Origin of the sequence: Paraburkholderia hiiakae (assembly GCF_904848665.1) — a bacterium.
Classification (GTDB): domain Bacteria; phylum Pseudomonadota; class Gammaproteobacteria; order Burkholderiales; family Burkholderiaceae; genus Paraburkholderia; species Paraburkholderia hiiakae.
On sequence record NZ_CAJHCQ010000001.1, the window covers coordinates 400,229 to 514,738 of the forward strand.

Genomic DNA, 114,510 nt, shown 5'->3' on the forward strand with positions numbered 1-114,510 from the left:
TAAGTGCGGACGGGCACGCAGGCCAATTGATTCGCCACGAATAATAGCCAGCAGAAAAACCTACTTCTCGCTGGTAAAACTTTCATGTTCAAAGAAACGACACAGGCAACCCCGCCCATCCTGGCGCCGGGCATGCTCGCAAACGCGGAGGCGTACGGGGAGACACTTGGGCAAGCCCACGCGCGACAGGAAACAGCGAGCGTTCTGTTCGTCGACCAGAGCGGCCAACTGGGCGGCGCGGAGTTCTCGCTCATGCCGCTCGCGGCCACGTGGGGGGCGCGCCGCGAAGTGTTGCTGCTCTCCGACGGCCCCTTTCGCACGCGGCTCGAAGCGCTCGGCGTGCCGGTGAGCCTCGCGTGTGAGGCGAGCGTATCGGACATTCGCAAGGACACGCTGCGTCTGTCCTGGCTCGGCGCGCTGCCCGGCATCCTGCGCCAGGTGCGCGCCATCGCGCGCCACGCCGAAGGCTACGACATTCTCTTTCTCAACACGCAAAAGGCGCTCGTGCTCGGCGCGCTCGGCAAGCCGCTGCATCGCAAGCGGATCATCTGGCATCTACACGACATCATGTCGAGCGAGCATTTCGGCCCGCTGCAGCGGCTCATCGTGCGCTGGCTCACGCGCTACGCGGTCGATCACGTGATCGCGAACTCGCGCGCCTCGGCCGATTCGCTGATCGCGCTCGCGCACTGCGCGCCCGACGACGTGCCGGTCGTGCACAACGGCGTCGATCTCGAAGAGTTCCGCTGCAAGGACGCGCCGGACATGGCTGCCCTGCGCCAACAGTTTGGACTGCCGGAGAATGTGTATCTCGCGGGGCTGTTCGGACGTCTCGCGCCATGGAAGGGCCAGCACATTGCGCTCGAAGCGCTCGCGCGCATACCGGATCTGCATCTCGTGCTGGTCGGCTCGGCCCTCTTCGGCGAACAGGAGTATGTGAAATCGCTGCACAGCCAGGCCGCGCGGCTGGGCGTGCAGGACCGGCTGACCTTCGCAGGGTTTCGCGACGACATGCCCGCGTGGATGAAAGCCGTGGACGTGATCCTGCATACGTCGACCGAACCCGAGCCCTTCGGCCGCGTGATCATCGAGGGCATGGCGGCCGGCCGGCCCGTGATCGCGGCGGCGGCCGGCGGCGTGACCGAGATCGTGCGGCACCGGACAAATGGCTGGCTTGTGCCGCCACGCGACGTCACTGCGCTCGCGGATGCGATCGCCATCCTGCGCGCCGCCCCCGAACTCGCGGATCGCCTCGCAAACCAGGCGCTGGACGATGTTGCGCAGCGCTTTTCCGTGGAAGCCTATCTAGTGCAGATGAAAAAAATGATCGCAAACGTGTGTGAGTGAGCGCGCAAGCCATCGAACAAAGGGTATGAAGCGCACACAAGCGATCGCGCGTTGTGTGCCTCTGCTAACGGTTGGCGGATAACTGCGTGCCTATGATGGGATCATTTTCTCCTCCTTGCATCGTCCGCACACTATGAGCGTCGCTAAGCTCAGTTCCTGGGGCCACTACCCGTACGCGCCGCAGACAGGCCCCGCGCCTGGCTGGCGCGAGGGCGTGCAGGGCGTGCTGCGCGACACGGGCACGCGCTTCGGCACGACGCTGCCGTTCGGCAATGGGCGCAGCTACGGCGACAGCTGCCTCGCAGCGACCGATCACGTCGTCGCGCTGCGTGGCCTCGACCGCTTCATTGCCGCGGACTGGGAAAGCGGCGTCCTGCGCGCCGAGGCCGGGGTGACGCTGGGCGAAGTGCTCGCGCTTTCGGTGCCGCGCGGCTGGATGCTGCCGGTCACGCCCGGTACGCAATTCGTGACGCTGGGCGGTGCGGTGGCCAACGACGTGCATGGCAAGAACCACCACGTGCGCGGCACGTTCGGGCGACACGTCCATCGCTTTTCGCTGCTGCGCTCAGACCGTGAGCCGCTCGAGTGCGCGCCGGACGAAAACGCGGAACTGTACCGCGCGACGATCGGGGGCCTCGGGCTCACGGGCATCGTCGAGTGGGTCGAGCTGCAACTGCTACCTGTTGCTAGCAGCCGTCTCGCGACCGAGACGGTGCCCTTCGGCAACCTCGACGAATTCCTCGCCCTGTCGCACGAGCTCGACACGCAGCACGAGTACGGCGTGGCGTGGATCGACTGCCTGGGGCGCGGTGCGTCGCTTGGCCGGGGCATCTATGTTTGCGCCGATCACGCCACGGACCAGTGCTACGAGATGCCGAAACGGCGTGAGCGGCGCGTGCCGTTCGCGCTGCCGTGGTCGCCCGTGAACCGCTACACGCTGAAACTCTTCAATACGTTCTACTACCGGCGCGAGGCCGCAAAGGCCGGCGCCGGCGTCGTCGATTATGCGAGCTACTTCTACCCGCTCGACAGCATCCAGAACTGGAATCGTCTCTATGGGCGGCGTGGCTTCCAGCAGTATCAGCTCGTCGTGCCGGACGCCGCCGCGCGCGACGCGCTGCATGCGTTCCTGAGCACGATCGCATCGTCGAATGCCGGCTCGTTTCTCGCGGTGCTCAAGCGCTGCGGCCCGCTTGTCTCGCCGGGCCTCCTGTCGTTCCCGATGCAGGGCATTTCCCTCGCACTCGATTTCCCCCAGCACGACAGCCGCAACGCCGCGCTCTTCGCGCGGCTCGACGCGATCGTGCGCGAAGCGGGCGGCCGTCAGTATCCGGCCAAGGACGCCCATATGAGCGGCACGGATTTTCGTGCCGCCTACCCAGCATGGCAAACACTCGAACAACTGCGCGACCCCGCCTTGATGTCGCGCTTCTGGCAACGGACAACCCGGTAATGGACAAGAACATCCTGATCGTCGGCGGATCTTCCGCCATTGCAGTGGCCTGCGCACGCGAATGGGTCAAGCGCGGCGCGAACTTCATGCTGGCCGGCCGGCATCCCACCCGGCTCGACGCCGTCGCGCAGGACTTGCGCGTGCGCGGCGCGGGCCGGGTCGGCACGTTCGTGCTCGACGTCAACGACTTCGATCAGCATCGCGCGATGCTCGACGCGGCCGTGACCGAGCTTGGCCGCATCGACATCGTCCTGCTTGCGCACGGCACGCTCTCCGACCAGTCCGAGTGCGAGCGCGACCCGCAGGCGGCTGTGCGCGAGATCACCGTCAATGCGCTTTCCACGATCGCGCTCCTCACGCTGCTCGCCGGTGTGTTCGAAGCGCAAAAAAACGGCTCGATCGCGGTGATCTCGTCGGTCGCGGGCGACCGCGGACGGCCCTCGAATTACGTCTACGGCACCGCCAAGGCGGCCGTGACGACCTTCTGCGAGGGCCTGCGCGCACGTCTGTTCAAGTCGAACGTAAAAGTGCTGACGATCAAGCCCGGCTTCGTGAATACGCCGATGACGGCCGGCCTCGCGCTGCCGGGCCCCCTCGTCGCCTCCCCCGAGCGCGTGGCTGCCGATATCGTGCGCGCCGTGGAGCGCGGCAAGGACTTGATCTACACGCCGTGGTTCTGGGCCGAGATCATGCTCGTGATCCGCTCGCTGCCGGGCTTCGTGTTCAAGAGGATCTCGCTATGAGCAGCCCGGCAGCCAGCATGACGCTCACCCGCTCCAGGCTGGTGTTCTGGTACTCGGTGTTCGCCGCCATCTCGATCGGCGCGAATCTCGGCAGCCAGAGCCTCGCGTTTCATCTGTATCAGGGGCCCTATGCGGTGCCCATTTCGGTGTGCGTCGGCACCGCGGTCGGCCTCATCGTGAAGTATCTGCTCGACAAGGCCTGGATCTTTCGCTACGAGCACCGCAGCGTCGCGCACGGCATGCGCACGTTCGCGCTCTATGTCGCCATGGGGCTCGGCACGACCGTCGTTTTCTGGGTCGTGGAGTTCGGCGCGGACGCGCTCTTTCACGGCGAAACCGCCCGGCTCGCAGGCGGCGCGCTTGGTTTGGTGATCGGTTATGTCACGAAATACCACCTCGATAAGCGCTTCGTGTTCGCTTGAGCGCAGGCGCGGCGCCCGGTGGTGCGTTGCCGCACAGAGCCCGCGCGCCGCCGTCGCTACGATGGCTTCACGCTCCGGACCGCGCGCGCGACGCGTTTGCGCCTCGCTCCGGCCAATGCAGCAGCAGCCGGCGCCTCGACCGATACCGCGCCGGCACGGAGAGAAATAATGGCCACTCCCGCAGCCGACGCTGTCCCGCTTTGCGTGGACCTGGACGGGACGCTCACGCGCACCGACTTGCTGTTCGAAGCCTTCTTCGTCCTGTTCAAGCAGAACCCGCTGTCGATCTTCCTGTGCGTCGCGTGGGCGCTGCGCGGACGCGCTTATCTAAAAGAGCAGATCGCGCAGCGCGTGAGCATCGACGTGGGCGTGCTGCCCTACAACACCGAGCTCCTCGCGTGGCTGCGCAACGAGCGTTCGAACGGACGCGACCTGTATTTGTGCACGGCCACCAACCAGCGCCTCGCTTCGCAGATCGCCGCGCACATCGGCCTCTTCACCGGCGTGCTCGCGAGCACGGCCAGCAACAACCTGCTCGGCAAGAACAAGGCGCAGGCGCTCGTCGACCAGTTCGGCGATCACGGCTTCGACTATTGCGGCGACGCACGCGCCGACGTGCCCGTCTGGCAAAAGGCTCGCCAGGCGATCGTGGTGGGCGACAAGCACATTGCCGCCGTGGCGCGCAAGGCGAACGCGGCCACCATCTCGTTCGAGCAAAAACGCCAGTTGATCCCGCTCGTGCTCAAGGAAATGCGCGTGCATCAGTGGGTGAAGAACGTGCTGATCTTCGTGCCGCTCCTCACCGCGCACCGCTTCACGGACCTGCATGCGGTCATCGCCGCGTGCGTGGCGTTCGCGTCGTTCAGCCTGCTCGCGTCGTCCGTGTATCTGCTCAACGACATGCTCGATCTCGACGCCGATCGCCGCCACGCGCGCAAGCGCAGCCGGCCGTTTGCGTCGGGGCGGCTCACGCTGAAGTTCGGCATCGTGCTGACCATCGTGCTGCTCCTTGCCGGCGCGGGACTCGCCACACTGCTGCCGTGGAAATTCGGCGTCGTGCTGGCCGCATATTTCGCAGCCACGGTGGCCTACTCTTTCGCGCTCAAGCGCATGACGCTCGTCGACGTGTTCACGCTTGCATGCCTCTACACCGTGCGCGTGATCGCCGGCGGCACCGCCACGGGCATTCCGCTGTCGTACTGGCTGATTCTCTTCTCCGTGCCGATCTTCCTCTCGCTCGCCATGGTCAAGCGCTATGTCGAACTCGACATGATCCTGCGCGAAGGCAAAGCCGAAGCGGCCGGCCGCGGCTACATCACGCAGGACATGTCGATCCTGCGCTCGTTCGGCACGGCTTCGGCCTATCTCGCCGTGCTCGTGCTCGCCCTGTATATGAATACGCCCGAAATGCGGCAGCTGTACAAGCATCCGCAGGCGCTGTGGGCCACGTTCGCGCTCACGCTCTTCTGGGTGAGCCGGATCTGGATGTGTGCGTTCCGCGGCAACATGCACGACGACCCGATCGTATTCGCGTTCAAGGATCGCGCAAGCCTGAGCGTCCTCGCGCTGTGTGGCCTGAGCATGCTGATCGCCATCTAGCCGCGCGTCGTGCGCGGGTCGCGACGGGGCCCGCCGTACGCCGCCCCTCGCTGCCCTTCGTGCGGCGCGAGGCGCGCACCGATAAGCGAACCTTACCTATCGACTTCCGTTTTCGCGCGGCCGAACGCCCGCGCAAGCCGAGACGCGCCCGGATGAATCAAAAGACTGCTGCCTCGCAATGGCAATTCGCAAGCCGGCCGCTCGAGCATGCGCTCGTCGCGTTGCCGGCGATCCTGTGGGTACTGGCTGTGGCCCTCGCCAATCCCACGGGCGCCTTCCCGCTCAACGACGACTGGTCGTACGCGCAAACCGTGCACCGCCTGCTCGAGACCGGCCAGTTCCGCCCGCTCGGCTGGACCTCGATGACGCTGATTGGCCAGGTCCTGTGGGGCGCGCTCTTTTGCCTGCCCTCCGGCTTTTCGTTCGAATCCCTAAGGATTTCCACGCTGGTTGCCGGTGCACTGGGGCTGTTCGCGTTCGCCGCCTTGTTGCGCGCGCTAGGCTGCAGTCGACGCAGCATGACGCTCGCCACCCTCGCGCTCGGCTTCAATCCGCTCTACTTCGCGCTGTCGTTCACCTTCATGACCGACATCGGGTTCACCGCGCTCGCGCTGGGCTCGACCTTGAACTTTTGCCGGTATCTCACCGAGAGGCGAATGCGGCACCTGGCGCTGACGGTCGTGCTCTGCCTCGCCGCATTGTCGATACGGCAGACCGCGCTCTTTCTGCCGGCCGCGATGCTGCTCACGCTCGGCCTCGAACGCCGCCGCGACTTCGCCGCCATTGGCGTATCGCTGGGAATCGCCGTGGCGAGCGGCGCCTTTCTGTATGGCCTGCGCGCCTTTCTCGCCGCGCACGACGCGACGCCCGCGCTATACGACATGGCGTACGACACGCTCGCCACGCAAGTGGCCACGCCCGGCAGGCTGCTGCTGAGCGCCCTGCTGAAGCTGAGCGCGTTGGCCGCCTACCTCGGGTGGTTTCTGTTTCCCGTGCTGGCGTGGCGCCTGCCCCGAACTCTGCGCCGCGCCCGCCAGTGGGGCGTACGCCGTGCGGCATGGATTGCGGCCGGCGTTGCGGGCATCGCCATCTGGATCGCGATGATGTCGCTCGAGCGTAGCATGCCGGTCGCCGGGAACGTCATCGCAGCGACGGGCATTGGTCCTGTGCTGCTGAGCGACGGCCCGTACCCGGCCGCTTTCACCCTGCCGCATGCGTTCTGGGCCTTCGTCACGCTGCTTTCGGTTGCCGGCGCGATCATGCTCGTGCTCGAATTGTCGCTGGCATGCGCCGCGCTCTTCGCACCTCAACGCTCGAAGCTCGATGCTCGCGCTCGCGGTGTGCGCGTCTTCCTGTTGTCGTCGGTGGCGATCTATGTAGCGCCTTTCCTCGCGTCGCATTTCTACGACCGCTATCTGCTGCCTGCCAGCTTCCTGCTGCTTGCACTGCTCGTGATCGACGACCCGCGCAACCCGGCTCGCAAATGCGAACCGGTCGGCTCGCGCGCGGCGTCGTTCGCGGCTGTTGTCACGCTCGCCGCGATGGGGCTGTTCAGCGTGATGGCAACGCACGACTTCATGAGCCTGAATCGCGCGAGGTGGACGCTTCTCGACGACCTCACGGCTCGCGGCGTCGCTGCCGATCGCATCGACGGCGGCTTCGAGTTCAACGGCTTTTACCTATACGACCCGAACTATGTCGCGAAGCCGCAGCGCGGCTTCTGGTGGATCCACGACAATCAATACGTCGTCCGCTTCACGCCTTTGCCGGGATATCGCGAAGTGAACCGCGCCGAGTTCGCCAGGTGGCTTGCGCCGCGCGAGCCCAGCGTGCTGCTGCTCGAGCGCGACGAGGCGAATTAACGCCGCCCGTCGACCGACAGCGGCGCCTGGGAAGGCAAGCTGGCGCGAGCGGCGCTGCGCCGTGCGGACATCTTGCGCAGCACGCCCATCGCCGGGCGCTCCACGAGCAAGTGGAAGGCATACGCAAGCGCGAGCGCGATGAGGAAGAAACCCATCGACCAGAAAATGCTCACCGGCTTGATCGAATGAAAGCGCCAGGAGACCAGCGCGACGCAGACCGGAATATGCACGATATAGAGCGAATAGCTGAATTCGCCGACTTTCTCCAGCGCCCGCATGGCCAGCGAGCGGCTCGCAGGCGCATGGAGCATCCATTCGAGGAACGGCGCGAATGCGAGCGCCCAGAGCTGGAATTGCGCGTACTGCGTCGGCGCCGCGCAGCCCAGCACGAGCATGAGTGGCGCCACGACGGCGACCACGCGGTCATTCAGGCGCACGCCCCGCACTTCGCGCTCGGCGATCCACGCGCCGAGATACCATGACGCCCAATACGACGTGAACACGATGACGCCGCGCCGCTCCAGCAGTGCGTACGAAACGGCGCCCAGCACGACCAGCCCCGCGAGCGTCCAGTTCGAGCCGATTCGCCGGCGCACGGCGAACAGCAACGGATAGAGCGCATAGAACTGGATTTCCAGCGACAACGTCCAGAGCGCGCCGTTCGAGCCATAGGTTGGCGCGGTGACGCCCTGGAGGGCGAGCAGGTTGCCCGCGAAGGCACTCAAACCGACATCGCCAAGACGGTCGTTATGCGGCCAGAAGTTGGCGCTGAAACTGTCGAGCGCGAAAGTCAGCAGTAGCGCGAAGAACAGCACGGGATAGATGCGGATGAAGCGACGCAACAGGAAATCGCCTGCATCGAGCCGATAGAGCGGATTGCGCGCGAGCCGCGCCGCATGGCCGCGATGAATGCAATAGCCGCTGATCACGAAGAAAATCGGCACGCCAATCGAGCCCCAGACGAACGGAATCGTCAGGTACGCCAGCGCGGTATCGAGCGAGAAATGTGAATAGTGGCCCGCCACGAAGTGCCGGATGCCTATCCACGCAATCACACGGCAATGGAAATACGCGACGATTATCGCCGCGATACCGCGCATGGCCTCGACATTGCGAGTGCTGTCGCCGTGCCCGCTCTTCATGTTCTCGCTCTTTGCTTAAATGTCACGACGCATGCTCCCGACCCGGCGCCGGCGCCCATGCCCGTCGTGTAGCGATGCGAGTCGAAGCCGCGCCCTGTGCGGAGGCGTCCCGCGTCGACGCAAGCGGCAGCGTGTTTGCCGGAGGTGTCTGTGATTTAAGCAAAGCGGCACCAAATCCACTGTGCGCGGGCATACACACCCCGGGCGCGGCCCGGCGCCCTCACAGGCAAACGGCAGGAGCAGTAACGGAAAAGCGGCGTAAAAGCTACAGGGAAGCGGCTCACCCGGGCACCACACGCCGCCTTTGTATAATCGCGCATTCCTCCTTCCGGTCGCGGTTTCCTTTCATGCTCAGTTTTGCCCTCGGCTTTCTCGTTTCACTGCTGGTCACGCTGCTGATCGTGCGTTACGCGCATCTGCATGAAAGGTTCTCCGTCGACTCCGATCTCGCCGGCGTGCAGAAATTTCACGTGCGTCCGGTGCCGCGCATCGGCGGGACGGGCATCCTCGCGGGACTCATCGTGGCGGCTGCGCAGTTGCACGGGGCGTATCCGGCCGTCTCGGGCGGCATACTCGGCATCGTCGCGTGCGGGCTGCCCGCGTTCGCCTCGGGGCTGATCGAAGACCTCACCAAGCGCGTCTCGCCGCTTGCGCGCCTCATCTGCACGATGGCCGCCGCCGCGCTCGCGTTCTGGTTCCTCGGCATCGCGGTCACGCGCATCAGCGTGCCGCCGCTCGACTTTCTGCTTTCCTACGCGGCGATTTCCTTCGTCATCACCGTGCTCGCGGTCGCGGCGCTGGCCAACGCGATCAACATCATCGACGGCTTCAACGGCCTCGCCTCGATGGTCGCGTTCATGATGTTCGCCTCGCTCGCCTACGTGGCATTCCAGGTCCACGACCCGGTTGTGCTCTCCGCGTCGTTCATCATGATGGGCGCGGTGCTGGGCTTCTTCATGTGGAATTTCCCGGCCGGCCTGATCTTCCTTGGCGACGGCGGCGCGTATTTCATCGGTTTCATGCTCGCCGAGTTGTCGATCCTGCTCGTCATGCGCAACCGCGACGTGTCGGCCTGGTATCCGGTGCTGCTCTTCATGTATCCGATCTTCGAGACCTGCTTCTCGATCTACCGGAAGAAGTTCGTGCGCGGCATGTCGCCCGGCATTCCCGACGGCGTGCACCTGCACATGCTTGTCTACAAGCGGCTCATGCGCTGGGTCGTGGGCGCGCGCAACGCACGCGAACTCACGCGGCGCAATTCGTTCACTTCGCCCTACCTGTGGCTGCTCTGCCTGATCGCCGTGATTCCCGCCACGCTGTTCTGGCGCCACACGCTGCACCTGTTCTGCTTCGTCGTGCTGTTCGCGCTCACCTATGTGTGGCTCTACGTGAGCATCGTGCGCTTTCGCTCGCCCAAGTGGCTCGTCGTGCGTAAAACGCGCAGACGCTGAAAACGGCTTTGCGGCTCGGCTGCGCAGCCTGGGCGCATGTGGCCCCGCTTCGCGCGTAAAATCGAAAAGAAAGGCGGCGCGCATGTCTCATGCCCGCCGCCTCGTTCATTCGATGTCTACTCGACACTCGGTCGATTCAGGGAGAACCGATATGAGCCGTTATCTCGCCTTTGCGCTTGCATTGTTCGCCGTGACGCTCGCCGCCTGCAATACCATCGCAGGCGCTGGCGAGGACATTTCGAAGGGCGGTCAAGCCATCACCAACACGGCTGACAAGGTCAAATAAGCCGCTTGCGGATGCATCGCGGTGCGAGCACCTGCTCACGCCGCCGCGCCTTCGCGCAGGCGTGCGACCTCCGCCTCCAGTTCGCGCACGCGCGCCTCGCGTTGCGCCGCGGCCTCCTCCAGTTCGCGGATGCGCGCCTCGCGCTCGTCTAGCGCCGATTTCACGTCCGCCGCCTCGAAGCGCCGCGGAATGTGCTGTGGGCAGTTCATGTCCCATGCGTGTACCGTGAACACGATCACCCGCTCGGCGCGCGCCTTGTAGCCTGCGGGCATCAGTTCCGCGAGCAGCGCGGGGTCTTCCACCACCCGCGCACGGCCCCAGATCTTCACGCGCCGCCGCCGCGCATAGTCGATGACAAACAGATGCGCTTTCGGGTTATCGGCGAGGTTGCCGAGCGTGATGTACTGCTGATTGCCGATGAAATCGGCAAAGGCGATGGTGTGCTCGTCCACCACGTGCAGAAAGCCCGCCGGGCCGCCGCGATGCTGGATGTACGGCTGCCCTTCAGTATTCGCGGTGCCGAGGAACACGCTCGTCTGCGCGCCGATGAATGCCTGAATCTCGGGCGTGAGCGCCACGCCCCAGGCGTGCTCGCGCTCCACGCGCGCATAGAGTTCGCGGGAACCCAGGCGCTCCTGCATCGCCTTGACCGTCGGTGTGAAGGCGACGTCGCTCGGATATCGGAGGATGCGATCGGCGTTCGAGGCGTTCGAGGCGTTCGGGCTCATGTCGGACTCCTGTGCAGCGCGCTGCGGAGTTTAAAGACTAGGTTCTTCCGCCAGAAAAGATAATCCACCAGCAGCGAGAATCATCCTCCCGAATTCCGGAAGGGCAAGCGGCCAGCGGGCACGCGGCTCGCTGTCCCGACGCTTCGCGCCCCGCGCGGACGCCAGCGGCGCGCAAACAGCGCGCAAACGAGCGCGGCGGCACTTCCCGCCCGGTGCGGCCCGAAGCGCGCTACCCTTGGTGTTCACGCCGCGTGGCGCGAGTCCACTCAACCGCCCGGCGGCCATCTGCGCCAGGCGCCATGGCAGGGAGTCGAACATGTCGAAAACGATCTGGATTGTCGTCGCCAACCGTGTGACCGCGCGCATTTTCGCCGCAGAAAGCCCGCTGGGCGCCATCGACGAGATCGAGACGCTGCTGCATCTGCAGGGCCGCATGCTGGATGAGAACCTCGTGACCGACAAACCGGGGCGCACCACCGATCGCGTCGGCTCCGGGCGCAGCGCGACCGATCCCGACACCAGTCAGCACGAACATGAAGCCACCGTGTTCGCGGCTCAGATCGCGACGACGCTCACTAAGGCCCGCAACGACGCGCGCTACGGCACGCTCGTGCTCGCCGCGCCTCCCGCGTTCCTTGGCGCGCTGCGCAAGGCGATCGACGCGCAAACGCGCAGCCTCGTCACGCTCGAGCTCGACAAGGATCTCGCGGCACTCGACGCGCGTGCGCTACGCGCGCGTCTGCCTGAACGGCTCGTGAGGGCGGAGGCGTGAGCTAGCCCATATGGAACGCGCGGGTCGATATCCGGCGGGGTGCGTGAGGATTGCCCCGCTCACCCCGCCAGATGCGCGACGCACGCGCGCACGACGCCGATGACGTTCTCGCCCGCCAGCATGCCGAGCAGCCCGACGAGTGCGATGGTCGGCGGCGCAGGCGATTTCACCTGCAGCACGTTGTAGAGCAGCCCCGCGAGCGCGCCGACCGCGAACGACACCAGATACCCCTTCATCTTCATCTCCCGTTCGTCGTTCGGCGCTCACGCCATGTCGATCACGACGCGCCCGGGCGTGCCCGCGGCGACGGCCTCGTAGGCTTCGCGTGCGCGCGCGAGCGGAAAGTGCGCGGCCACCACGGGCGGCTCGAACTGGCCCGCGTCGAACGCTTCGGCGATCGCGCGCATGAGCGGCGCGGATTCGGCCACGCCGAGCTTCGCGCTATCGGCGCCGAGCAGCTGCGTCTCGTTGTGATAGAAGTCGATCAGGTCGAACTCCACGCGCCGCTTGCCCGTTGCGCTGATTTCGACCACACGGCCACGGCGCTTCGCAAGCGAGAGCGCCAGTTCGAACGCCACGCCGCCCACGGCGTCGTAGACCACATCCGCGCCTGCGCCGCCCGTGAGTTCGCGCACGCGTTCGGCCGTGTGCTCGTCCATGGGCACGAAAGCGTCGATGAGCCGCTGGGCCGGCGAACCGGCAAGCGGCGCCTCGCGGCCCACGCCGATCACGCGCGCGCCACGCGCCTTCGCGATCTGCGTGACCGCACCGCCCACACCGCCCGACACGCCGATCACGGCGATCGTTTCGCCCCCGGCCAGGCGCGCGTAATCGACGGTGCCAAGCCACGCCACGACGAAGTTCACGCCAATAGACGCGGCCTGCGCGTGCGAGAGCGCTGCGGGCTTGCGCGCGAGCGCGGCCACAGGCACCTCGATGAACTCGGCGTGCGTGCCGTCGCGCGTGAAGCCGATGTCACCGCCCGTGCCCCAGACCTCGGCGCCGAGCCACGCTTCGGGGCCCGCCACCACCACGCCGCTGAAGTCGCGCCCCGGCACGCGCGGCGGCACGGTGTGCTCGAAATGGCCGGAGACGTTCTTCACGTCGCTCGGGTTGACCGAGGCGGCGCGCACCTGCACGAGCGCGCTGTCGGCATTGGGCGCCGGCGTAGGCAGATCGACGTATTCGAGCACTTCGGGCTTGCCGAAGGTCTTGAACTGGATGGCTTTCATGGCGGGACTCCGTGAGTTCAGGGGCGCCGCGCCTTTCCTTGCGTCTGAGGCGGCAGCGCATTGAACGGAAGTCTAGTTTGCCGGCATCCCGCTGAGTGGACAGATGCTTTCGAATTTCGGACAAGCGCGACAGCGGCTTGCCCATGCAAAAAGGCCCGCCAATGTGGGGCGGGCCTATTCTCCTCGCTCGCTCAGCGTGCCGACGGCGGAAACGGGAGCGACAAGCGCGAGATCAACCGGCTGAATGGCACTGCCGGTTCTCGTAAAGCACCCAGTCGCCGCTCTTTTGTGCCACGGTCAGCGGGCAAAGCGGGTTAGCCAGCAATGCGTGCGGCAGCACACCCGAGGTGCGGACAAAGAAGTACCGGTACTGGTCTCCGTGGTCGGTTTTCCAGTCGAACGTGTCCGGCAGCCAGGCGAGCCGGTCGGCCGACATCGACAGCGAGCGCCGTTCACGATACCGCACGGCTTGCGCCAGGGAATCCGCGAAATTGTAGTCAACCAGACCTTGCTTGTCGGCCTGATACCAGGCTGCGTAGTGCATGTAGGCAAGCGGATTCCCTGCGGCGGGACTGACAGGGTCCATGGTGAGGATGAGCGCGCGTTGCGCGGGTTCCGCTGCGGCGAGCACCGTTTCGAACGACGCGCTTTCCTTCGCGAAGTCCAGCAGACTCTTGGTCTGAACGCCAAAAAATACGAGGCAAACAAGGGCGAGGACGCCCTGGCCGGCGAGATTGCGGCGGCGCCGTGCGTGGGTCTCGTCGCAAGCTGGCTCGCGGCGAACGAATATGAATGCGTAGAACGGCAGCACATACAACGCAAAGCGTTCGTACAGGAGATGCGTGCTCATGCCGCTGCTCGGCACGAAACACCACATTGCGAGCAGCACGCCCAACGGCACGAACGCGGCCGGCTCCCTCCGGTTCAGACGCAGGTCGAGCAGATGCACCGCCGCGAGCACAAGGAGCGTCGCGATGATCATCGGCCATCGATGTGCGAACCCTGCGCCCCACGTCGACATGAGAATCGAGGCGACACGGTGAACGATCTGCCCCTGCAATAAACTCGGCACGTCCGATTCATACGCCGATTGCGCGTTGTGATTCACGGCGACGTAGACCGCGCACAGCAGCAAAAGACCTGTGTACGGCACGAGCGCCAGCACGGTTTTTGACAGCTTGCGCCCACGGCCACGCATGAGGACGAACGTGCCGCCAATGGCATTGGCAACCAGAAAGACCAGTCCGTGCGCAAAGAACAGAGCCGCTCCGGCAAGAAACAGCCAGCAGGACGTCGATCGAGAGGGCCGGTCAGCATGGCGCAGCGCCAACAGCAGATAAAGCAGCCCGAGCGGCGTTGCCACCACGAACGTGTAAAAACCCCATTGCCAGGCCAGCCCGAAGAAGCCCGGCACGAACAGCCAGTCGAGCCGCGCGTCGCCATCGAAACGCCGGCGCAGCAGCACGCAGGCGAATACGAACGTGTAGTAGCTCAGCGTCAACACCAGTTTGACCGCCGCACCGACAGACATGACGAGCGTGAACGGCAACGCGAACAGATAGCCGATCAGGTAGGGCGTAAACAGGTTGATCCGCATCAATTGATGCCAGGGCGACTTACCGAGCACCAGGTCGTGCAGCATCGCGACCTGCGCTGCATGTTGCGGGAGGTCGACCAGCGGAGGCCTGGGCGCGACCCAGAACAGCAAACCGCCATAGACCACCGTAGCGACGAACAGGACCCGCAGCGTCAGTACGCGGCGAGCGAGACCGATCAGCGGGAGTTGGCGCGGCAACGAAGCTGTGTTCATCGAAACCCTCTCGATTCCTTGGAATGCTGGCGTGCCCGGCAGGCGGAGCGGTCAGGACAACGCTTGCTCGATGTGCCGCTGGTGCCGGCGACGCCCTCAGGCAGGACAAACACGCGCCGGCCCGTGACGTGAACACGCCGTTTGGTGCAGTTTGGCGCTGGTTGCACGCGAAATACTAGGGCAACGCCTACGTACACTAAGTACGCGAACGAACATACCCGCGTGTATCGGCTGAAGGCCGCCCGCCGCGCCGCGATGGCGGAACAGGTGGGGCGACGCAGCCTGGGCTGAAGAGAGGAGCCGGTCCGATCACAACCGGCGCAAGTTGGTCACCGCTGCGAAGGCAGTGAGACATGGACTTCGGATTGCGGCAAGTCAGAGGAGCGCTTTGCCGTCCAATACGCTGCCGATTGACAGTCGGTGGACGGCGGCATGTATCGCACGCGAAACCGCTTCTCAAAGCGCGTCGAGCGGAATCTTCAGATAACGCACGCCGTTGGCTTCGGGCTCCGGCATGCGGCCCGCGCGGATGTTCACCTGGATCGACGGCAGGATCAGGTTCGGCATGGCGAGCGTGCGGTCGCGCGCGGTGCGCATCTGCACGAACGCCTCCTCGCTCACGGTCTCGTTCAGGTGAATGTTGCCGCTGCGCTGCGCGCTCACCGTGGTCTCGAAGCACGGTCCGCGCGAAGCGGGCGGATAGTCGTGGCACATGAAAAGGCGCGTGTCGCCCGGCAGGTCGAGCAGCTTGCGCGCCGAGCGATAGAGCGTGTGCGCGTCGCCGCCCGGGAAGTCGCAGCGCGCCGAGCCTACGTCGGGCATGAAGAGCGTGTCGCCCACGAACACGGCGTTGCCGATCTGGTAAGCGAGGTCGGCGGGCGTGTGGCCGGGCACGTGCAGCGCGCGCGCCGCTAAAGCGCCGACCTGGAAAGTCTCGCCGTCCCGGAAAAGCACGTCGAACTGACTGCCATCCGGGCTGAGGGTCTCGCCCAGATTGAACACCGCGCGAAACACGCCCTGCACCGCGCGAATATGCTCGCCAATCGCAATGCGCCCGCCCAACTGCGCCTTCAGATACGGCGCCGCCGAGAGATGATCGGCGTGCGCGTGCGTCTCCAGCAGCCACTCGACGCGAAGCCCGTATTCGCGCACGAACGCGATCACACGCTCGGCCGATTCCGTGGAGGTGCGGCCCGATTTAGGATCGTAGTCGAGCACCGGGTCGACGATCGCGCAGGCCGAGCCGCGCCCGGCGTGCACGACGTAGGTGACCGTAGCCGTGGCGGGGTCGAAAAACGGCTCGACTTTGGGTTCGGGTGTGTGTAGCTGCGCTGGGTTGGACATCAACGGCTCCGCAAAAGTGACCCTCTATTGAAACATATATTATGAATTTATATAATGTTTTTAGACAAAGTATAATGCGACGGATCGCCGTTTAACCTCGTCCATCGAGGCGACAAATGAACTCACCACTCACTCCCGAAGCGCTTGCGGCCCTGCGCGAATCCGCCGAAAAGTGCTGCGCGCTGCTCAAGGCGCTTGCCCACGAAGACCGCCTCCTGCTGCTTTGCCAGCTCACCGAGGGCGAGCGCAACGTTGGCGAGCTCGAGGAGCTGGTGGGCGTGCATCAGCCGAGCCTTTCGCAGCATCTCGGCAAGCTGCGCGACGAAGGCCTCGTCGATACGCGCCGCGAAGGCAAATACATCTACTACCGCCTCGCGAGCCCCGAGGTCATCCAGGTCATGCAGACGCTGTCGAGCCTCTATTGCGGGCGGCTGAAGGTCCATCCGGCATGAGCCTCGATCTCGCCCACTTCACGCCCTACGCCTCGTTCGCGGGCGGCCTGATGATCGGCGCGGCCGCCGCGCTCTTCGTGCTCGTGAACGGCCGCATCGCCGGTATCAGCGGCTTGCTGGGCGGCTTGTTGAGCAGATCGCTGCCGGGCTCGGGCGGCGAGCGCGGCGTGAATGCCGCGTTCGTCATCGGGCTCGTGGCCGCGCCGTTGCTGTGGCGGCTGCGCGCGGCGCTGCCGGCAATGCAAATCGATGCGTCCGTGCTCACGCTCGTCGTGGCGGGCCTGCTGGTCGGCGTCGGCACGCGTTACGGGTCGGGCTGCACGAGCGGCCACGGCGTGTGCGGGATCGCGCGCGGTTCGCGGCGCTCGTTCGTCGCCACGGGCGTGTTCATGGCGGCGGGCTTCGCCACCGTGTTCGCCGTGCGTCATCTGATCGGAGGCTGAGATGCGAAAACTCAGCGCGTTTGCGTGCGGTTTGCTGTTCGGCATCGGCTTGCTCGTCTCGGGCATGGCCAATCCGGCCAAGGTGCTCGGTTTTCTCGACCTCGCCGGGCACTGGGACCCGTCGCTTGCCTTCGTGATGGCGGGCGCCATCGCGCTCGCCGCGCCCGCCTTCTGGCTCGCGCGCACGCGAACATCAAGCCTCGTCGGCGCGCCGATTCAGTTGCCCACGTCGCGGCGCATCGATGGCCGGCTGATCGGCGGCGCCTTGCTGTTCGGCGCGGGCTGGGGGCTCGCGGGCTTCTGCCCTGGCCCAGCGCTCGTCGCGGCGGGCGGCGGCCAGCCGCGCGCCTGGCTCTTCGTCGCCGCCATGCTCGCGGGCATGGCGATTTACGCCGCGCTGGAGCAGCGCCGCCGTTCGCAAGAAACCACAAAAACCACATTAAGCAGCACTAAACCGCACTAAGCTGCGCCAGCCTCGGGACCAAAATTACATGCAAATCACGCAACACAACGCGCGCTTCGCAAGCGCCGACCAGATCACGCCCGACGACCTCGTCGCCATCCACGCGGCGGGTTATCGCTCGATCATCAGCAACCGGCCCGATGGCGAAGGTGGTGACTCGCAACCCACGTCGCAGGCGCTGCGCGCCGCAGCGTCGCAACTCGGCCTGCAGTTCGCCTATCTGCCGGTGAAGCCCGGCCAGATCACCGCCGACGCCGTCGCGCAGTTCGCCCAGTTGCTCGTCGACCTGCCAGGCCCCGTGCTCGCGTACTGCCGCAGCGGCAATCGCGCCACGAGCCTCTATCAGCTCGCGCAGCAAGGCGCGCCTGCGCCGGTGCCAGCGGCCGCGCAAAGCGCGAATGCCGCGCGCGCCGCGACAGCGGCCTGCGCGTGGGAGGGCGAGACCTGGGACGTCGTGGTGATCGGCGGCGGCACGGCGGGCATCGCCGTCACCGCGAGCCTGCTGCGCCGCCAGCCGAACCTGAAGATCGCCATCGTCGAGCCGAGCGATCACCACGACTATCAGCCAGCCTGGACGCTGGTCGGCGGCGGCGCCTACGACGTGACGAAAACGCGCCGACCCATGGCGAGTGTCATGCCCGCCGGCGTGAAGTGGTATCGCGCGGCCGCCACACGCGTAGAGCCGGACGCGAACGTCGTGCAACTCGACAGCGGCGTGCGCGTGGCCTACCGCCAGCTCATCGTGGCGCCGGGACTGCGGCTCGCGTGGGAGCGCATTGCGGGCCTCACGGAAACGCTCGGCAAGAACGGCGTGACCTCGAACTATCGCTATGACCTCGCGCCCTACACCTGGCAGCTCGTGCAGCAGTTGAAGGGCGGCACCGCCCTCTTCAGCCAGCCCGGCATGCCGATCAAGTGCGCCGGTGCGCCGCAAAAAGCCATGTACCTCGCGTGCGACCACTGGCGCCGTCAGGGCGTGCTCGGCAAGATCAACGTGGAATTCAATCTCGCGGGCGCCGTGCTATTCGGCGTGGCGACCTTCGTGCCGCCGCTCATGGAGTACGTGAAGCGCTACAACGCGAATCTCGCGTTCTCGTCGAATCTCGTCGCCGTGGACGGTCCGGCGCGTCTCGCCACGTTCGAAGTGAAGGATGCGAACGGCAACGTCACGCGTGTGGAGAAGCGCTTCGACATGCTGCACGCCGTGCCGCCGCAGGTCGCACCCGACTTCATTCGCGACAGCCTGCTTGCAGATGAAGCCGGCTGGTGCGAAGTGGATCACGCCACGCTCCAGCATCCGCGCTATGCGAACGTGTTCTCACTCGGCGACGTGTGCTCCGCGCCGAACGCCAAGACCGGCGCGGCCGCGCGCAAGCAGGCCGTGATCGTGGCCGAGAATCTGCTCGCCGCACGCGCAGGCGCGCCGCTCGCATACCGCTACGATGGTTACGGCTCGTGTCCGCTCACCGTGGAGAAGGGCAAGGTCGTGCTGGCCGAGTTCGGTTATGGCGGACGCCTCTTGCCCACCTTCCCGCTCGACCCCACACGGCCGCGCCGCCTCATGTGGCTGCTGAAGGCCAGCGTGCTGCCGAGCTTCTACTGGTGGGGCATGCTCAAGGGCCGCGAGTGGCTCACGCGGGCTTCGCGCGGTTGATGAAGCTCAAGGGCTAAGGCGCTCAAGCACTTAGCCCTCGAAATCGAGCCCGCCGAGCAGTACCTCGGGCTCGCCCTGCGTGCGCGAAGCAAACTCGACAGGCCGCGCCGACTCCCATGCCGCCAGCTTGCGCCCCATCGCTTCGAGGTAGTGCTCGAAGCGCGCTTCGCCGCCGGGCTCCATGAGGCGCTCGATCTCCTCGGTGTCCCAGGTCAGCGAGACGTTCAGCGCATACCCATACGGATGCCGGAGCTCGTTCGCGACGCCGCGCAGGCGCACGCGCGTGGGATGGCCGTGCCCTGCGTTGGGCACGACATCGACGTGCACCGAAGGGCCGAATTGTTTCGCCAGCTTCGCCGCAATGCGCGGTGCGAATTCTTCTTCGAACCGGCGAACGGCTTCGATACTCATGCGCGGGGCACTCCACGGAAGATTGACTGCGGGTTAAGTCACTGTCGGTCGCGAGCGGATCGCACAACCGATTCATGCAGATCAGTCACGCAAATCGCCGCGAACGTGCAGCGCTTCGTGCTGGCATCCTACCGCGCTGTCAGCAGATCAGCCAATGCCCGACAGCGCACCGCAACCTAGCCCCCTCACGCCGCACGGCGCTCACGCGCGGCCACAAGACCGCGCACGCCTTCGAGCGAATACACGCCGAGCGCGACCCAGATCGCGCCGTACCCCACGGCGCGTACCGCGCCGAACGGCTCCCCGTAGATGAGCACACCGGTGAGCAGTTGCAGCGTGGGTGTGACGTACTGGATAAGACCGAGCATCGAGAGCGGGATGCGCCGCGCGGCCGCGCCGAAGAGGAGCAGCGGGACCGCCGTGATCGGGCCGGAGGCCGCGAGCAGCAGTTGCAGCCCGCGCGAGGCATGCGTGAAATGGCTCTCGCCCGCGAGGCCCACGATCGTCAGATAGATGATCGCAACGGGAAAGAGCAGGACGGTTTCGAGCGCGAGGCCTTCGAGCGCGCCGAGCTGCGCGGTCTTACGCAGGAGACCATAGCCCCCGAAGGTCACGGCGAGCGCGAGACTGATCCAGGGCGGCGCGCCGTTGTGCCAGGTCAGCCACACGACGCCCGCGGTGGCCAGCGCCACGGCGGCCCATTGCAGCGCGCGCAGGCGCTCGCGCAGGAACGCATAGCCGAACAACACGTTGATGAGCGGATTGATGAAGTAGCCGAGGCTCGCTTCGACGATGTGCCCGGCGTTGACGGCCCAGATATAGATGCCCCAGTTGGCCGAGAGCAGCACGGCGCTCGCCACGAAGCGCCCGAGCAGGCGGCGCTCGCGCAGCGCGGGCCCAAACCAGCGCCAATGGCGGCGCACGACGAGCACCGCGATCACGAACAAGAGCGACCACGCCATGCGGTGCGCGAGCATTTCGAGCGCGGGGATCTGGTGCAGCGTCTTGAAGTAGATGGGGAAGAGCCCCCAGAGAACGAATGCAGCGAACGCGTAGAGGATGCCGGGATTCATGTTCGGTTCTGGTTATGGAGGCGCCAGTCCTGCGCGGCGCTGTTCGGCACGTGCTTGCGCGAGAAGGCGCTAAACGCACGTCAAGATGCGAGACGGCAGCTGGCCCGTATCCTGCACCGGGGTTCGTGCGAAGGCAATTGAAAGCCACGCGGAACGCGCCCGATTTCGCTTAGCCCTGCGCCAAGCCGCCGGTTTTGCGACAATAACGGATTTTCGCCGCCCCCCTTGGCCGTTGTCCAGCCTGACGCGCCGCTTACGGCGCGCACTGTTCTCAACGCGGCAGGCGACGGCGTAGCCCCCCTGAACAGGCCTCCTCGCGCGCGATGTCCTTCCCCCATATCGATCTGCTGTATTCGCTGTCCGGCTTGTTCGTCGGATTTCTGGTCGGCCTGACCGGCGTGGGTGGCGGCTCGCTGATGACACCGCTCCTGGTCCTCGTCTTCAACGTGCACCCCGCTACGGCAGTCGGCACCGACCTGCTCTACGCGGCCGCGACCAAGTCGGCGGGCACGCTCGTGCACGGGCTCAAGGGTTCGGTGGACTGGCGCGTGACGCTGCGGCTCGCGTCCGGCAGCGTGCCTGCCGCGACGATCACGCTGATTCTGCTGCACCGCTATGGGATGGACACGCCGCGCGCCGGGCACCTGATCCAGGCCGTGCTGGGGGTGGCGCTCCTCATCACGGCCGTGGCGCTCATTTTCCGCCCGCAGCTCGCCGCTTTCGCTTCGCGCCACCGCCACGGGCCGAGCGAAGCGCGCACGCTCTTTTTCACGATTCTCACGGGCGCGGTGCTCGGCGTGCTCGTCTCGCTCACCTCGGTGGGCGCGGGCGCCATCGGGGTGACCGTGCTGCTGCTGCTCTACCCGACGCTGCCCACGGTGCGCATCGTCGGCTCCGATGTCGCGCACGCCGTGCCGCTCACGCTCCTCGCGGGCGCGGGCCACTGGCTGCTCGGCTCGATCGACTGGCACATGCTGCTTTCGCTCTTGTGCGGCTCGCTGCCCGGCATCGCGATCGGCAGCCTGCTTTCTTCGAAAGCGCCCGAAAAGCTGCTGCGCGTACTGCTCGCCGCGACGCTCACGCTCGTGGGCGTGCGGCTCGTACTCTCCTGAACGGCGCGCGCGTCGTCCGCCTCCCGCGCACCCCGTGCGCGCTCAGGCCGCTCAGGCGTGAGGCGCCTGGCGGAAAAACTTCCCGTTGAGATCGACCTCGAACTGACGCAGCCACTGGCCGCGAGCATCGATGCGGTAAGCCTGCGCCCAGGCGCCGCGCCGCACGATCAGCATGTCGCCGTGGTCCGGATCGTTGGGATCGGCTTCGCCGCGAATGTCGAATTGCATGGGCGCAAAGCCGTGCCGCGCACAGGCCAGCTCGAAGGCCGCACGGTCGACGAGCGGCAAGTCGGTGTAGGTATGAATGGTCATGGCGATTTCCTGCTTTCCAGCGATGAGGCCGCGCTCGACCTCGGGAAAGACGCGCGATACCCACGGTATACCCCCAACGGCGGGAAGACTGTGTGTCAAACTACACTTTGGCGGCTGCAGTGCAGCATGACGAAATTGCATGCCGCCCGTGTTTGCGGGCTGCGGGTTCTCGCGCTACGCGTACAAGCCGACGGCTTCGAGCGATAACCGCCCCGAAACACACGCCAACCCTACGCCTGCCGGACAATCGCGCATAAAAAAAGCCCGGCCTGCAGAGGCCGGACTTTTTCCTGTTACTTGCCGCATGGGCCCTGTTTCCAGGGCGCATGACAGCGTTTATTGCTGCATGACCGTCAGCTTGTTCGACACCGACTTCACGCCTGCCACGCCTTGCGCGACCTCGCCAGCCTTGTCGATCTGGCCCTGATCCGGCACCGTGCCCTCCAGGGTGACCGCACCACCGTGCGAACGCACGGCGATGTTCGAAACGTCGACGCCCTGAGTCTTCGAGAGCGCCTTGCGCACTGTGTAGCCCAGCTTGCGGTCGACCTTCTTGGCCGACGGCGCCGGAGCGGCCGAGGTCATAGCAGCGGGTGCGCTCGCCGAGTTGTCTTGCGCGTAGGACGCGCTGCAAGCCACCGACAGGCACAGTGCCGCGCCCAGCGTCTTCAGAATAGCGACCGATTTCATGTTTTCTCCTTGTGTCTTCGCGTTGTTGCGGGTTGTTGCCTGAAATAGGACCGCCTCCCTTGCCAGCGGACGGCTCGAAGGCCGCCCGTCAGCCACGGTCTGACGGCTTCGTTACCACTACCGATGACCGCGCACAGCGCGCAATGCGCGCGTACACGGCCAGGGTCTGGACGCGATGCGAGAGGCAAGGATGAAAGGACGTCGAATTACACTGCTTGTTACGCCCGCCCGGACAGGTCTGCGCCCGTTTCCTGTTTGTTATGCATTGATTATGCGTTGATGCTCGCGCGAGCGCGCTTGTCGCAATGGCTTTGCCACTACTCCGGTCAAACTTTCGGGGGCGAGGCGCGGCAGGCGAATCACAATTTAGCCTGGCTGTGCCGCAAGCGCAAAGAGTTTAGCGCGGGCGCATGTGGCATGCGCTTAAGGTGTTCGGCGAGGCACGCGAGCACGCCGCCGCAACGCCGATTCTCATGTACCATCGGCTCCACAGAGCGCGCGCGGCGCGCGCTTGAGCCCACCCGGCACGAGGCCGGACCCAACGCGGACCTGACCCGCTCTTCCCCGAACCACCCGAGGCCCGCCCCACCCCGATGAAGTCCCGCACCGGCCGCAAACCTCCCCCCCGTCTCGTCGCGCGCTTCGTGGCGATCTCGTGGCGCGACCTGGCAGTCACGTTCGGCCCCATCCTGCTCGTGAGCGCGGCGGCTATCTGGCTCGCGGTGCGCCTCATCCAGCCCGCACCGCCCAACACGCTCACCATGAGCGCCGGGCCCAAGGGCAGCACCTTCTGGAACGCCGCGGAAAAGTACAAGGCCATCCTCGCGCGCAACAACATCACGCTGAACGTGCTCGAATCGGAGGGCTCGGCGCAGAACCTGCAACGTCTCGCCGACCCGAAGTCGAACGTCGACGTCGCGTTCGTGCAGGACGGCCTCGCGAGCAAGGTGCCAGGCGGCCTCGTCTCGCTCGGCAGCGTGGCTTACGTGCCGCTCGTGGTGTTCTATCACGGCCCCGTCGCCACGCGGCTCTCGCAGTTCGAAGGCCAGCGCATCGCCATTGGCGCCGAGGGCAGCGGCACGCGCGAGCTCGCGCTCACACTGCTCAAGGCCAACGGCATCGAGCCCGGCGGCGCGACGAAGCTCCTGCCGCTCTCCGGCGACGACGCCGCGCGTGAACTCGTGGCAGGCAAGATCGACGTCGCCATTCTCGCGGGCGACTCCGCGCAGCCGCCCGTCATGGGACGCCTCATGCGCATGCCGGGCGTGCGCTTCTTCGACTTCGTCCAGGCCGACGCCTACGCGCGCCGCTTTCCGTTCCTCACGGCGATCACGATCCCGATGGGCGCGTTCGACTTCGGCCGCAACCTGCCGGCAGTTCCCCTGCAATTCATCGCGCCCACGGCCGAGCTGGTCGCGCGCGACTCGCTGCATCCGGCGCTCTCCGACCTCCTGATCGAAGCGGCGAAGGAAGTGCACGGCCGCTCGACGCTCCTGCAGCGCGCCGGCGAATTCCCCGCGCCGCGCGCCCAGGATTTCCCGATCAGCGCCGACGCCGCGCGCTACTACAAGTCGGGCAAGAGCTTCCTCTACCGCGTGCTGCCCTTCTGGGTGGCAAGCCTCGCCGACCGGCTCGTGGTGCTGCTCGTGCCGATCATCGTCGTGCTGATCCCTGGCCTGAGGATCGTGCCTTCGCTCTACGCCTGGCGGGTAAAATCGCGGATCTACCGCTGGTACGGCTCGCTCATCGCACTCGAGCGCGCCGCGATGGCCGACAACTCGCCCACCGAGCGCCGCGCGCTGATCCGCCAGCTCGACAAGATCGAGGAGTCGGTGAACGGCATGAAAATGCCGCTCGCCTATGCCGAACAGTTCTACGTGCTGCGCGAGCATATCGGCTTCGTGCGCGCACGGCTTTCTGGAACGCGAGAAGCGCCGGACGCCAGCGCCGGTGCTGAAGAGAAACAGACAGCGCAAAGCGCCGAAGAGGCAGAGGCGCCGGAAGGCGGGAGCAACGACGCAGGCACAGCGGGTACAGAGGCGAGCCATGCAAACGAAAGCGGCGGCAATGAAACAGGCGAGCGCACGCATTAGCGCCGCTGCACGCATTTTGAACCGAACAATCGGCCATGCAAGCAATGGCCCGGATATCGCCCAAGAGCGGAGGAACAGCATGATCGACGGCATCGACGCCAGCCAGCCGGCCTGGTTCTACGACTTCGTGTCGCCGTTTTCGTACCTGTTGCTGGAACAACACGAGAAGTGGCCCGGCTTCGACTTCGTGCCGACGCCCGTGATGCTGTCCGAGCTTTATCGCCACTGGGGCCAGCCGTTCAGCTCCGCGGTCCCGGCCAAGCGCGTCTTCACCTACCGGCACGCGCTCTTTCGCGCCGAGCAGCTCGGCATTCCGTTCAAGATGCCGCCCGCTCACCCGTTCGACTCGATCAGGCCGATGCTGCTCGCCATCGCGGCGGGCGGCGACCTCGCCTGCGTGCGCGAGATATTCCGCTTCATCTGGCGCGAGGGACGCGACCCCTCGAGCGACGAGGGCTTCGAGCAGCTTTGTGAGCGCGTGGGCATTGCGCACGGCGAGTCGCTGATCGAGGAAGAAGTCGTGCGCGCGCAGTTGCGCCGCAACACCAACGACGCCATCGCAATGGGTGTATTCGGCGTGCCGACGTTCTGGATGAACAAGCAGCTCTTCTGGGGCGAGGACGCCTTGCCGATGGTGCTCTACTGCGCACGCAGCCCGAACTGGCTCGACTCGCGCGAGGTCAAGCGCATCAGCACGCTGCCTTCGGGACTCGCGAAGTCCGAGACGGAGTGAGCGGCAACGCTCCCGAAGCGCCCTTCTGATCCCCGTCATGCCGCGCACCCTATGGCGGCGGCGCGCGAGGCGGCTTATGGTTATGGCTGAACGCGTGCGCGCGCAGGTCTCTATCGCGCACGCGCCCTTGCCCGCCACGCCCCATGGACGACGATAACGCCCTCACCCTCGACATCTGGCTGGTGCGCGTGTTGCGCACGCTGCTGGTCGAGCGCAGCGTCACGCAGGCCGCGCTGCGCCTGAACCAGACCCAGCCCGCGATCAGCACGGCGCTGCGCCGGCTGCGCGAGATCCTGGGCGACCCGATCCTCGTGCGCGGCAAGGCCGGCATGGTGCCGACCGAGTACGGCGAGTCGCTGTTGCAGCACGCGCAGCGCGTGCTGCGCGATGTGGAGTTCGTGGCCACGCCGCACGGCGACTTCGACCCGGAGCGCTCGAGGCGCACCTTCCGCCTCGCCGCCCCCGACTACCTCAACGACTTCTTCATGCCGACGCTGATCTCACGCTTTCGCGAGACGGCGCCGGCAGCGCGGCTGGAAATCCTCTCGCTCTCGCCCACGCTCGACCATCACGGTGCACTGGACGCGGGCGAACTCGACATTGTGATCGGCAACTGGCCGAAGCCCGAGCCGCGTTTCGCGCGCAGCGACCTCTTCTCCGACAAGGTCGTCTGCATGATGCGCGCGGATCATCCGCTTGCGCGCCGCGAACTCACACGCGAGGCGTATCTCGCAGCGCCCCATCTCGCGCCCACGCCCTACACGGGCGCGCATGCCAGTGCGATCGACCTGGGATTTGCGAAGGCGAAGGCCGAGCGGCGCATCGTCGCGACGCTACCCTACTTCGGGCTCGTGCCGCAGGTCTTGCTGCAATCGGATCTGATCTTCACGACGACACGGCGCTTCGCGCAGCATTACGCGAAGCTCATGCCCATTGCCATCGTAGAAACGCCGTTCCCGTTTCCGCGCATTCACTGCTACCAGATGTGGCATCCGCAGCCGGACAGGCCGAGCGATGTGGGATGGCTGCGCGGGTTGATCGATGAGGTATCGGGGACGTTGACCGCCGAGCGCGGCACGAAGCGCGCGCTCGCGAAGAAGGCCACGAGCGTGACCCGCGAAGAGACGCCCACGCCGCCGCTCGAAGCGCTTTGAAATGCAAACGGGCGCCTCTTCATCGAGGCGCCCGTTTTACTGACTCGATTCGTGGAGTCAGGCGCGCTCGAGCTCGACCGCGCTCACCACAGCCGGGCGCTGCGCCACCCGCATCTGCATGAGCTGCGCGGCGACCGCCACCGCAATCGACGAAGGCGCCTTGTCGACGATACCCGTCACGCCGATCGGGCACGTCATCTCGTCCATGCGCTGCGCTTGCACGCCGCGCTCCATGAGCCGCCGCTCGAACTTCACGCGCTTCGTTTTCGAGCCGATCAGGCCGAACCACGCGAAATCGCGCCGGTGCATGATGCGCTCGGAAAGCTCGAAGTCGAGCGCGTGATTGTGCGTCATCACGAGGAAGTACGCGCCCGCCGGCGCTTCGTCGACGATGGCCGCCGGCGTATCCGTCGCTTCGATCTGCACGTTGGCGGGCACTTCGTCGGGGAACAGTTCGTCGCGCTCGTCCACCCATTGCACGACGCAGGGCAGCATGCCGAGCAGCGTGATGAGCGCGTGCCCCACGTGGCCCGCGCCGAACAGCACGATGTGCATCGGCCCGTAATGCGGCACCGGTGTGCTGCGGCGGCCAATGATCACGCGTCCGGTTTCATCGACGCGCACGCAATGTTCAGGATGGCGATTCATTTTGCGGCCCCATCACGCGCCATCGCCCGCACCGCGCCCACGCCTTTCAGGATTTCCTCGGCGGTGGCTGGCGCATTCATCGGCGGATTGAAGCGGTAGTCGGCCACGCTCGCCACGGCGTCGCGAATCGCGAAGAACACCGAGAACGGCAGCAACAGCGGCGGCTCGCCCACGGCCTTCGAGCGGTGGATGCTGTCCTCCGCGTTGCGGTTCTTGAAGAGCCGCACGTTGAATTCGGCGGGCGTATCGTTCACGGTCGGGATCTTGTAGGTGGACGGCGCGTGCGTCATGAGCTTGCCGTCCGGCTTCCACCACAATTCTTCCGTGGTGAGCCAGCCCATGCCCTGGATGAAGCCGCCTTCCACCTGGCCCACATCGAGCGCCGGGTTCAGCGAAGCGCCCACATCGTGCAGCGCATCGGCGCGCAGCACGCGCATTTCGCCCGTGAGCGTGTCGATCACGACTTCCGATACCGCCGCGCCATACGAGTAGTAGTAGAACGGCCGCCCGCGCAGCGCGGCCTGATCCCAGTACAGCTTGGGCGTGGTGTAGAAACCATCGGACCAGAGCTGGACGCGCGCAAGATAGGCCTTCGAAACCAGCGTTTCGAATGGCACGATCGTCTCGCCCACGATCACGGACTCGTTGGCAAAGCGCACGTCGGCGGCATTGATTTCGCCCTTGCCGTACGTCGTCGCCGCGAGCGCTGCGAGGCGCTCGCGCAACTGGCGTGCGGCGTCCTGTGCCGCCTTGCCGTTCAGGTCGGTGCCGGTCGACGCTGCCGTGGCGGACGTGTTCGCCACCTTGCTCGTATCCGTGGCGGTCACGCGCACGCGGCCAAACTCGATGCCAAGTTCGTGCGCCACGACCTGCGCGACTTTCGTGTTCAGGCCTTGGCCCATTTCGGTGCCGCCGTGATTCACGAGCACCGAGCCGTCGGTGTAGATATGAACGAGCGCGCCCGCCTGGTTGAAGTGCGTGACGTTGAACGCAATGCCGAACTTGACCGGCGTGAGCGCAATGCCCTTTTTGAGCACGTCGTTGTTCGCGTTGAATTCGCGAATCGCGGCGCGGCGCGCGCGATAACCGCTCGTTTCCACCAGCTCGTCGATCAGCTCGTGAATGACGTTGTCCTCCACGACCTGGCCGTAGGGCGTCTCGTTGTTTTGCGTCTTGCCGTAGAGATTGCGACGGCGCACGTCGAGCGAATCGAGGCCGAGCGAGCGCGCCACGTCGTCCATGATGTACTCGATCGCGAATGCGCCCTGCGGGCCGCCGAAGCCGCGAAACGCCGTGTTCGACTGCGTGTTGGTCTTGCCGCAGAAGCCGGCGATCGAAACGTCGGGCAGCCAGTAAGCGTTGTCGAAGTGGCAAACCGCACGCGTCATCACCGGGCCGGAAAGGTCCGCGGAAAAGCCGCAGCGCGAGGTCATGTCGACCGACACGCCTTCGATCGTGCCCTGATCGTCGTAGCCCACTTCGTAGGTGTAGTGGAAATCGTGGCGCTTGCCCGTGACCATCATGTCGTCGTCGCGGTCGGGGCGCAGCTTCACGGGGCACAGGAGCTTCCATGCGGCGAGCGCCGCGCAGCACGCGAAGAGGCCCGACTGCGATTCCTTGCCGCCAAAGCCGCCGCCCATGCGGCGGCATTCCACGAGCACGTTGTGCGACGCGACGCCCAGCACATGCGCGACGAGGTGCTGCATCTCGCTCGGGTGCTGCGTGGAGCACCACACGTGCATGCCGTCGTCGTCCTTCGGCGCTGCGTAAGCGATCTGGCCTTCGAGATAGAACTGCTCCTGGCCGCCCAGCAGCATCTCGCCTTCATGGCGGTGCGCTGCGCGCGCGGCACGCGTGGACGCCTCGCCGCGCGCAAGCTTCATCGGCGGCAGCACCGATTGCTGCGCAGCGCGCGCCTGCTGCGCCGTGAGCACGGCGGGCAGCTCTTCGTACTGCACCTCGGCGCGCCGGGCGGCCAGGCGCGCCGTGTCGTGGGAAGTCGCCACGACGATGAACATCGGCTGGCCCACGTACTGCACGACGCCATCGGCGAGCACCGGATCGTCGTGGATGATCGGGCCGCAGTCGTTCACGCCGGGAATGTCCTCGGCTGTGAGCACGGCCACGACGCCGGGCGTCGCGCGCACTTTATCGAGGTTCATCGAAACGATGCGCGCGTGCGGCTTCTGCGAGAGGCCGAGCGCGGCGTGCAGCGTGCCGGCCAGGACCGGAATGTCGTCGGTATAGGTGGCGCGGCCGCTCACGTGCAGATGCGCGGATTCGTGCGGCCGCGAAACGTGGACTTGCGCGAAAGGCTCGCGTGCCTTGAGTTCGTCCAGGAACGGTTCGGCTTGCTGGTTCATTGTTTAGTGCTCCGTATGTCTCTTCCGATTCCTGAATGTCTCAAGCCGTTTCCGCCGCGACGTTGCGCACATTAAGCGCCTGCGGCGCAAGCGGGTTATGCGGGCGCGTTTCGAGCCAGAAGCGGTACAGCGTGTTCTTCGCGGCTTCGAGGCGGTAGTCGCTCGTCGCGCGCATGTCGGAAAGCGGCGCATAGTCGTTGCCGAGCGCGATCATCGCGGCCTGGGCCGTGGCTTCGTGCCATTGCGCATCGGCGAGCACGCCTTCCGCGTGGGCCGCGCGCTTCGGTGTCGCGGCCATGCCGCCGAAGGCGATGCGCGGCTCGCGAATCACGTCGCCATCGACGATATAGGCGAATGCCGCGCACACGGCCGAGATGTCCGAGTCGAAGCGCTTCGAGACCTTGTAGGTGCGAAAACGCAGGTTCGCGCGCGCGCCGGTGCGCGTGGGTACCTTGAGCGCGAGCACGAACTCGTGCTCGGCCATGTCCTTCTTCTGGTAGGCGAGATAGAGGTCTTCGAGCGGCATTTCGCGCTCGAGCTCGCCGCCGCGCAGCACCACGCGCGCGCCGAGTGCGATGAGCCCCGGCATCGAGTCGCCGATCGGCGAGCCGTTCGCGACGTTGCCGCCTATCGTGCCCGCGTTGCGGATGGGCAGCGAGGCGAAGCGCTGCCACATCTCTTCGAGTTCCGGATAATGCTTCGCGAGTTCCGCATAACCGCGCTCGACGGTCACGCCCGCGCCGATCTCGATCCACGCGTCGCTCACGTCGATGCGGCGCATCGCGTCGACCTGGCCCACGTAGACGATGTCGCCGAGTTCGCGCATCTGCTTCGTGACCCACAGGCCGATATCGGTGCTGCCCGCGAGAATGCGCGTGTTGGGACGCTCGGCCTTGATGGCGGCGAGCGCCTCGACAGTGCGCGGCGCGTCGTAGTGCTGGCCGCGGCTCTCGTAGTGGAAGGTGTCCTTGCGTTCGAGCGTGGCGAGGGTCTGTGCGAGCGCCTTCACGTCGATGGGCTGCTTCGGCGCGTCGGCCTGGAACATCTGCTCAGCGGCATCGAGAATCGGCCGGTAGCCGGTGCAGCGGCACAGGTTGCCCGTGAGCGCGTTGGCGATCTCGTCGCGCGAAGGCACGCTGCAGGCGCCCTTGCCCGCGCACGCGCTTTGGCCAACGTGCGTGGTGTGACCAGCGTGCTCGTGGCCATGTTTTTCATAAAGCGCCCACATCGACATCACGAAGCCGGGCGTGCAGAAGCCGCACTGCGAGCCGTGGCAATCGACCATGGCCTGCTGCACGGGATGCAGCGAGCCGTCGGGCTGGCGCAGGTCTTCGACGGTGAAAAGCGCCTTGCCGTCGAGTGTGGGCAGGAACTGGATGCAGGCGTTGACGGCCTTGAAGCTCACGCCACCCGCCTCGTTGCGCTCGCCCACCACGACCGTGCAGGCGCCGCAGTCGCCCTCGGCGCAGCCTTCCTTAGTGCCGGTGCAGCGCGCGTCTTCGCGCAGGTACTGGAGGACGGTGCGGGTGACGCCCGCGTCGCTGACTTCGCGAATCGCGTTGCGGTGATAAAAGCGGATCGGCTGGCTCATGGTTTCTGGCTCGTCGTTGGATGCGGCTCGCAAAAGGCGTGTGCCGCTCGAGTGGACGCTTCGAAAACTATCACTGCCAATATTGGCAACCCATAGCTAGAGGAGCATGGGGGATATATCGTTGAATCGATAAATCGGCGTGTTGCAGTTCGGTTGGGCTTATGTCGAAGTGTCTCAATTGCGCGATTTCTGAGCTGATTCGTGAATATCGGACATATTTGACTGAACATTTACCCGCTCAGATGCCGACATCTCCGCACGAACGGTCGGATCAGGACAGCGCCAAAGCGCGAATTGCGGCCAACGTCGCACAAATTCGCGAGATCTTCGCGGATGGGCGATCGGTCGTAAAAGACCGCTAGAACCGCCAAAAACACGTGTTCCGCCGGTCGGAACAGCTTTTCAATTTCTGCATAAAAACCGGTTCCATGGGACAATCACGGCTTTCCCGCCGTTTTCCATCCGCGTTTTCCCCATGTCTGCTGATTTGGCGCCCAGGCGCAACGCCGCATCGACGACCCTGCAGATCATTCCGGTCGTCTTTTTCACCTTCCTCTGCTACCTGACGATCGGCATTCCGCTCGCGGTGCTGCCGGGCTACGTGCACAACGACCTCGGTTTCAGCACCGTGGTGGCAGGCGCGGCAATCAGCGTGCAGTACATCGCCACGCTCTGCTCGCGCGCGCTCGCGGGCCGCTCGGCGGACACGCTCGGCCCCAAGAAAACCGTGACGATCGGCCTGACGATCTGCGGCGCGAGCGGCGTGCTGCTGTTGCTCGGCACGCTCGTCGATCACTGGCCCGGCCTCTCGCTCGCGCTGCTGGTGGTGAGCCGCCTGTTGCTCGGCTGCGGCGAAAGCCTTTGCGGCACGGGCGCGATCCTCTGGGGCATCGGTCGCGTAGGCACCGCTCACAACGCGAAGGTGATCTCGTGGAACGGCATCGCCACCTACGGCGCGCTCGCGATTGGCGCGCCGCTCGGCGTGGTGATGGCGCACGCCATCGGCTACTGGATGCTCGGCGTTTCGGTCATCGCGATGGCCGCGCTCGGCTTCTGGCTCGCGCGCCCGATCGCGCCGGTGCCGGTCGTGCATGGCGAGCGCATGTCGTACCGCAGCGTGTTCACGCGCGTGCTGCCGCACGGCATCGGCCTCGCACTCGGCTCGGCGGGCTTTGGCTCCATCGCGACCTTCATCACGCTGTTCTACGCCGCGCGCCACTGGCCCAATGCCGCTTTCACGCTCACGGTGTTCGGTCTGATGTTCATCGGCGCGCGCCTGTTGTTTGCAAACACGATCAAACGCTTCGGCGGCTTCCGCGTGGCCATCGTCTCGTTCTCGTGCGAATGCGCGGGCCTCTTGCTGCTGTGGCTCGCGCCCACGCCGCAAGTCGCGCTCGCGGGCGCGGCGCTCACCGGCTTCGGCTTCGCGCTCGTGTTCCCGGCGCTCGGCGTCGAAGCGGTCGGGCTCGTGCCGCCCGCCAGCCGCGGTGCGGCCCTCTCGGCGTACTCGGTGTTCCTCGACCTCTCGCTGGGCATTACCGGCCCGCTCGCCGGCTATGTGGCGAACCTGTTCGGGTATGGTTCGGTGTTTCTCTTCGCCGCCATCGCGGCGGCTTCCGCCGTGGTGCTTTCGGTTTCGCTTCATCGCAAGAGCGTGCGCTCGCATGCCGCGCAGAGTGCACAACACGCAAGCGGCGCCAGCACGCCGGCCGGGCAACAAGTCGAATAAAAAAAACCGCACCCGGCAAACTGCGCCGGATGCGGCCCGGACTTCAGACTGAACGCGGCGGCGCTTTCGCCGCCGGGCTTACCCTTCCCTACTTCTGCACCGCAGCCGTATCGATCTTCTTGCCGGTCGCCTCGTTGTAACGCCGCACATACTCCTCGGTGAGCTTGGCCACCGCACGGCCGATCTTGCGATAGTCCGACTCGTTGAGGTTCGCGAGCGACACCCGGCCCGACGGATGTGCCGTGCCAAAGCCCTTCCCTGGCAGCAGCACGACGCGTGCCTCGGCCGCGAGCTGGAACAGCAGTTCGTTGGGCTTCACCTGCTTGAGCAGCCAATCGACGAAGTCCCGTCCGAAGCGCTTCTCGCCCAGGTACTCCATATCGAGAATCGTGTAGTAGTCGACCTGGTTCGGATCGTCTTCGTCGTAGATCGCGCCCATTGCCTCGTACAGCGCGCGCTTGCGGCTGCGGATCAGCCTCTTGAGCGCGTTCTTGTACGCGTCGGGCGTATCCATCAGCGAGAACAGCGAGAACAGCACCATCTGCACCTGCTGCGGCGTGGAAAGGCCAGCGGTGTGATTGAGCGCGACGGTGCGGCTGTCGGCCACCAGACGGTCGATGAACTTGAGATTGTCCGGGTCCGTCGTGATCGACTCGTAGCGCTTGTGCAGTTCCTTCTTCTCTTCCTTCGGCAGCTTGGTGAGCAGATGGTCGAGCACGTTGTCGCGGTGCGTTGCGATCGCACCCAGACGCCAGCCCGTCGCGCCAAAGTACTTCGAATAGGAGTACACGAGAATGGTGTTCTTCGGTGCGAGCGCGAAGAGCGAGACGAAGTTGTCGGCGAACGTGCCGTACACGTCGTCGGTGAGGAAGATGAGGTCGGGACGCTCCTTCACGATGTCGGCGATGTATTCGAGGCTCTCATCGTCCATCTTGACCGAAGGCGGGTTGCTCGGGTTCACGAGGAAGAACGCCTTGACCTTCGGGTCGCGCAGCTTGTCGAGTTCTTTCTTTGAGTACTGCCAGTTGTTCTCAACCGTGGCGTTCAGATGCACGACATTGAGCTCGTAATCGTTGAGCTCCGGAATCTCGATGTACGGCGTGAAGATCGGCATGCCGAGCGCGATGGTGTCGCCCTTCTTGATCAGGAAGTTCTCACGCATCGTGTTGAAGATGTACGTCATGGCCGCCGTGCCGCCTTCCACCGCGAACACGTCGAACTCGCCGACGAACGGATGCTTGCCGATCATCTCGCGGCGCAGGTACTGGCCGACGATGATCTCCGAAAGCTTGAGCATGCGGTCCGGCACCGGGTAGTTGCAGGCGAGGATGCCTTCGCACATCTCATAGAGGAAGTCGCCCGCCGAAAGCCCTAGCTGGTCGCGCACATACGAGACCGCCCCGCCGATGAAATCGATGCCGGCCTGGCCCTTGTTCTCGCGCAGGAACTGATCGAAGCGTTCGACGATGCCCGCGCGCTGCGGGAAGCCGCCCACACCTTCCGGCATGTACGAGAACGAACGCTCCGACTCACGCATCGCGAAGAGGCCGAGTTGCCAGAAGCCGTGGCGTGGAATGGTGGCGAGGAAGTTGGGGTTGCCGCGGCCGGCGTTGAGCATCGAGAAGTTGGCCGGACGCTCGGCCGCGCCGCCGCCGGCCGCCTTGATCAGTTCGTCCTTCAGTTCGAACGGGCTCAGTGCATCGAGACCCGACTTTTCTTTCGCGCCGTTACTCTTCGCTTTCGTTGCCATGGTGTTCTCCATTGGAAGACGTTGCGTGTGCCGCGCGTCTGTGCGCCGCACACGATGGGTTCATGTCATGCAAGACCGACCACGAGCGGCCCGAGCAGCGTGAGCAGCACGTTCGCGATCGCGTAGGTAATGGCGAACGGCACGGTGGGCACCGCGCTTTCCGCCTTGTCGAGAATCCCGCCGAAGGCCGGGTTCGCACTGCGCGCGCCGGAAAGCGCGCCCGCCAGAATGGCGGCGTTGTTGTACTTGAGCACGTAGCGGCCAAACAGCATCGTGAGGAAGAGCGGGACAAGCGTCACCACCGCGCCGAGCAGGAAGATGGTGACACCGCTCTGCTTGATCGTCACGACGGCCTGCAGGCCCGAGTTCAGCCCCACCACCGCCACGAACGCCGCCAGCCCGAAGTCCTTGAGCAGTTGCGAAGCCGCGGGCGGCATCACGCCGTACATGGGGTGCTTGCCGCGCATCCAGCCGAACACGAGACCCGCGAGCAGGCAGCCGCCGCCGGAACCGAGCGTGAGCGGAATGCCGGCCACGTTCACCACGATCAGGCCCACCAGCAAGCCGAGCACGAGGCCCACGCCCATGTAGATGAAGTCGGTCTTGTTGCTGTACGCGAGTTCATAGCCGGCAGCCTGCACGGCGCGCTTCGTGTCGGTGGCCGTGCCGTAGATCGTCACCACGTCGCCGTGCTCGAGCTTCGTTTCCGGCAGGAGCGGAACAGGCTGACCGACACGCTCGATCTTCTCGATGTACACGCCGTGACGCAGATCGCGGTCCACGTTCTTGCGCACCTCGGCAATCGTCGTGTGATTCATGCCTTTTCTCGTGAAGACGAGCTGGCGCGTTTGCATCACGAGGCTCATGCCGCCCGAGTCAGGCACTTCCGGCCCAATCAGCGCGCCCACTTCAACCATCTGCTCGCGGCGGCCCACCACCAGCACGATATCGTCACGGCTCAGCACGAAGTCGGCGGTGGCGTCGAGCATCTTGCCGGCGCGCCGAATCTTCTCGACCGCCACGAAGTCGCTCTCGGCCAGCTCGATCTGCTTGACGGTCTTGCCCGCGCCTGCCTCGACACGGAACACCCGCCCGAACAGTTCAGGCAGCGCCGTGATCTGGCCCGGCCCGGAGGCGGCGCTGCCACCCGACATCTCGCGTTCGGCGTCCGCGGAGGCGTCCTTGAGGCTTCGGCCCATGAACTTTGGCAGGATGTTCACGCAGACGATGATCGCGCCGAGCGAGCCGAACACGTAGGTGACGGCGTAGCCGATCGCGACGTCGGCCTGCATGGCCTTCACCTGGTCGGGCGGGAGGCCCAGACGCGCGATGGCGTCACCGGCCGTGCCAATGATGGCCGACTGCGTCATGCCGCCCGCGGCAAGACCGGCGGCAAGGCCCTTGTTGAGGTGAAAGAGCTTCGCGCAGATGATCACGGTGGCGAGACCCGCCAGCGCCATGAACACCGCCATGGCGATCTCGCGCAACGTCTTGCGGTTGAGCGAGTTGAAGAAGCCCGGCCCGGAGTCGTAGCCCACGGCGTAGATGAAGACGGCGAACATCACCGCCTTCACGCCGTTGTCGACGGTCACGCCCACCTGGCTCACGACGACAGCCACGAGCAGCGACCCGCCTACGCCGCCTAGCTGGAACTTGCCGAAGTTGATCTGGCCGACCCAGTAGCCAACGGCCAGGGAGAGAAATAGCGCGATTTCCGGGGATTTGTGAAAGATGTCATGTAGCCATTCCATCGTGTCCTCGCTTTGGGAAAGAACCACCCGTTGCTGCTGGAGATGGCCGGGAAGGTGGAATCACCCGGCCGAATCCAGCAAAAAACACCAGCCAAACTTGTCAGCCGAGCTTCGCCGCGAGCCCCACCACCACGGGACCCATGAGCGGTAAGAGGATGTTCGACAGCGCGTAAGTGATCGTGTAGCCGATCACGGGAGTCGAGTTGCCGGCTACGCCGACGAGCGCACTGATCGCCGGTGTGCTGCACTGCTGGCCTGCAATCGCGCCGAGCAGCATCGGCGCTTCGAGCTTGAGGAACATGCGCCCGATCCAGAGTGATAGGAGCCCCGGAATCAGCACCATCAAAATGCCGGCGAGCGGCAGCGCGAGACCGTACTCGCGCACGAGCTTGATGGCGTCCGGGCCGGCGGAGAGTCCCACGGCCGCGATGAAGGTGGCGAGGCCAAAGTCCTTGAGCACCTGCGCGGCGGCAGAGGGCAGCGAGCCCACCACGGGGAAATGCGAGCGCAGCCAGCCGAAGAAGAGGCCCGAGAGCAGGCACCCGCCGCCCGTGCCGAGCACGAGCGTGACGCCGCCCACGTTCACGCCGAAGCGCCCGATCATCATGCCGACCAGGACGCCCAGGCCAAGATAGACGAAGTCGGTTTTCTGCGTCTGCTGGATCACGTAGCCAAGGCGCTTCGCGCCGCGCGCCACGTCGGTGGGCGTGCCGACCAGCGTGAGCACGTCGCCGCGATGCACTACCGTGCCGGGCAACGCGGGCACGGTTGTGTCCTGCCGCGTAATCGCGCCGACGTAAATGCCGCGGCCTGCTTCCGGCGAGGCGCGCTCGCGCATTTGCGCGAGCGTGAGGCCGTTGACGTCGCGCTGCGTGACCATCACGTCCACGCGCTTCGCGAGCAACTTGAACAGGCCCTCGCCGGGCAACTCTTCGCCCAGGCTGCCTGCAGCCTCGATCACGGCCTCGCGGCGCCCGGCGATGAGCACGATGTCTCCCGCCTGCAGCACGAACTGCGCGGTAGCGTCGATCTGGCGTCCATCGCGCAGCACGTGCTCGATCGTGACGTTGTTGCCAAAGCGCGCCTCGAAGGCCGCGACCGCGGCGCCGGCCGCAGGCCCCACCTTGAACGCGCGGCCAACGAGCGGCGCGAGCGCGAGCCGCTGCCCTTCGTCGAGCGCGCCGTCGCCGCCGAGCTTGCGATACAGGCGCGCGGCCTCTTCGCGCAGATTCACGCGCAGGATGAGCGGCGCAATCTGGCTCGTGAAAAGCACGATGGTGATGAGGCCAAAGAGGTAGCTCACGCTGTACGCGGTCACGATGTGCGCCTGCAGTGTGCTCACCTGTGCGTCGGTCAGGCCGAGCCGCGTGATCGCCTCGGAAGCCGTGCCGATCACGGCCGATTCGGTCGCAGCGCCAGCGAGCAAGCCCGCCGCGGTGCCCGCATCGAGCTTCATCACCACGACGGCGATCATGATGAGCGCCATGACCGAGACGATCTCGATGATCGATAGGAGACCGTAGCGCCAGCCGCGCCCGACGTTCGCGAAAAACTGCGGACCGCCCGTGAAGCCGAGCGCGAAGATGAAGAGTGCAAAGGCAATGTTCTTGAGGTCCGGCGAGATGCGCGCGCCGGTTTGCCCGAGCACGAGCGCGACGATCAGCGTGCCGCACACGCCCCCGAGGGAGATTGGCCCAAAGCGGATAGAACCAATCAGATAACCGAGCGCCAGGCTCACGAACAGAGCAATCTCGGGTTGCGACTTCAGCAATTCGACGATCATGTCTGGTCTGCCGATTTACGTTCTAGTGAGCCCGAAAGCATGCTTGAAATTGAGCGGCAATGCACATTAAATAACATGCAAAACCGACCTGCATCGTTATTTTCCCCATGCGTAACAATTCTTTCACGCGGCAAAAAAATCAATGCACGCTTATTTCCGGACTGTGAATTACGATGAATTCACAAGCCGCTATGACTCGCAATTTTCCGCAGACAAAGGCGAATTCGCCCTGAATCTGACAGCCTTAATAGATATCCGCTGCCTGCATGAATCGCGCAAACACGTTGTCCGCAATGCACAAAAATTCGATAGCGGCAAAAACGCACAACACATTCCTCATTCAATACATGCCATTTGAGTACTGAATTTTTAAAAGTACGAAATACTGCCGTCTGTTGAGATAGATATTGTAATTCTCACCGACTGTCAATATTATTTTTGTTAGATTCCCGCAGTCGTCCATTCGAGCCATATGGGCCAGAACAACGCGACACACCGCTGCGTTCCTCAACTTCGCCAGCAGTCGCAGTGCCCCTCAACCGGTCCATGCATCGAGCATACGAGGCTACACATGAACCAGATTCACGCCATGCGCGTCTTCGTCAGGGTTGCGGAAACCGAGAGCTTTCGTCGCGCCGCGCAGCAGCTCGACGTCTCCAATGCGCTCGTCACGCGCTCTGTCGCGATGCTCGAGGCGCACCTGAACACACGCCTCATCAACCGCACCACGCGCAATCTCGCGCTTACCGACGCAGGCCTGCGTTATCTCGAGGGCTGTCGTTGCGTGCTTGAAGAACTCGATCATCTGGAACGCTCACTGGCGCACACGGAAAGCGAGCCGAGCGGCACGCTGCGCGTGGTGGCCGCGGGCGCGCTCTCGCTCGCCACGCTCACGCCGCTCATCGACGGTTACCGGCGTCTGTATCCGCGCGTGAACGTGCGCCTCACGCTCGCCGAGCGGCCCGTGGATCTCATCGAAGAGGGTTTCGACGTCGGCATCGTCGGCGCCACGCCCTCACGCAACGGCGATTGCGTGGCGCGCGCGCTCGGCACCACGACGTTCGTGCCTTGCGCGGCTCCCGCGTGGCTCGCCGAGCACGGCGAGCCGCATACGCCTGAGCAGCTCGCGCAGTGCGCGGCGGTCGCGCTGCCTCCGGAGGAGCGCAGCGCGACGTGGCAATTCGCGAAGCCCGGCGAGCGTGCCCAACAGATCACGCTGCAGCCCGGCTACGCCGTCAACAACATGCTGATGGTGCGACTCGCGGCGCTAGCCGGCATGGGCGTGGCGATCGTGCCCGCGCCGCTCGTCGCCGACGACTTCACCGCGGGCACATTGCGGCGGCTGTTGCCCGACTACGATATCGACGACCAGGACGCGCGCATGTCCATCGTCTATCCGAGCCGCCAGTATTTGCCCGCGAAGACGCGCCACTTTGTCGACTATACGGTCGAGCATTTCGAGCATGCGCACAACGCATCGTCCGCGACGAATACAACGTCATTACCGGCGAGTTCCCCTGGCGCCCCTAACCGGCCGCTGAGCGTGGCGTGAGCACGTATCGCGCGCACGTCATAGGTACGCCCCTTTGTTTGAGAACATGCCGCTTGCGAACGCGCTGTTTGTGAACATGCCGTTCGCGCGCCCCGGCACATCAGAGCCGGGGCGAATTCCCGTCGACCGGAACCAGCAGGCCCAGGTCGCCCGCACCGCACTGTTCGCGCAGCAATGCCGCTTCGCGCTCGTGCACTTCCACGGGTAGCCACGATGCGCCCGCCCACGCGAGGTAGCGCGCGCGATGCTGGCCGTTGCGAAACGCCACCACGCCCTCGTGCGCGAGTCCGAACCAACCCGCCAGCCCCGCCGCGCGGCGTTTGCTGATCGTCACGTAGGGCATTTGCGGTACGCGCTCGTTGTCCGGATCGAGAAACTCGCGAATGCCGCGCACCTTGCCGCCATGCCAGTCGTCGACGGGCTTGAGCACATAGTCGGTGTCGTCGCGGTCGGCGCAGAGAAGCAGCTTGTGCAGATCGACGATCACGACGACATGGCGCGTGCCGTCGGTCGTGAAGACGCGCTTGAAGCGCACGTGGTCATACGCCTCGTGGTCGGGCAACGGGACGGTCCAGAAGGGTCCACAAGCGGGATACGGCGAGGCATCCGAAACGGAGGTGATGCTGGACATGGACGTCGATTGCATGCGTGCGAGGGAGAACGTGGTTCAGGCAATTAAAACCGGCCTAAGCTACGGATGGATGATGAAATTTTTATGACGAATGCGGGGCGCATCGAGGAGCCGCACATGACCATCGAAACCTTCGGCGAACACGTCCGCATCGAAACTCAAAAGCGCGTAGCAATTCTCGTGCTTGACCGCCCGGCGCAGCGCAACGCCATCGACAGGCCCGTAGCGAATGCACTCGCAGCCGCCTTTGCACGCTTCGAAGAAAATCCCGCATGGCTCGCGGGCGTGCTGTACGGCGCGGGCGGCACGTTCTGCGCGGGCGCGGACCTTACCGCGCTCGCCGACCCCGAACGCCGCAATGAAATCCACGCGGACGGCAGCGGGCGAGGCCCCCTCGGCCCCACGCGCATGTCGCTCAGCAAGCCCGTGATCGCCGCGGTTTCAGGATACGCCGTTGCCGGCGGGCTGGAACTCGCGCTTCTCTGCGACCTGCGCGTGGTCGAAGAAGACGCTGTGCTCGGCGTGTTCTGCCGCCGCGTGGGCGTGCCGCTCATCGACGGCGGCACCGTGCGTCTGCCCCGCCTGATCGGCCTATCGCGCGCACTCGATCTGATCCTCACGGGTCGCGCCGTCGACGCGCAGGAAGCCCTCGCGTTCGGACTCGCCAATCGCGTAGTCGCAAAAGGCGGCGCGCGCGAGGCCGCCGAGCAACTCGCCGCGCAACTGGCAGCGCTTCCGCAAGCCGCGTTGCTCGCGGATCGCCGCTCCGCGCTCGAACACAGCATGCTGCCCGATATTGCCGAGGCGTTGCGCCGCGAAGGCGCGCTAGGCTATCGCGCGGTGCTCGACGAAGGGCTCGCACTCGCGGCGCGCTTCGCGGCCGGCGCCGGCCGTCATGGCGAGCCGTTCGAACCGTAGACCGCTGAACGAAAATCGCCCGTGACCCTCACGACAGGCGCTTAGGGCGTAAATGGTCACCACGCGCAGCGCTTGATTCTTGAAGGCGCGCGTGCAACCCACTACATTGAAATTCATCCGCGCCGCTGCCCCCGCCCCTGTCCCTGCCGCCATTTGTAATGACGCTGAGCCCTCTTGCGTCTAACGGCAATCTTCAGACGAACCGCCCCGGCGCTCCGTTCCCTGATGCCGCATCACGGGAGAGATCTCATGTCGACGGATCGAATCATCCGCTTTGCGGACTTCGAGCTCGACGTCGAGCGATACCAGTTACGCCGAGACGGTGCGGAGGTCCGGCTGGAGCGGCTGCCCATGGATCTGCTGATCCTGCTTGCCTCGCGCCGCGGCGAGCTGATCGCGCGCGCGGACATCGTCGACCGGCTGTGGGCCGGCAGCCCCTTTCGCGACACGGACAACGGCCTGAACACGGCGATCCGCAAGATTCGCATCGCGCTCGCCGACGACCCGGCCAATCCACGTCACCTCATCACGGTGAAAGGCAAGGGCTACCGGTTCGACGGCATCCGGCCCGAGTTGTCCGAGGATCACGGTGCGTCAGCCGCAGCGCGCGATTCGCACGCGCCGCGCGAGAGCGAGCACACGGCACCCGCCGTACGCATGCTCGTGCTGCCGTTCGACAACCACACGGGCGACGCGAGCCAGGAGAGCCTGTGCTGCCAGCTCGCCGACGAGATCTCAGTCACGCTCGGCGCGCTTAATCCGGAGCGTCTGCTCACGATCGCGCGCACCACGGCAGCGCGTTACCGCGCGACCGAAAAAAGCATCGGCGAGATCGCGCGCGAGCTGAAGCTCGACTACGTGCTCGAAGGCTCGCTCACGCGCGCGGGGCAGCAAACGCGCATCCTCACGCGTCTCATCCGCTGCGCCGACGAAGCGCAGATATGGAGCCGCGCGCACGAGAGCGCCACGCAAGGCGCACTCGACATCCTCAAGGAAGCGGTCGCGGCGCTCGCCGAAAACCTCGCGTCCACCCTTTCCGAGCAGCAGCGCAAGCGCCTCGAGCGGCGCCTGCCCGTCGATCCCGCCGCGCACGACGCGTATGTGCGCGGGCGTTTCTTCTGGTATCGCCGCGTGCATTTCGAAGCGGGCTTTTGCGCGCATCACGGCATCGACGGCGAAGACTTCGTGCGCAGCCGAACCTACTTCGAGGCCGCGCTCGAGCACGATCCGAGCTACGCGCTCGGCTATACCGGCCTTTCGAACTACTACGGATCGACAGTGGTGCACGGCTTCGTCGCGCCCGACGATGGCTGGCCGGTCGCGCGCTCGCTTGCCGAAAGCGCGCTCGAACTCGACCCGGACCTGCCCGAGGCGCATCACGCGCTCGCGGCAGTGCGCTACTTCTACGACTGGGACTGGGACCAGGCCGAGGCCGGCTTCAAGGAGGCGCTACGGCGCAACCCGAGCTACCCGGAGGCGCATCGGCTCTATGCGCGCATGCTCGTGGCGGCCGGCCGCCGCGCGGAGGGCGACGCCGCGATGGAGCGCGCCGAACGCATCGATCCGCTGGCGTTCCAGGGGTCGCGCGCGTTCGGCATGGTGATGTCGGGCAGGCATGCGGAGGTCGTGAGCGAATATCTCGCGCCGGGGCACATGGACCATTCGCCGCTCGTGTATCAGTTGCTCGCGACCGCCTTCGAAGTGAAGAAACTGTATGCGCAGGCCGTGGACGCCACCGTGGAGGCGCTCGAGCGCTGCAACCAGCAAACGCGCGCGACAACCATTCGCGCTCGCTGGGAAACGGGCGGCTATGACGCGGTGCTGCGCTGGTATCTGGAAGATCTGCTCGCGCGGCGGCGGGTCCGGTACACCTCGCCGCTACTCGTCGCCGAGGCCTATGCGCGCCTCGCGCAGCCCGACGACATGTTCCACTGGCTCGAAACGGCGCTGGCCGAACGCAGTTCGCGACTATGCGAGTTGCGCACGAATCCCTGGTTCGCGCCCTGGCGGCCAACGGGGCGCATGCGGCTCATCGAAAAGCATATTGGCGGCGGCCCGACACGCTAAGCGGTTGGTGCAAGTCGCGAGCGCGCGTCGCGTCGCCGTCCTGGAACGTCGGTCTGCCTTGTCTCTCTCAGTTCCCGTGATAGAGCCCTTCGCTCAGCGCCTTCTGCTGGCCCGATTGCTCGGAGCGCACCAGGTCCTGATAGACCTGCGCGTGCGTGAGCGCCATCGGCGCGCCCGCGGCGCCTGTCGACATCGGCGAGCCGCCCACGTCCTGCGCAGCCGGCGGTGTAGCGGCCTGCTGTGACTGGTCGTCGCTCTGCGACTGCGCCAGCGCGCTACCTGCGAAGAGGGCGACCGCTGCGGCCACCGCGATGCGTACTGTGATCATCGTGTTCATGTCATCGCTCCAGCAAGGTTGCGCATGTTCGGTTCCGTCATGCGCGGGACGGACGACGCGAGAGCGGCGCCCACCGGCGGGCGGGCCGGATGGGGAGCGGTTTCGCTCGTTGGATCGTGTAGCTATCGTGCGGCCCGCGAGCGCGTTGCGCCATGTACGTAACCTGTAGAAATCGTCAAGAAATATGAAGAAACGTTGAACGAGGTCCGACAAGAAAACCTGTTGTTTTCCCAACAGCGTTGAAAAGCGTGCCGTATGCGTTGTGTCAGGTTTCAGTACAATTCCGCGTTGACTTAAATAAAACGGCTTCGTGCTCAGGCCCGTCGCCGAACTGCGTCGACCCCACGCCATGCCCTTGCCTCTTCTCGCCCTTGCCGTTGCCGCCTTTGGTATCGGTACCTCCGAATTCGTCATCATGGGCCTGCTGCCCGACGTCGCGCGCGACCTGAGCGTCTCGATCCCGGCGGCGGGCATGCTCGTCTCGGCCTACGCGCTCGGCGTGACGATCGGCGCGCCCATCGTCGCCATCGCCATTGCCAATGTGCCGCGCAAGCAGGCGCTCATGCGCTTGATCGGCATCTTTATCGTCGGCAACCTGTTGTGCGCGCTCGCGCCGAACTATTCGATCCTGATGGCCGCGCGCATCGTCACCGCGTTCTGTCACGGCGCGTTCTTCGGCATCGGTTCGGTGGTTGCGGCCGGCCTCGTCGCGCCGAACCGCCGCGCCCAGGCCATCGCGCTCATGTTCACGGGCTTGACGCTCGCCAATGTGCTGGGCGTGCCGCTCGGCACGGCGCTCGGCCAGATCGCCGGCTGGCGCACGACGTTCTGGGCCGTGACGGCCATCGGCATTCTCGCGGCGGCGGCGCTGCAGGTGTGCCTGCCCGCGAAGATCGAAATGCAGAAGGCGAGCCTCGTGCATGAGTTCGGCGTGCTGAAGAATCCGCAGGTGCTCATGGTGCTCGGCATGAGCGTGCTGGCCTCGGCCAGCCTCTTTGCGGTGTTCACCTACATCACGCCGATTCTCGAAGACGTGACGGGTTTCTCGCCCCACGAAGTCACGTTCGTGCTGCTGCTCTTCGGCCTCGGGCTGACGGTGGGCAGCACGCTGGGCGGCAAGCTCGCCGACTGGAAGCTCATGCGCTCGCTGCTCACGTTCCTCGCCATGATCGCGGTGGTGCTCGCCGTGTTCTCGCTGACCATGCACGACCAGATCGCGGCCATGGCGACGATCTTCGTGTGGGGGATTCTCGCGTTCGCGATCGTGCCGCCGCTGCAGATGCTGATCGTCAACCGCGCGAGCGACGCGCCCAACCTCGCCTCCACGCTCAACCAGGGCGCGTTCAATCTCGGCAACGCGGGCGGCGCGTGGATTGGGGGCGTCGCGATCAGCGCGGGCGCGTCGCTCACGGCGTTGCCGTGGGTGGGCGTGGCCACCGCGTTCGCGGCGCTCGCGCTCACGCTGGTTTCGGCGCAGATCGACCGGCGCACGCGCCGCCGCGTGGCGGTTTCGGGGCCGACTTCCTGCGCGTGATGCCTTTCTGATGCAGGCCTGCGCGAAAGTGCGTCGCGTTGAGGCGCGCATGCTCAATGTGAGGCACAACTGCGCCGCGCGCGACACGCGCGCGTAGTAGCATCTCGCCCGATGAAAACCGTCCTCACCCGCGACTTTCTCGCGCTGATCCTGAGCGTGGCCGTGGTCGGCCTCGGCTCCGGCGCGACACTGCCCCTTACCGCCCTCGCCCTCACCGACGCTGGCTACGGCACCGCCATCGTCGGCCTGCTCACGGCCGCCCAGGCGCTGGGCGGCCTCGCCGTCGTGCCGTTCACCGCGTGGATCTCCACGCGCTTCGGCTCGCGCCAGGTGATTGTCGGCTCGGTGCTGAGCGTGGCCGTCGCGACCGCGCTGATGCAGACGAGCGCCGACCTGTGGCTCTGGGCCGTCCTGCGCATGCTCTGCGGCGCGGCGCTCATGCTGCTCTTCACGATCGGTGAAGCGTGGGTCAACGAACTCGCCGACGACTCGAACCGCGGCCGCGTGGTGGGCATCTACGCGACCACGTTCACGCTGTTCCAGATGTCGGGCCCGGTGCTCGTGAGCCAGATCGCCGGCTACACGGCATGGCGCTTCGCGATCTGCGGCGCGCTCTTTCTCATCGCGCTGCCGATGCTCGCGGCGATCCGCTCGAGTCCGCAGCAAACCGACATGCACGAGCCGCACGGAAGCTGGCGTCACGTGATGCCGAAAATGCCCGCGCTCATCATCGCCACGGGCTTTTTCGCGCTGTTCGACACACTCGCGCTTTCGCTGTTGCCACTCTTCGCGATGGGCCACGGCATCAACAGCGAAGTGGCCGTGCTGTTCGCCTCGGTCGTGCTGCTCGGCGACACGATCATGCAGTTCCCCATCGGCTGGCTCGCCGACCGGCTCGGCCGCGAGCGCGTGCATGCGCTCATGGGCGTGATCGTCGCGGTGCTGCTGCCGCTCTTGCCCTTCGTTGTCGATACGCCCTGGCTGCGCTGGCCGCTCCTCTTCGTGCTGGGCGCGGCGGCGGGCTCCATCTACACGCTTGCTATCGTTGCGTGCGGCGAGCGTTTCGGAGGCGTCGCACTGGTTTCCGCGAGCGCCCTCGTGAGCGCCGCATGGAGCGCGGCAAGCTTCGGCGGCCCGATAATCACGGGCGCGCTGATGGAGCACGCGGGCCGCGACGCGATGCTGTGGGTGCTGTTCGCGGGCGCGCTGGTGTTTCTCGGCGCGCTGCGTTGGGAACGTTCGCGGGGGCTCGCGCAAGCGCGTGCATAGCGCGAGCGAAAAAAACGGCCGATGCGCTTCCGAAGCGCATCGGCCGTTCTGCTTTTCAGACTTTCTGATTAACGCGCCTTTACTTCAACGCCGGCAGGATTTTGCCAACGCAGGCGCCAAAGCCCACGCGATAGCCATCGCCCTGGCACCAGCCCGCGAGCGTGAGTTCGTCGCCGTCCTCGATGAAGCCGCGCGTGCCGCCGCTCTTCAGTTCGAGCGGATGCTTCGCGTTCCACGTCAGTTCGAGCAGGCTGCCGAACGAGTCCGGCGTCGGGCCCGAGATCGTGCCCGAACCCATCAGGTCGCCCACGCGCGTGTTGCACCCCGCCACGGTGTGATGCGCGAGTTGCTGCGCCATCGACCAGTACATGTGGCGGAAATTCGTGCGCGCGATGCGCGTGGCCTCTTGAACGCCCTCGGGGCGCATCAGCACTTCGAGCGAAATATCGAACGCATGATCGCCTGCGTGGCGCAGGTATTCGAGCGGCTGCGGCTCCTGCACCGGCTGCGCGACTCGGAACGGCTCCAGTGCATCGAGCGTGACGACCCACGGCGAGATCGTGGAAGCGAAGGTCTTCGCGTTGAAGGGCCCGAGCGGCACGTATTCCCATTGCTGGATGTCGCGCGCGCTCCAGTCGTTGAGCAGCACCATGCCGAAGATGTGGTCCTCGGCGTCTTCGCACGCGATCGGCTCGCCGAGCGCATTGCCGCGCCCGATGATGAAGCCCGTTTCCAGCTCGATATCGAGCTTGCGGCACGCGCCGAACACCGGACGCTCCTGATCGGGCAGCTTCAACTGGCCGTTCGGGCGTCGCACCGGCGTGCCGCTCACCACCACCGACGAAGCGCGGCCGTTATAGCCGATCGGCATCTCCGACCAGTTCGGCAAGAGCGCATTCTTCGGATCGCGAAACATCGAGCCGACGTTCGTCGCGTGTTCCTTCGACGAGTAGAAGTCGGTGTAGCCCGGAATCTGCACAGGCAGATGCAGCTTCGCGTCGGCGAGCTTCACGAAGGCGCGCTCGCGCAACGCGGCGTCGTCGCGCAGCGTGGCCGTGTCGAGCGCGAGCAGCGACGAAAGCTGCACGCGCACGCTGCGCCACACGTCGCGACCAAGCGCGATGAAGTCGTTCAACGCGGGACGTGCAAACACATCCTGCTGCGCGCTCGCGGGCAAACGCAACAGCCCGGTTTCGTGCAGCACCGCAAGGTCGACCACGAAGTCGCCGATCGCCACGCCTACGCGCGCATTGGCATTGCCCGCATGGCTAAACACGCCGAACGGCAGGTTCTGGATCGGGAAATCGCACTGCGCGTCGTTCGCGCTTTCGACCCAGCTGCGGCGCCTGGCGTCGAGCGTCGCCTTGAGTTCGTCCGTCATGATGCTGTTCATTGCTGCTCCGGATTGAAGTGTTTCGTGAGGCCTTGCCAGCACTCGTAGTATTGCGCCTGCAGCTGGCTCGTTTCGAGCGCGTAGCGCGTCGGGCGGATCAGCGTGCGGGTTTCGAACATGAAGGCCATCGTGTCGCCGACCTTGTGCGGCTTCGTCGTGTCGGCATTCGAGGCCTTTTCGAAGGTCTCGGCATCCGGGCCATGACCCGACATGCAGTTGTGCAGGCTCGCGCCGCCCGGCACGAAGCCTTCGGCCTTGGCGTCGTACACGCCGTGCACGAGGCCCATGAACTCGCTCGCCACGTTGCGGTGATACCAGGGCGGACGGAACGTGTTCTCGGCCGCGAGCCAGCGCGGCGGGAAGATCACGAAGTCGATCGAGTCGACACCTGGCGTGTCCGTGGGTGCGTGCAGCACGAGGAAGATCGACGGGTCGGGATGGTCGTAGCTGATCGAGCCGATGGTGTTGAAGCGGCGCAGGTCGTACTTGCAGGGCGCGTAGTTGCCATGCCACGCCACCACGTCGAGCGGCGAGTGTCCAATGTCGGCGCGCCATAGCTGGCCGTTGAGTTTCGTGACGAGTTCGAACTCGCCTTCGCGGTCTTCATACGCGGCGACTGGTGTGAGGAAGTCGCGCGGATTCGCGAGGCCATTCGAGCCGATCACGCCGAGATCCGGCAGACGCAGGAGCGCGCCGAAGTTCTCGCAGATATAGCCGCGTGCTTCGCCATCGGGCAAATCCACCGTGAAGCGCACGCCGCGCGGGATCACGACGATCTCGAAGGGCTCGACGTCGAGGCGGCCCATCTCGGTGCGGATGGCAAGGCGCCCTTGCTGCGGGACGATCAGCAGCTCGCCGTCGGTGTTGTAGAAGAAGCGGTCCACCATCGGCCGGTTCGCCGCGTACAGGTGGATTGCGCAGCCACTCATCGAGGCCGCCGAGCCGTTGCCCGACATCGTCACCCAGCCGTCGATGAAATCCGTGGGCTCCGTGGGCATGGGCAGCGCGTCCCAGCGCAGCTGGTTGGGCGGCGTGGGCGGCACGTCGCCGAAGTCAGCGACGAGGCGCGGCGCGCCGTTCAAGGTGAGGCGCGCCGTGACCGGCGCAAACGGCTGATGCACGGCGCCCGGACGGATCCGGTAGAACCACGTGCGGCGGTTGTGCGAGCGCGGCGCGGTAAACGCGGTGCCCGAGAGCTGCTCGGCGTACAAACCATAGGCGCAGCGTTGCGGCGAGTTCTGGCCGTCGGGCAGCGCGCCCGCCAGCGCCTCGGTCGCGAATTCGTTGGCGAAGCCGCTCATGTAGCCGTGCTGGACTTCGGCTGGGTGCCGCAAGGGTGCGTTCATTGCTGTCTCTCCACGTTCTCGGGCCGTGACTTCAGGTCACGCGATTTACGGATAGTAAAACGAATTACGTTTAGTGAAATTAAGCGTAAACCCTGGCGAGGCGCCGATGGCCTCCAGAACGGGGGCGAACGGCCGATAACGTTATGACCAAACAGTCCATCCGGCGCGGCTGCGGGCTGCTACCATCGGGTCATGCGACCCCGTGTCGGGCTCGCACTTTTCATCCGCTCCCCGCGACATCACCATGATTGCTCCCACTATTCCCGAGCTCATTGCCCGCGCCGCCGACCATCCGTTTCTCGGCGAGCACCTGGCGATGGGCACTGGCGCGCACGCCAAAGAAGCCGTGGCGCGGCGGCGCGGCATGGAGCTATTGAGCGCCTATGAGCCGATTTACGACATCAGCGTGCACAGCGGGGCGCAGTCGCTCACCGCGGATCTCGCGATGGCCTCGCGCTTTGGCGACGAACTCGGCTATCAGGCGGTCACGCTGCGCGAGCAGAACGGCCAGCTCGCGCCCTGCGACGCATTCAGCGACACGCTCGACGATCCCGACCTTGTCGCGGTCGACCGGATGGTGCGCGCGCTGCATGCGATCAATTTTCTGGGTGGCCAGCAGCACGGGCTGCTCTTTCTGCGCGTGCACGAGCGGCTCCTGAAGAGCGTGAAGTACGACCATGGGCGGCATTTCTCGAACGTGCTGGTGTCGTTCGGGCTTAATCCCGGGCGCATCGTGATCGAGCTGCCGGCGGCGGCGGTGGCGCACCGCACGTTCCTCGGCTATCTCACGAAGAGCTATCAGCGGTACGGGTTCAAGGTGGCGGGCAATCTGCCCAATGCCGGGCAGATTCTTTCGGTGTCGGATATGCCGCGGCCCGACTTCGTGAAGATGGATGCGGCGTCTGCGCTGCGCGATTCGATGGTCAAGCCGCTCGTGAGCTATGCGGCGCGGCTGCGCATTCCGCTCATTTTCAACCGTGTGGCCGATGCGGCGCAGTTCGAGCAGTTGCAGCAGTACGACGTGCGCTTCGTGCAGGGGCCGGTGTTCGCGGCCCAGGACAAGGTGGTTTGAGGGTCGTGATGCAGGCGCGGCGAACGGCGCCTGAGAGGCCTCGATCTGGCCTCGACTTTTGCCTTAAAGGCTGATGGGTTCCTGCTCCAGCTCCACGCCGAAGCGCGCGAGCACGTCGCGCTGGATTGCTTCTGCGAGTTCGAGAATGTCCGCGCCGGTCGCGCCGCCCCGATTGACGAGCACGAGCGCTTGGCGCTCGTGCACCGCCGCCGCGCGCAGCGTACGGCCCTTCCAGCCGCACCGGTCGATCATCCAGCCAGCCGCGAGCTTTACGCGCCCGTCGGCCTGCTGATACGAAACGATCTGCGGTTCGCGCACGACGAGCGTATCGAACTGCTCCGCTTCGATCACTGGATTCTTGAAGAAACTGCCGGCATTGCCAAACTCTAGCGGGTCAGGCAACTTCGCGCGTCGCACCGCTACCACGGCGTCGAACACGGCACGCGCATGCGGCGCCTCGCCGGCGCGGTGCTGCGCCAGTTCGCGCGCGAGATCGGCATAACCCGCGTTGGCCTGCCACACCTTCGGCAGGCGGAACGTGACCGAAGTAATGACGAAGCGATCACGCCCTTCGCGCTTGAAAAAGCTGTCGCGATAGCCGAAGCGGCAGGCAGCCGCGTCGAACTCCATAGCTTGCCCCGTTTCCATCTCGATGGCCCGCACCGAGACGCAGCGCTCAGCCATCTCGAGCCCGTAGGCGCCGATGTTCTGAATGGGCGCCGCGCCCACCGTGCCCGGAATCAGCGCCAGATTCTCGAGGCCCGGCATGCCCGCTTCAAGCGTCCAGGCTACAAAATCGTGCCAGTTCTCGCCCGCGGCCGCTTCCACGTACCAGGCGTGGCTGTCTTCGTGGGCTACGCGCTTGCCGGCCAGCGCCATGAGCAGCACGAGACCGTCGAAGTCGCGCGTGAGCACGACATTGCTGCCGCCGCCCAGCACGAGCGTACGCAAGCCCTGGGCGCGCGGATCGCGCACGGCGGCGGCGAGATCGGCCTCGCTTTCGATCCGGCAGGCGTAGCGCGCGCGCACGTCAAAGCCGAACGTGTTGTGCGCGCGCAGCGCAAAGCCGGCGGCGAACCACACGGAAGACGTAGCGACGGGCGTTTGGACGGCAGGCATCGGGGAAGAACTGAACACGGACAGCAGACGGAAAAAGGCCGGAAGAGCCGCCGGCGGACACCTTTGCACCGCGCATTACCGCGGATTTCGCCACCGGGCGGCGGCAAGCCGCCTTGGGCAAACGCAACGGCGCCGGTAGAATGGCGTCGGTCCGTGATTATAGCGAGTGCGCGAACCGCTGCCTGAAAATGCGGCTGCGGGCCGCGGGCGCGCAGTTTGCATAGCGTTTGCATAGCGATCCGCCCCGCCGCGCAGCTCGTACTTTTTTGGAGAAAGCAATGCCATCGTTTGACGTCGTCAGCGAAGCCAACATGATCGAAGTGAAGAACGCCGTGGAGCAATCCAACAAGGAGATCTCCACGCGCTTCGACTTCAAGGGCTCGGATTCGCGCGTCGAGCAAAAAGAGCGCGAGCTGACCGCGTTCGCCGACGACGACTTCAAGCTCGGCCAGGTGAAGGACGTGCTGGTCTCGAAAATGGCCAAGCGCAATGTGGACGTCCGCTTCCTCGACTACGGCAAGATCGAGAAGATTGGCGGCGACAAGGTCAAGCAGGTCATCACCGTGAAGAAGGGTGTGTCGGGCGACCTCGCCAAGAAGATCGTCAGGCTCGTGAAGGACAGCAAGATCAAGGTCCAGGCCAGCATCCAGGGCGACGCCGTGCGCGTGACGGGCACCAAGCGCGACGACCTGCAAAGCGTAATCGCCATGCTGCGCAAGGACGTGACCGACACGCCGCTCGACTTCAACAACTTCCGCGATTAAAGCGGGTTAAAGCAAGCGGACTAAAGCGACAAATCCATTGCATGGCGGGGCGGCTCGGGCCGCCCCGTTTTCGTTTCGCACACTCCCTTCGTCTTTTCTCGCGCTCAGTCCGCCGTCACCACGAGCGGCATGAGCACCTCGCCGGTTTCCAGCAGTGTCTTGAGATTCGAGAGGATGCGCGGCCAGCCGCCCGCCACCTTCTCGATGAAGATCGATCCCGGCCGCGCCATGCTGTGCGTAATCGTGAGCTTGACCGCGTACTCAACGGGCTCGATGTCGATCGTGCAGTGCGAATCGCCCTCGGCATGGAGTTCGGAGAGGAACATGTTGCGCCAGCGCAGCACGAGCCGGCGCGGCGGATCGGACTCGACCACGGCGCCCGAGTCGGCGATACGGCCGTCGGCAAAGCGCAACGACCACGGCGAGCCCGTTTGCCAGTCGCATTCGTGATGCATGCCGAACCAGTAGCGCTCGGTGAACTCGCGGCTCGTGAGCGCCGTCCACAACGCTTGCGGCGTGGTGCGGATGAACGTGACGTAGACGAACGTCGAGTCGCCAGCGGCACTGCCAGGCGCGTGCTTTTCGCTACTCATGGCTGTCTCCTTCGAGTGAACGTTTGAGGTCGACGAGCGCGCCCACGCGCTCGTGCTCGAACTTGCCGATCCACCGGGCCGCAATCTCGCCGATGGGCACCGGATTGATGAAATGCCGCTTCTCGCGTCCATGCCGCTGCGTGGCGACGAGACTCGCCTCCTCCAGCACAGCGAGATGCTTCGTGACCGCCTGGCGCGACATGGCCAGCCCCTGGCATAAATCGGTCAGCGTCTGGCCGTTTTTCGCATGGAGGCGGTCGAGCAGTTGACGGCGGCTCGCGTCCGCCAGCGCACGGAATACGGTGTCGTCGTTCATGCGTTAATTATGCAACCATATGGTTGCATGTCAAGGTAAAAAGAACGACGCCGCAGCGCCGTTCTCTCTGCTCATTGCGCTCCTGCGCCTCAATCGAGCCTGAACTGCCCGACCGCATCCGCGAGATTGGCGGCCTGGCCGCGCAGCGCCGCCGCGGCAGCCGTCGACTGTTCGACGAGCGCTGCGTTCTGCTGAACCATCTCATCGAGCTGGCTCACCGCGCGGTTCACTTCCTGGATGCCGCGCGTCTGCTCGCTGGCGGAGTTGGTGACCTCGGAGAGGATAGTCGTCACGTTCGAGACATTCGCCACGATCTCATCCATCGTCGAGCCCGCGCGGCGCACGAGCTGCGAGCCCGAAGTCACGCTGGAAACGGTCGATTCGATCAGCCCCTTGATCTCGCGCGCCGCTTGCGCGCTGCGCTGCGCGAGACTGCGCACCTCGCCCGCCACCACGGCGAATCCGCGGCCCTCCTCTCCGGCCCGCGCCGCTTCGACCGCCGCATTCAGTGCGAGGATATTGGTCTGAAAGGCAATGCCGTCGATCACGCCGATGATGTCCGCGATCTTCACGGACGCCTTCTCGATGTCGCCCATCGTGTGCACCACGTCGCCGATCACCGAGCCGCCGCGCGAGGCCGCCTGCGACGCCGTGGCCGCCGTCACGTCGGCCTGCTGCGCCGCGTTCGCCGACTGCGCGACCGTCGCCGTGATTTCCTCCATCGACGCCGCCGTCTCTTCGAGGCTCGCCGCCGCCGACTCGGTGCGGCCCGAGAGGTCGACGTTGCCCGCCGCGATCTCGTCGCTCGCCGTGCGCACCGATTCGCTCGCGTCGCGGATGTGACGCATCACGTCGCGCAGCTTGTCCATGAACGCGTTGAACGAACGCGCGATCTGCGCAACTTCGTCGTTGCCCACGGCGGGCAGCCGCTTCGTGAGATCGCCTTCGCCAGCGCTGATCGCGTCCATCGCGTCGCGCACGCGCGAGAGACGCTGGAACGACACGGCCGTGGCCGCCGCCACGATCGCCGCGGCCGCCACCGCGATCACCACGAGCGCGATGAGCGACGCCGTGAGCAGCGAGCGCATGGCCGCCGTCGCATCGGCGCGGTCGAAGGCGACGACCACGCGCCAGTCGGTACCCGGAATCGTTTGCGCGCGCATCAGCTTGATGTCGCCGTTCACGTCCACCTTCAACGGTGCGGTGGCCGAGAACAACGCGTTCAGGCGATCGCCGGCCAGTTCAGGGGCGAGTTCCGATACAGGCTTGAGCGTCAGCTTGGGGTCGGGGTGCGCAACGATCGCGCCGCTCGCGTCGACAAGCATGCCGAAACTCGCCGGCGTGGGATGAATCGAGCGGACGTTGTCGATCACGCTGTCCATCGCCACGTCGCCGGAAATCACGCCCTTCACCGCGCCGTCGCGGATTACGGGCTCGGCGAACGCCACCACGAGCTTGCCCGTGCCCACGTCCACGTAAGGCGGGGTGACGACGGCCTTGCCCGCCGCGACGGCCTGCTTGTACCAGGGGCGGCCGGTCGGGTCATAGTCGGGCGGGATGCCGGTCGGATCGGAAAACTTCGCCGTGCGGTCGGCATAGCCCACGTAGACGTTGGTGAAGCCGCCCGCCGCCGCGATCTGCTTGAGCGCCGGCACGGGGTCCGGCCCGAGCACGGCGTCCTGCAGCGAGTCGATCATCCGCACGTGCGTCGCGACCCAGTCGGCAACGCCTTGCGCGTGGCTATCTTCGAGAGCCGTAAGCGTGCTGTCGATCGAATCCCTGTTGTGCGAGTTGGCGACGAAATAGTTAAGCGCCGTATTCGCGGCAAGCGCGGTCACGACAATGACAACGCATAGCGCGACGATGCGCGCGCGGATAGTGGAAAACATCGGAGGGGAATGCCGTGTGGGAAGAAAGGGGGAAGCCATCATGCCTGATCTGGAACTATCAGGGATTACGGCAAACCACACGGTGTTCTTGAGGGCGCAACCGCAGAAGATGCGCCTTGAATCGCTTACTTACAAGAAGTTGGCGGAGGATAAACGAAATTATCAGACAAATAGATTGCAACCATCGCGCCGGTTTACCGGGTAACTACTTGCCGGCGCCCGCAGCCTTCTTCTCGCCGATCCGGCTCTCCTTACCCGCGATGAGCTTGGAGATGTTCGCGCGATGCCGCCAGAACAGCAGCACGCTCATGGCGAGGATGGCGAGCGCGACAATGCGCGGGCCGAACATGAACACGTAGTAAAGCGGCGCGAACACGGCGGCCGCCAGCGCCGCGAGCGACGAGTAACGCGTGAAGAACGCGACGATGAGCCAGGTGGCGAGCGTGGCGACGCCGAGGATCGGATTCACCGCGAGCAGCACGCCGGCCGCGGTGGCGACGCCCTTGCCGCCCTTGAAGCGGAAGAACACCGGATACAGGTGGCCGAGGAACACGGCGATCGCGGCGAGCGCGACAGCTGCGTCGCCGAGACCGTAGCGCGGACCGAAGTGCGCGACCAGCCAGACGGCCAGCCAGCCCTTGAACGCGTCGCCGATCAGCGTGAGGATCGCGGCCTTCTTGTTGCCGCTGCGCAGCACGTTGGTCGCGCCGGGATTGCCGGAGCCGTAGGAGCGAGGATCGTCGAGGCCCATGAAGGCGCTCACGATCACGGCAAACGAAACCGAACCGATCAGATAGGCGAGAACGGCGACGAACAGGTTGGACATGCACGAAACCCGAAGGAAGTGGAACGATGCGCGCCGGGCCATGGCCGCCCGGCAACGCGCGACGGCGCTCATTCTACCGAAGCACGGGCGCGCCCTGCCCGCACCGACGGCACAACCCCGCACAAACCAGGGTAAATCAGGGAAATAACGGGAACGGACGGGAAGACGGCGAGCGGGCGCCGCGCGTTACTCGACGCTCGCGCATTGCACTGGCTTCGCGTTCAGGAGCGTCGTGAGCACTGCTGGGGCGAGGCTCACGAGATAACCACGACGGCCTCCGTTGAGCCAGATCTCGTCGAGTTCGAATATGGTCGATTCGACATACACGGGCATGGCCTTCTTCGTGCCGAAGGGCGAGGTGCCGCCCACCAGATAGCCCGAATGACGGTTCGCGACTTCGGGCTTGCACGGCTCGATGCGCTTCGCGCCGATCTGCCGCGCGAGATTCTTCGTCGACACCTTGCGGTCGCCGTGCATGAGGACGATGAGCGGCTTCGCGTGCTCATCCTCCATCACGAGCGTCTTGACGACGCGATGCTCGTCCACGCCGAGCTGGCGCGCGGATTCTTCCGTGCCGCCATGCTCGACATACTCGTAGGGATGCTCGCCGAACGCGACGCCCGCGCGGCGCAGCATCTGCGTGGCGGGCGTTTCGGACACATGTTTCGTTTTGCTCATCGGCGCATTGTAAGCGGAGGACTCGCAATGGCCGCGCCACCACGTTTGCCAGAATCACCCGCGCGGATGATGCTTCGCGTGCAAGAGGCGCAGCCGCTCGCGCGCGACGTGCGTATAGATCTGCGTCGTGGAGATGTCGCTGTGGCCCAGCAGCAGCTGCACGACCCGCAAGTCCGCGCCGTGATTGAGCAGGTGCGTGGCGAACGCGTGGCGCATCGTGTGCGGCGAGAGCGGCGCGTGCACACCGCCCGCCGCCGCGTGGCGCTTGATGATGTGCCAGAACTGCTGGCGCGTCATGCCTTCGGCGCGCGCGGTCACGAAGAGCGCGTCGGTCGTGCGAGCGCCGAGCAGCGCTGGCCGCGACTCGCGCAAGTAGCGCTCGATCCAGGCGTGCGCCTCCTCGCCGAACGGAATCAGCCGCTCCTTGGAACCCTTGCCGAGCACACGTACGACGCCTTCGTTCAAGCCCACCTCGACGGTCTTGAGCGTGACGAGTTCGGTCACGCGCAGGCCGCTTGCGTACATCAGCTCGAGCATCGTGCGGTCGCGCAGGCCGAGCGGCGTCTCTACATCGGGAGCGCCTAGCAGCGCCTCGACCTGCGCCTCGCTCAACGTGGACGGAAAGCGCGGCGCCTGCTTCGCCGACCGGATGCGAACGGTCGGGTCCGAGTGCACGCGCTGCTCACGCAGCGCCCAGCCGTAGTAGCGGCGAAACACCGAAAGGCGCCGGTTCGCCGAAGTGGATTTATCGTCCTTGCGGCGCGCGCTGTAGGCGAGCAAGTCGTCTTCGTGGGTCGTGTCGAGCGCGTTGAAGCGCTCGCGCGCGAGCCATTGCGCGAAGAGGCTCAAATCTCGCCGGTAGGCGTCGAGCGTATTGCGCGAGAGGCCGTGCTCGAGCCACATGGCGTCGCAAAACGTGTCGATGGCGGTGTGGCTCGAGGCAAGCGCTTCGGCCGCGGCGGGATCAAGCGCCTGTTGCGCCTCGTCGGCGGCATCGCTTGCGGCAAGCGGCGGCGGATTCGTCGTCATCGTCATCGTGTCAGCGCAGTTGAAATCGGTTCGACGTGCATTCGTGGGCGAGCAGCCAGCGCTTCACGTCGCGAAAGAAGCCTTCGCCGCCGTGATGCGCGAACCCACCGAGGCCGCTCGCCGACACCACGCGATGACACGGAATCACGAGCGGAAAGGGATTGTCGCCGCACGCCTGGCCCACGGCGCGCGGGCTGAGCCCGCCAATGCGCTTCGCGAGTTCGCCGTAGGTGAGGACTTCTCCCGCCTCGATTGCGCAGATGCCGTCCCACACACGCCGCTGGAATTCGGTGCCTAGCGGTGCGAGCGGCAGGTCGAAGCCGGCGTCGGCGTTCTCGAAATACTGCCCGATCTGTTCGGCCGCGCGCGCGGCGAGTTCGCAATCGGGCTCGACGCTCGCCGTGTGCCCCGGCAGATAGACGATCTCGCCCAGCGCTTGCCCGACGGTGCGGATACCGACCTTGCCGAATGGCGCGTCGATCACTGCGTTGAACATCGTCGTCTCCTTCGTGCGCGAACGTTGCACGCCATGGTGCCGCGATGCGCGCGCGATTTCCAGTGCGCCGTCGTTCAGTTTCATGTCCATGTCCGCCTCTGCCGTTTTCATTTGCATCAAGCCGCTTCGAGCGCCCAGCGCACGTGCTCGCGCACGATCGCCGACTCGTCATGCTCGCGCTCGCGCAATGCCTGCACGATCGCAGCGCGCGCCGCGTCGCGGGCGGTATCCGCGCCTTCGTGCGTCCTCGCGCGCAGCGCATTGCCCATCGCCACCGCGATATTGCGCGACCAGCTTTCGTAGCCGATGCGCCGTATCGCGCTGCCTTGCATGCGCTCGTCGAACTGCGCTGCGCTCCATGCGAACAGATCGACGAGACTCGCACGATCGAGCCCATGACGCACGTCGAAATCGGCGACGGGCGCGGCCTGCGCGAACTTGTTCCATGGGCACACGAGCTGGCAGTCATCGCAACCATACACACGATTGCCGATCAGCTCGCGCAGTTCCAGGGGAATGCTGCCCTTCAATTCGATCGTCAGATAGGAGATGCAGCGGCGCGCATCCACGCGATACGGCCCGGTGATCGCACCCGTCGGGCACGCGTCGATGCAGCGCGTGCAACTGCCGCAATGCGCGCCCGGCGTTTCGGGTGCGGCGCTGGCTGGGTCGTCGGCATCGGTGGGCAGCGGCACGTCCACGTAGATCTCGCCGAGAAAGAAGAGCGAGCCCGCGTCGCGTTGCAGGAGCAGCGTGTGCTTGCCGCGCCAGCCCACGCCTGCCTTCTGCGCGAGTTCGACTTCGAGCACGGGCGCGGAGTCGGTGAACACGCGAAAACCGAACTGGCCGATCTCGGCCTCGATGCGTTCGGCAAGCTGCTGCAGCCGCGCGCGCAACACCTTGTGATAGTCGCGCCCGCGAGCGTAGATCGACACGACGGCGGCATGCGGGTCGGTCAGACGCGCGTGCTCGCGCAGCCGCCAGTCGGCGTGAACGCTCTCGTGGGCAACGTTCGTGCCAACTTCGGTGGCAACTTCGGTGCCAGCGCTCTCGCTGCGATCCGGGCCAGCTTGCGAAGCACTTTCGCGCGTCTTTCCCACTGCATTCGGCTTGAGCGTATCGATGGGCAAATAGGCCATGCGCGCGGTGATCACGCGTCGCGTGCCGGCCACAAGGTCGGCTGGCCGCGCGCGTTTCATCCCATGTTTGGCCATATAATCCATCTCGCCGTGGCAGCCTGCTTCGAGCCACGCGGCGAGGCCCGCCTCGGCATGGGAAAGGTCGGTGTCGCTGATACCGATCGCACCGAACCCCAGCTCGCGCCCCCACGTCCGGATGCGCGCCGCGAGCGCGGCGAGCGCCGCCTCATCGAGCAGCATGGCCTGCTCAACGGCCGGCGCAGACGACTCTCGCGGCGCATGAGCTTGAGCACGCGCTTGAGCGGACGTTGGGTCGAGCGCCTCCGAAGACGCTCGCGCATCCTGCGCGGAGTTGGAAGGGGAATGCGTGGGGTTCATCACGTCATTTTACGAGAATGCCCGACACGCCCGGTCACGACCACGCGCCGCTTTTGCTTGATCCATCAGCCGACGTTCTCCTCGAGCGTCGTTTCGATCTGGCAGATGCGAACGCCACCGACGCCTTCGGCGCACGCTTCGCGCACGCGCTCGATTCGCTGCGCGCAAATGTTGCGCAAAGCGGCGCGCAAGATCACGCAGCACCTCCCTTTCACGGCCTGCACGTGCAGTTGCACGGCGACCTCGGCGCGGGCAAGACCTCGCTCGTGCGCGCCACGTTGCGCGCGCTCGGCCACGCGGGCCGTGTGCGCAGTCCCACCTACACGCTCGTCGAGCCCTACACGGTCGCAACGCCGAATGGGGAACTCCAGCTGTATCACTTCGATCTGTACCGTTTCAGCGATCCGGCCGAATGGGCCGACTCGGGCTTTCGCGAATACTTCGCGCAAGGTGCGGTGTGCCTCGTCGAATGGCCGCAACGCGCGGGCGGCCTTCTCGGCGTACCCGATCTCGTGTTCTCGCTCGAGCCGGATGCAAGCGGCGAAGGCCGCGTGCTCACCGCCTACGCATACAGCGCATCAGGAAAGGCATGTCTAGAAAGATGTTAATCAAACCGTTCCGCTCGATCGAATCGGCCGCCACCGCCACGCACAACTGGCGTCGCCGGCAGATTCTGAAGGCGGGCGCCTCCACGCTCGTGCTCGGTCTTGCCGTGCCGCGCCTCGCGTGGGCCACTTCGGTCGTCGGCGTGCGTGTGTGGCCCGCGCGTGACTACACCCGCGTCACCATCGAATCGGACCAGCCGCTGCAGAACGCACAGCAACTGCTGCAAGGCCCCGATCGTCTCGTCGTCGATCTCACCGGGCTCGATCTCGACGACGCGCTCAAGAACCTCGTCTCCAAGATCACGCCGAACGATCCGCAGATCCAGGCCGTGCGTGTGGGCCAGTACCAGCCGCACGTGGTGCGCATGGTGTTCGACCTCAAGGGGTCGGTCAAGCCGCAGGTGTTCGCGCTTCAGCCGGTGGGCTCGTATAAGTACCGGCTCGTGTTCGACCTGTACCCGGCGGTCGCACCCGACCCGCTGATGGACCTGCTGGCCCAAACCGAGCGCAAGCAGCAGCAACTCGATGCGCACCAGACGATGAAGGACAGCGCGCAGCCTGCCACGCCGCCCACGCTCGCGGGTCCGAACACACCGCCCGCGCACGACAATAGCGACGCGTTTTTCGAGCGCTACGCGCAGAACGACGCGCTCGGCTCGCCCAGCGCGCCGCGGCCCACGCCGCCGGCGCCGCCTGCGGCGGTCGTGCCGCGTCCGGGCAAACCTGCCGTGCCGAAGCCACCCGTCGTCGCCCAGCGCAACAACGACGATGGCGACAACCCAAGCGCCAGCGCCGACGACAACTACGGTTTCACCGCGCCGAAGTCCACCAAGGGCGGCACCACGCGCCTGTTGACCGTCGCGATCGATCCGGGCCACGGCGGCGAAGACCCGGGCGCCATCGGCAGCGCGGGCACCTACGAGAAGCACGTTGCGCTCGACATCGCGAAGAAGCTGCGCGCGAAGATCGACGCCCAGCCCAACATGCGCGCAATGATGACGCGCGACGCCGACTTCTTCGTGCCGCTGAACGTACGCGTGCAGAAGGCGCGGCGCGTGGGCGCGGACCTTTTCGTCTCGATCCACGCCGACGCGTTCACCACGCCCGAGGCGCGCGGCTCATCGGTGTTCGCGCTTTCGGAGCACGGCGCGACAAGCGCCGCGGCGCGCTGGATGGCGAACAAGGAGAACTCTTCGGACCAGATCGGCGGCATCAGCGTGCAAACGGCCGACGCCGCCGTGAACCGCGCGCTCTTCGACATGTCGACGACGGCGCAGATCCGCGACTCGCTGCGTTACGGCGGCTTCGTGCTCAACGAGGTCGGCGATATCAACAAGCTGCACAAGGGCTCAGTCGAGCAGGCGGGCTTCGCGGTGCTCAAGGCGCCCGACATTCCGTCGATCCTCGTGGAGACGGCCTTCATCAGCAATCCCGAAGAAGAGACCAAGCTCAACGACGACGCCTATCGCGACAAGATGGCGAACGCGATTCTCAAGGGCATCAAGCGCTATTTCGCGGCCAATCCGCCACTTGCGAAGAGCCGTATGACCTGAGGCCCGCGAGCCTGGCATCCTGGAAAGCGCCGCGCACGCCTTCGGGCTGGCGCGGCGTTTGCATTTGGAGCACACGTGTCAAGAGCGCGCGGCCCCGAGGCGCTGCTTGAGCCAGCCCCCGAACACGTTGACGGCAAGGCCGCCCATCACGAGCACGGCGCCGCCGATCTCGGCCGCGCTCAACTGCTCGCCGAGCAGGAGCGACGCCGAGGCGAGCCCGACGATCGGCACGAGCAGCGAGAACGGCGCCACCTGGCTTGCGGGATACTTCGAGAGCAGGCGGCTCCAGAGGCTATAGCCGACAAGCGTCGCGACAAACGCGAGGTAGACGATCGCGCCCACCGAAGTCATGCCGATGCTCGAGAGCGCGGCCACGATGCGCTGCGGACCTTCCATCCAGTACGAGAGCGCGAGAAACGGCAGCGGCGGCACGAGGCTCGCCCACACCACGAGGCCGACGAGATCCACCTTGCCGACCTTCTTCGTGACGACATTGCCGAGCGCCCACATGCAGGCCGCGCACAGCGTGAGCACGAAACCGGCCACCGTCATGCCCTGCGCGCCACCTGCCGCAGTGCCCCCCATCGACTGCACGCCGATCAGCGCGAGGCCGCCCGCGGCGATCAACAAGCCGACCACGTTCTGCGCGTGAAAGCGCTCATGCAGAAATACCGCCGCAAAGCCGAGCGTGAAGAACGCCTGCGCCTGCAGCACGACCGAAGCGAGGCCCGCGGGCATGCCCACGTACATTGCGGTGAAGAGGAACGCGAACTGACCGAGAGAGATGGTCGCGCCGTAGGCCAGCAGCCAGCGCAGCGGCATTTGCGGGCGCTTCACGAACAGCACCGCGGGAAAAGCCGCCAGCATGAAGCGCAGGGCGCCGAGCAGGAGCGGCGGCACGCCGTGCAGCCCCACCTTGATCACGACGAAATTCACGCCCCACGCGAGCACCACCACCAGCGCGAGCAACAAGTCCTTCGGCGACATCCCCTCTCTCCTTTATTGCGTCCTGCCTTTTCTTCGAAGCGGCGATCTTACCGCCTCGCGCGGCGGCGCGCCGTGCCGCCAGCGCCGAGCCGATGTGTTAGCCGCACGCCGGGAACGCCGGCGTTAGAATGAGCGCCAGCCTCGCGCGCGGCCTGTCTCGCGCGCCGATTTCGCCCACTAGTTGGCCCAAACCGGGTGCCGTACGACTCATCCAGGAAGCATCATGTCCTCATCGATCAAAGCGGTTCTCAAGCCTCATCAACGCGACATCGGCAATCTCTATGTGCGGCGCGTGCTGCCCGCGCTCGCCGCACGCCTCGTCGGCCCGTTCATCTTCTTCGACCACATGGGCCCCGCCACGCTGGCGCCAGGCTCGGGCGTGGACGTGCGTCCGCATCCGCATATCGGGCTCGCTACGGTCACCTATCTCTTCGACGGCGCGCTCATGCATCGCGACAGCATCGGTTCGAGCCAGAAGATCGTGCCTGGCGACGTGAACTGGATGACGGCCGGCCGCGGCATCGTCCACTCCGAGCGCACGCCCGATGAGGACCGCGCCACCGGCCTCACCATGCACGGCATCCAGACCTGGGTGGCGCTACCGCTCGATCACGAAGACACTGAGCCGTCGTTCTTCCATCACGCCGCCGCCACGCTGCCTGAAATCGAGCGCAACGGCGTTTCGATGCGCGTGATCGCCGGCACGGCGTTCGGTGCGACCTCGCCGGCCGAGACCTTCTCGGGCACGCTCTACGTCGCCGCAGATTTCGCGCCGGGCAGCGCAATCGCGCTCGACGCGGAGCACGAAGAGCGCGGTGTCTATCTCGTGGAAGGCGATCTCGCGATTGACGGCACGCCGCTCGAACAGCACACGATGGCCGTACTGGTGCCGGGCGAAACCGTCACGCTTTCGAGCGCGAATGGGGCGCGCGTGATGCTGCTCGGCGGGGAAAAGCTCGAAGGCGAGCGCTTCATCGAATGGAACTTCGTCTCAAGCTCGCGCGAGAAGATCGAAGCCGCGAAGGAAGCGTGGACGCGTCAGGAAATGGGGCATGTTCCCGGCGAAACGGAATGGATTCCGCTGCCGGAGAAGAAGCCGCGCTAAGGCTCGGCACGCGAGCAGGACGATTGAAACCCAAGCGTTTCGTCCCCAACTAGCAACACAACGGATTTCTCAACGAGGACGCAATGGACACCACTCTCGCCACTTTCGAAAAAGACGTGATCGAAGCGTCGGCGCTCGCGCCGGTGCTCGTCGACTTCTGGGCGCCCTGGTGCGGCCCTTGCAAGAGCCTCGGCCCGATGCTCGAAAAGCTCGAGGCCGATTACGCGGGCAAATGGAAGCTCGTGAAGGTGAACGTCGACGAAAACCAGGAGCTTGCCGCGCACTTCGGCGTACGCAGCATTCCGCACGTCGTGGCATTTGCCGACCGGCAGGCGGTCGATCAGTTCGTGGGCGTGCTACCCGAAGGCCAGTTGCGCCAGTTCCTCGACGGCCTGATCCCCGACGGCGCCGATGCCGCGCGCCGCGCCGCGCAGGAAGCGCTGGCCGAAGGCCGCCGCGACGAAGCCTATGAAGCGCTGCAGGCCGCGCTCGCGTTCGATCCGGGCAACGACGAGGTGCGCATGGACGTGATCGAGATGCTGCTCGCCGACAACCGCGCCGACGACGCGCAAAAGGAAGTGGAGCTGCTCTCGCCCAAGACCACGCAGGGTATCGACGCGCGCTTTAACGCGCTCAAGACACGCCTCGACGCGCTCGACGCCGCCGCCGACCTGCCGCCCACCGACGCGCTCGAAGCCCAGGTGGCCGCCAACCCCGGCGATCTCGAAGCGCGTTTCGATCTGGCGAACGCGCTGATCGCGCGGCACAAGTACGCGGACGCGCTCGAGCATTTGCTGGAGATCGTGAAGCGCGACCGCGCCTTCCGCGACGACGTGGGCCGCAAGACCATGCTTTCCGTGTTCGATCTTGCGGCGCATCAGCCGCAGCTCGTGAGCGAGTGGCGGCGCAAGCTGAGCGCGACGCTGAACTGATTTCGCGAGGGGCACAACGCACCGCCGGAAAAGCAAAACGCACGGCCTTTTACGGGCCGTGCGTTTTTTTTCGCCGTCGCATTCTCCCGCTTCAGGCGGCGCGTCAGCCCTTCATTGCGCGATGCGCCAGCGTTCGCAGCACATACGAAGCCGCGGCGAACCCAAAGCTCGCCGTCACGCACACGCTCGAACCAAAGCCCGCGCAATTGAGCCCCACCGGACCGTGATGCCCCGGCGACGTGCTCACGTGCTCGGCCTCGGCGTCGATATCACACACGGCGGCTTCGGGATAGATGAGCGGCTCGTCGGAATACACCGCGCTCACCTTGAACTTGGCCTTCGGCCCGCGCGGAAAGCCGTGCTGCTTGCGCAACTGCCCGCGCACCTTGGAGAGCAGGGGGTCCTGGATCGTAAGGGCGAGATCGTCGATGCGAATGCGCGTGGGGTCGAGCTGCCCGCCCGCGCCACCCACCGTGATGAGCGGCACGCGATGCTCGACGCACCAGGCGATCAGGGCGGTCTTGGTGCGCACACTGTCGATGGCGTCGATCACGTAGTCGAAGCCGCCGCCGAGCAGCTCGGCGAAGTTCGACGGCTCGACGAAGTCCTCGACGAGACGCACGTCGCAGGCCGGATCGATGAGCTTGATGCGCTCGGCCATGGCCTCGACCTTCGGCTTGCCGTAGTTGCCATCGAGCGCGTGGATCTGACGGTTGGTGTTGCTCTCGGCCACGTTGTCGAGGTCGATGAGCGTGAGCTTGCCGATCGCGCTGCGCGCGAGCGCTTCGGCGGCCCACGAGCCGACGCCGCCAATGCCGATCACGGCAACGTGGGCGCGCTCGAACGCGTCGAGCGCGGGTGCGCCATAAAGCCGCGCGATTCCGCCGAATCGGCGGGCCCGGTCGGCAACATCGTCGGCAGGGCTCGGGGTAAGATCGACGGAGCCGGCGGTAGGGGAAATCGAGGTACTGGACATAACGGTAGGCAATCGTAAGCGGACCGGTCGCACGCTGCTGTCACGGTCCTCGCGAGACCCGTATTTTGCCTGATCGCGCCGAACGAGGCTGTGCGCCTCCTTTCCTCGCCTGTCCGATATACTTGTCCGCATTGAAGCGTCTGCATAAAAGATGACATCCCTCGCCGATCTCCGCAAGACCTACTCGCTCGGCTCGCTCGACGCCGCCGACGTCGATCCCGATCCGATCCGCCAGTTCCAGACCTGGTTCGCCCAGGCGCTCGACGCGAAGCTGCCCGAGCCCAACGCCATGACGGTCGCAAGCGTCGACGCACAAGGCCGCCCCGCTGCGCGCATCCTGCTCATCAAGGGCGTGGACGAACGCGGCTTCGTGTTCTTCACGAACTACGAAAGCCGCAAGGGCCGCGAACTGAGCGCGAATCCGCACGCGGCGCTGCTCTTTCACTGGATCGAGCTGGAGCGTCAGGTACGCATCGAAGGCAAGGTCGAACTCACGAGCGCCGAGGAAAGCGACGCCTACTTCAACTCGCGCCCGCTCGGCTCGCGCATTGGCGCGTGGGCTTCGGAGCAGAGCACCGTGATCGCGAACCGCGAGACGCTCGAAGCACGCGAGCGCGAAATCGCCGCGCAGTATGGCGAAGCGCCGCCGCGCCCGCCGCACTGGGGCGGCTACCGGCTCGTGCCGGAGGCCATCGAGTTCTGGCAAGGCCGGCCGTCGCGACTGCACGACCGCATCCGCTACGCGCGTGACAGCGCGAGTGCCGCGTGGAAGATCGAGCGTCTCGCGCCCTGATCGCATGCGCGCGGCGTGCACTGACGCCGCGCCCACCTTGTTTTCGTCTCACCGCTATAGTTTTACGTTGTTGAGTCCCTCGCTGTCGCCATAAATCAAGCATCGCAATTCGCTTTTGTCATTGGGCTTCAATCGTTCATCTGACATGGAGAGAAACGCATGTTCTGGGAGAAAAAACTCGCACAGTGGGTAGAAGAAGTGCGCAGCAAGGCCGACCTGCCTGCCCGCCTCGTGCTCTGGAGTGGGCAGCAATACGACTTCGGCCACTTCGCCGCGCCTCAGGTCACGCTCAAGGTCAATAGCGCGTCGGCGCTACCGCTTCTGCTCACGCCGAGCCTCGACAATCTCGGCGAGGCCTACGTGAAGGGCAAGATCGACATAGAAGGCAAGCTCGCCGACATTATCAACATCAGCTATTTGCTCGCGCGCAACACCGTCACGAGCGCCAGCAAGCTCGCGCGCGTGCGCCGCTATTTCACGCATTCGAAATCCACGGACAAAGAGGCCATCCACTACCACTACGACGTCTCGAACGAGTTCTACAAGCTTTGGCTCGACGAGAACATGGTCTATTCGTGCGCCTACTTCGAAAACGGCGATGAAGACCTCGCCACCGCCCAGCTCAAGAAAATCGACCACATCCTCACCAAGATCCAGGTGCGGGAAGGTCAGACGCTGCTCGATATCGGCTGCGGATGGGGCGCGCTCGTGCTGCGCGCGGCGCAGAAGTTCGGCGCGCGTTGCGTGGGCGTGACGCTCTCGCAGAACCAGTTCGATCTCGCCACCGCACGTGTGAAGGCCGCGGGCCTCGAGGATCGCATTGAGATCCGGCTGCAGGATTATCGCGACATACAAGGCCAGTTCGACCGCATCACGAGCGTGGGGATGTTCGAACACGTCGGGCGCAAAAATCTGCCGGGCTATTTCCGCAAGGTCCACGACCTGCTCGCCGACGACGGCGTCGCCATGAACCACGGCATCACTTCGTCGGACGCCGAATCGGGCGAAACGGCGCTAGGCGGCGGCGAATTCATCGACCGCTACGTGTTCCCCGACGGCGAGCTGCCGCACATCGGTCTCGCGCTCGAAGCGGCGCAGCGCGGCGGCCTCGAAGCGGTTGACGTGGAAAGCCTGCGCCGTCACTATGCGCACACGCTCGATTTGTGGGCGGAGAATTTCGAGGCGCGCGCCGAGGAAGCGAAACAGCTCGTCGACGACGAGAAGTTCCGCATCTGGCGCGTTTATCTGGCGGGTTGCGCGTACGCGTTCGAGCACGACGACGTGTCGATCTTCCAGATCGTCTGCCGCAAGGCCGGCCGCAGCGCGACAACGCTGCCGTGGTCGCGCCGGTATATGTACGAGAAGCCGCTCTGACGCAGGCGGCGGCGCGGTTCGCCGCGCCGCCAGCGAATCAACTGTTCGCGCAGTTGCGCCCGGCTCAGGCGGCTTCGCCCCACGACCGCCATCACGACGCCACTGCGCGACGCCACTGCATGAACGAACGCGACGACGGCCACGACCTGTTTGGCGATATGACGCTCGGGTCGGCCAACGATGTCGGCCCCCGGAACGCCAACCCGGCCGCGCGCCCCGCCGCACGCCAAAACGCGCCGAAAGCCGAAGCCCGCACCGAGCCGCAGCCCGACCTGTTCGGCTTCGCGGCGCCGGAGGCCATGCCGCCTACGAAGCCGCCGACGAAATCCGCGACCCAGCGCCCCGCTCGCGCCACGCACGACGACGACGCCGAAGTGGAACAGCGCGACGAAGACGAGCCGCGCCCTAAACCTCCGAAGAAGCCTGCGCCCAGCACCGACGCCCCGAAGCGCCGCGGCCGTGGCGTGCTGCCCGCCGTGGCCACGCAAGACACGCTCGACGTCGCCGCCGCGCTGCCCGCGAGCGTGCGGCTCGGCACCTCGTCGTGGTCGTTTCCCGGCTGGCGCGGCATTGTCTACGGCGAGGACTACAGCCAGTCGAAGCTCGCCCGCGACGGCCTCTCGGCCTATGGCGCGCATCCGCTTTCTCAACGCGGAGCTGGCCGCGCGCGAATTCGTCGAGCCGTGCCTCGCGGGCCTCGGCAGCAAGGCAGGCGCGCTCGTGTTCCAGTTCCCGCCGCTGCCCGATCAACTGCTGGCCGACCCGGCGGCGTTCGTCGAACGGCTTACCGCCTTCCTCGCCGCGCTGCCGCCACTGCCCAATTCGACCGAATCCAGCGCAGTCGGCGACGGCCCGTGCTACGCCATCGAGATCCGCGACGCGATCCTGCTCACGCCGCGCTTCGTGCGCACGCTGCGCGCCGCGGGCGTGCGCTACTGCGTGGGCCTGCACGCGCGCATGCCGGACCCGCTGCGCCAGGCCGCCGCGCTCGCGCTGATGGACGGCGAAGCCCCAGCCGGCCCGCTGATCGTGCGTTGGAGCCTGCACAGCGGCTTCAAGTACGAGCAGGCGAAGACGCGCTACGAGCCGTTCGACAAGCTGGTGGACGAAGACCCGCACACGCGCGTCACGCTCGCGGAACTGGCCGCGCGCTACGCGATGGCGGGCCAGCCCGTGCTGATCACGACGAATAACAAGGCTGAGGGATCGGCGCCGCTCACGTGCGCGAAGCTCGCGCGGGCGATTGCGGACGAGATGGAACGCTTACGCGGGGAAATGGCACTGGAGGCCGCGGGCGGCGCGACACCGGACGAAACATCGCCCGGCGTGCAAGAAGCGGAACAAAACGAAGACTGAGGCGCGAACCAGGATCAAAACCCGGGCATCGAAACCGCCCGCGCGCCGTGTGGTGCTTACTCGGGCTTGAGCCGGTGCGCGAACTTCTGGCGGAACTTCGCGACCTTCGGCGCGACCACGAACGAGCAATAGCCCTGGTTCGGGTGTTGCGCGAAGTAGTTCTGGTGATACGCCTCGGCGGGGAAATAGTTGCCGTCGAGCGGCAGCACCTGGGTGACGATCTTGCCGTCGTACACGCCTTCGGCGGCCAGTTCGCGAATCGCCTGCTCGGCCGTTTCGCGCTGCGCCTCGGAGTGCGTGAAGATCACCGAGCGGTACTGCGTGCCTACATCGTTGCCCTGACGATTCAGCTGCGTGGGATCGTGAATCGCGAAGAAGATGTCGAGAATCTCGCGATAGCTGATCGTCGCGGGGTCAAACTCCACCTTCACGACCTCAGCGTGGCCGGTGTCGCCGTCGCAGACCTGCTCGTAGCTCGGGTTCGCCGCGTGGCCGCCCGCGTAGCCCGACTCCACCGCACTCACGCCATCCACGCGCAGATACACCGCCTCCAGGCACCAGAAGCATCCGCCGCCCAGGGTGGCCGTTTCGACTGTCTGACTCATACTGTTCGCTCCTTTGATCGTGACTGCGGACATCACGACGGACATACTTGCGGACCTCACCTCGGACACAACGCACGGTGTCCTGCGCGACCCGCCATCCGCCGCTTCCGCTAAAATTGTGGCAATTCGCCGAATTTCCACATAACGTTGATCCCGATTTCCGCTCCCACCGCCGCGCGCGCGGCCCGTGAAGGCCTGCACCGATGACCCGCCGCGCCAACCCGCCCAACTTCGACGACGGCGCATTTCGCCGCGCGCTTGGCCAGTTCGCCACCGGCGTGACCGTCATCACGACGCGCGCGCCCGACGGCACGCTCGTCGGCATCACGGCCAGCTCGTTCAACTCGGTCTCGCTCAATCCGCCGCTCGTGCTGTGGAGCCTCGCCACGCGCTCGGCCTCCATGCCCGTGTTTCGCTCGAACAGCCATTATGTGATCAATGTGCTCGCCGCGTCGCAGCTCGACCTGTGCAAGCGCTTTGCGACCGTGAAGGGCGACCGTTTCGAGGGCGTCTCGCACGCAGCCGGCGACAGCGGCATGCCCGTGCTGGATGGCGCAATCGCGTGGTTCGAGTGCCACAACCGCAGCCGCTACGACGAAGGCGACCACGTGATTTTCGTCGGGGAAGTGGAACGCTGCGGCGTGCGCGAGGATGGCACAGACGCTTCGCCGCTCGTGTTCCACGGCGGCGCGTTCCACCAGCTCCAGTCGCTCTGACAGGGCGCGGCGCGCGCCCTGTCGCCGCCTGGTCGCCGCCTGGTCGCCGCCTGGTCGCCGCCTGGTCGTCGCCTTGTCGTCGCCTTGTCGTTTATGCCGGCGCGCTCTTGGGCTCGCGCTGCGCGATCAGGTCCACGGGCACACCCACTTCCACCTTGAGCGTCGTGAGCACGATGTTCGAGCGGATGTCCATCACGCCCGGCGCCTTGTACAGCTTGTTGAGCACGAAGTCCGAGTAGTGCTTGAGGTTGTGCGCGAGCACGCGCAGCAGGTAGTGCGTCTCGCCCGTCACCACATACGCCCCCACCACCTCCGGCCAGTCGCGCAGCGCCGTGACGAAACGCTCGTGCCAGCTCTCCTGGTCGTTGCGCATCGACACCTGCACGAAAGCCTCCATCTCGAAGCCGAGAATCTCCCGGTTCAGGCTCGCGCGGTAACGCTCCACCACGCCCTGCTCCTCCAGCAGCCGCAAACGGCGCAGGCATGCCGATGGCGAGAGCGAAATGCGCTCCGCGAGGTCGAGATTGCTGATCCGCCCCTCGTTCTGCAGCACGGCGAGAATACGGCAATCGGTAGCATCAAGCGAGATTGCGTTCATATTTGGTCTCCATTCCCGTCTTGAGACAAATTATGTGCCAACAACCGAAGTTTGCGGCGTTTTTTTCGCAAGCACATTTCGTGGGGAGTTGCCTATCATTCGAAGCATCAGCCTTGCATGGGGTCGCACTAAGCGCGAAAGCGCGAAGTGCGGCTGACAGGAGACAGGACGCCGCTGACATGACACAGATTAGAGACATTTCCCCGCAGATTCACCCCGAAACGCCCGTCTGGCCCGGCGATACGCCCGTGAGCGTCGAGCGCGTCTGGCGCATGGAGGCGGGCTCGCCGGTCAACGTTGCGCGCGTGACGCTTTCGCCGCACACCGGCGCGCACACCGACGCTCCGTTGCACTACGACGCCGAAGGCGCGCCGATCGGCGAAGTACCGCTCGACACGTATATCGGCGCGTGCCGCGTGATTCATTGCGTGGGCGCCGCGCCGCTCGTGCTGCCCGAACACGTGGAAGGCGCGTTGCCCGGCATCCCGCCGCGCGTGCTACTGCGCACCTACGCGCACGCACCGCAGGACCACTGGGACAGCAAGTTTTGCGCCGTCGCGCCGGAAACGATCGATCTGCTCGCCGCGCGCGGCGTGCGTCTGATTGGCATCGACACGCCCTCGCTCGACCCGCAGGAATCGAAGACGATGGACGCACATCACCGCATCCGCGCGCATGGCATGGCGATCCTCGAAGGCGTCGTGCTCGACGCCGTGGCGCCCGGCGACTACGAACTCATCGCGCTGCCGCTGAAGTTCTCGACGCTCGACGCAAGCCCCGTGCGCGCCGTGCTGCGCGAGTTGCCTTAAGCCGCCATCCACTCAATCCCCGCTCAATCCGCCACCTAACGAAACGTAGACATGAACGACCGCAACGAAGCCCTGGCAGCCGATCGCGCCGATCCGCTCGCCGCCCTGCGCGAGCAATTCACGCTCGCGGCCGGCACCATCTATCTCGACGGCAACTCGCTCGGCGTGCCACCCTCGGCCTCGGCTGCGCGCGCGCAGGCCGTGATCGGCGGCGAATGGGGCGAAGGCCTCATCCGCAGCTGGAACACGGCGGGCTGGTTCGCCATGCCCAAGCGTCTCGGTAACAAGCTCGCGAAGCTGATCGGCGCGGCCGACGACGAAGTCGTCGTCACCGACACCATCTCGATCAATCTCTTCAAGGCGCTTTCCGCCGCGCTGCGCGTGCAGAACGCGCGCGACCCGAAGCGCCGCGTGATCGTCTCGGAACGCTCGAACTTTCCGAGCGACCTGTACATCGCGCAAGGGCTCATCGAGCAGCTCGACCGCGGCTATGAACTGCGACTCGTCGACGATCCTGCCGAACTGCCCGCGGCGATCCGCGATGACGTAGCTGTGGCGATGATCACGCACGTGAACTACCGCACGGGCGAGATGCACGACATGCGCGCGCTCACCGAGCATATTCACGCGCAGGGCGCGCTCGCGCTGTGGGATCTCGCACATTCGGCGGGCGCCGTGCCGGTCGACCTGAACGGCGCGAACGCCGACTACGCCGTGGGTTGCACCTACAAGTACCTCAACGGCGGACCCGGCTCGCCTGGCTTCGTGTGGGTGCCCAAGCGCCACCAGAGCGCGTTCTCGCAGCCGCTTTCAGGCTGGTGGGGGCACAAGAAGCCGTTCGAGATGAACCCCGAGTACCGCCCCGACGACGGCATCGCCCGCTACCTCTGCGGCACGCAGCCGATCATCTCGATTGCGCTCGTCGAATGCGGTCTCGACGTGTTCCTGCAAACCGACATGCAGGCGATCCGCCGCAAATCGCTCGCGCTCACGGATCTCTTCATCGAACTGGTTGAGACGCGCTGCAAGGAATACGGCCTCACGCTCGTCACGCCGCGCGCTCATGCGGAGCGCGGCTCGCACGTGAGCTTCGAGCATCCGCACGGCTATGAGGTGATGCAGGCGTTGATCGCGCGCGGCGTGATCGGCGACTATCGCGAGCCGCGCGTGCTGCGCTTCGGCTTCACGCCGCTGTATCTGCGTTACGTCGACGTGTGGGACGCCGTGGAAACGCTGCGCGACGTGCTCGCGACAGAGTCCTGGCGTAAGCCCGAATTTGCCGAACGCGGCGCGGTGACCTGAGGAACGGCAGATGAACGATCACATGCAAGTCCCGGGCATGCCCGACCCGGATGAAGCCACCGGCGCCGCACGCGGCGGGTGCCCGTTCGGACACGGCGCAGTCGCGCCGACGGCGCAAGCGCCCGAACAAGCGGCGCAAGGCGAAGGGTGGCACGACGCACAGCTCGACTTCTCGAAGTCGATGAGCTACGGCGACTACCTCGCGCTCGACGCCGTGCTGGGTGCGCAGCATCCGCTCTCGCCCGACCACAACGAAATGCTGTTCATCGTGCAGCATCAAACGAGCGAGCTGTGGATGAAGCTCGCGCTCTACGAGTTGCGCGCGGCGCTCGCCAACGTGCACCGCGATGCGCTGCCGCCCGCGTTCAAGCAGCTCGCGCGCGTCTCGCGCATCATGGAGCAGCTCGTGCAGGCGTGGAGCGTCCTCTCGACGCTCACGCCTTCCGAGTACACGGCCATGCGACCGTATCTCGGCGCGTCGTCGGGCTTCCAGTCGTACCAGTACCGGCAGATCGAATTCCTGCTCGGCAACAAGAACGTGCAGATGCTCAAGCCGCACGAGCATCGGGGCGAGATTTTCGAGCAGGTGAAAGCGACGCTCGAAGCGCCCTCGTTCTACGACGAAGTGATTCGCCTGCTCGCGCGGCGCGGCTTTGCGATCGCGCCCGAGCGCCTGAGCCGCGACTGGTCCCTGCCGACCGAACACGACGCCACGGTCGAAGCAGCGTGGCTAGAGGTGTATCGCAATCCTTCGGAGTACTGGGATTTGTACGAGATGGCCGAAGAGCTCGTCGATCTCGAAGACGCGTTCCGCCAATGGCGCTTTCGCCACGTGACGACGGTCGAGCGCATCATCGGCTTCAAGCAGGGCACGGGCGGCACGAACGGCGCGCCGTATCTGCGCAAGATGCTCGACGTCGTGCTGTTCCCCGAGCTTTGGCACGTGCGCACGGTGCTGTAACGCGTTTTCGCGCAGCCCAAAAAGAAAAATGCCCGCCAATCGATGGCGGGCATTTTTTTGCGCCGGAACGCGCCAGGCTTAGACCACCACGGTCTGCGCTTCGCCTTCCTTGCTTTCGCGCACCACGCCGATCTTCCACACCTGCTCGCCCGCAGCGGCCAGCAGGGAAGCCGCCGCATCGGCTTGATCCGCCGCCACGACCACGGCCATGCCGATGCCGCAGTTGAACACGCGGTGCATTTCCGCATCGGCCACGCCGCCGTGCTTTTGCAGCCACGTGAAGAGCGGCGGCAGCGGCCATGCCGCGTGATTCAGTTCAGCCGTGAGACCTTCGCGCAGTACGCGCGGAATGTTCTCGACGAGGCCGCCGCCCGTAATGTGCGCCATGCCCTTCACGGTGATGGTTTCCATCAGCTTGAGCAACGGCTTCACGTAGATGCGCGTGGGCGCCATCAGGGCGTCCGCCAGCGAGCGGCCGTCGAAGTCGGCAGCGAGGTCCGGCTGGGCGCGCTCGATGATCTTGCGCACGAGCGAGAAGCCGTTCGAGTGGATGCCGCTCGAAGCGAGACCCAGCACCACGTCGCCCGGGGCGATCGTGCTGCCGTCGATGATCTTGCTCTTTTCGACCGCGCCCACCGCGAAACCGGCCAGGTCGTATTCGCCGTCGGGGTACATGCCCGGCATTTCGGCCGTTTCACCGCCGATCAGCGCGCAGCCCGACAGCTCGCAGCCTTGTGCGATGCCCTTCACGACCGTGGCCGCCGTATCGACGTCCAGCTTGCCGCACGCGAAGTAGTCGAGGAAGAACAGCGGCTCGGCGCCCTGCACGAGAATGTCGTTCACGCTCATCGCGACGAGATCCTGGCCGACCGTGTCGTGTTTGTTCAGATGAAAGGCGAGGCGCAGCTTGGTGCCCACACCGTCGGTGCCCGAAACCAGCACGGGTTCCTTGTACTTCTTCGGCACTTCGAAGAGCGCGCCGAATCCGCCGATGCCGCCCATCACGCCTTCGCGCAGGGTCTTCTTCGCAAACGGCTTGATGCGATCGACGAGCGCGTCGCCCGCGACCATGTCGACGCCAGCGTCGGCGTAGGAGAGGCCTTGTTCCTGATTAGCGGGGCCGGATTTCGGTTGATTCATGGGGAAGCGCCAGAAGGTCGGTAAAATACGATTTTAACCGATTGACGGCGCCCCGCCGCCGCGGGTGGAGCGAGATTTGGAACGCGCCTCGCCTCGCGCCCCACAACCGGAAACCGAGTTTTGCCGCAGAACACACCGCATTTCGCACCGTACCAGCGTCGGGCCGCCATCTGGACCGGGATCGCGCTCGCCCTCGGCCGCGTGCTGCGGCGCTCGCGGCTCAGTGATCTCCGCAGTTCTCACCGCAGTTCTCGCGAGAGCACGCTTTACTAGAACCGATTCCGTCCAGACACACCGTGCAGCGACAGTTAACGCTCGATCTCGGCACTCCGCCGCCATCGACCTTCGACAACTTCCATATCGGCGCCAACGCTGAGCTGGTCGCGCGCCTGCGCGGTCTGGACGCGGCGCTCACGGCGGGCCCGATCGCCGACCGCACGTTCTATGTCTGGGGCGAACCGGGCAACGGGCGCAGCCACCTGCTACACGCGCTCGCCGATGAAGCGCCGCCGGGGCACGTGCGCTATCTGGGCCCGCAAAGCGCGCTGGCCGCGTTCACGTTCGATCCGCGCGTGACGATCTACGCGGTGGACGACTGCGATTCGCTCTCGGGCGCGCAGCAGATCGCGCTCTTCAACCTGTTCAACGAGGTGCGCTCCTACCCCGCCTGCGCGCTCGTCGCAACGGGAAACGCGCCGCCCATGGGGCTCACCGTGCGCGAGGACCTGCGCACGCGTCTGGGCTGGGGCCTCGTGTTCCACCTTGCACCGCTCTCCGACGAAGGCAAGGCTGCGATCCTCAAGCTCGCGGCCCGCGAGCGCGGCATTGCGCTCGCCGACGACGTGCCCGCCTACCTGCTCACGCACTTCCGGCGCGACATGCCGAGCCTCATGGGCTTGCTCGACGCGCTCGACCGCTTTTCGCTCGAACAGAAGCGCGCCGTGACGCTGCCTCTCTTGCGCGCGATGCTCGCGAAGGGCGTGGGCGATCTGGTGAGCGCAGCGAGCACGCTAGCGACGGACGATGCGCTTTCTGCCGAAGAGCCGGTGCAAACGAGCGAAGCGGCGCATGCAGGCGAAGCGGGGGAAGCCGGCGAAGGTGACGAAGGCGACGAACGCGACGCGGCCCCGAGCGAAGACATCGCGGCGCAAACGCAACCCGCCGAGCGCGTTGAGCCGATAGCGCCACCCTTGCCCACCGCAGAGCCCGACGAAGCCCAGCCCTACGAAGCACCGAAAGCACCCGCCTTGCAGGCGCGCCCACCGGCGCCCGTGCCCTTCGTTAAGCCGACCGACAACGTCGAAGGCGAATTAGGGGCCAAATATCGTCACGTCGTCCACAAGGAACTGGGCACGGAACTCAAGGGCGAAGTCGAAGCCGACGTGAGCAATGAAATGACCGGCGAGCTGCGCGGCGATCTCGATCCGCCGGACGGAACCGCCGCAAGTGCCGTGAACGCAGGCGAAGCGCCGAAAGAAGCATCGGCAGACGCGCAGACACCGGCATCGGCAACGCCCGATCCGTCCAAAGCGCAAGACAGCGAGTCGGCTGCCGAGAGCGACACGCCTTGCGGACCCGAATCCCCCGCGGACCCCGCCGCGCCGACGCCGTCCGCCGGCGGCGGCAACGGCGTCCCCCGCTTCAAGTAAAATGAGCGCCCATGGCTAACCTTGCACTGTTTGACCTCGATCACACCCTGATCCCCACCGACAGCGACCACGAATGGGGCCGCTTCATGGTGAAGCTCGGCATTGTCGACGGCGAGCGCTTTGCCGAGCAGAACGACCGCTTCTATGCCGACTACAAGGCCGGCAAGCTCGACATCCACGCGTACCTCGTCGCCATGCTCACGCCACTCGCGAAATATTCGCGCGCGCAGTTGAAGGCATGGCACGACCAGTACATGCACGAGGTGATCAAGCCGACCATCCTGCCGAGCGCGGTCGAGCTCGTGAAAAAGCACAAGGAAGCGGGCGATCTCTGCTGCGTGGTCACCGCCACCAATGAATTCATCACGGCGCCCATCGCCGAGGCGTTCGGCGTGGACAAGCTGATCGCGTGCGAAGTCGAAACCGTGGACGGCGATCCGGCATCGGCCTTCACCGGCCGCCCGACCGGCACGCCGAGCTACCGCGAAGGCAAGATCGTGCGCGTCGAGCAGTGGCTCGCCTCGCTCGGCCAAAACTTGTCGGACTTCGAGCACAGCTACTTCTATAGCGACTCGCATAACGACATCCCGCTGCTCGAAAAAGTCAGCGACCCGATCGCCACCAACCCCGACGACACCCTGCGCGCTCACGCGCAACAAGCGGGCTGGCGCATTCTCGATTTGTTCCAAGCCCAGTGATCAAGAAACTCATCCGCAAGCTGTTCGGCCAGGACGACGCCGAAGCGGCGCAAGACACCGAAGCGCCCGCCGCCGATCCGCGCACGGCCTCGCATGAAGGCGCGGCCGCCGGCAACACCCGTGCGCGCCGCAAGCCGGCCAGCGCACAGAAGACGTCGAAGCCGCGCAGTGGCAAAGGCGCGCCCGATCCGGCCACGCCCGTCATCCTTTCCGCCGACGTCCACGGCATCAATCCCGCGCTCATCTCGCGCAACGCCGTGCGCGTGACCGAAGGCCTGCAGCAAGCGGGCTTCCGGGCGTTCATCGTGGGCGGCGCGGTGCGCGACCTGTTGCTCGGCGTCGCGCCCAAGGACTTCGACGTGGCGACCGACGCCACGCCCGACCAGGTGCAGAAGCTGTTCCGCCGCGCGCGCATCATCGGCCGGCGCTTCCAGATCGTGCACGTGCAGTTCGGCCAGGAAATCATCGAGGTTTCGACGTTCCGCGCGCTGGTGGACGCCCCGCCCGCAGATGCACCGCCCGCTCCGGCGCCCGCGAAGCGCATGCGCCGCGACGAGCTCGACCGCAAGACCCACGCCGTGGATGCGAGCGGCCGTGTGCTGCGCGACAACGTCTGGGGCGAGCAGCACGAAGACGCCACGCGCCGCGACTTCACGATCAACGCGATGTACTACGACCCGGCCACGCAAACGGTGCTCGACTATCACAACGGGATGGCCGACATGCGCGCGCGCCTGTTGCGCATGATCGGCGACCCGGCCACGCGTTACCGGGAAGACCCGGTACGCATGCTGCGCGTGGTGCGTTTCGCGGCGAAGCTCGGCTTCGAGATCGAAGAGCACACGCGCGAGCCGATCACGAAGCTCGCGGACCTCGTCAACAACGTGCCCGCGGCGCGTCTTTTCGACGAAATGCTCAAGCTGCTGCTCTCGGGCCACGCGCTCGAGTGCCTGAGGTGGTTGCGCAAGGAAGGGCTGCATCACGGCCTCCTGCCGCTCCTCGACGTGATTCTCGAGCAGCCGCAGGGCGAGCGCTTCATCACGCTCGCGCTCTCGAACACCGACGCGCGCGTGCGCGCGGGCAAGCCGGTGTCGCCTGGCTTCCTGTTCGCCACGCTGCTTTGGCACGACGTGCTGCAGCGCTGGCAACAGTACACGGCCGCGGGCGAAATCCCGGTGCCGGCGCTCCATCGCGCGATGGACGACGTGATCGACGCGCAAACGGAAAAGCTCGCGATCCATCGCCGCTTCTCGTCGGACATGCGCGAGATCTGGGGCCTGCAACTGCGCCTCGAAAAACGTGGCCGCGGCGCGCTCAAGCTGCTGGAACACCAAAGATTTAGAGCGGGGTATGATTTCCTCCTGCTGCGCTGTGAATCGGGCGAGCTGGACGCCGAAATCGGCCAATGGTGGACGGACTTCATTTCCGGCGACATCGCCGCGCGCGAGGCGCTTCTCACGCAGGGCGGCAAGGAACGCTCGCCGCGCAAGCGCCGCCGCCGCGGCGGCGCGAAGAGCCGCAGAACGGGCGAAGGCGCTGCGTCGGAAGACGGCGCAGACGGTGACGTGCAGGAAGCCAGCAGTGCAGACTATGACGGCCACGCCGGTCCGCACGAGGACTGACGCCGTGCGGCGTCGCGGCGAGCCGCGGCGCACATGTGTCGAACAGCAACAAAAGTCGCAGGAAGTGAAGCCATGACGGTTGCCTGGCTGGGAATTGGTGCGAATCTGGGGGATGCGCGCCAGACCCTCAAAGACGCGGTGGTGTGCCTTGCACAACAGCACACCCTCGCCGTCGTCGCCAAATCGAGTCTGTACCGTACCGCGCCCATCGACGCGGGCGGCGACGACTATTACAACTGCGTCGTGAAGATCGAGACGAGTCTCGACGTTCACGCGCTGCTCGCGCTGTGCCAGCGCGTGGAGCATCACTTCGGCCGGGAGCGTCCCTTTCGCAATGCGCCGCGCACGCTCGACATCGACATCCTGCTCTACGGCGACGCGGCCATCGACGAAACCGACCTCGTCGTGCCGCATCCGCGCATGACGGGCCGCGCGTTCGCGCTCGTGCCGCTCGTCGAGATCGATCCCGAACTCGTGATTCCGGGCCACGGGCGCGCCAGCGCGTTCCTCGGCGCCGTGGCCGACCAGCGCATCGAGAAGGTCAAGCCGCTTTGCCAGTGCATGGGCACAACGCCTGCACCGGACACGCCGCCCTCCAGCAACTGCCGATGAGCACGACACCCCTGCCCGTCGTCAGCGCGCGCGCCACGCGGCCCGCAGCGCTCCAGTACATCGTGATCGAAGGGCCGATCGGCGCGGGCAAGACCACGCTCGCCACGCGGCTCGCCGAACGCTGGTCGATGCAAACGCTCTTCGAATCGAACGCAGAGAATCCGTTTCTGGAACGCGTGTATCGCGACACGGCGCCTTCGTCGCATGCGCTCGCCGCGCAGTTGCATATCGCCTTGCAGCGCGAGCAGCTTTCGCGCGAAGTGGTCGCCCGCCGGACAACGAGCGCGCCGCTCGTGACGAACTTCCTCGCCGAACGAAACGACCTCTTCGCACGCCTCACACTCGCTGAAGACGAACTGCTGCTTTACCGCGCACTCGCCTCGCGTCTGACCTCGTCCGCTCCCGCGCCCGACCTCGTCGTCTATTTGCAGGCGAGCCCCGAGGCACTCTACGCGCGCATCCAGAAGCGGGCGATCCCGCGCGAGCTGCCTATCTCGAGCGCATTCCTGCATGCGCTCTGCGACAGCTACAACGATTTTTTCTATCATTACGATCATGCGCCGGTGCTCACCGTCGGCGCGGAGCATCTGGATCTGCTCGATTCCGATGCGGACCTCGCGCTCGTCGTCGGACGTATCGAGACGATGCGCGGCCGCAAGGAATCCTTCGTCAAGGGCACGTCGCTATCGTCCTAGAAGCGGTCGTAGAAGCGGTCGTAGAAGCGGCCGTAGCAGCGGCCGTTTCATCGGCGCGATCGAGCGGCGCAGCCCCTCCCCGTTTTTCCCTTTCCCAACGGATTTCCCCATGACTTACCTGCAGGAAACGAGCCGCAGCGCGGTCACCGTGCCCAAACTCCAGGCCATGCGCGACGCAGGCGAGCGCATCGCGATGCTGACCTGCTATGACGCGAGCTTCTCGGCGCTGTGCGAGCGCGCGGGCGTCGATACGGTGCTGATCGGCGACTCGCTCGGCAACGTGCTCCAGGGCCACACCACGACGCTGCCCGTCACCATCGACGACATCGCGTATCACACGGCGTGCGTGGCGCGTGCGCAAACCAAGGCGCTGATCATCGCGGACCTGCCGTTCGGCACCTTCGGCACGCCCGAAGACGCGTTCGCGAACTCGGTGAAGCTCATGCGCGCCGGCGCGCAGATGGTGAAGATCGAGGGCGGCGAATGGCTCGCGCCCACGGTGAAGATGCTGGTAGAGCGCGCGGTGCCCGTGTGCGCGCACATCGGCCTCACGCCGCAGTCGGTGCATGCATTCGGCGGCTTCAAGGTGCAGGGCAAGAGCGACGCGGCCGCGACGCAGATGATTCGCGACGCGCTGGCGCTGCAGGACGCGGGCGCTCAACTCGTGGTGATCGAGGCCGTGCCCGCGGCGCTCGGCGCGGAAGTCACGAAGCAGTTGCGCATTCCGACCATCGGCATTGGCGCGGGCGTGGACTGCTCGGGCCAGGTGCTCGTGCTGCACGACATGCTCGGCATTTTCCCCGGCAAGCGGCCACGCTTCGTGAAGGATTTCATGGTGGGCCAGCCCGATATCGAATCGGCTGTGCGCGCGTATGTGCAGGCGGTGAAGGAAGGCACGTTCCCGGGACCCGAGCACGTGTTCTGATCCGGCGATTTTGCTTCGCAGTATGAAAAAAGCGCGCTCCATCTGGAGCGCGCTTTTTTATGGGGTGCGTTCTACGACCGCTTCATCGAATCATGTGCGCTGGCACCGCGCCGCGCAGCGCGTTCGTCAGCATCAAGGCTTCGGCGTTGACCACGTCGTCGCGCGTGAGCACACGCTCCTGTGCGCCGAACGCTTCGTCGTCGAGCAGCACGCCGCGCATCACGCCTGGCAGCACGCCCGATGCGAGCGGTGGAGTGAACCACTTGCCGTCGAGCTTCACGAAGATGTTCGAGCGGCCGCCTTCGGTCAGCTCGCCGCGCTCGTTGAAGAACAGCATGTCAAAGCCGCCCAGCGCTTCGGCCTCGCGCCATGCGCGATCGAATTCGGCGCGGCGCGTGGTCTTGCGCAGCAATAGCGCGTCGGCGGATTCGACCGGTGCAAAGCCGTGATCCGGCGCGAGCAGCACGCCCACGGTATCGTGCGCAAGCGCGGCGAGCGGCGCGCTGGTGAGCGTTGCCGCTCCGCTCTTGCCGAGCGCGAGGCGCACACGGTGTGGCGCGTGATCGTCTGCAAACGTGGCGCAAGTTTCGTCAATGCGTGTACGCACGGCTTCGACGTCGCACGGGAAACCGAGCCACGCAGCACTCGCCGCGAGCCGCGCGAGATGGCGCTCCACGTGGCGCACACCGCCAGCACGCGTCGCATACATCGTTTCGAAGCATTCGATGCCCGGATCGGCATCGGTCAGAAAGCGGGCTTTCAAGCGGCACTCCTCGTATTCGTCGGCGGCCACGCTGTCGAGCACGATGCCCGCACCCACGCCCATTTCGCCGCGCCGCGTGGCAGCCGCGCCCTTGGAGGGTGCACCCAGTGTCAACGTGCGGATCACGACTGAAAGGCAAAAGTCGCCGCAAGTCTCGCCTGCCGAGGGCGCTTCGAGCCAGCCTATCGTGCCCGTATACAGCCCGCGCGGCGCATGCTCGAGTGCCTCGATCAGCTCCATCGTCCGGTGCTTGGGTGCACCCGTGATCGACCCGCACGGAAAGAGCGCGCGCATGGCGTCGGCGAATGTCGTGCCTTCTCGTAGCGATGCTTCCACTGTCGAGGTCATCTGCCAGACGGATGCGTAGGGCTCGACGCTGAAGAGCGCCGGTACGCGCACCGAGCCTGTTTGCGCAACGCGCGAGAGGTCGTTGCGCAGCAAGTCGACAATCATCACGTTTTCGGCGCGGTTCTTGGGATCGTTCGCGAGAAAGCGCGCCGCGGCGGCGTCTTGCTGCACATCGGCGAAACGCGCGGCCGTGCCTTTCATTGGTTTCGCGCGCAACGTCTTTCCGCGCTTCTCCACAAATAGCTCCGGCGAGCACGACAGCACCCAGCGGTCGCCCGGCAACGCGATCAGCGCGCCGTAACGCACACGCTGACGCTCGCGCAAGCGGCGGTAAAGCGCGAGCGGCGAGCCGTACGCCTCGAAGCCGAGCCGGTATGTGTAGTTGATCTGATACGAATCGCCCGCGCGCAAGGCGTCCTGCACGGCGGCGATGTCCTGCTCGAAGCGCTCGCGATCGACACCGATTGTCACGCCCGCCACACCTGCTGGCGCGGGCGCTTCATTACCCTCCCGCGCAGCGAGCCATGCGTCGGCCTCTTCGCGCGAAAGCTTTTCGCAGCGTTCGAACAATAAAAAACGCAGCGCGGCGTGGCCGTGCTGCGTTTCGATGGATGAGGCTGTGTCGCGCTTTGCGAATTCGAGCGTGCGCCCGAACTCGTAGTCGCCGATCACGAGCGCATGAAGTGCTGCACCCGATCCCGCGCTCAGTTCGGCGTTCGCCTGCGAACACACGGCGTCGAGATCCGCCGCGCGCTCGCAGGCAAGCTCGCGCACGAACCCCGTGTAGAGGCGGCTCGAGCGGCTCTGCGCCGTCGAGTCGCCGTCGTCGAGCAGCGCGAAAACCGCGCCGCCAGAATTGACTGCCATTGCGCTAACTACCTGCTATTGACCTGCGACTGCGTGCTGAAGCCGAAAAAGCGCATCAGTCGAAGAAGCTCTTCACGCGGTCGAACCAGCTCTTGCTTTGCGGGCTGTGGCGCGAACCGCCTTCCACGAGCGACTTTTCGAATTGCTGGAGCAGTTCGCGCTGGTGATCGGTGAGCTTGATCGGCGTTTCCACCTGGACATGCACGTACAGATCGCCGGCGATGCTCGAACGCAGACCCTTGATGCCCTTGCCGCGCAGACGGAACGTCTTGCCCGACTGCGTGCCTTCGGGCACCGTAAAGCTCGCGCGGCCCGCTAGCGTCGGCACTTCGATCTCGCCGCCCAGCGCCGCCGTGGTGAACGGAATCGGCATCTGGCAGTGGAGGTCGTCGCCGTCGCGCTCGAACACCGCGTGCTGCTTGATGTGAATCTCGACGTACAGGTCGCCCGCCGGGCCGCCGTTGATGCCAGGCTCGCCGTTGCCGGCCGAGCGGATGCGCATGCCGTCGTCGATGCCCGCCGGAATCTTCACTTCGAGCGTCTTGGTTTCCTTCACCTTCCCCGCGCCGTGACAGTTCGTGCACGGCTCAGGAATGTAGGAACCCGTGCCGTGGCACTTCGGGCAGGTCTGCTGAATGCTGAAGAAGCCCTGCGACATCCGCACCGAACCCGAACCATGGCAGGTCGGGCAGGTTTCGGGCTTGGTACCGGGCTTCGCGCCCGAGCCGTGACAGACTTCACAGCCGCTCCAGCCCGGCACGCGAATTTGCGTCTCGTAGCCGTGCGCCGCCTGCTCCAGCGTGATTTCCATGCTGTAGCGCAGGTCCGCGCCACGATACACCTGCGGGCCGCTGCGCTGGCCGCCGCGGCCGCCCGCGGCCTGGCCGAAGATATCGCCGAAGATGTCGCCGAAAGCGTCCGCGAAACCGCCGAAGCCCTGCGCGCCCGCGCCACCCATGTTGGGATCGACGCCGGCGTGGCCGTACTGGTCGTAAGCCGCGCGCTTTTGCGAGTCCGACAGCATTTCATAGGCCTCTTTGGCCTCCTTGAAATGCTCTTCCGCATCCTTGTTGTCCGGATTGCGGTCGGGGTGGTACTTCATCGCGAGCTTGCGATACGCCTTCTTGATCTCGTCGTCGCTCGCGTTCTTCGCGACGCCCAGAACCTCGTAGTAATCCCGTTTCGCCATATCGGTTCAACGCCGGCCTCGCGCTTCACGGCGCACGCCGGCTCCTCTTGAATGCTGGATCTCGTGACCCGTTTGCCGTTCCTTTGAACATCCGCACGAGCGATTCTCACGCCGCGGCGGCCCCTGAAAGAGAACGGCCTCCATAAAACAAATGTGCCCGGAGAGCCAGATGGCTCGCCAGGCGCTGCAATGCTGACACGCATCGTAACCGATGCGGCCGCTTTCGTAGCGCCACGACCGTCCGCTGATCACGCAGAACGGTCATGACCGCCACGAACCGACTTAGTCCTTCTTGACTTCCTTGAACTCGGCGTCGACCACGTCGTCGGCGTTGTTCTGCGCGCCTTGCTCGGCAGCACCGGCGCCGCCTGCGGCACCCGCACCCGCTGCACCCGCCGCGCCGGCTTGCTGCGCCTGCATGTCGGCGTACATCTTTTCGCCGAGCTTCTGCGAAGCGGTGGACAGCGCCTCGACCTTCGCCTCGATCGTCGCCTTGTCGGCCGACGAGCTCTTCAGCGCTTCTTCGAGGTCCTTCAGCGCGGCTTCGATCGCTTCCTTCTCGCTGGCGTCGATCTTGTCGCCGTACTCGGCCACGGCCTTCTTCGTGCTGTGAACCAGCGCGTCGCCCTGGTTGCGTGCGTCGGCCAGTTCACGCAGACGGTGATCTTCTTCCGCGTTCGCTTCGGCGTCCTTCACCATCTTCTCGATTTCGGCTTCCGAAAGACCGGAATTCGCCTTGATCGTGATGCGGTTTTCCTTGCCCGTGGCCTTGTCCTTCGCGCCCACGTGGAGAATACCGTTCGCGTCGATGTCGAAGCTCACTTCGATTTGCGGCACACCGCGCGGTGCGGGCGGAATGCCTTCGAGGTTGAACTCGCCCAGCAGCTTGTTGCCCGCTGCCATTTCGCGCTCGCCCTGGAACACCTTGATCGTCACCGCCGACTGGCTGTCGTCCGCCGTCGAGTACACCTGAGCGTGCTTGGTCGGGATCGTGGTGTTCTTGTTGATCATCTTCGTCATCACGCCGCCGAGCGTCTCGATACCGAGCGAGAGCGGGGTGACGTCGAGGAGCAGCACGTCCTTGCGGTCGCCCGACAGAACCTGGCCCTGGATCGCGGCGCCAACGGCCACGGCTTCGTCCGGATTCACGTCACGGCGCGGGTCCTTGCCGAAGAACTCCTTCACCTTTTCCTGCACCTTCGGCATACGCGTCTGGCCGCCGACGAGAATCACGTCGTCGATGTCGCTGACCTTCACGCCCGCGTCCTTGATCGCGACGCGGCACGGCTCCATGGTGCGTTCGATCAGGTCTTCGACCAGCGCTTCCAGCTTGGCGCGCGTGATCTTGAGGTTCAAGTGCTTCGGACCCGAGGCGTCCGCCGTGATGTACGGCAGGTTGATTTCGGTCTGCTGGCCCGACGACAGTTCGATCTTGGCCTTTTCAGCGGCTTCCTTCAGGCGTTGCAGCGCGAGCACGTCCTTCGAGAGGTCGACGCCCTGCTCCTTCTTGAACTCGCCGATGATGTAGTCGATGATGCGCTGGTCGAAGTCTTCGCCGCCGAGGAACGTGTCGCCGTTGGTCGAGAGCACTTCGAACTGCATTTCGCCGTCCACATCCGCGATTTCGATGATCGAGATGTCGAACGTGCCGCCGCCCAGGTCGAACACGGCGATCTTGCGGTCACCCTTTTCGGCCTTGTCCAGACCGAACGCGAGTGCGGCTGCCGTCGGCTCGTTGATGATGCGCTTGACTTCCAGACCGGCGATACGGCCGGCGTCCTTGGTGGCCTGACGCTGGCTGTCGTTGAAGTACGCGGGAACCGTGATCACGGCTTCCGTGACCGGCTCGCCGAGGTAGTCTTCAGCGGTCTTCTTCATCTTGCGCAGCACTTCAGCCGAAACCTGCGACGGCGCGAGCTTCGAGCCATGCGCTTCGACCCAGGCGTCGCCGTTGTCGTGCTTGACGATCTTGTAGGGCATCAGGCCGATGTCCTTCTGCACTTCTTTCTCTTCGAAGCGGCGGCCGATCAGGCGCTTGACGGCGTAAAGCGTGTTTCTCGGGTTCGTGACCGACTGGCGCTTGGCCGGTGCGCCGACCAGCACTTCGTTGTCGTCCATGTAGGCGATGATCGAAGGCGTCGTACGAGCGCCTTCCGAGTTCTCGATCACCTTGACCTGATTGCCTTCCATCAGCGCCACGCACGAGTTGGTGGTGCCGAGGTCGATACCGATGATTTTGCCCATTTTTGTCAAATCTCCAGATTTTGATCGCTGTGCGGACGCCGCTTTCGCGCTGCTCAGGTAACTGCATGCTCGTGCCGCGTTTTCCCTTGTGCGCGGCTGGCGTCCACTTCAATACGGAACTGCTGCCCAAATAAGTGCCGTTACGGCAATTTCAAGGGGTTTGGGCTATGCGTTCCATCATTTTTTTCAATCGTGGGGCCCTTTTGGTGCCTTTTGGTACCTTCTGGCCGCCGCGCTTCTTACAGTTTTCTTACTTCGGTGCCGAAACGGTCACGAGCGCCGGACGCAGCACGCGGTCGGCGATCACATAGCCCTTTTGCAGCACGTTGACCACCGTGTTCGCTTCCTGCTCGGACGGCACCATCGAGATGGCCTGGTGACGGTGCGGGTCGAACTTCTCGCCAACGGGGTTGATGGCGAGGACCTTGCCCTTCTCGAGCGCGCCGGTCAGTTGCTTGAGTGTGAGCTCGACGCCTTCGTTGACCTTGGCAAGGTCGTCCGAGTTATGGGCGAGCGCGGCTTCGAGGCTGTCGACCACCGGCAGCAGATGCTCGGCGAAGTTTTCGATTGCGAACTTGTGCGCTTTGGCGACGTCTTCCTGGGCGCGGCGGCGGACGTTCTCCGTCTCGGCCTTGGCGCGCACGAATGCGTCCTGCAATTCTGCGACCTTAGCCTGGGCTTCGGCCAGTGCGGCTTCGGCAAGCGCCGCAGCGTTCTGGTCCACGCCGCCTTGGGCTGCCTGCTCGGCCGCGTCAGCCGCTTGCGGCTGGGCTGCTGCTTGCGACGCCTCGTCCGCGGGCGTGGGGTTCTGGCTCGTCGGGTTCTCTTGCGTGTTTTCCATGTCGCTGAACATCGGTGAATAGTGAAAAAGGGAACAAAGCCGCGGGCGCCACATTTCGCGGCCCTCTCCGCTACGCCGACGCCCGTTGCGCCGGCACGACGGAGGCTTTGTACATTGCGACAGCACATGGGTGCCGGATCGCTTGTTTCAAGGGGCTCGCGCGGCTTTTTTATACAGAGATCAAAGCCGCGAAACCGCCGGTTACAACCATTACTGCAGCGCGGCAAAAATGAAATTGAGTAAGGGACATCCCTGACCTACACTCAGGAACAGGTGCTGCTCGTGGCGCGTTTACCCTGAGCCCGGCACCGCACCGAATGGGCCCGCGCTCAGCAAATTTTTCAGCGGCTTCGCCGCACATAAAAACGCTAACCGGGCCTCGAAACTGGCCGTTTTGCTGCGATCCCAAGGGGAGTACCGTGAAACTGACCTTTGCCATATCGGTGGTCGCGCTGGTACTCATCGCCGGAACTACGACCATCTGCATGTCGGGCGCCGTGAACGAAAACACGACGGAATACGGAGGCGTGCACGCTACGATGGAAGCGCTCTTCAACCCTCACGCGAAAGTTTGTCGATAGTGCGGCGGTCGCGCTTGGTCGGCCTGCCTTGCAACACGGCAGCCGGTTCGCGAAAGAGCCGGCGCCGGTCCTGTTCCGCCGCGCGCCTCGCGCGCCCGGCTTCGGTTTCCGCATAGAGCGTCTGCGCGATGCTGGCGGGGCCGCGCACTTCGCATATTCCCAGCACTTGCACTTCCCACACCACGTGCTCGATCTCGATTTCGACGAGGTCGCCCACGCGCACGTCCTTCGACGCCTTCACGGCGTCGCCGCCAATGCGCACGCGCCCCTTGCCCACGGCGTCCGAGGCAAGCGAGCGCGTCTTGAAGAAGCGCGCCGCCCATAGCCATTTGTCGATGCGCAGCCGCGCACCAGGTTCAGTCGAAATTTTGTAGTTCATCAGAAGCTTTCCGGATGCACCGCTCAGTTCGCTGGGTCAATCCGCTGTATCAGGCCACTGCGCCAGCCGGCGCCGCGGCCTGCACAGGCCAGCCCTGCAGGTGTTGCGCAACGATCTCGCCCAGCGCCGCGATCCACGCGTGCGAAGCGTTCAGGCAGGGGATGCGGTGGAATTCCTTGCCACCGCCGTGCAGGAATTCGTCGCGCACTTCCATGCCGATTTCCTCGATGGTTTCAAGGCAATCCGCCGTGAAACCGGGGCAGAACACATCTGCGCGGCGCACGCCGCCCGCGCCCAGTTCCCGCAGCGTGGGCGCCGTGTACGGCTGCAGCCACTGCGCTCGCCCAAAGCGCGACTGGAACGTCACCCGGCATTCAACCGGCGTCAGCTCCAGCGCGTGCGTGAGCAGCGCGGCCGTTTGCTGGCACTGGTCGTGGTACGGGTCGCCCAGATCGAGCGTACGGCTTGGCACGCCGTGAAAACTCAGCACGAGGCGGTCGCCCGCCGCGAAATTGGGCTTGCCGTGCGCGTGCCAGTACTGATGCACCTGGGCCGCGAGCGCCGCGATATACGCCGGATGGTCGTGATAGCCGCGCACCGTGCGGATTTCCGGCTGGTTACGCATGCGGCCCAACGCGGCGAAAGCCGCGTCGAACGCCGTGGCCGTGGTCGACGCCGAGTACTGGGGGTACATCGGCATGAGCAGGATGCGTTCCGCGCCCGCCAGCTTGAGCTGGTTCAGTATCGCCGGGATGTCGGGCGTGCCGTAGCGCATCGCGTAATCGACGAGGACCGTGTAGTCGTTGATCTGCAGCAGATGGCGCAGGCCTTCGGCCTGCTTTTGCGTGTGCACACGCAGCGGCGAGCCTTCGGGCGTCCAAACCGCCGCGTACTTCTTCGCCGACGAACGGCCGCGGAACGGCAGGATCAGCGCGCGCAGGATGACCTGCCAGATCGGCGCCGGAATCTCGACCACGCGCGGATCGGAGAGAAACTGCGCGAGATAGCGGCGCACAGCGCGCGGCGTGGGCGCGTCCGGCGTACCCAGGTTGATGAGCAGCACGGCGACGCGATGCGCCGCGGCGGACTGCGAAGGCCGCTCCAGGTCGAAACGCATAGGCGATCAGTGGCGCCGCGCGAGTGCGCAGCAACGGTTGCACGAAACAAGCATTATAGCGGGCGCCCCTGGCGGGCCAAACCGACCCGCGCCAGCGCGGGTTGCCTGAAGCTGGCCCTTCGTTCGCCCTTCGTTGGCCATTCGGCCGATGGCGCGCGCCATGGCTTTCAGGGATGATCGTTGGGAAGGCAGGTGTGCCCGCTGGCCGATGCGGCGCTCAGTTCTGGCTGAGCGTGAGCGAGAGCAGGCGCGCGGTGATGTCGACGATCGGGATCACCCGGTTATACGCCATGCGCGTCGGCCCGATCACGCCGAGCGTGCCGACAATCTTGCCGTTTACCTCGTAGGGTGCCGTCACCACGCTCATTTCCTCGATCGGTACGAGTTGCGACTCGCCGCCAATGAAAATCTGCACGCCCTGGGCGTGGCTCGAGACGTCGAGCAGCTGCAGGAGGCTGGTTTTCTGGTCGAACACGTCGAAGAGCTTGCGCAGGCGCGCCATGTCCGACGAAAGATCGGCCACTTCGAGCAGGTTGCGCTCGCCGGAAATGAGCAAGGTGTCGCCGCCTTCGGGCTCTTCGGTGCTCGCGGTCACGGCCGCGTGCATGAGCGTCGTCATGTCGCCGCGCAGCGCGTCGATTTCCTCGCGCAGGCGGCGGCGCACCTCGTCGAACGACAGGCCCGCGAAGTGCGCGTTGATGTAATTCGAGGCTTCGATGAGCTCGGAAGGCGTGAAGTCGCGCTGTGTCGCCATGATGCGGTTCTGCACGTCGCCTTCGGGCGTCACGATGATAAGCAGGATGCGCTTGTCGGACAGGCGCATGAACTCGATCTGCTTGAACACGTGGCTGCGCCGGGGCGTCAGCACCACGCCCGCGAACTGCGAGAGGTTCGAGAGCACGCTGGCGGCCGCCGCCACCACTTTTTGCGGCTCGCCGGGACGCAGCGTGGTCTTCACCGCGCGCGTGAGCGCGTCGTCGGAGCTGGGCTCGACGGTGAGCATGGTGTCGACGAACAGGCGATAGCCGCGCGGCGTGGGCACACGCCCGGCCGAAGTATGCGGGCTGGACACGAGACCCAGCTCCTCGAGGTCCGACAAGACGTTGCGGATCGTCGCCGGGCTCAACTCCAGGCCGGAATAGCGCGATAGCGTGCGCGAGCCGACCGGCTGACCTTCGGCGATGTAGCGCTCGATCAGCGTCTTGAGGAGGGTTTGTGCGCGGGGATCTAGCATGACTCAAAATTTTAGCCTAACAGCGGGTTGGCCGCGAGTGCGCCGCCAGACCGGGCCGCGCGGGCAAGTCCGCGGCTCAGGGCGAGGCGGCCTGGTACTTCGCACGATACCTCGCAGGTTGTCATCGCCGTGTCACGGGCTTCGGGCCGCAAGGCGCGGCGCGCAAGGCCGGGCGGGCCTGCCCCGGTCTGCGCCAGGTTCTTTTCGCGACGTGACTATGGTGTAATGCCGGCATGCAGATCCAGAAGATCCAGAGCCAGTTCAAGACTGTTGCGCTCGTTGGGCGCAGCAATACGCCAGGCATCGCCGAGCCGCTGACGGCGCTCGCTCAGACCATCGCGAAGCGCGGCTTCGAGGTCGTGTTCGAAGCGCAGACCGCAGAGGAAATCGGCGCGCAAGGCTATCCCGCGCTGCAGCCCGCCGAAATCGGCGCGCGCGCGGACGTGGCCGTCGTGCTCGGCGGCGACGGCACGATGCTCGGCATCGGCCGCCAGCTCGCGCCCTACCGCACGCCGCTTATCGGCATCAACCACGGGCGTCTCGGCTTCATTACCGACATCGCGTTTTCCGAAATGCAGGAGGTCGTGCCGCAACTGCTCGCGGGCTCGTTCGAGCGCGAAGAGCGTTCGCTGCTGGAGTCGCGCATCACGCGCGACGGCGACCCGATCTACCACGCGCTCGCCTTCAACGACGTGGTCGTGAACCGTAGCGGCTTTTCGGGCATGGCCGAACTGCGCGTAAACGTGGATGGCCGCTTCATGTACAACCAGCGCTCGGACGGTTTGATCGTCGCGACACCCACCGGCTCGACCGCTTACGCGCTGTCGTCGCAGGGGCCGATCCTGCATCCGCAGCTGCAAGGCATCGTGCTCGTGCCGATCGCGCCGCACGCGCTCTCGAACCGCCCGATCGTGCTGCCCGACGACTCCAAGGTGAGCATCCAGATCGTGGCGGGCCGCGACGTCAACGTGAACTTCGACATGCAGTCGTTCACGGCGCTGGAACTGAACGACGTAATCGAGGTGCGTCGCTCGCGTCACACCGTGCCCTTCCTGCACCCGGTCGGCTACAGCTACTTCCGCACGCTGCGCAAGAAGCTGCACTGGAACGAGCACCCCTCGCTGCAGAACGATCCGGAGGACTAAACTCGCGTCTTCGCGTGAAGCGCGCGCGTACGTTGCCCTGCAGCCAGCAGTCCCACGGTAGTCAAAGCCAACCAAAAAAGCAGAACCAGACGCCATGCTTCGCCATCTCTCGATTCGCGACTTCGTGATCGTCGCGGCGCTCGACCTCGAATTCGATAGCGGCTTCACCGTGTTTTCCGGCGAAACGGGCGCGGGCAAGTCGATTCTGATCGACGCCCTCGCCCTCACGCTCGGCACGCGCGCCGACGCGAGCGTCGTGCGCACGGGCGAGAGCCGCGCCGACATCACCGCCGAATTCGATGTGCCGGCGCACGCGGCGCATTGGCTCGACGAGCAGGCGCTCACGAACGGGGACGGCGAGCACACCGTCATGATGCGCCGCGTGGTGGACAGCGGCGGACGCTCGCGCGCCTTCATCAACGGAACGCCCGCCACGCTCGCGCAACTGCGCGAGCTGGGCGAAATGCTCGTGGACATCCACGGCCAGCATGCGCACCAACTGCTCATGCGCCCCGACGCACAGCGCGAACTGTTCGACACGCACGCAGGCCTCACGGATCTCGCCACCACCGTCACGCGCGCGTGGCGCGAGGCGCGCGACGCACGTCTCGCGCTGCAAAGCGCCATGTCGCGCGACCGCGAGCTGCAGCTCGAGCGCGAGCGCCTCGCGTGGCAGCTCGCCGAACTCGACAAGCTCGCGCCGCAGCCGGGCGAATGGGAAGAAGTGAACGCGGAGCACGTACGGCTTTCGAACTCGGCCAACCTGATCGAAGGCGTGCAAGGCGCGCTCGCGGCGTTATCCGAATCCGACGAGGCGATGCTTTCGCAGCTGAACTCGATCCTCTCGAAGCTGCGCGGGCTCGCCGAGGTCGACGCCGAGCTCAACGACGCGCTTGCGGCGCTCGAACCGGCCGCGATCCAGATTCAGGAAGCGGCGTACTCGCTCTCGCATTACGCGCAACGTCTCGATCTCGATCCGCAACATCTCGCGCAGGTTGAGCGGCGCCTCGACGCGCTGCATTCGACGGCGCGCAAGTTCCGCCTCCATGCAGAGGCGCTGCCCGAGGAACACGCGGCACGCCGCCAGCAACTCGCGGCGCTCGACGCCGCGTCCGATCTCGACGGCCTGCGCGCCGTCGAGCAGAAGGCGCAGGAGGCGTATCTCGTGCAGGCGCGCCAGCTTTCGAAGGCGCGCGCCAAGGCGGCGAAGGCGCTCGGCGCGGCGGTGACGCAGGGCATGCAGGAACTGTCGATGGCGGGCGGCAGCTTCGAAGTCGCGCTCGTGGCGCTTGGCAGCAGCTCGAGCGGCGAGCCGATCGGCGGCGCGCACGGTCTGGAGCAGATCGAATTCCGCGTGGCGGGCCATGCCGGCGTGCCGCTGCGCCCGCTCGCGAAGATCGCCTCGGGCGGCGAACTCGCGCGCATCAGCCTCGCGCTCGCCGTGATCGCGAGCGCGGCTAGCCCCACGCCCACGCTGATCTTCGACGAAGTCGATACGGGCATCGGCGGCGGCGTAGCCGAAGTGGTCGGGCGCTTGCTGCACCAGCTCGGGCGCGCGCGCCAGGTGCTGTGCGTCACGCACTTGCCGCAGGTAGCGGCGCGCGGCGATCACCACCTCCAGGTGGCGAAGTCCGGCGACGGCAACGGCGGCACGGTCTCGGCCGTCACGCCGCTCGACAAGGGCGGCCGGGTGGAAGAAGTCGCGCGCATGTTGGGCGGCCTGGAGATTACCGCGACCACGCGGCGGCACGCGAAGGAAATGCTGGCGGCTTGAGCGAGACTGCGCCTCACGCAACAGGCGCACCAGCCATTGGCGCTTAGGGCACTCGCCCTAAGCCTCCCCGCGCTCCCCAAACACCCGCTTCCACAACGCCAGCACCGCCTCGCGCTCGCGCTCCACGCGCGCCGGATCCACTCGCGCCTTCTCCATGCCGTCCAGCCGCAACTGGTGCTGCAGCTTGCGATAAAGCCGGTACGCCGAGCCTATCGTCTCGGCCTCGTCCTCGCTCATGAGCCCGAAGCGCGACACCTCGCGCAGCAGCGCGATATTGCCCGTATTGCGGATCAGCTCGGGGTCCTGCGCCGCGTGCAGCAGCACCCAGTACTGCACGAGAAACTCGATGTCCACCATGCCGCCGCGATCATGCTTCAGGTCGAAGAGTTCGGTGCGGTTCGGGTGCCCGTCTTCCACGCGCTGGCGCATCTCCACGATTTCCTTCGCGAGCGGAGCGGCGTCGCGCGGCGTGGTCAGCACCTGTACGCGGATCGCCTCGAAGGCGCTGCCGATCGCAGCGTCACCGGCCGAGAAGCGCGCGCGCGTGAGCGCCTGGTGCTCCCAGACCCACGCCGTGTTCGCGGCGTCGCCTTCGCGCAGCTGGTAGCGGCGGAACGCGTCGAGGTCGGTCACGAGCAGCCCCGACTCGCCGTTCGGCCGCAAGCGCAGATCGACGTCGAACAGCGTGCCCGCACCCGTGGACGTGGTGAGCCAACTGATGAGGCGGCGCGCGAAGGTCGCGTAAATTTCCGAGGCGCGCTCGTCCTCGTCTTCGTACAGAAAAATGATGTCGAGGTCCGACGCGTAGCCCAGTTCCTTGCCGCCAAGCTTCCCGTAGGCGATCGCCGCGAAGCGCGGCACGTCGCGATGGCGCCTCGGGAACTGCTTCCACACGGTCTCGATGGTCACGTCGAGCACGGCGTCGGCAAGCTCGGAGAGCCGGTCGCTCACATGCTCTACCGAGAGGCGTCCCGCGAGGTCGTTGAGGAGGATGCGGAACACCTCAGCCTGGTGCGCGTGGCGCAGCAGATCCATCTGTTGCTCGACGTCGGCGGCGGCGGCAAGGCGCGCGCGCAAGAGGCGCGAGAACTCGGGCCAGTCGAAGGGCGTGGCCATCGCCTCGTCGTCGAGCAGTTCGTCGAGCAGTTGCGGATGGCGGATCAGGTAGCCCGCCGCCCAACGCGACCCGCCCAGCACCTTGAGCACGCGGTTGAGCGCATCGGGATATTCGCAGAGCAGCGCGAGATACGCGCCGCGCCGGATCACGGCTTCGAGCAAGTCGAACATACGCGCGAGCGTGTCGCCGCGCCGCTCGCGCGGCTCGAGAGTCCGTGCGGCCTCGAGCGCGCGCTGCGCGACGCTGTCGAAGCGCTCGCGGCTCTTCTCGGGCAAGCCCGCGTAGCGCGACGACTGCCACAGCCCGCGCAGGCGCGCGAGCAGCGGCGCCGGGTCGTCGATGCCCAGCTGCGTGAGACGTTCGAGCAGATCGCCGTCGGCACCCTCTTCCGCGAGCGCGCCGCTCCACACCCACGCCGCCGCGCCGTCTTCGGAGGCGCTGCAGCCGCCCTCGCCGCCCACCTTGTCGGAGAAGATCTGCACGAACTGGCGCTCGACCTTGTCGCGGTGGCCATCGAGCGCCGTCATCAGCGCGGCGTAGTCGGCAAAGCCCATCGATTTCGCGAGCGCGGCGCGCTCCTCCGCGTCAACGGGCATGGCGTGCGTTTGCGCATCGTCGCGATACTGCAGGCGATGCTCAAGGTTGCGCAGAAAGTTGTAGGCGCGCGTGAGCTCGCCGCACACCTCGGGCGCGATCAGTCCGCGCGCGGCGGCGTAGCCGAGCACGGCGAGCGTTGGACGCACGCGAAAGCCCGCGTCCTGGCCGCCGCGAATGAGCTGGAACACCTGGGCGCTGAATTCGATCTCGCGAATCCCGCCACGCCCGAGCTTGATGTCGTCGGCCTTGTCGGGGCGCATCATGGCGCGCCGCTGCGCTTCCTGGCGGATCTGCAGGTGCAGCGAGCGGATCGCGCTGATCACGCCGAAGTCCAGATAGCGCCGGTAAACAAACGGCTTCACGAGCGAATCGAGCTGGCGCGCGAGACGCAGCGCGCTATCGCTCTCGTCTTCGGAAACGAGGCGGCCCTTGATCCACGCATAGCGCTCCCACTCGCGGCCCTGCACGTAGAAGTACTCTTCGAGCATGCCGAGGCTGCACACGAGCGGCCCGGAATCGCCGTTCGGGCGCAGGCGCATGTCGACGCGAAACACGAAGCCATCGGCCGTCACGTCACTCAACGCGGCGATCAAGCGCTTGCCCACGCGCGTGAAGAAGTCCTGCGTGGCGATGGGCGAGCGCTGGCCGCCCGTGGTTTCGCCGTCGTCCTCGTACACGAAGATCAGGTCTATGTCCGACGAAACGTTCAGTTCGCGCCCGCCCAGCTTGCCCATGCCCACCACGCCGAGCGTGAGGCGCTCGCCGTTCGGGCCGCGCGGCTCGCCGAAGAGCGTCTCGAGATCGGCGCTCACGCAGGCGAGCGCGCGCTGGATCGTGACTTCGGCGAGATCGGTCATGCTGCCGGTGACTTCGGCGACGTCGGCCACGCCGCCGAGATCGCGCTCCATCACGGCGCAGATCACTTCCACACGCAACTGGCGCAGGACTTTCTTCAACTGCTCGTCGTTCAGCGGCGTGCCGGGTGCAGCGTTTGCTGCGGCAAGCAGTTGCCCGCTCAACGCGTCGAGCCGCGCGACGATGCGCTCGCGCGAGAGCGGCGCGGCGGCCAGCGCCTCGACCTGTGCCGCCAGTTCGGGACGCGCGGCGCAAGCACGTGCGGCATAACGGGAATAGCTGGAACTCAGAAGGGGGATGTCGGTCATGAAATGCTGCTTGCCGGGAAGGCTCGCTGTCCGCTGTTGTTTCGTTGCGCGCGCCTGGGTTGATGACGGTGTCGATGCGACGATGCCGATATCGATGGTTCGACCGCGAGGGTTCGCCCCGCACTACGCACGCACCGCACGTACGGCCCACCGGCTCGCGCTTCCCGCCTGGCCGATGCGTCCGGCATAGGCGGCGCTGCAGTGCAAAAAATCATGCGTGTCACGCGCCGCACGGCCATCCCGGCTTCCCCGGATGGGCGGTTTGACGGCCCTCTGTGATACATTTCGTCGTTAGAACGCAACGCTACCATACCGCACCCGCCGCAGCATGTCCGAGCGAAACGATCACGCCGGCCTACCCCAATCTGGACATGCCAGCCAGGCTACCGAGCCAGGGGGTCCGCACCATCATCATCCGGTCCTGCGCCACACGCTGCGCGTGCTGGCGATCATCGCGCTCGTCCTGTATTTCATCGTCTCGGTCCTGCTGCTCGGGCTGCGCTACGTCGTGCTGCCGTACGTGGACAACTTCCGTCCGCGCATCGAGCAGCTCGTCTCCTCGAAGATTCACGCCGAATTCCGCATCGGCCGGCTCGCGCCGCATTGGTCTGGCTTCCAGCCCGGCATCGACGTCACCGATCTGACGATTCGCGACCGCCACGGCAACATCGCGCTCGACGTGCCGCACGCCACGGCGTCGGTGTCGTGGCGCTCGGTCGTGCTGCTCGAACCGCTGCTCTCGAGCATCGTGGTCGAGCAGCCCGACGTGCACCTCTCGCGCGAGGACGACGGCACGCTCACCGTGGCGGGCGTGCCGGTACCCACCGCGCACACGGGCAACGCCACCTTCACGACCTGGCTCATGCGCCAGCAGGCGATCGTGCTGCGCGGCGGCACGCTGCACTGGCACGACGCCACGCGCGACGTGCCCGACCTCGCGCTCTCGCACATCCGCCTTGCGATTCTCAACGACGGCTACGACCACCGCGTCGCGCTCCAGGCGCCGGCCGAGGGCACCGTGCTGCACGGCCCGCTCGACTTCCGCGCGCACTTCACGCACGCGCACTCCGCGCAGGCCGGCAAGCCGATCAGCTGGACGGGCGACACCTACCTCTCGACCGGCCCCGTCGATCTGCCCACGCTCGCGCGCTATATCAACTTCCCGATCGCCACCTTCGCCGGGCGCATCGACAACTCGATCTGGGCTCACTTCTCGAACGGGCGCATTCTCGAGGCGAGCGGCGCGCTAGAAGGAGCGAACATTTCGCTGCGCACGCGGCCCACGCAGCCGCTGCTCGACCTGCCGGTCGCGAGCTTCCACTGGAGCCTGGGCATTCAGCCCGGCGACTACACGCTCAAGCTGCGCGACTTCCACGCCGAACTCGGCCAGCCGCCGCTCGACGACGGCACGCCGCTCACGCGCTCGCTCGCGCTCACCACGCTCGACGCGCGCTTTCGCCAGCAAACGCTCCAGCATGGCCAGTTGATGAGCGTGCACGGCGACCGCATCGATCTCGGCATCCTCGCCGACTTCATGCGCGCGCTGCCGCTGCCCGGGCGCGTGCAAGGCGCGCTCGTGCGCTTCGACCCGCGTGGGATGGTGGCGAACTACGATCTCTCCCTCGAGCGCGCGAAGCCCGAGTCGGGGGAAGCGGCCGCCGAACAGCGCTCCACGAGCGTCGAGCCGGTCACGCACTATCGCTTCAAGGGCGACCTGCAAGGCATCAGCGTGAACGCGCAGGAGCCGGGGCCGGGCCTCACGCCGCGCGGCCATCCGCGCGCGGGCCTGCCGGGAGTCGAGAACCTCTGGGGACACATCGACGCCGACGAGTCGCGCGGCACGATCGACCTCGACACGGCCAACGTGGCCATCACGCTGCCCGGCGTGTTCGACAATCCGCGCCTCACGTTCGACCGGCTCTACGGCGCGGCCAAATGGACCGTGGCCGCCGAGCGCGAGCCCGGCAACCGGCTGAAGGCGTTCACTGTCGATGTCGCGAACCTGGGCGTGGAGAACGCCGACGCACGCGCGAAGATGACCGCGCACTACACGAATCCCGGCAAGGGGCGTGGCTCGCTCGACCTCGTCGCGCACTTCGACGAGGCCAAGGTCAAGGCCATTCCGCGTTACCTGCCCACCGCCATCACCGAGAAGACGCGCATCTATCTCGGCCACGGCCTGCAGGCGGGCATGTCGAAGGGCGCGACGATCGAGATCCACGGTGACCTCACCAAATTCCCCTACTCGCGCGACCCCGACGCGGGCCAGTTCCGCATCGTCGCGCCGTTCACGGGCGGGCGCTTCGACCCGTCGCCGTTCCCGCCGCGCAAGATGCGCAACGGCGCGCCGAACGTCTGGCCGGCATTCGACGGCATCGACGGCATCTTCAAGCTGCATGAGAACAAGCTGCGCTTCGACGTCGATCGCGGCCACTATCGCAACTTCGTGCTGCGCAACGTGAGTGGGCGCATCGAAGAGCTGGGCGTCAAGGGCTCCGATATCGTGATCGAGGGCAGCGGGCGCGGTCCGCTCGCGGACCTGCTCGACTACGCGGACAACAGCTCGATCGGCTACATCTCGAAACACGCCACCGCGAAGGTGCAGGCGCAAGGGCAGTCCACGCTCGCGCTCAAGCTCACGATCCCGCGCCATCCGATGCCGAAGGTGCTGCTCGCGGGCGCCATCGGCTTCGAGAACAACACGCTCAGGGCGAAGAACGTGCCGCCGGTTTCGAACCTCACCGGCCGGGTGCGTTTCACGAACCACAGCGCCAATGTCGACCGACTCACGGCTCGCTTCCTCGGCGGCGACCTGCGCGCAAGCGGCGGGATGCGCGACGACGGGCACTATGCAGTGAACGTGGCGGGCGACGTGGCGGTCGATGCGGCGCGCGGCCTGAACCTGCACGGCATGGCGGCGGCGGCAGTCGGGCGCCTTTCGGGCGCGGCGCCTTACTCGCTTTCGGTGGCCGGCCAACGCGGCCGCCTGCCCGACGTGAAGGCCAACGCCGATCTCACCGGCCTCGCGCTCGACCTGCCCGCGCCGTTCGGCAAGGCGGCCGGCACGCCGATGCCGCTGAACTTCGAATTGCAGCCGGGCACGGGCGCGCCCGCCGAATCCGTCACCGGCACCGACGCCAAGGCCGACGACGCCGCCTTCGAACATGCAGAGCTCACGCTCGGGCCGCTTGCCGCGCGTTACGTGATGCGCCGCCATCCCGGTCACGTACCCGAAGTGGTGCGCGGCGCAATCGGTATGAACCGGCCGGCGGATCTGCCCTCGGAAGGCGTGACCGCCGCCGTCGATCTGCCCACTTTCGACGCCGACGCCTGGCGTGCCGTGGTGCAGCAGATGCGCGGAACGGCAGCAGCGCAAGCCCAGGGCTCGACGCCCGCGCGCACGGCGGCCGCGCCGGTTCCTCCACCGCGAACCGCGGCAGAAAGGGCGGCAGACAGACAAGCTCAAAATGCGGCCCCGGCCGCCGCCTCCGAATCGGCGGCGGTCAACCCCGCTGCCGCGCCGCAAAGCCCGGCGCCGGCCACGACTGCCGCCACGGCAGCGCCGGCCGCGCCCACCGCCGCCTCGTCCCCGCTCGCCCCCGAGGGCGCGGTCGGCCAGTTCCTGCCGTCGCGCTTCGCCGTCCACGTCGGCACGCTCACACTGCTCAAGCGCCACTGGGAGAACGTCGTGCTCGGCGCGTCGCGCACGGGCGAGCGCGGCAACGAATGGCAAGCGAACGTCGCCTCCAACCAGGTCTCGGGCCACGTCGCATGGAAGCCGGGCGCCGTGCCGGGCGCGCCCGGCACGCTCGAAGCGCGGCTCGCTCGACTCACCGTACCCGCCGCCACCGAAAACGACCTGCTCGGCCAGGCGATGTCGCAACCGGCGCAGAACATGCCGTCGATCGACCTCGTCGTGAACCAGCTCATCGTGCGCGATCGCGATCTCGGCCGTTTGCAGGTGAACGCGCACAACTTCGACGACAACGGCGTGCCCGTCTGGCAGCTCGACCAGCTCGACATCAGCAACCCGGACGCCCACCTCACCGCCACGGAAAACTGGCGCGCGGTGGGCGACACGGCCGCCGGCGACGACTCGGCCGCCGCCGGCATGCAAACGCCGCGCCGCACTACGCTCGACTTCCATCTCGACATCAAGGACGCCGGCGCGCTGCTCCTACGCGCCGGTAAGCCGCACGTGCTCAAGAACGGCTCGGGCACGCTCTCGGGCAACCTGGCGTGGCAAGGCGGGCCCACGCGCATCGACTTCCCGTCGCTCAACGGCAACCTCGCGCTCGACCTGCGTCACGGCCAGATCCTCAAGGTCGATCCGGGCGTGGCGAGGCTGCTTGGCGTGCTGAGCCTGCAGAGCCTCGCGCGCTTCGCAACGACGGACTTCCGCGACATCATCGGCGAAGGCTTGCCCTTCACGAGCGCGACGGCCACCGCGCAGATCCAGAACGGCATTGGCAGCACCAACGACTTCAAGCTCGTCACCGCCCCCGCGCGCGCGACGATGGCGGGCAGCGTGGACCTCGCGCACGAAACCCAGGACCTGCGCGTCCACGTGGTGCCGACGGTCAGCGCGGGCGCGGGCGTGGTCGCGGCGGCCATCATCAATCCGCTCTTCGGCCTCGGCGCGCTGATCGGCGACGTCGTGCTCTCGCATACGCTAGAGCACGCGTTCGCGATGGACTTCGCGATCACGGGCCCGTGGGCCAAACCGCACGTTGAGCGGCTGCATGGCGATCAGGGTAAGATGGACGCGCAGACGCCGGCCGCAGCGCACTAAGCTGCCCACTGAGTTGCCCACTAAGTTACGCAGCGAATTGCGCACAGGTGGCCCGCGCCGCGGGCACGCGCTATGCGCGCCATGCACCCCGAACCCATTCAAGATCTGCCGATGAGCGCTCCCCCTCTCGACCCGTTTCGCGTAGCCGCGCTGCAGATGGTTAGCACGCCCGAGCGCGAACGCAATCTCGCCGAAGCGGACAAGCTGATCGCCGAGGCCGCCGCCGCCGGCGCGCGCCTCGTGTTGCTGCCCGAATATTTTTGCTTCATGGGTCACAAGGACAGCGACAAGCTCGCGATCCGCGAGCCCCACGGCGACGGGCCCATTCAGCGCTTTCTCGCGGATGCGGCGAAGCGCCATGGCGTCTGGGTGATCGGCGGCACCTTGCCGCTGAAAGCGCCCGAAGAAACGCGCGTGCTCAACACCACGCTCGTGTTCGACCCGAGCGGCGAGGAGCGCGCGCGCTACGACAAGATCCACCTCTTTAACTTCGAAAAAGGCGCCGAATCATTCGACGAAGCGCGCACGATCCGGCCCGGCGCCGAGGTGCGCACCTTCGAGGCGCCGTTCGGCCGTGTTGGTCTCTCGGTCTGCTACGATCTGCGCTTTCCCGAGCTGTACCGGCGCATGGGCGACTGCGCGCTGATGGTCGTGCCTTCCGCGTTCACTTACACCACCGGCAAGGCGCACTGGGAAATCCTGCTGCGCGCCCGCGCGATCGAGAACCAGTGCTACGTGCTCGCCGCGGCGCAAGGCGGCAAGCACGAGAACGGCCGGCGCACCTGGGGCCAAAGCATGCTGATCGACCCGTGGGGCGAGATCGTCGCGGTACGCGACGAAGGCGCGGGAGTAGTGGCCGGCGACATCGATCTCGAACGTATCGCCAGCGTGCGCGCGAGCCTGCCCGCGTGGCGGCACCGCGTGCTCGACTGCGCGTGACTCGCGTGATGAATGGCACCCCTGGCACGCCGCGCATGAATACCACCGAATTTCACGCGAATTCCACGCGGATTCCACGTTCAGGGCGCTTGATTTCGCAGCACCGCGCCCGAATCTCCATTGACAGACTCATCGATTGATCCCAAAGAGCGCATGAACATCATCGAACCCGGCATCCGCAATCTGGCGACCGCGAAGGACCTGCTCCTCACGCCCTACGGCCTCGACGAGGCAGTGCTCACGCGCACGCTCGGCGAGATCTTCACGCACCGCATCGACTACGCCGACCTCTACTTCCAGACCACGCGCAGCGAGGCCTGGAGCCTTGAGGAAGGCATCGTCAAGTCGGGCAGCTTCAGCATCGATCAGGGCGTCGGCGTGCGCGCCGTGTCCGGCGAGCGCACCGCTTTCGCCTACTCCGACGACCTCTCGCCCGAAGCGATCCGGCAGGCTGCCATCGCCACGCGCTCGATCGCGAAGACCGGCGGCGGCAAGCAGAAGATCCAGGTGGCGAAGTCGCTCACCGGCATTGCGGGCCGCGATCTCTACCTGCCGTCCGACCCGCTCTCCTCGCTCGACGCCACCGAAAAGGTGAAGCTGCTCGAGCGCATCGAAGAGATGGCGCGCGGGCGCGACCCGCGCATCACCCAGGTCATGGCCGCGCTCGCGGGCGAGTACGACGTGGTGCTCGTCGCGCGCAGCGACGGCGCGCTCGCCGCCGACATCCGTCCGCTCGTGCGCGTTTCTGTCACGGTCATCGCCGAGCAGAACGGTCGCCGCGAAATCGGCAACGGCGGCGGCGGCGGCCGCTACGACTACGCCTATTTCACCGACGATATCCTGTCGAAGTACGTGGACGACGCCGTGCACGCCGCGCTCGTGAACCTCGAAGCGCGCCCGGCGCCCGCCGGCGCGATGACCGTCGTACTCGGCCCGGGCTGGCCCGGAGTGCTGCTGCACGAGGCGATCGGCCACGGTCTCGAAGGCGACTTCAACCGCAAAGGTTCGTCGGCGTTCGCGGGGCGAATTGGCGAGCGCGTGGCCGCGAAGGGCGTGACGGTGGTGGACGACGGCACGCTGCCCAACCGCCGCGGGTCGTTGAACATCGACGACGAAGGCAACCCGACCCAGTGCACGACGCTGATCGAAGACGGCATTCTCAAGGGCTACATTCAGGACTCGCTCAACGCGCGCCTCATGAAGATGCCCGTAACGGGCAACGCGCGCCGCGAGTCCTACGCCGCGCTGCCTATGCCGCGCATGACCAACACGTACATGCTCAACGGCGACAAGGATCCGCAGGAGATCATTAGCTCGGTGAAGAATGGCCTTTATGCCGTGAACTTCGGCGGCGGCCAGGTGGACATCACGAACGGCAAGTTCGTGTTCTCGGCTTCCGAGGCCTACATGATCGAGAACGGTAAGGTCACCTACCCCGTGAAGGGCGCGACGCTCATTGGCAGCGGCCCGGAATCGCTCAAGTACGTGAGCATGATCGGCAACGACATGCGTCTGGACTCGGGCGTGGGCGTGTGCGGCAAGGAGGGTCAGAGCGTGCCGGTGGGCGTAGGCCAGCCGACGCTGCGCATCGACCGCATGACGGTGGGCGGCACGGTTTAAGACCTACGCTGGCGCGTACTCCATGCGCGGCGATGCGGAAAATCCGCATCGCCGCGCGGATTTTCTGCACACGAGCCATATTTTTCGCAGATAGTCCGCTTTTTTGCCGCAGCCCGCTTGCCAGCCACGAGAAGCCCGGGTTATAAAGGCAATCACCCTTTTCGACGTAACGAACCGAAGTCACAACGTTCAGACACCGACCGCCATGTTCGCCACGAAGTTTTATTTTTACTTCTTTTGGTATCTCAGACCGCTGGCGGATCGAGAGGGTTGATAGTACGCGCAGAACCCCGAACACACGAGAAACCGCCAGCCAAGCCTGGCGGTTTTTTTTCGCCCTTAGCCCGTGGCGACTTAACCCAGAGCCTTAACTTCATCTAACCGATTTTTTGAAGCACCGTCCACGCGACGCACGCTACGCACAGGATCAGGAGAAAACGACATGCCCCCGCACAACACCGACGATGTCCGCATTCGCGAACTCAAGGAACTCACGCCGCCCGCTCACCTGATCCGCGAATTCCCCTGCTCGGAAGCCGCCTCCACGCTGATCTTCGAATCGCGCCGCGCCATGCACCGTATCCTGCACGGCATGGACGACCGCCTGATCGTCATCGTCGGGCCGTGCTCGATTCACGACACCAAGGCCGCGGTCGATTACGCGAAGAAACTCGTGGAAGAGCGCAATCGCTTCAAGAACGAGCTCGAGATCGTGATGCGCGTGTACTTCGAGAAGCCGCGCACGACGGTGGGCTGGAAGGGCCTCATCAACGATCCGTTCCTCGACAACAGCTTCAAGATCAACGACGGTCTGCGCACCGCGCGCGAGTTGCTCGTCTCGATCAACGAGCTGGGCCTGCCCGCCGGCACCGAATACCTCGACATGATCAGCCCGCAGTACATCGCCGACCTGATCTCGTGGGGCGCGATCGGTGCGCGCACAACGGAATCGCAGGTGCACCGCGAGCTGGCTTCGGGGCTGTCGTGCCCGGTCGGCTTCAAGAACGGCACGGACGGCAACGTGAAGATCGCCGTTGACGCCATCAAGGCCGCCTCGCAGCCACACCATTTCCTCTCGGTGACGAAGGGCGGCCACTCGGCTATCGTCTCGACCGCAGGCAATGAGGACTGCCATGTGATTCTGCGTGGCGGCAAGACGCCGAACTACGACTCGGAAAGCGTGAACGCCGCATGCAGCGACATCGGCAAGGCGGGTCTCGCCGCTCGCCTCATGATCGACGCGAGCCACGCAAACAGCTCGAAGAAGCACGAGAACCAGATTCCCGTGTGCGCCGATATTGGCCGCCAGGTGGCGTCGGGCGACGAGCGCATCGTCGGTGTGATGGTGGAGTCGCACCTCGTGGCGGGCCGCCAGGACCTGAAGGAAGGCTGTGAGCTGACCTACGGCCAGAGCATCACCGATGCGTGCATTGGCTGGGACGAAAGCGTGGGCGTACTAGAAGGGCTCGCGCAAGCTGTGAAGCAGCGCCGCATCGCGCGCGGCTCGGGCAACTGAGCGCGGTAGCGTCTGGAGCGCGCGGCGCGCTCACTTAGAGCCGCGCTGCGCGTGAATTCACAGCCGCGCTGCGCGCTCGGGCCGCACCGCGCCGATGCACAGATCGGCAATCCCGATCACGTTGCCGATGAGCCTGCCGCGCCGGTCGAGATGCGCTTCCGGGCGCACCGACTTCACGCAATTCATGCTCAGCGCGCGCAGGATGTTGCTGGTCGCCTCCTTGCGCGACATCACGCCCTTGTTGCACAGGTACATGGCGTTGACCACCTGCGAATAGCCGAAGCGCCGCCCCGACACGCGGCCGCCTCGCAGCCCGAGGTGGACGCCCAGCAGATAGTCGCAGTACACGACCCCACCCCGGCGCGCAAGGCGCCGCGAGAAGTCTTTATCTTCCAGCCAGCCGTACAGCACGAGACGCTCGTCGAAGCGCAGATCGGCGATAGCCTGCGCGCGGCACGCCATGTTGCATCCATACAGTTCCACGCAGGGCCGCAGCGGCGGACGCTGCATCACCTCGGCTTGCGCGCCGTCCACGAGTTCGACGGCTTCTTCCCATGCGATTGGCTCCGTGTTCGCGCCGTCGCGCAGCGTGCGGCCCGAAAAACCCACGAGATTCGCGTCGCTCTCGAACAGCTCCACACAAAGCTCGATCCAGTGCCGTTCGGGCGCGAAGTCGTCGTCAAGGAAGATCACGACGTCGATGTCCGGTGCGAGCGCATCGAGCGCGCGATTGCGCTGCACGCTCGAACCCGCCGTGCCGATGATTTCGTTCACGCGCAAACCGTCGGCATCGTATGGCCCAATGTCGTCTGCGCTGCTCCCCGAGAAGATGATCTGATCCGGGCGCACCGTTTGCCGCGCGAGCAGACGCACGACCCATGCGGTCGCTGTTGGCCGCCCCTTGGTCGCGATGACCACCGCGACGCGCATGCGCGCCTTCTCGCCGTTCGGGGCCGTGGAAGACGCGAGATCATTGGTTGCGAGCGTTGGCATCGGTTTCTCCGCATTCCGGTGGTCGCTTCGACTCCGGTCGAGGTTAGCACGAGGCCCGCGCGCTGCCAGTCGGGCCGGATTCAAGTTGTCCGAAACGATCTACTCAACGACTGATTCCAACTGTTTGTGAACGATCATGCATGTGGACGCTGTGTGCGCGTTGTCCGCCGCGTGCACATTTACGCACCTTTTACCGCCGCTCTTTTCGTTAATGAATTTCGCATTTATGGCACCTTTTCCGCGCTTTTATCGATTACGCATCATCCATAGCGCAGCACCTCCCGTGAGAATCGTTCAATAGCAATTTTCGGATTCCTCTTTTGATAAGACTCGGCTACAACTGCTAAAAGAGCTTTGCGCAAATATGACCGACTGAACCGTCCCCCGAAAAGATCCTCTCAACATGACTGTGTCGACACGTCGGAGCCAGCCGGTGGAACACGAGATCATCTCTCCGGGCACGACGGTTTGCGAAACCGAATCCGGCGCGCGGCGCAAACGCCCAGTGGTTTTCTACGTGCAACCGTTGATCGCGCGCTATCGCATCGAAGTCATCGAGTCGCTCAATCGTCTTTTTTCCGTCAAAGTCTTCGCGTGCTCCGAAGGCGTGGAAGCCAACGGCTTTTCGCGCGAGAAACCCGCCTGCGACGAATTCATCGAAACGCATATCGCGAGTTTCGCGGGCCTGCCCTCGCGGCGTATCCGCATGCAAAACCGCGTGCTAAGCCGCATCGTTTTAGAACGTCCCGATGCAGTCCTGATCTTTGCAGACGTTCGCTATCTCTCGCTGTGGCTTGCGCTCCTCGCCGGGCGCGTGATGCGCGTGCCCGTATTGATTCACGGCCAGGGACTCTACCGGCACGAGTCCGCGGGACTCATGCGCACGGTCTGCTACCGCCTCGCGGTCGCGCTCGCCGTACGCTACGTCTGCTACACCGAGGCTTCGCGGCGCTCGCTCGTCGGCATCGGCTGCCCGCTCGCCAAGCTCGTCGTCGCGAACAACGCGCTCACGGTCTCGTGCGGTGTGGAGCCCGCCACCAAGACGGGCGTCGAAAGCGGCGTCCTCTTCATTGGCAGGCTGCGCGAAGGTTCGGAGATCGAACCGCTCATCGACGTGGTCGGCCAACTCCACGGCGAAGGCAAAGACATCACGCTCCACGTGATTGGCGACGGCGAGCATGGCGAGCGCCTGAAGCGCAAGTACAGCGATCGCGGCTATGTGGTCTGGTATGGCGCGGTGTTCGACGACGACGCGATCGCGGCGATCAGCCGGCGCTGCCGCGTGGGCTGCTATCCGGGATCGGCGGGCTTGAGCGTCGTGCACATGTTCGCGTTGAGCCTGCCACCCATCGTGCACGACCGGCTGCCGCTGCACATGGGCCCGGAACCAGGCTACGTCGAGGACGGCCGCTCCGGCTTTTTCTTCGGACGCGACGGCGGAACGCAAGCGCTTGCCGCCACGCTGCGTCGCATCTGGTCCATACCGCCCGACGAAATGCGCGCGGCCGCTGCCGCCGCGCATGCGGTGTACTGCCAGCTCAACTCGCCTACGCTTGGCCATCAACTCGCCGAGATCGTCGAAGCAGCGCTGCGCGCTTGAATCGCTGCTGGAATCCCTGGTTATTTCTGCCGCGAGACGCGAAACAGCATCCATGCCGCGCACGAGGCCAGCCCGAAGGTCATCGACCATGCCACGCCCGTCACGCCAAACAGATGCAACGAAGGCGGCACGGACACGATGAGCGTCACGACCTGGAGCAGCGACGCGACGGTGACGGCACGCGCGTCGCCAACGGCGCGCAGATACGAGGCGAGCACTGAGTTCAGCGCGCTGATCGCCATGTTGATGACGAAGATGCGAAAGAGCGGCACGGCCGACAGCCACGCGGCGCCGAGCACGAACGAGAAGAGCGGCTCGGCGGCAAAACGCAGCACGATCACCACGCACGCCAGCCCCGCCACGGCCACGATGAGATACAGCCGGAACAGACGCGCGGCCGATTGCGGCCCGCCGCGATGATGCGCGGCGAACGTGGGAAACAGATACTGCGAGAGGGCAAGCGCGGCGTCGGCAAGCAGCATCTGCGCGAGCTTCGAGGACATCTGCCAGGCGCCCAGTTGTGTCGGCCCGAGCAGCTTGCCCACCACCACCTTGTCGAACTGGTTGGTGATGAGGATGATCACGCTGCTTGCCCAGATCCAGCGGCTGAAACCCACGTAATGGCCGATGCCCGACCAGCGCAGCCGGATCGGCGGACGCGGCGAGAGCACGATCCATGTCACGACGCTCTTGAAAGCCTCGCCGATCATCATGCCGAGCAGCAGCGAGTAAGGACCCGCACCCGCGAGTGCGAGCCCAATGCCGAAGCCGCAGTCGAGACACGAAGACGAAACTTCGATCGCCGCAATATGCTGGAAGTGGCGCTCGCGCTGCGTGATGAAGTACGCGGGCGAGGCGAGTCCGCGCAAGAGCGGCAGCAGCGCGGCAAGCTGCACGAGCCCGATGGCGCCACCGAGGTGAAACTGCGCGTCCATGAGCGGCGCGCTCGCGACGAGCAGCACACCGATCAGCAGGCCCCGCGTGGCGAGCGTGGTCCAGACGGCGCCGGCCTCCTCGCGCGTTGGCGGCGACTGGCCCTGGATCACGGCTTGCGCGAGCCCGGTGTCGGAGAGGGATTCGGCAATCGCAACCGCGAGCAGCGCGACGCTCGCGAGACCGATTGCGGACGGCCCGAGAATGCGCCCGATCACGAGGAACTTGACGGCCACGAGACCGCGCACGACGACCTGCTGCAACAGCACCCAGGTCGCCGCGCCGGGTCCGAAGCCGGCCTTGATCGGTATTGCTGGCAGCCGCACGGCGCGCAAAATCCATCTCCTGTTATCGATCCCTGAGCCGGAGCTTTAGCTCCTTTCCCAGTTCGCTCCAAGCATGTTTGAGAACGCGTTTTCGTTACCCGTTCTGGACCTTACCGCGCCGTAGCTGCCACGACGCGCCATCAACCAGGTGGATTCGGACGGGGCCGGCATCCGTGGGCCGGCATTCGTGCGGCGGCCATCCGCGTCGAGGCCGCGCACGGGACGCGCCCGTCATGAACACTCAATCAATCGGCATATCCCCAGGCATTTTCGGCCACCGTACCCCGCAATCTGGCGCATACCGCTTGCGCACCACTGCTATTTTGTTCGTAATAATGCTCATCGGGCCTGCCGCATGGAAAACGTGTCGATCGCCAGATATCGCAATGCCGCCCCCAACAACCCGGACGCCGCCGCACTATCCGACGCCGAGGCCGACACGCTCGTGATGTCCGATCCACCCGGCGAGCGCGCATCGGCAAGCGGTGACTGGATCGCCATCATCGAGCCGAACTTCACAGGCCACCGCTGGCGCTACGTCGAGTGGATCGCGCAGGCGTGCGTGGAAGCCGGGCACCGCTGCCTCGTGGTCACCGATACGGAATACGCGGACCATCCGCTCGCGCAGCGCATCGTGCGCGAAGCGCGGCCCGATCTGCGCCTCGTGCTGCTCGACCTGCATACCGTTCCGCCCGGCCCGCATTTCGCCGCGAGCGTGTACATGCGCTTTCGCAACTTCTATGCGCGCGCCTTCCGGCAGATCAGCAAAACGATGGACGTACGGCTCGTCGTGGCGCCCTACGCCGACTACTTCTTCTACACGCTCGCGGGGTTCGACTCGCCATTCGGCGAGACACCGTGGATCGCCATCATCATGGGCATGACGTTTCATCACGCGGGCATCGGCTTGCGCACGCCGCGCCGCCGCTTCGTCGACATGGCCAAGTCGGCGCTGTTTCGCCGCGCCATGCGCTCGCGCGGGCTGCGCGAACTCTTCACGATCGACCCGACGCTGCCCGACTGGTTCGCGAGCACGAAGCCCCGGCGCGCCGCGCCGCTCAGCTATCTCGCTGACCCGTTTCCCGAAATCGAGGGCATGGACCCGCTGCTCGCGCGCGAGCAACTGAAGCTCGACGCGCATACGCGCTACCTGCTCGTGTACGGCGCGATCGGCGAGCGCAAGGGCATTCGCGAGCTGATGCTCGCGCTCGAGCACAAGCCCGACGCGCCCTGCCTCGTGATCGCCGGCCAGCAGGATGACGAAACGCGCGCGTTCATCGACGCACACGCTCCGCGACTCGCGAGCGCGCCGGTGATCTTCAACCAGTTCATCTCCGACGAGATGGAGCGCGAACTCTTCAGCGCCTGCGACGCCGTGTGGCTAGGCTACAAGCAGCACTACGGCATGAGCGGCGTACTCGTGCAGGCGTACCGCTTCGGCAAGCCCGTGGTGGCCAGCGCCGACGGCCTGATTGGCTGGTATTGCCGCGACGGCGCGCTCGGCCCGCTCCTCGACGACCTCGAGCCCGCCACGATCGCGCACGCGCTCGATACGCTCGCGCAGCGCTGGCGCGCATCGAATACCGCGCAGCCCGCGGGCGAACACCTCCTGTCAAGCCACACGCTCGCACAGTTCAAGCACACGCTGCAGGCCGCGATGGCGTGAGCATAGGCAAACGCTTGGACCAACATCGACAACTATTCAGTAAGCCGAATCAGTTCAACCCGCTCACGCAACGCCTTCGATCTTGTTGTCCGCCGCGCCCGCGTTGGGGCGGTCGGCCGGGACGGCCCTGCGCGTGTCGGGGAACATCGCCTCGCGCAGACGCAGGAACGGGAACTCGACGGCGCGCGTGGTGAGATAGCCCAGCACCGTAGCGATGAAGAACTGCGCGACGATCACGACCAGCCAGGCGGCGAGCGGCGGCACGCCGAGCGCGCTTGTCTTGTGAATCAGATAGTCGCCGGGCGCGAGCGCGAGCGAATGCCAGAGATAAATGCCGTACGAGTACACGCCGAGCCACGCAAGCCCGCGATACAACCACGTCGTGCGCAATCTGCCCGAATGTTCGAGCACGAGCATGATGAGCGCGCAAAAGCCGATGGCCTGAATCGTGTAGCCAATGCTCTCGTCCAGCGCGACATCGGGCGTCGCGAAGACGAGCCAGACGAGGAGCAGCCCCACCGCGCCGAACAGCCAGCGCTTCTTCGCGACGAGCATGCGCCAGACTTCGGGCTTCATCCAGTAGACGGTCGCGAGGATCACGCCAATCAGCAGGCTGTCCATGCGGTACTGCGTGTAGTTGAACGCGCCGACGAGATCCCCGTGCGATACCGCGATGCAACGCGCGCTCAAGACGATCGCGCAGAGGCCGGCCATCACGGCGATCAGCGCATTCGCGCGCAACCGGAAGTGTGCGAGCAGGATCAGCAGTGCGGGCAGGAACAGATAAAAGTGCTCTTCGACAGCGAGGCTCCACGTTTGCGCAATGGAGGTGCCGAAGTAATTCTGCATGTGAGTGAGGTTCTGCCAGAGGAACGTATCGGGCCGATGACGGCCTGCTAGCAGGTGAAACAAAATCAGCGCGTAGTACGCAGGCCAGATCTTGAAGATCCGCCGTACGATGAAACGGCGCGCGCCGATGCGGCCCGTTTGCGAGTATTGGCGCAGCAGCAGGCCGCCCACGAGAAAGCCGCTTAGTGTGAAGAAAAGGTTCACGCCTTCGTGGCCGAAGCTTTTCAGCGGGTACTCGATCACGCTCACCCACGGATGACCTGTGCGCACCGTGTGGAAGTGATAGCCCATCACGACAAAGATCGCGATGCCACGCACGAAGTCGAGCTCGACGGAACGCCCTTTCGTCGACACTCCCACTCCATGTAGTAGCTTCATGACCTTTCCCTCGCTACGTCCATGCCGGATTCTTCCGCAAGGCAGACGATGAAAAACTTACTCCTGCCGGCCCCATCTTGAACACAGGCGCCGTGCAGCGTGCGCCAAGTTCCCGCCGTTCTCAGCCAGGTGTGTGGGCGAAACCACACGCCGGATCAGAATATTTTTCCTGCCGCCACAACCCTGCCGCTACCCGCCACGCGCATGCGCAAGCCACTTGCGGCGTTTTATATTGAGTCGAGCCAACGCGTGCGGCGCGCATATATCTTGCGCAGCGTATGCGACCCTATGCACCGCACCGGGAGGAACGCCGATGCGAAACAAACATGCTGCTCTATGGCTCTGGGTGTGCCTCGTGCCTCTCGCTTTCGACTATAAGGCCCCGGACTCCCAGTTCGGCCACGGCGCGCAATGGCTGGCCGTCATTCCGGCCCTGGCAGGCGCGCTCATTCTTGCGATGATCGGGCCGCGCTTTGCGCGCCCGACCCGGCTGCGCTCGTTCGTCACGGGCGCGCTCGTGGCGAGCCTCATCGGCAGCCTGATTGCGCAAATGCTGCAGCACAATCCGGTTGGCCAGTACCTGCGCGTGATCCTGCCGTTTCTGCTGTTCGCGCTCGGCTACTGGGCCACGTGCCGCCCGTGGCACCCGATTCGCGTCATGCAGATGCAGCGCGCGCTCTATTACGCAAACGTGCTTTGTCTCGTGTTCACGTTCTTCTTCGGCTTGCTGGCTGTAGGCGGGCCGCTCTCCGACATACGCTTTCGCATCGTCTCGCCGACCATGCTCGCGCTGCAGGCCATGCTGTTGCACCAGTTCATCGTCGCCCGGCGCTTCAACATGACGATGGTCATGGTGTTCCTTGCCACGCTCGTCGTCGAATTGCTGAGCGTCACGCGTAGCCTGCTGATCGCGACCGTCCTGCTCGCCATGTTCGCGGCGTGGCTCGCCTCGCCGTCGCTCAGCCATCTGATCAAATCGTTCTTCCGCACGGGTATCGCGCTTTCGTTCGTCGTCGCGCTCGGCGTGGGGACTGCGTGGCTCTTCCCGTCCATCACCGAACACTGGACGCAGCGCGTGACGGCCGCGCAAAGCTCGGAGTCCGACCGCGATCCGACCACAGTCACGCGTATTGCGGAAATGCGCGACCAGTACGATCAGGTCACCGAATCGGTGGAGTCGGTACTGTTCGGCAAGGGTTATGGCCACCTTTACCGCTACTCACCCATTTACTACCAGTACGTGAACCAGACGTTCAGCAAGGACGATTACTTCAACACCAGCGACTGGGTGGCTGGCCACAACTTCTGGGTGTATCAGCTCTACGCCGAAGGCATCGTGTTCGGGGCCTGCATGCCGCTCGCCGTGATCGTCGCGCTCATCGTCGCGGGCCGCGCATTCAGGCGTTGGCGCCGCATTGCGCCGCGTCACCCGATGCTCATGCCGCTCAGCATGGCGCTGCTCGTGCTCGCCGCGCTGCCGGGCGCGTCGATCGGCGGCAATCCGCTCGGCACGCGCTTCTCGGGCCTCGTGTACGGCCTCGCGCTCGGCCTCATCGTCGCGCTGTATTCGCAGCTTCATTACCGCATTGACCTTCAACGCAAGCGCCAGCGCCTGCACCCGTCCTACGGGCGCGAGCCTGCCTTCCGACCCACGGCGCCCGCGGCGGCGCCGGTGCCGCTCACCACGTATGCGACTCCGGAGCCCCGATGAAAATCCTGCACCTCGTATCCACGGTCGACCCGCGTTCGGGCGGCCCGATTGAAGGCGTGCGTCAGAGCGGTCT

Annotated in this window: 95 protein-coding genes and 2 pseudogenes (1 of these 97 running past the window's edge); 52 read left to right on the forward strand and 45 right to left on the reverse strand. The window is 65.7% G+C overall.

All coding sequences use genetic code 11. From position 1 onward, the window contains the following. Positions 1–84 precede the first annotated feature (84 nt). The 6 genes from JMY28_RS01750 to JMY28_RS01775 all read left to right on the forward strand — a co-directional run bounded on the left by JMY28_RS01750 (position 85) and on the right by JMY28_RS01775 (position 7,426). A complete protein-coding gene (locus JMY28_RS01750) occupies positions 85–1,347 on the forward strand; it encodes a glycosyltransferase family 4 protein (RefSeq protein ID WP_201694000.1) in 1,263 nt (420 codons plus the stop codon). A 133-nt stretch (positions 1,348–1,480) separates the two neighbouring features. After that, positions 1,481–2,800: an FAD-binding oxidoreductase gene (locus tag JMY28_RS01755; RefSeq protein WP_201694002.1), complete on the forward strand. Its 1,320-nt coding sequence runs from the start codon at positions 1,481–1,483 to the stop codon at positions 2,798–2,800. Further along, complete coding sequence (locus JMY28_RS01760) at positions 2,800–3,543, forward strand: SDR family oxidoreductase (protein WP_201694004.1); 744 nt, start codon at positions 2,800–2,802, stop codon at positions 3,541–3,543. Before JMY28_RS01755 ends, JMY28_RS01760 begins: the two co-directional genes overlap by 1 nt. After that, the gene (locus tag JMY28_RS01765) at positions 3,540–3,965 is read left to right on the forward strand and encodes a GtrA family protein (RefSeq protein WP_201694006.1); all 426 of its coding nucleotides are present in this window, start codon (positions 3,540–3,542) and stop codon (positions 3,963–3,965) included. Before JMY28_RS01760 ends, JMY28_RS01765 begins: the two co-directional genes overlap by 4 nt. Before the next feature lie 168 nt (positions 3,966–4,133). After that, positions 4,134–5,564: a UbiA family prenyltransferase gene (locus JMY28_RS01770; RefSeq protein ID WP_201694008.1), complete on the forward strand. Its 1,431-nt coding sequence runs from the start codon at positions 4,134–4,136 to the stop codon at positions 5,562–5,564. Positions 5,565–5,716: 152 nt separating this feature from the next. After that, complete coding sequence (locus tag JMY28_RS01775) at positions 5,717–7,426, forward strand: glycosyltransferase family 39 protein (RefSeq protein WP_201694010.1); 1,710 nt, start codon at positions 5,717–5,719, stop codon at positions 7,424–7,426. Here JMY28_RS01775 and JMY28_RS01780 read toward each other — a convergent pair. Next, complete coding sequence (locus JMY28_RS01780) at positions 7,423–8,568, reverse strand: acyltransferase family protein (RefSeq protein ID WP_201694011.1); 1,146 nt, start codon at positions 8,566–8,568, stop codon at positions 7,423–7,425. The two genes, JMY28_RS01775 and JMY28_RS01780, sit on opposite strands and share 4 nt — an antisense overlap. A 347-nt stretch (positions 8,569–8,915) precedes the next feature. Between JMY28_RS01780 and JMY28_RS01785 the strand changes: the two genes are divergently transcribed. Both JMY28_RS01785 and JMY28_RS01790 read left to right on the forward strand, forming a co-directional pair. Beyond that, a complete protein-coding gene (locus tag JMY28_RS01785) occupies positions 8,916–10,019 on the forward strand; it encodes an MraY family glycosyltransferase (protein WP_201694012.1) in 1,104 nt (367 codons plus the stop codon). A gap of 151 nt (positions 10,020–10,170) precedes the next feature. After that, positions 10,171–10,305 (forward strand): entericidin A/B family lipoprotein, encoded by a 135-nt coding sequence (locus tag JMY28_RS01790; protein WP_201694013.1) that lies wholly within the window; start codon positions 10,171–10,173, stop codon positions 10,303–10,305. 35 nt (positions 10,306–10,340) lie between these two features. Here JMY28_RS01790 and JMY28_RS01795 read toward each other — a convergent pair whose 3' ends face one another. Beyond that, complete coding sequence (locus tag JMY28_RS01795; protein ID WP_201694014.1) at positions 10,341–11,033, reverse strand: pyridoxamine 5'-phosphate oxidase family protein; 693 nt, start codon at positions 11,031–11,033, stop codon at positions 10,341–10,343. A gap of 316 nt (positions 11,034–11,349) precedes the next feature. On the opposite strand from JMY28_RS01795, the gene JMY28_RS01800 reads away from it, so the two are divergent. Beyond that, the gene (locus JMY28_RS01800; RefSeq protein WP_201694015.1) at positions 11,350–11,805 is read left to right on the forward strand and encodes a host attachment protein; all 456 of its coding nucleotides are present in this window, start codon (positions 11,350–11,352) and stop codon (positions 11,803–11,805) included. A gap of 59 nt (positions 11,806–11,864) precedes the next feature. Here the strand turns inward: JMY28_RS01800 and JMY28_RS01805 are convergent, their stop codons facing one another. From JMY28_RS01805 to JMY28_RS01820, 4 genes are all read right to left on the reverse strand, one after another. Continuing rightward, complete coding sequence (locus JMY28_RS01805) at positions 11,865–12,041, reverse strand: DUF1427 family protein (protein WP_035512139.1); 177 nt, start codon at positions 12,039–12,041, stop codon at positions 11,865–11,867. Positions 12,042–12,068: 27 nt separating this feature from the next. Then, positions 12,069–13,037, reverse strand: a complete 969-nt coding sequence (locus tag JMY28_RS01810; RefSeq protein ID WP_201694016.1) for a quinone oxidoreductase family protein — start codon at positions 13,035–13,037, stop codon at positions 12,069–12,071. Positions 13,038–13,269: 232 nt separating this feature from the next. Next, positions 13,270–14,847, reverse strand: a complete 1,578-nt coding sequence (locus JMY28_RS01815; RefSeq protein ID WP_201694018.1) for a hypothetical protein — start codon at positions 14,845–14,847, stop codon at positions 13,270–13,272. Between the two features lie 456 nt (positions 14,848–15,303). Next, complete coding sequence (locus tag JMY28_RS01820; protein ID WP_201694020.1) at positions 15,304–16,191, reverse strand: MBL fold metallo-hydrolase; 888 nt, start codon at positions 16,189–16,191, stop codon at positions 15,304–15,306. 116 nt (positions 16,192–16,307) lie between these two features. Here JMY28_RS01820 and JMY28_RS01825 point away from each other — a divergent pair, with 116 nt between their 5' ends. From JMY28_RS01825 to JMY28_RS01840, 4 genes are read left to right on the forward strand one after another with little or no spacing between them, the layout of a single operon-like run. Further along, entirely contained in the window at positions 16,308–16,643 is a 336-nt protein-coding gene (locus JMY28_RS01825) for an ArsR/SmtB family transcription factor (RefSeq protein WP_028202089.1), read from the forward strand. Beyond that, positions 16,640–17,086 (forward strand): YeeE/YedE family protein, encoded by a 447-nt coding sequence (locus JMY28_RS01830; RefSeq protein WP_201694021.1) that lies wholly within the window; start codon positions 16,640–16,642, stop codon positions 17,084–17,086. Before JMY28_RS01825 ends, JMY28_RS01830 begins: the two co-directional genes overlap by 4 nt. A 1-nt stretch (position 17,087) precedes the next feature. Further along, positions 17,088–17,549, forward strand: a complete 462-nt coding sequence (locus JMY28_RS01835) for a DUF6691 family protein (protein WP_201694024.1) — start codon at positions 17,088–17,090, stop codon at positions 17,547–17,549. 28 nt (positions 17,550–17,577) lie between these two features. After that, positions 17,578–19,203: a bifunctional protein tyrosine phosphatase family protein/NAD(P)/FAD-dependent oxidoreductase gene (locus JMY28_RS01840; protein ID WP_201694031.1), complete on the forward strand. Its 1,626-nt coding sequence runs from the start codon at positions 17,578–17,580 to the stop codon at positions 19,201–19,203. Between the two features lie 30 nt (positions 19,204–19,233). On the opposite strand, the gene JMY28_RS01845 is transcribed toward JMY28_RS01840, so the two are convergent. Both JMY28_RS01845 and rarD read right to left on the reverse strand, forming a co-directional pair. Further along, complete coding sequence (locus tag JMY28_RS01845; protein WP_201694038.1) at positions 19,234–19,614, reverse strand: DUF5594 family protein; 381 nt, start codon at positions 19,612–19,614, stop codon at positions 19,234–19,236. Positions 19,615–19,799: 185 nt separating this feature from the next. Further along, positions 19,800–20,687: an EamA family transporter RarD gene (gene rarD, locus JMY28_RS01850; protein WP_201694046.1), complete on the reverse strand. Its 888-nt coding sequence runs from the start codon at positions 20,685–20,687 to the stop codon at positions 19,800–19,802. Between the two features lie 323 nt (positions 20,688–21,010). On the opposite strand from rarD, the gene JMY28_RS01855 reads away from it, so the two are divergent. Continuing rightward, positions 21,011–21,799 (forward strand): sulfite exporter TauE/SafE family protein, encoded by a 789-nt coding sequence (locus JMY28_RS01855; protein WP_201694048.1) that lies wholly within the window; start codon positions 21,011–21,013, stop codon positions 21,797–21,799. A gap of 51 nt (positions 21,800–21,850) precedes the next feature. On the opposite strand, the gene JMY28_RS01860 is transcribed toward JMY28_RS01855, so the two are convergent. Beyond that, positions 21,851–22,111: a hypothetical protein gene (locus tag JMY28_RS01860; RefSeq protein WP_201694050.1), complete on the reverse strand. Its 261-nt coding sequence runs from the start codon at positions 22,109–22,111 to the stop codon at positions 21,851–21,853. A gap of 336 nt (positions 22,112–22,447) precedes the next feature. After that, on the reverse strand, positions 22,448–22,801 hold the full coding sequence (locus tag JMY28_RS01865; protein WP_201694052.1) for a BON domain-containing protein: 354 nt from the start codon (positions 22,799–22,801) through the stop codon (positions 22,448–22,450). Between the two features lie 593 nt (positions 22,802–23,394). Here JMY28_RS01865 and JMY28_RS01870 point away from each other — a divergent pair. From JMY28_RS01870 to JMY28_RS01880, 3 genes are all read left to right on the forward strand, one after another. Further along, positions 23,395–24,894, forward strand: a complete 1,500-nt coding sequence (locus JMY28_RS01870; RefSeq protein WP_201694054.1) for a TAXI family TRAP transporter solute-binding subunit — start codon at positions 23,395–23,397, stop codon at positions 24,892–24,894. 79 nt (positions 24,895–24,973) lie between these two features. Beyond that, positions 24,974–25,627 (forward strand): 2-hydroxychromene-2-carboxylate isomerase, encoded by a 654-nt coding sequence (locus tag JMY28_RS01875; RefSeq protein ID WP_201694056.1) that lies wholly within the window; start codon positions 24,974–24,976, stop codon positions 25,625–25,627. 143 nt (positions 25,628–25,770) lie between these two features. Beyond that, the gene (locus JMY28_RS01880) at positions 25,771–26,781 is read left to right on the forward strand and encodes a LysR family transcriptional regulator (protein WP_201694057.1); all 1,011 of its coding nucleotides are present in this window, start codon (positions 25,771–25,773) and stop codon (positions 26,779–26,781) included. A 57-nt stretch (positions 26,782–26,838) separates the two neighbouring features. On the opposite strand, the gene xdhC is transcribed toward JMY28_RS01880, so the two are convergent. From xdhC to xdhA, 3 genes are read right to left on the reverse strand one after another with little or no spacing between them, the layout of a single operon-like run. Further along, positions 26,839–27,429 carry a xanthine dehydrogenase accessory protein XdhC gene (xdhC, locus tag JMY28_RS01885; RefSeq protein ID WP_201694058.1) on the reverse strand — a complete coding sequence of 197 codons (591 nt, stop codon included), beginning with the start codon at positions 27,427–27,429 and terminating at the stop codon, positions 26,839–26,841. Then, on the reverse strand, positions 27,426–29,792 hold the full coding sequence (xdhB, locus tag JMY28_RS01890; protein ID WP_201694059.1) for a xanthine dehydrogenase molybdopterin binding subunit: 2,367 nt from the start codon (positions 29,790–29,792) through the stop codon (positions 27,426–27,428). Before xdhB ends, xdhC begins: the two co-directional genes overlap by 4 nt. 40 nt (positions 29,793–29,832) lie before the next feature. Further along, complete coding sequence (gene xdhA / locus JMY28_RS01895) at positions 29,833–31,383, reverse strand: xanthine dehydrogenase small subunit (protein WP_201694060.1); 1,551 nt, start codon at positions 31,381–31,383, stop codon at positions 29,833–29,835. 475 nt (positions 31,384–31,858) lie between these two features. Between xdhA and JMY28_RS01900 the strand changes: the two genes are divergently transcribed. After that, positions 31,859–33,112, forward strand: coding sequence for an MFS transporter (locus JMY28_RS01900; RefSeq protein WP_201694061.1), 1,254 nt, complete (start codon positions 31,859–31,861; stop codon positions 33,110–33,112). An 88-nt stretch (positions 33,113–33,200) separates the two neighbouring features. Here the strand turns inward: JMY28_RS01900 and JMY28_RS01905 are convergent, their stop codons facing one another. The 3 genes from JMY28_RS01905 to aspT (JMY28_RS01915) form a co-directional block, all read right to left on the reverse strand. Further along, positions 33,201–34,862 carry a bifunctional aspartate transaminase/aspartate 4-decarboxylase gene (locus JMY28_RS01905; RefSeq protein WP_201694062.1) on the reverse strand — a complete coding sequence of 554 codons (1,662 nt, stop codon included), beginning with the start codon at positions 34,860–34,862 and terminating at the stop codon, positions 33,201–33,203. A gap of 65 nt (positions 34,863–34,927) precedes the next feature. Beyond that, positions 34,928–36,613 (reverse strand): aspartate-alanine antiporter, encoded by a 1,686-nt coding sequence (gene aspT, locus JMY28_RS01910; RefSeq protein WP_201694064.1) that lies wholly within the window; start codon positions 36,611–36,613, stop codon positions 34,928–34,930. A 100-nt stretch (positions 36,614–36,713) separates the two neighbouring features. Next, the gene (gene aspT / locus JMY28_RS01915) at positions 36,714–38,396 is read right to left on the reverse strand and encodes an aspartate-alanine antiporter (protein WP_201694066.1); all 1,683 of its coding nucleotides are present in this window, start codon (positions 38,394–38,396) and stop codon (positions 36,714–36,716) included. A gap of 571 nt (positions 38,397–38,967) precedes the next feature. Between aspT (JMY28_RS01915) and JMY28_RS01920 the strand changes: the two genes are divergently transcribed. After that, positions 38,968–39,948 carry a LysR family transcriptional regulator gene (locus JMY28_RS01920; protein ID WP_201694068.1) on the forward strand — a complete coding sequence of 327 codons (981 nt, stop codon included), beginning with the start codon at positions 38,968–38,970 and terminating at the stop codon, positions 39,946–39,948. Positions 39,949–40,048: 100 nt separating this feature from the next. Here JMY28_RS01920 and JMY28_RS01925 read toward each other — a convergent pair whose 3' ends face one another. Further along, entirely contained in the window at positions 40,049–40,579 is a 531-nt protein-coding gene (locus JMY28_RS01925) for a plasmid fertility inhibition factor family protein (protein WP_201694070.1), read from the reverse strand. A 117-nt stretch (positions 40,580–40,696) separates the two neighbouring features. Between JMY28_RS01925 and JMY28_RS01930 the strand changes: the two genes are divergently transcribed. Both JMY28_RS01930 and JMY28_RS01935 read left to right on the forward strand, forming a co-directional pair. Further along, on the forward strand, positions 40,697–41,497 hold the full coding sequence (locus JMY28_RS01930) for a crotonase/enoyl-CoA hydratase family protein (protein ID WP_201694072.1): 801 nt from the start codon (positions 40,697–40,699) through the stop codon (positions 41,495–41,497). 249 nt (positions 41,498–41,746) lie between these two features. Beyond that, positions 41,747–43,564, forward strand: coding sequence for a winged helix-turn-helix domain-containing protein (locus JMY28_RS01935; protein ID WP_201694078.1), 1,818 nt, complete (start codon positions 41,747–41,749; stop codon positions 43,562–43,564). A 67-nt stretch (positions 43,565–43,631) separates the two neighbouring features. Here JMY28_RS01935 and JMY28_RS01940 read toward each other — a convergent pair whose 3' ends face one another. After that, positions 43,632–43,901, reverse strand: a complete 270-nt coding sequence (locus JMY28_RS01940) for a hypothetical protein (protein WP_236596650.1) — start codon at positions 43,899–43,901, stop codon at positions 43,632–43,634. 349 nt (positions 43,902–44,250) lie between these two features. Here JMY28_RS01940 and JMY28_RS01945 point away from each other — a divergent pair, with 349 nt between their 5' ends. Beyond that, complete coding sequence (locus JMY28_RS01945) at positions 44,251–45,435, forward strand: MFS transporter (RefSeq protein WP_201694079.1); 1,185 nt, start codon at positions 44,251–44,253, stop codon at positions 45,433–45,435. A 111-nt stretch (positions 45,436–45,546) separates the two neighbouring features. Further along, a complete protein-coding gene (locus tag JMY28_RS01950; protein ID WP_201694080.1) occupies positions 45,547–46,704 on the forward strand; it encodes an MFS transporter in 1,158 nt (385 codons plus the stop codon). A 79-nt stretch (positions 46,705–46,783) separates the two neighbouring features. Here JMY28_RS01950 and fahA read toward each other — a convergent pair whose 3' ends face one another. Together fahA and hmgA are read right to left on the reverse strand one after the other, a co-directional pair. Then, complete coding sequence (fahA, locus tag JMY28_RS01955) at positions 46,784–48,097, reverse strand: fumarylacetoacetase (protein WP_201694082.1); 1,314 nt, start codon at positions 48,095–48,097, stop codon at positions 46,784–46,786. Beyond that, positions 48,094–49,443: a homogentisate 1,2-dioxygenase gene (gene hmgA, locus JMY28_RS01960; RefSeq protein WP_201694084.1), complete on the reverse strand. Its 1,350-nt coding sequence runs from the start codon at positions 49,441–49,443 to the stop codon at positions 48,094–48,096. Before hmgA ends, fahA begins: the two co-directional genes overlap by 4 nt. 244 nt (positions 49,444–49,687) lie before the next feature. Between hmgA and JMY28_RS01965 the strand changes: the two genes are divergently transcribed. Further along, entirely contained in the window at positions 49,688–50,515 is an 828-nt protein-coding gene (locus JMY28_RS01965; RefSeq protein ID WP_201694086.1) for an EAL domain-containing protein, read from the forward strand. A gap of 63 nt (positions 50,516–50,578) precedes the next feature. Here JMY28_RS01965 and murB read toward each other — a convergent pair whose 3' ends face one another. After that, positions 50,579–51,634 (reverse strand): UDP-N-acetylmuramate dehydrogenase, encoded by a 1,056-nt coding sequence (gene murB, locus JMY28_RS01970; protein WP_201694093.1) that lies wholly within the window; start codon positions 51,632–51,634, stop codon positions 50,579–50,581. A gap of 278 nt (positions 51,635–51,912) precedes the next feature. On the opposite strand from murB, the gene JMY28_RS01975 reads away from it, so the two are divergent. Then, on the forward strand, positions 51,913–52,398 hold the full coding sequence (locus JMY28_RS01975; protein WP_158757064.1) for a YajQ family cyclic di-GMP-binding protein: 486 nt from the start codon (positions 51,913–51,915) through the stop codon (positions 52,396–52,398). A 104-nt stretch (positions 52,399–52,502) separates the two neighbouring features. On the opposite strand, the gene JMY28_RS01980 is transcribed toward JMY28_RS01975, so the two are convergent. From JMY28_RS01980 to queG, 8 genes are all read right to left on the reverse strand, one after another. Next, positions 52,503–52,991: an SRPBCC family protein gene (locus tag JMY28_RS01980; RefSeq protein WP_201694095.1), complete on the reverse strand. Its 489-nt coding sequence runs from the start codon at positions 52,989–52,991 to the stop codon at positions 52,503–52,505. After that, complete coding sequence (locus JMY28_RS01985; protein WP_201694097.1) at positions 52,984–53,307, reverse strand: ArsR/SmtB family transcription factor; 324 nt, start codon at positions 53,305–53,307, stop codon at positions 52,984–52,986. Before JMY28_RS01985 ends, JMY28_RS01980 begins: the two co-directional genes overlap by 8 nt. 89 nt (positions 53,308–53,396) lie before the next feature. After that, positions 53,397–55,196 (reverse strand): methyl-accepting chemotaxis protein, encoded by a 1,800-nt coding sequence (locus tag JMY28_RS01990; RefSeq protein ID WP_201694099.1) that lies wholly within the window; start codon positions 55,194–55,196, stop codon positions 53,397–53,399. A gap of 205 nt (positions 55,197–55,401) precedes the next feature. Continuing rightward, the gene (plsY, locus tag JMY28_RS01995; protein WP_201694101.1) at positions 55,402–56,022 is read right to left on the reverse strand and encodes a glycerol-3-phosphate 1-O-acyltransferase PlsY; all 621 of its coding nucleotides are present in this window, start codon (positions 56,020–56,022) and stop codon (positions 55,402–55,404) included. A 186-nt stretch (positions 56,023–56,208) separates the two neighbouring features. Next, a complete protein-coding gene (gene ybaK, locus JMY28_RS02000; protein ID WP_201694110.1) occupies positions 56,209–56,700 on the reverse strand; it encodes a Cys-tRNA(Pro) deacylase in 492 nt (163 codons plus the stop codon). A gap of 54 nt (positions 56,701–56,754) precedes the next feature. Further along, positions 56,755–57,729, reverse strand: a complete 975-nt coding sequence (gene xerD / locus JMY28_RS02005; protein WP_201694112.1) for a site-specific tyrosine recombinase XerD — start codon at positions 57,727–57,729, stop codon at positions 56,755–56,757. 10 nt (positions 57,730–57,739) lie between these two features. After that, complete coding sequence (locus JMY28_RS02010; protein WP_201694590.1) at positions 57,740–58,225, reverse strand: methylated-DNA--[protein]-cysteine S-methyltransferase; 486 nt, start codon at positions 58,223–58,225, stop codon at positions 57,740–57,742. Positions 58,226–58,341: 116 nt separating this feature from the next. Beyond that, entirely contained in the window at positions 58,342–59,604 is a 1,263-nt protein-coding gene (queG, locus tag JMY28_RS02015; protein WP_236596651.1) for a tRNA epoxyqueuosine(34) reductase QueG, read from the reverse strand. 155 nt (positions 59,605–59,759) lie between these two features. Here queG and tsaE point away from each other — a divergent pair, with 155 nt between their 5' ends. Continuing rightward, on the forward strand, positions 59,760–60,350 hold the full coding sequence (gene tsaE / locus JMY28_RS02020) for a tRNA (adenosine(37)-N6)-threonylcarbamoyltransferase complex ATPase subunit type 1 TsaE (protein ID WP_201694122.1): 591 nt from the start codon (positions 59,760–59,762) through the stop codon (positions 60,348–60,350). Then, positions 60,332–61,900: an N-acetylmuramoyl-L-alanine amidase gene (locus JMY28_RS02025; protein ID WP_201694124.1), complete on the forward strand. Its 1,569-nt coding sequence runs from the start codon at positions 60,332–60,334 to the stop codon at positions 61,898–61,900. The genes tsaE and JMY28_RS02025 overlap by 19 nt, the downstream gene beginning before the upstream one ends. Before the next feature lie 78 nt (positions 61,901–61,978). Here JMY28_RS02025 and JMY28_RS02030 read toward each other — a convergent pair whose 3' ends face one another. After that, positions 61,979–62,887 carry an EamA family transporter gene (locus JMY28_RS02030; protein WP_201694126.1) on the reverse strand — a complete coding sequence of 303 codons (909 nt, stop codon included), beginning with the start codon at positions 62,885–62,887 and terminating at the stop codon, positions 61,979–61,981. Between the two features lie 223 nt (positions 62,888–63,110). Here JMY28_RS02030 and JMY28_RS02035 point away from each other — a divergent pair, with 223 nt between their 5' ends. Together JMY28_RS02035 and trxA are read left to right on the forward strand one after the other, a co-directional pair. Next, positions 63,111–63,992, forward strand: coding sequence for a pirin family protein (locus tag JMY28_RS02035; protein ID WP_201694128.1), 882 nt, complete (start codon positions 63,111–63,113; stop codon positions 63,990–63,992). Positions 63,993–64,075: 83 nt separating this feature from the next. Beyond that, the gene (trxA, locus tag JMY28_RS02040) at positions 64,076–64,924 is read left to right on the forward strand and encodes a thioredoxin (protein WP_201694130.1); all 849 of its coding nucleotides are present in this window, start codon (positions 64,076–64,078) and stop codon (positions 64,922–64,924) included. A 103-nt stretch (positions 64,925–65,027) separates the two neighbouring features. Here the strand turns inward: trxA and tcdA are convergent, their stop codons facing one another. Continuing rightward, positions 65,028–65,900, reverse strand: a complete 873-nt coding sequence (tcdA, locus tag JMY28_RS02045; RefSeq protein WP_236596652.1) for a tRNA cyclic N6-threonylcarbamoyladenosine(37) synthase TcdA — start codon at positions 65,898–65,900, stop codon at positions 65,028–65,030. 151 nt (positions 65,901–66,051) lie between these two features. Here tcdA and pdxH point away from each other — a divergent pair, with 151 nt between their 5' ends. The 3 genes and pseudogenes from pdxH (at position 66,052) to JMY28_RS02060 (ending at position 69,423) form a co-directional block, all read left to right on the forward strand. Further along, positions 66,052–66,693, forward strand: coding sequence for a pyridoxamine 5'-phosphate oxidase (gene pdxH / locus JMY28_RS02050; RefSeq protein ID WP_201694132.1), 642 nt, complete (start codon positions 66,052–66,054; stop codon positions 66,691–66,693). 159 nt (positions 66,694–66,852) lie between these two features. After that, positions 66,853–68,067, forward strand: a complete 1,215-nt coding sequence (locus JMY28_RS02055) for an SAM-dependent methyltransferase (RefSeq protein ID WP_201694134.1) — start codon at positions 66,853–66,855, stop codon at positions 68,065–68,067. Between the two features lie 158 nt (positions 68,068–68,225). Beyond that, positions 68,226–69,423: pseudogene (locus tag JMY28_RS02060) on the forward strand (DUF72 domain-containing protein). A gap of 56 nt (positions 69,424–69,479) precedes the next feature. Here JMY28_RS02060 and msrA read toward each other — a convergent pair. Next, positions 69,480–70,028: a peptide-methionine (S)-S-oxide reductase MsrA gene (gene msrA / locus JMY28_RS02065; RefSeq protein WP_201694136.1), complete on the reverse strand. Its 549-nt coding sequence runs from the start codon at positions 70,026–70,028 to the stop codon at positions 69,480–69,482. 203 nt (positions 70,029–70,231) lie between these two features. Between msrA and JMY28_RS02070 the strand changes: the two genes are divergently transcribed. Then, on the forward strand, positions 70,232–70,744 hold the full coding sequence (locus tag JMY28_RS02070) for a flavin reductase family protein (RefSeq protein WP_201694138.1): 513 nt from the start codon (positions 70,232–70,234) through the stop codon (positions 70,742–70,744). Positions 70,745–70,835: 91 nt separating this feature from the next. On the opposite strand, the gene JMY28_RS02075 is transcribed toward JMY28_RS02070, so the two are convergent. Further along, positions 70,836–71,342, reverse strand: a complete 507-nt coding sequence (locus JMY28_RS02075) for an Lrp/AsnC family transcriptional regulator (RefSeq protein WP_028202039.1) — start codon at positions 71,340–71,342, stop codon at positions 70,836–70,838. 179 nt (positions 71,343–71,521) lie between these two features. Between JMY28_RS02075 and kynB the strand changes: the two genes are divergently transcribed. The 3 genes from kynB to kynA are packed head-to-tail and all read left to right on the forward strand — an operon-like array spanning position 71,522 to position 74,414. Further along, complete coding sequence (gene kynB / locus JMY28_RS02080) at positions 71,522–72,151, forward strand: arylformamidase (protein ID WP_201694147.1); 630 nt, start codon at positions 71,522–71,524, stop codon at positions 72,149–72,151. Positions 72,152–72,202: 51 nt separating this feature from the next. After that, positions 72,203–73,453 (forward strand): kynureninase, encoded by a 1,251-nt coding sequence (gene kynU / locus JMY28_RS02085; protein ID WP_201694149.1) that lies wholly within the window; start codon positions 72,203–72,205, stop codon positions 73,451–73,453. 10 nt (positions 73,454–73,463) lie between these two features. Next, the gene (gene kynA / locus JMY28_RS02090) at positions 73,464–74,414 is read left to right on the forward strand and encodes a tryptophan 2,3-dioxygenase (protein WP_201694151.1); all 951 of its coding nucleotides are present in this window, start codon (positions 73,464–73,466) and stop codon (positions 74,412–74,414) included. Positions 74,415–74,492: 78 nt separating this feature from the next. On the opposite strand, the gene purM is transcribed toward kynA, so the two are convergent. Further along, positions 74,493–75,554: a phosphoribosylformylglycinamidine cyclo-ligase gene (gene purM, locus JMY28_RS02095; RefSeq protein WP_201694153.1), complete on the reverse strand. Its 1,062-nt coding sequence runs from the start codon at positions 75,552–75,554 to the stop codon at positions 74,493–74,495. Positions 75,555–75,850: 296 nt separating this feature from the next. Here purM and hda point away from each other — a divergent pair. The 6 genes and pseudogenes from hda to panB form a co-directional block, all read left to right on the forward strand. Next, positions 75,851–76,552, forward strand: a pseudogene (gene hda / locus JMY28_RS02100) (DnaA regulatory inactivator Hda); the annotation flags it as partial. A 662-nt stretch (positions 76,553–77,214) separates the two neighbouring features. After that, a complete protein-coding gene (locus tag JMY28_RS02105; RefSeq protein WP_201694155.1) occupies positions 77,215–77,901 on the forward strand; it encodes a histidinol-phosphatase in 687 nt (228 codons plus the stop codon). Further along, entirely contained in the window at positions 77,898–79,523 is a 1,626-nt protein-coding gene (pcnB, locus tag JMY28_RS02110) for a polynucleotide adenylyltransferase PcnB (protein ID WP_201694162.1), read from the forward strand. Before JMY28_RS02105 ends, pcnB begins: the two co-directional genes overlap by 4 nt. A 72-nt stretch (positions 79,524–79,595) precedes the next feature. Continuing rightward, on the forward strand, positions 79,596–80,135 hold the full coding sequence (gene folK, locus JMY28_RS02115) for a 2-amino-4-hydroxy-6-hydroxymethyldihydropteridine diphosphokinase (protein ID WP_201694164.1): 540 nt from the start codon (positions 79,596–79,598) through the stop codon (positions 80,133–80,135). Beyond that, complete coding sequence (locus JMY28_RS02120; RefSeq protein WP_201694166.1) at positions 80,132–80,830, forward strand: deoxynucleoside kinase; 699 nt, start codon at positions 80,132–80,134, stop codon at positions 80,828–80,830. Before folK ends, JMY28_RS02120 begins: the two co-directional genes overlap by 4 nt. A gap of 109 nt (positions 80,831–80,939) precedes the next feature. Next, positions 80,940–81,755, forward strand: a complete 816-nt coding sequence (gene panB / locus JMY28_RS02125) for a 3-methyl-2-oxobutanoate hydroxymethyltransferase (RefSeq protein WP_201694168.1) — start codon at positions 80,940–80,942, stop codon at positions 81,753–81,755. Positions 81,756–81,837: 82 nt separating this feature from the next. Here the strand turns inward: panB and pabB are convergent, their stop codons facing one another. The 7 genes from pabB to hrcA form a co-directional block, all read right to left on the reverse strand. Beyond that, complete coding sequence (pabB, locus tag JMY28_RS02130; protein ID WP_201694169.1) at positions 81,838–83,733, reverse strand: aminodeoxychorismate synthase component I; 1,896 nt, start codon at positions 83,731–83,733, stop codon at positions 81,838–81,840. A gap of 55 nt (positions 83,734–83,788) precedes the next feature. Continuing rightward, the gene (gene dnaJ / locus JMY28_RS02135; RefSeq protein ID WP_201694171.1) at positions 83,789–84,922 is read right to left on the reverse strand and encodes a molecular chaperone DnaJ; all 1,134 of its coding nucleotides are present in this window, start codon (positions 84,920–84,922) and stop codon (positions 83,789–83,791) included. Positions 84,923–85,204: 282 nt separating this feature from the next. After that, positions 85,205–87,166 (reverse strand): molecular chaperone DnaK, encoded by a 1,962-nt coding sequence (dnaK, locus tag JMY28_RS02140; RefSeq protein WP_201694178.1) that lies wholly within the window; start codon positions 87,164–87,166, stop codon positions 85,205–85,207. Positions 87,167–87,416: 250 nt separating this feature from the next. Beyond that, complete coding sequence (gene grpE / locus JMY28_RS02145) at positions 87,417–88,007, reverse strand: nucleotide exchange factor GrpE (protein ID WP_201694179.1); 591 nt, start codon at positions 88,005–88,007, stop codon at positions 87,417–87,419. Positions 88,008–88,559: 552 nt separating this feature from the next. Next, on the reverse strand, positions 88,560–88,967 hold the full coding sequence (locus JMY28_RS02150; protein ID WP_201694181.1) for an RNA-binding S4 domain-containing protein: 408 nt from the start codon (positions 88,965–88,967) through the stop codon (positions 88,560–88,562). Positions 88,968–89,016: 49 nt separating this feature from the next. Then, on the reverse strand, positions 89,017–90,084 hold the full coding sequence (gene hemH / locus JMY28_RS02155; protein ID WP_201694183.1) for a ferrochelatase: 1,068 nt from the start codon (positions 90,082–90,084) through the stop codon (positions 89,017–89,019). A gap of 217 nt (positions 90,085–90,301) precedes the next feature. Beyond that, positions 90,302–91,318, reverse strand: coding sequence for a heat-inducible transcriptional repressor HrcA (gene hrcA / locus JMY28_RS02160; RefSeq protein ID WP_201694185.1), 1,017 nt, complete (start codon positions 91,316–91,318; stop codon positions 90,302–90,304). 233 nt (positions 91,319–91,551) lie between these two features. On the opposite strand from hrcA, the gene JMY28_RS02165 reads away from it, so the two are divergent. Both JMY28_RS02165 and recN read left to right on the forward strand, forming a co-directional pair. Then, positions 91,552–92,463 (forward strand): NAD kinase, encoded by a 912-nt coding sequence (locus JMY28_RS02165; protein WP_201694187.1) that lies wholly within the window; start codon positions 91,552–91,554, stop codon positions 92,461–92,463. A gap of 94 nt (positions 92,464–92,557) precedes the next feature. Beyond that, entirely contained in the window at positions 92,558–94,237 is a 1,680-nt protein-coding gene (gene recN / locus JMY28_RS02170) for a DNA repair protein RecN (RefSeq protein ID WP_201694189.1), read from the forward strand. Between the two features lie 57 nt (positions 94,238–94,294). Here recN and glnE read toward each other — a convergent pair whose 3' ends face one another. Continuing rightward, a complete protein-coding gene (glnE, locus tag JMY28_RS02175) occupies positions 94,295–97,210 on the reverse strand; it encodes a bifunctional [glutamate--ammonia ligase]-adenylyl-L-tyrosine phosphorylase/[glutamate--ammonia-ligase] adenylyltransferase (RefSeq protein ID WP_201694592.1) in 2,916 nt (971 codons plus the stop codon). 232 nt (positions 97,211–97,442) lie between these two features. Between glnE and JMY28_RS02180 the strand changes: the two genes are divergently transcribed. The 4 genes from JMY28_RS02180 to aroG all read left to right on the forward strand — a co-directional run bounded on the left by JMY28_RS02180 (position 97,443) and on the right by aroG (position 105,981). Continuing rightward, a complete protein-coding gene (locus tag JMY28_RS02180; protein WP_201694191.1) occupies positions 97,443–101,906 on the forward strand; it encodes a YhdP family phospholipid transporter in 4,464 nt (1,487 codons plus the stop codon). Positions 101,907–102,017: 111 nt separating this feature from the next. Further along, positions 102,018–102,845 (forward strand): carbon-nitrogen hydrolase family protein, encoded by an 828-nt coding sequence (locus tag JMY28_RS02185; RefSeq protein ID WP_201694192.1) that lies wholly within the window; start codon positions 102,018–102,020, stop codon positions 102,843–102,845. A gap of 153 nt (positions 102,846–102,998) precedes the next feature. Then, entirely contained in the window at positions 102,999–104,465 is a 1,467-nt protein-coding gene (tldD, locus tag JMY28_RS02190; protein WP_201694193.1) for a metalloprotease TldD, read from the forward strand. 442 nt (positions 104,466–104,907) lie between these two features. Next, positions 104,908–105,981, forward strand: a complete 1,074-nt coding sequence (aroG, locus tag JMY28_RS02195) for a 3-deoxy-7-phosphoheptulonate synthase AroG (RefSeq protein WP_201694194.1) — start codon at positions 104,908–104,910, stop codon at positions 105,979–105,981. A gap of 57 nt (positions 105,982–106,038) precedes the next feature. Here aroG and JMY28_RS02200 read toward each other — a convergent pair whose 3' ends face one another. Then, the gene (locus JMY28_RS02200; RefSeq protein ID WP_236596654.1) at positions 106,039–106,974 is read right to left on the reverse strand and encodes a glycosyltransferase family 2 protein; all 936 of its coding nucleotides are present in this window, start codon (positions 106,972–106,974) and stop codon (positions 106,039–106,041) included. A gap of 403 nt (positions 106,975–107,377) precedes the next feature. Here JMY28_RS02200 and JMY28_RS02205 point away from each other — a divergent pair, with 403 nt between their 5' ends. Continuing rightward, positions 107,378–108,574: a glycosyltransferase gene (locus JMY28_RS02205; protein WP_201694195.1), complete on the forward strand. Its 1,197-nt coding sequence runs from the start codon at positions 107,378–107,380 to the stop codon at positions 108,572–108,574. Between the two features lie 20 nt (positions 108,575–108,594). Here the strand turns inward: JMY28_RS02205 and JMY28_RS02210 are convergent, their stop codons facing one another. After that, complete coding sequence (locus JMY28_RS02210) at positions 108,595–109,842, reverse strand: oligosaccharide flippase family protein (protein ID WP_201694196.1); 1,248 nt, start codon at positions 109,840–109,842, stop codon at positions 108,595–108,597. A 346-nt stretch (positions 109,843–110,188) separates the two neighbouring features. Between JMY28_RS02210 and JMY28_RS02215 the strand changes: the two genes are divergently transcribed. Next, positions 110,189–111,499, forward strand: a complete 1,311-nt coding sequence (locus JMY28_RS02215; protein ID WP_236596655.1) for a glycosyltransferase — start codon at positions 110,189–110,191, stop codon at positions 111,497–111,499. Positions 111,500–111,562: 63 nt separating this feature from the next. Here JMY28_RS02215 and JMY28_RS02220 read toward each other — a convergent pair whose 3' ends face one another. Beyond that, entirely contained in the window at positions 111,563–112,726 is a 1,164-nt protein-coding gene (locus JMY28_RS02220) for an acyltransferase family protein (protein ID WP_201694197.1), read from the reverse strand. Positions 112,727–113,039: 313 nt separating this feature from the next. Between JMY28_RS02220 and JMY28_RS02225 the strand changes: the two genes are divergently transcribed. Then, entirely contained in the window at positions 113,040–114,437 is a 1,398-nt protein-coding gene (locus tag JMY28_RS02225) for a sulfite exporter TauE/SafE family protein (protein ID WP_201694198.1), read from the forward strand. Beyond that, positions 114,434–114,510, forward strand: the 5' portion of a protein-coding gene (locus JMY28_RS02230; protein ID WP_201694200.1) for a glycosyltransferase. Its footprint extends 1,153 nt past the window's final position; only the first 77 of its 1,230 coding nucleotides appear in the window; it begins with the start codon at positions 114,434–114,436; its stop codon lies off the right edge, out of view. Before JMY28_RS02225 ends, JMY28_RS02230 begins: the two co-directional genes overlap by 4 nt.

Excerpts from the sequence above, each read along its gene's own strand:
- JMY28_RS01750 (WP_201694000.1), top strand. The coding sequence starts at position 85 with ATGTTCAAAGAAACGACACAGGCAACCCCGCCCATCCTGGCGCCGGGC.
- JMY28_RS01755 (WP_201694002.1), top strand. The coding sequence starts at position 1,481 with ATGAGCGTCGCTAAGCTCAGTTCCTGGGGCCACTACCCGTACGCGCCG.
- JMY28_RS01760 (WP_201694004.1), top strand. The coding sequence starts at position 2,800 with ATGGACAAGAACATCCTGATCGTCGGCGGATCTTCCGCCATTGCAGTG.
- JMY28_RS01765 (WP_201694006.1), top strand. The coding sequence starts at position 3,540 with ATGAGCAGCCCGGCAGCCAGCATGACGCTCACCCGCTCCAGGCTGGTG.
- JMY28_RS01770 (WP_201694008.1), top strand. The coding sequence starts at position 4,134 with ATGGCCACTCCCGCAGCCGACGCTGTCCCGCTTTGCGTGGACCTGGAC.
- JMY28_RS01775 (WP_201694010.1), top strand. The coding sequence starts at position 5,717 with ATGAATCAAAAGACTGCTGCCTCGCAATGGCAATTCGCAAGCCGGCCG.
- JMY28_RS01780 (WP_201694011.1), bottom strand. The coding sequence starts at position 8,568 with ATGAAGAGCGGGCACGGCGACAGCACTCGCAATGTCGAGGCCATGCGC.
- JMY28_RS01785 (WP_201694012.1), top strand. The coding sequence starts at position 8,916 with ATGCTCAGTTTTGCCCTCGGCTTTCTCGTTTCACTGCTGGTCACGCTG.
- JMY28_RS01790 (WP_201694013.1), top strand. The coding sequence starts at position 10,171 with ATGAGCCGTTATCTCGCCTTTGCGCTTGCATTGTTCGCCGTGACGCTC.
- JMY28_RS01795 (WP_201694014.1), bottom strand. The coding sequence starts at position 11,033 with ATGAGCCCGAACGCCTCGAACGCCTCGAACGCCGATCGCATCCTCCGA.
- JMY28_RS01800 (WP_201694015.1), top strand. The coding sequence starts at position 11,350 with ATGTCGAAAACGATCTGGATTGTCGTCGCCAACCGTGTGACCGCGCGC.
- JMY28_RS01805 (WP_035512139.1), bottom strand. The coding sequence starts at position 12,041 with ATGAAGGGGTATCTGGTGTCGTTCGCGGTCGGCGCGCTCGCGGGGCTG.
- JMY28_RS01810 (WP_201694016.1), bottom strand. The coding sequence starts at position 13,037 with ATGAAAGCCATCCAGTTCAAGACCTTCGGCAAGCCCGAAGTGCTCGAA.
- JMY28_RS01815 (WP_201694018.1), bottom strand. The coding sequence starts at position 14,847 with ATGAACACAGCTTCGTTGCCGCGCCAACTCCCGCTGATCGGTCTCGCT.
- JMY28_RS01820 (WP_201694020.1), bottom strand. The coding sequence starts at position 16,191 with ATGTCCAACCCAGCGCAGCTACACACACCCGAACCCAAAGTCGAGCCG.
- JMY28_RS01825 (WP_028202089.1), top strand. The coding sequence starts at position 16,308 with ATGAACTCACCACTCACTCCCGAAGCGCTTGCGGCCCTGCGCGAATCC.
- JMY28_RS01830 (WP_201694021.1), top strand. The coding sequence starts at position 16,640 with ATGAGCCTCGATCTCGCCCACTTCACGCCCTACGCCTCGTTCGCGGGC.
- JMY28_RS01835 (WP_201694024.1), top strand. The coding sequence starts at position 17,088 with ATGCGAAAACTCAGCGCGTTTGCGTGCGGTTTGCTGTTCGGCATCGGC.
- JMY28_RS01840 (WP_201694031.1), top strand. The coding sequence starts at position 17,578 with ATGCAAATCACGCAACACAACGCGCGCTTCGCAAGCGCCGACCAGATC.
- JMY28_RS01845 (WP_201694038.1), bottom strand. The coding sequence starts at position 19,614 with ATGAGTATCGAAGCCGTTCGCCGGTTCGAAGAAGAATTCGCACCGCGC.
- rarD (WP_201694046.1), bottom strand. The coding sequence starts at position 20,687 with ATGAATCCCGGCATCCTCTACGCGTTCGCTGCATTCGTTCTCTGGGGG.
- JMY28_RS01855 (WP_201694048.1), top strand. The coding sequence starts at position 21,011 with ATGTCCTTCCCCCATATCGATCTGCTGTATTCGCTGTCCGGCTTGTTC.
- JMY28_RS01860 (WP_201694050.1), bottom strand. The coding sequence starts at position 22,111 with ATGACCATTCATACCTACACCGACTTGCCGCTCGTCGACCGTGCGGCC.
- JMY28_RS01865 (WP_201694052.1), bottom strand. The coding sequence starts at position 22,801 with ATGAAATCGGTCGCTATTCTGAAGACGCTGGGCGCGGCACTGTGCCTG.
- JMY28_RS01870 (WP_201694054.1), top strand. The coding sequence starts at position 23,395 with ATGAAGTCCCGCACCGGCCGCAAACCTCCCCCCCGTCTCGTCGCGCGC.
- JMY28_RS01875 (WP_201694056.1), top strand. The coding sequence starts at position 24,974 with ATGATCGACGGCATCGACGCCAGCCAGCCGGCCTGGTTCTACGACTTC.
- JMY28_RS01880 (WP_201694057.1), top strand. The coding sequence starts at position 25,771 with ATGGACGACGATAACGCCCTCACCCTCGACATCTGGCTGGTGCGCGTG.
- xdhC (WP_201694058.1), bottom strand. The coding sequence starts at position 27,429 with ATGAATCGCCATCCTGAACATTGCGTGCGCGTCGATGAAACCGGACGC.
- xdhB (WP_201694059.1), bottom strand. The coding sequence starts at position 29,792 with ATGAACCAGCAAGCCGAACCGTTCCTGGACGAACTCAAGGCACGCGAG.
- xdhA (WP_201694060.1), bottom strand. The coding sequence starts at position 31,383 with ATGAGCCAGCCGATCCGCTTTTATCACCGCAACGCGATTCGCGAAGTC.
- JMY28_RS01900 (WP_201694061.1), top strand. The coding sequence starts at position 31,859 with ATGTCTGCTGATTTGGCGCCCAGGCGCAACGCCGCATCGACGACCCTG.
- JMY28_RS01905 (WP_201694062.1), bottom strand. The coding sequence starts at position 34,862 with ATGGCAACGAAAGCGAAGAGTAACGGCGCGAAAGAAAAGTCGGGTCTC.
- aspT (WP_201694064.1), bottom strand. The coding sequence starts at position 36,613 with ATGGAATGGCTACATGACATCTTTCACAAATCCCCGGAAATCGCGCTA.
- aspT (WP_201694066.1), bottom strand. The coding sequence starts at position 38,396 with ATGATCGTCGAATTGCTGAAGTCGCAACCCGAGATTGCTCTGTTCGTG.
- JMY28_RS01920 (WP_201694068.1), top strand. The coding sequence starts at position 38,968 with ATGAACCAGATTCACGCCATGCGCGTCTTCGTCAGGGTTGCGGAAACC.
- JMY28_RS01925 (WP_201694070.1), bottom strand. The coding sequence starts at position 40,579 with ATGTCCAGCATCACCTCCGTTTCGGATGCCTCGCCGTATCCCGCTTGT.
- JMY28_RS01930 (WP_201694072.1), top strand. The coding sequence starts at position 40,697 with ATGACCATCGAAACCTTCGGCGAACACGTCCGCATCGAAACTCAAAAG.
- JMY28_RS01935 (WP_201694078.1), top strand. The coding sequence starts at position 41,747 with ATGTCGACGGATCGAATCATCCGCTTTGCGGACTTCGAGCTCGACGTC.
- JMY28_RS01940 (WP_236596650.1), bottom strand. The coding sequence starts at position 43,901 with ATGAACACGATGATCACAGTACGCATCGCGGTGGCCGCAGCGGTCGCC.
- JMY28_RS01945 (WP_201694079.1), top strand. The coding sequence starts at position 44,251 with ATGCCCTTGCCTCTTCTCGCCCTTGCCGTTGCCGCCTTTGGTATCGGT.
- JMY28_RS01950 (WP_201694080.1), top strand. The coding sequence starts at position 45,547 with ATGAAAACCGTCCTCACCCGCGACTTTCTCGCGCTGATCCTGAGCGTG.
- fahA (WP_201694082.1), bottom strand. The coding sequence starts at position 48,097 with ATGAACAGCATCATGACGGACGAACTCAAGGCGACGCTCGACGCCAGG.
- hmgA (WP_201694084.1), bottom strand. The coding sequence starts at position 49,443 with ATGAACGCACCCTTGCGGCACCCAGCCGAAGTCCAGCACGGCTACATG.
- JMY28_RS01965 (WP_201694086.1), top strand. The coding sequence starts at position 49,688 with ATGATTGCTCCCACTATTCCCGAGCTCATTGCCCGCGCCGCCGACCAT.
- murB (WP_201694093.1), bottom strand. The coding sequence starts at position 51,634 with ATGCCTGCCGTCCAAACGCCCGTCGCTACGTCTTCCGTGTGGTTCGCC.
- JMY28_RS01975 (WP_158757064.1), top strand. The coding sequence starts at position 51,913 with ATGCCATCGTTTGACGTCGTCAGCGAAGCCAACATGATCGAAGTGAAG.
- JMY28_RS01980 (WP_201694095.1), bottom strand. The coding sequence starts at position 52,991 with ATGAGTAGCGAAAAGCACGCGCCTGGCAGTGCCGCTGGCGACTCGACG.
- JMY28_RS01985 (WP_201694097.1), bottom strand. The coding sequence starts at position 53,307 with ATGAACGACGACACCGTATTCCGTGCGCTGGCGGACGCGAGCCGCCGT.
- JMY28_RS01990 (WP_201694099.1), bottom strand. The coding sequence starts at position 55,196 with ATGTTTTCCACTATCCGCGCGCGCATCGTCGCGCTATGCGTTGTCATT.
- plsY (WP_201694101.1), bottom strand. The coding sequence starts at position 56,022 with ATGTCCAACCTGTTCGTCGCCGTTCTCGCCTATCTGATCGGTTCGGTT.
- ybaK (WP_201694110.1), bottom strand. The coding sequence starts at position 56,700 with ATGAGCAAAACGAAACATGTGTCCGAAACGCCCGCCACGCAGATGCTG.
- xerD (WP_201694112.1), bottom strand. The coding sequence starts at position 57,729 with ATGACGACGAATCCGCCGCCGCTTGCCGCAAGCGATGCCGCCGACGAG.
- JMY28_RS02010 (WP_201694590.1), bottom strand. The coding sequence starts at position 58,225 with ATGTTCAACGCAGTGATCGACGCGCCATTCGGCAAGGTCGGTATCCGC.
- queG (WP_236596651.1), bottom strand. The coding sequence starts at position 59,604 with ATGCTGCTCGATGAGGCGGCGCTCGCCGCGCTCGCGGCGCGCATCCGG.
- tsaE (WP_201694122.1), top strand. The coding sequence starts at position 59,760 with ATGCCCGACACGCCCGGTCACGACCACGCGCCGCTTTTGCTTGATCCA.
- JMY28_RS02025 (WP_201694124.1), top strand. The coding sequence starts at position 60,332 with ATGTCTAGAAAGATGTTAATCAAACCGTTCCGCTCGATCGAATCGGCC.
- JMY28_RS02030 (WP_201694126.1), bottom strand. The coding sequence starts at position 62,887 with ATGTCGCCGAAGGACTTGTTGCTCGCGCTGGTGGTGGTGCTCGCGTGG.
- JMY28_RS02035 (WP_201694128.1), top strand. The coding sequence starts at position 63,111 with ATGTCCTCATCGATCAAAGCGGTTCTCAAGCCTCATCAACGCGACATC.
- trxA (WP_201694130.1), top strand. The coding sequence starts at position 64,076 with ATGGACACCACTCTCGCCACTTTCGAAAAAGACGTGATCGAAGCGTCG.
- tcdA (WP_236596652.1), bottom strand. The coding sequence starts at position 65,900 with ATGTCCAGTACCTCGATTTCCCCTACCGCCGGCTCCGTCGATCTTACC.
- pdxH (WP_201694132.1), top strand. The coding sequence starts at position 66,052 with ATGACATCCCTCGCCGATCTCCGCAAGACCTACTCGCTCGGCTCGCTC.
- JMY28_RS02055 (WP_201694134.1), top strand. The coding sequence starts at position 66,853 with ATGTTCTGGGAGAAAAAACTCGCACAGTGGGTAGAAGAAGTGCGCAGC.
- msrA (WP_201694136.1), bottom strand. The coding sequence starts at position 70,028 with ATGAGTCAGACAGTCGAAACGGCCACCCTGGGCGGCGGATGCTTCTGG.
- JMY28_RS02070 (WP_201694138.1), top strand. The coding sequence starts at position 70,232 with ATGACCCGCCGCGCCAACCCGCCCAACTTCGACGACGGCGCATTTCGC.
- JMY28_RS02075 (WP_028202039.1), bottom strand. The coding sequence starts at position 71,342 with ATGAACGCAATCTCGCTTGATGCTACCGATTGCCGTATTCTCGCCGTG.
- kynB (WP_201694147.1), top strand. The coding sequence starts at position 71,522 with ATGACACAGATTAGAGACATTTCCCCGCAGATTCACCCCGAAACGCCC.
- kynU (WP_201694149.1), top strand. The coding sequence starts at position 72,203 with ATGAACGACCGCAACGAAGCCCTGGCAGCCGATCGCGCCGATCCGCTC.
- kynA (WP_201694151.1), top strand. The coding sequence starts at position 73,464 with ATGAACGATCACATGCAAGTCCCGGGCATGCCCGACCCGGATGAAGCC.
- purM (WP_201694153.1), bottom strand. The coding sequence starts at position 75,554 with ATGAATCAACCGAAATCCGGCCCCGCTAATCAGGAACAAGGCCTCTCC.
- JMY28_RS02105 (WP_201694155.1), top strand. The coding sequence starts at position 77,215 with ATGGCTAACCTTGCACTGTTTGACCTCGATCACACCCTGATCCCCACC.
- folK (WP_201694164.1), top strand. The coding sequence starts at position 79,596 with ATGACGGTTGCCTGGCTGGGAATTGGTGCGAATCTGGGGGATGCGCGC.
- JMY28_RS02120 (WP_201694166.1), top strand. The coding sequence starts at position 80,132 with ATGAGCACGACACCCCTGCCCGTCGTCAGCGCGCGCGCCACGCGGCCC.
- panB (WP_201694168.1), top strand. The coding sequence starts at position 80,940 with ATGACTTACCTGCAGGAAACGAGCCGCAGCGCGGTCACCGTGCCCAAA.
- pabB (WP_201694169.1), bottom strand. The coding sequence starts at position 83,733 with ATGGCAGTCAATTCTGGCGGCGCGGTTTTCGCGCTGCTCGACGACGGC.
- dnaJ (WP_201694171.1), bottom strand. The coding sequence starts at position 84,922 with ATGGCGAAACGGGATTACTACGAGGTTCTGGGCGTCGCGAAGAACGCG.
- dnaK (WP_201694178.1), bottom strand. The coding sequence starts at position 87,166 with ATGGGCAAAATCATCGGTATCGACCTCGGCACCACCAACTCGTGCGTG.
- grpE (WP_201694179.1), bottom strand. The coding sequence starts at position 88,007 with ATGGAAAACACGCAAGAGAACCCGACGAGCCAGAACCCCACGCCCGCG.
- JMY28_RS02150 (WP_201694181.1), bottom strand. The coding sequence starts at position 88,967 with ATGAACTACAAAATTTCGACTGAACCTGGTGCGCGGCTGCGCATCGAC.
- hemH (WP_201694183.1), bottom strand. The coding sequence starts at position 90,084 with ATGCGTTTCGACCTGGAGCGGCCTTCGCAGTCCGCCGCGGCGCATCGC.
- hrcA (WP_201694185.1), bottom strand. The coding sequence starts at position 91,318 with ATGCTAGATCCCCGCGCACAAACCCTCCTCAAGACGCTGATCGAGCGC.
- JMY28_RS02165 (WP_201694187.1), top strand. The coding sequence starts at position 91,552 with ATGCAGATCCAGAAGATCCAGAGCCAGTTCAAGACTGTTGCGCTCGTT.
- recN (WP_201694189.1), top strand. The coding sequence starts at position 92,558 with ATGCTTCGCCATCTCTCGATTCGCGACTTCGTGATCGTCGCGGCGCTC.
- JMY28_RS02180 (WP_201694191.1), top strand. The coding sequence starts at position 97,443 with ATGTCCGAGCGAAACGATCACGCCGGCCTACCCCAATCTGGACATGCC.
- JMY28_RS02185 (WP_201694192.1), top strand. The coding sequence starts at position 102,018 with ATGAGCGCTCCCCCTCTCGACCCGTTTCGCGTAGCCGCGCTGCAGATG.
- tldD (WP_201694193.1), top strand. The coding sequence starts at position 102,999 with ATGAACATCATCGAACCCGGCATCCGCAATCTGGCGACCGCGAAGGAC.
- aroG (WP_201694194.1), top strand. The coding sequence starts at position 104,908 with ATGCCCCCGCACAACACCGACGATGTCCGCATTCGCGAACTCAAGGAA.
- JMY28_RS02200 (WP_236596654.1), bottom strand. The coding sequence starts at position 106,974 with ATGCCAACGCTCGCAACCAATGATCTCGCGTCTTCCACGGCCCCGAAC.
- JMY28_RS02205 (WP_201694195.1), top strand. The coding sequence starts at position 107,378 with ATGACTGTGTCGACACGTCGGAGCCAGCCGGTGGAACACGAGATCATC.
- JMY28_RS02215 (WP_236596655.1), top strand. The coding sequence starts at position 110,189 with ATGGAAAACGTGTCGATCGCCAGATATCGCAATGCCGCCCCCAACAAC.
- JMY28_RS02220 (WP_201694197.1), bottom strand. The coding sequence starts at position 112,726 with ATGAAGCTACTACATGGAGTGGGAGTGTCGACGAAAGGGCGTTCCGTC.
- JMY28_RS02225 (WP_201694198.1), top strand. The coding sequence starts at position 113,040 with ATGCGAAACAAACATGCTGCTCTATGGCTCTGGGTGTGCCTCGTGCCT.